General features: G+C 53.3%; 88 protein-coding genes, 1 tRNA gene and 1 pseudogene (2 of these 90 running past the window's edge). 37 read left to right on the forward strand and 53 right to left on the reverse strand.

Annotated elements, in window-relative coordinates:
• Positions 1–447 carry the beginning of a DUF1598 domain-containing protein gene (locus SH678x_RS16200; RefSeq protein ID WP_496919494.1) on the reverse strand. Its footprint begins 978 nt before the window's first position, so 447 of the gene's 1,425 nt are visible here — the first part of the coding sequence; the start codon lies at positions 445–447; its stop codon lies beyond the left edge, outside the window.
• Between the two features lie 489 nt (positions 448–936).
• Here SH678x_RS16200 and SH678x_RS16205 point away from each other — a divergent pair, with 489 nt between their 5' ends.
• Together SH678x_RS16205 and SH678x_RS16210 are read left to right on the forward strand one after the other, a co-directional pair.
• Positions 937–3,192 (forward strand): COG1361 family protein, encoded by a 2,256-nt coding sequence (locus tag SH678x_RS16205; RefSeq protein WP_496919495.1) that lies wholly within the window; start codon positions 937–939, stop codon positions 3,190–3,192.
• Between the two features lie 40 nt (positions 3,193–3,232).
• Positions 3,233–3,631: a DNA polymerase ligase N-terminal domain-containing protein gene (locus tag SH678x_RS16210; protein WP_496919496.1), complete on the forward strand. Its 399-nt coding sequence runs from the start codon at positions 3,233–3,235 to the stop codon at positions 3,629–3,631.
• On the opposite strand, the gene SH678x_RS16215 is transcribed toward SH678x_RS16210, so the two are convergent.
• The gene (locus SH678x_RS16215) at positions 3,628–4,683 is read right to left on the reverse strand and encodes a substrate-binding domain-containing protein (protein ID WP_496919497.1); all 1,056 of its coding nucleotides are present in this window, start codon (positions 4,681–4,683) and stop codon (positions 3,628–3,630) included. The genes SH678x_RS16210 and SH678x_RS16215 overlap by 4 nt on opposite strands.
• A 330-nt stretch (positions 4,684–5,013) precedes the next feature.
• Here SH678x_RS16215 and lysS point away from each other — a divergent pair, with 330 nt between their 5' ends.
• The 4 genes from lysS to ilvE all read left to right on the forward strand — a co-directional run bounded on the left by lysS (position 5,014) and on the right by ilvE (position 9,855).
• Positions 5,014–6,591 carry a lysine--tRNA ligase gene (gene lysS, locus SH678x_RS16220; RefSeq protein ID WP_496919498.1) on the forward strand — a complete coding sequence of 526 codons (1,578 nt, stop codon included), beginning with the start codon at positions 5,014–5,016 and terminating at the stop codon, positions 6,589–6,591.
• A 33-nt stretch (positions 6,592–6,624) separates the two neighbouring features.
• The gene (locus tag SH678x_RS16225; protein ID WP_496919499.1) at positions 6,625–8,142 is read left to right on the forward strand and encodes an ABC transporter permease; all 1,518 of its coding nucleotides are present in this window, start codon (positions 6,625–6,627) and stop codon (positions 8,140–8,142) included.
• On the forward strand, positions 8,135–8,905 hold the full coding sequence (locus SH678x_RS16230; protein WP_496919500.1) for an ABC transporter ATP-binding protein: 771 nt from the start codon (positions 8,135–8,137) through the stop codon (positions 8,903–8,905). The genes SH678x_RS16225 and SH678x_RS16230 overlap by 8 nt, the downstream gene beginning before the upstream one ends.
• A 92-nt stretch (positions 8,906–8,997) precedes the next feature.
• Entirely contained in the window at positions 8,998–9,855 is an 858-nt protein-coding gene (ilvE, locus tag SH678x_RS16235) for a branched-chain-amino-acid transaminase (protein WP_496919501.1), read from the forward strand.
• 37 nt (positions 9,856–9,892) lie between these two features.
• Here the strand turns inward: ilvE and recJ are convergent, their stop codons facing one another.
• Positions 9,893–11,632, reverse strand: a complete 1,740-nt coding sequence (recJ, locus tag SH678x_RS16240) for a single-stranded-DNA-specific exonuclease RecJ (RefSeq protein WP_496919502.1) — start codon at positions 11,630–11,632, stop codon at positions 9,893–9,895.
• A gap of 97 nt (positions 11,633–11,729) precedes the next feature.
• Positions 11,730–11,906: a 50S ribosomal protein L33 gene (gene rpmG, locus SH678x_RS16245; protein WP_496919503.1), complete on the reverse strand. Its 177-nt coding sequence runs from the start codon at positions 11,904–11,906 to the stop codon at positions 11,730–11,732.
• A 295-nt stretch (positions 11,907–12,201) separates the two neighbouring features.
• On the opposite strand from rpmG, the gene SH678x_RS16250 reads away from it, so the two are divergent.
• Positions 12,202–13,788 carry a prenyltransferase/squalene oxidase repeat-containing protein gene (locus tag SH678x_RS16250; protein WP_496919504.1) on the forward strand — a complete coding sequence of 529 codons (1,587 nt, stop codon included), beginning with the start codon at positions 12,202–12,204 and terminating at the stop codon, positions 13,786–13,788.
• A 64-nt stretch (positions 13,789–13,852) separates the two neighbouring features.
• On the opposite strand, the gene SH678x_RS16255 is transcribed toward SH678x_RS16250, so the two are convergent.
• Positions 13,853–15,010 (reverse strand): hypothetical protein, encoded by a 1,158-nt coding sequence (locus SH678x_RS16255; RefSeq protein ID WP_496919505.1) that lies wholly within the window; start codon positions 15,008–15,010, stop codon positions 13,853–13,855.
• 613 nt (positions 15,011–15,623) lie between these two features.
• On the opposite strand from SH678x_RS16255, the gene SH678x_RS16260 reads away from it, so the two are divergent.
• Positions 15,624–17,069, forward strand: coding sequence for a diguanylate cyclase domain-containing protein (locus tag SH678x_RS16260; protein WP_496919506.1), 1,446 nt, complete (start codon positions 15,624–15,626; stop codon positions 17,067–17,069).
• Positions 17,070–17,078: 9 nt separating this feature from the next.
• Here SH678x_RS16260 and SH678x_RS16265 read toward each other — a convergent pair whose 3' ends face one another.
• Complete coding sequence (locus tag SH678x_RS16265; protein ID WP_496919507.1) at positions 17,079–18,014, reverse strand: hypothetical protein; 936 nt, start codon at positions 18,012–18,014, stop codon at positions 17,079–17,081.
• A 198-nt stretch (positions 18,015–18,212) separates the two neighbouring features.
• On the opposite strand from SH678x_RS16265, the gene SH678x_RS16270 reads away from it, so the two are divergent.
• The gene (locus SH678x_RS16270; protein ID WP_496919508.1) at positions 18,213–19,661 is read left to right on the forward strand and encodes an ATPase, T2SS/T4P/T4SS family; all 1,449 of its coding nucleotides are present in this window, start codon (positions 18,213–18,215) and stop codon (positions 19,659–19,661) included.
• A 5-nt stretch (positions 19,662–19,666) separates the two neighbouring features.
• Here SH678x_RS16270 and SH678x_RS16275 read toward each other — a convergent pair whose 3' ends face one another.
• From SH678x_RS16275 to SH678x_RS16285, 3 genes are read right to left on the reverse strand one after another with little or no spacing between them, the layout of a single operon-like run.
• The gene (locus SH678x_RS16275) at positions 19,667–21,736 is read right to left on the reverse strand and encodes a helix-hairpin-helix domain-containing protein (RefSeq protein ID WP_496919509.1); all 2,070 of its coding nucleotides are present in this window, start codon (positions 21,734–21,736) and stop codon (positions 19,667–19,669) included.
• Positions 21,729–22,496 (reverse strand): PP2C family serine/threonine-protein phosphatase, encoded by a 768-nt coding sequence (locus tag SH678x_RS16280; protein WP_496919510.1) that lies wholly within the window; start codon positions 22,494–22,496, stop codon positions 21,729–21,731. Before SH678x_RS16280 ends, SH678x_RS16275 begins: the two co-directional genes overlap by 8 nt.
• A gap of 1 nt (position 22,497) precedes the next feature.
• Positions 22,498–23,181: a vWA domain-containing protein gene (locus tag SH678x_RS16285; RefSeq protein ID WP_496919511.1), complete on the reverse strand. Its 684-nt coding sequence runs from the start codon at positions 23,179–23,181 to the stop codon at positions 22,498–22,500.
• A gap of 277 nt (positions 23,182–23,458) precedes the next feature.
• Here SH678x_RS16285 and SH678x_RS16290 point away from each other — a divergent pair, with 277 nt between their 5' ends.
• Positions 23,459–24,271 carry a hypothetical protein gene (locus tag SH678x_RS16290; protein WP_496919512.1) on the forward strand — a complete coding sequence of 271 codons (813 nt, stop codon included), beginning with the start codon at positions 23,459–23,461 and terminating at the stop codon, positions 24,269–24,271.
• Between the two features lies 1 nt (position 24,272).
• On the opposite strand, the gene SH678x_RS16295 is transcribed toward SH678x_RS16290, so the two are convergent.
• From SH678x_RS16295 to SH678x_RS16320, 6 genes are all read right to left on the reverse strand, one after another.
• Complete coding sequence (locus tag SH678x_RS16295; RefSeq protein ID WP_496919513.1) at positions 24,273–25,190, reverse strand: transglutaminase family protein; 918 nt, start codon at positions 25,188–25,190, stop codon at positions 24,273–24,275.
• 3 nt (positions 25,191–25,193) lie between these two features.
• On the reverse strand, positions 25,194–27,707 hold the full coding sequence (locus SH678x_RS16300) for a circularly permuted type 2 ATP-grasp protein (RefSeq protein WP_496919514.1): 2,514 nt from the start codon (positions 27,705–27,707) through the stop codon (positions 25,194–25,196).
• 54 nt (positions 27,708–27,761) lie between these two features.
• The gene (locus tag SH678x_RS16305; protein WP_496919515.1) at positions 27,762–31,238 is read right to left on the reverse strand and encodes a transglutaminase family protein; all 3,477 of its coding nucleotides are present in this window, start codon (positions 31,236–31,238) and stop codon (positions 27,762–27,764) included.
• A 379-nt stretch (positions 31,239–31,617) separates the two neighbouring features.
• Positions 31,618–33,609, reverse strand: coding sequence for a SulP family inorganic anion transporter (locus SH678x_RS16310; protein WP_496919516.1), 1,992 nt, complete (start codon positions 33,607–33,609; stop codon positions 31,618–31,620).
• Between the two features lie 58 nt (positions 33,610–33,667).
• Positions 33,668–33,967 carry a hypothetical protein gene (locus tag SH678x_RS16315; protein ID WP_496919517.1) on the reverse strand — a complete coding sequence of 100 codons (300 nt, stop codon included), beginning with the start codon at positions 33,965–33,967 and terminating at the stop codon, positions 33,668–33,670.
• A gap of 52 nt (positions 33,968–34,019) precedes the next feature.
• On the reverse strand, positions 34,020–34,685 hold the full coding sequence (locus SH678x_RS16320) for a carbonic anhydrase (protein WP_496919518.1): 666 nt from the start codon (positions 34,683–34,685) through the stop codon (positions 34,020–34,022).
• An 802-nt stretch (positions 34,686–35,487) separates the two neighbouring features.
• On the opposite strand from SH678x_RS16320, the gene SH678x_RS16325 reads away from it, so the two are divergent.
• The 3 genes from SH678x_RS16325 (at position 35,488) to SH678x_RS16335 (ending at position 37,033) form a co-directional block, all read left to right on the forward strand.
• Complete coding sequence (locus SH678x_RS16325) at positions 35,488–35,664, forward strand: hypothetical protein (protein ID WP_496919519.1); 177 nt, start codon at positions 35,488–35,490, stop codon at positions 35,662–35,664.
• A gap of 25 nt (positions 35,665–35,689) precedes the next feature.
• Positions 35,690–35,893 (forward strand): DUF4159 domain-containing protein, encoded by a 204-nt coding sequence (locus tag SH678x_RS16330; protein ID WP_496919520.1) that lies wholly within the window; start codon positions 35,690–35,692, stop codon positions 35,891–35,893.
• A 114-nt stretch (positions 35,894–36,007) separates the two neighbouring features.
• Entirely contained in the window at positions 36,008–37,033 is a 1,026-nt protein-coding gene (locus tag SH678x_RS16335) for a vWA domain-containing protein (RefSeq protein ID WP_496919521.1), read from the forward strand.
• A gap of 69 nt (positions 37,034–37,102) precedes the next feature.
• Here the strand turns inward: SH678x_RS16335 and SH678x_RS16340 are convergent, their stop codons facing one another.
• Positions 37,103–37,714, reverse strand: coding sequence for an HdeD family acid-resistance protein (locus tag SH678x_RS16340; RefSeq protein WP_496919522.1), 612 nt, complete (start codon positions 37,712–37,714; stop codon positions 37,103–37,105).
• Positions 37,715–38,128: 414 nt separating this feature from the next.
• Here SH678x_RS16340 and SH678x_RS16345 point away from each other — a divergent pair, with 414 nt between their 5' ends.
• From SH678x_RS16345 to SH678x_RS16355, 3 genes are all read left to right on the forward strand, one after another.
• The gene (locus tag SH678x_RS16345) at positions 38,129–38,443 is read left to right on the forward strand and encodes a c-type cytochrome domain-containing protein (protein ID WP_496919523.1); all 315 of its coding nucleotides are present in this window, start codon (positions 38,129–38,131) and stop codon (positions 38,441–38,443) included.
• Positions 38,444–39,267: 824 nt separating this feature from the next.
• Positions 39,268–40,839, forward strand: coding sequence for an ATP-binding response regulator (locus SH678x_RS16350; protein WP_496919524.1), 1,572 nt, complete (start codon positions 39,268–39,270; stop codon positions 40,837–40,839).
• Positions 40,832–41,203 carry a response regulator gene (locus tag SH678x_RS16355; RefSeq protein ID WP_496919525.1) on the forward strand — a complete coding sequence of 124 codons (372 nt, stop codon included), beginning with the start codon at positions 40,832–40,834 and terminating at the stop codon, positions 41,201–41,203. The genes SH678x_RS16350 and SH678x_RS16355 overlap by 8 nt, the downstream gene beginning before the upstream one ends.
• Before the next feature lie 115 nt (positions 41,204–41,318).
• Here the strand turns inward: SH678x_RS16355 and SH678x_RS16360 are convergent, their stop codons facing one another.
• Positions 41,319–42,503 carry a hypothetical protein gene (locus SH678x_RS16360; protein WP_496919526.1) on the reverse strand — a complete coding sequence of 395 codons (1,185 nt, stop codon included), beginning with the start codon at positions 42,501–42,503 and terminating at the stop codon, positions 41,319–41,321.
• Between the two features lie 89 nt (positions 42,504–42,592).
• A complete protein-coding gene (locus tag SH678x_RS16365) occupies positions 42,593–44,110 on the reverse strand; it encodes an alpha-L-arabinofuranosidase family protein (protein WP_496919527.1) in 1,518 nt (505 codons plus the stop codon).
• Positions 44,111–44,683: 573 nt separating this feature from the next.
• Here SH678x_RS16365 and SH678x_RS16370 point away from each other — a divergent pair.
• From SH678x_RS16370 to SH678x_RS16385, 4 genes are read left to right on the forward strand one after another with little or no spacing between them, the layout of a single operon-like run.
• Positions 44,684–45,838: a XylR family transcriptional regulator gene (locus SH678x_RS16370; RefSeq protein WP_496919528.1), complete on the forward strand. Its 1,155-nt coding sequence runs from the start codon at positions 44,684–44,686 to the stop codon at positions 45,836–45,838.
• Positions 45,839–45,856: 18 nt separating this feature from the next.
• Positions 45,857–48,301 (forward strand): PSD1 and planctomycete cytochrome C domain-containing protein, encoded by a 2,445-nt coding sequence (locus SH678x_RS16375; RefSeq protein WP_496919529.1) that lies wholly within the window; start codon positions 45,857–45,859, stop codon positions 48,299–48,301.
• Between the two features lie 57 nt (positions 48,302–48,358).
• Complete coding sequence (locus SH678x_RS16380) at positions 48,359–49,837, forward strand: DUF1501 domain-containing protein (protein ID WP_496919530.1); 1,479 nt, start codon at positions 48,359–48,361, stop codon at positions 49,835–49,837.
• Between the two features lie 48 nt (positions 49,838–49,885).
• Positions 49,886–50,695 (forward strand): SDR family NAD(P)-dependent oxidoreductase, encoded by an 810-nt coding sequence (locus SH678x_RS16385; protein ID WP_496919531.1) that lies wholly within the window; start codon positions 49,886–49,888, stop codon positions 50,693–50,695.
• On the opposite strand, the gene SH678x_RS16390 is transcribed toward SH678x_RS16385, so the two are convergent.
• The 10 genes from SH678x_RS16390 to SH678x_RS16435 all read right to left on the reverse strand — a co-directional run bounded on the left by SH678x_RS16390 (position 50,692) and on the right by SH678x_RS16435 (position 67,381).
• Positions 50,692–52,992, reverse strand: a complete 2,301-nt coding sequence (locus SH678x_RS16390; RefSeq protein WP_496919532.1) for a GH92 family glycosyl hydrolase — start codon at positions 52,990–52,992, stop codon at positions 50,692–50,694. The two genes, SH678x_RS16385 and SH678x_RS16390, sit on opposite strands and share 4 nt — an antisense overlap.
• A gap of 701 nt (positions 52,993–53,693) precedes the next feature.
• Positions 53,694–56,060: a phosphotransferase gene (locus SH678x_RS16395; protein ID WP_496919533.1), complete on the reverse strand. Its 2,367-nt coding sequence runs from the start codon at positions 56,058–56,060 to the stop codon at positions 53,694–53,696.
• 63 nt (positions 56,061–56,123) lie between these two features.
• Positions 56,124–56,912 carry a hypothetical protein gene (locus tag SH678x_RS16400; protein ID WP_496919534.1) on the reverse strand — a complete coding sequence of 263 codons (789 nt, stop codon included), beginning with the start codon at positions 56,910–56,912 and terminating at the stop codon, positions 56,124–56,126.
• Positions 56,913–57,066: 154 nt separating this feature from the next.
• A complete protein-coding gene (locus SH678x_RS16405; protein WP_496919535.1) occupies positions 57,067–58,908 on the reverse strand; it encodes an ABC transporter ATP-binding protein in 1,842 nt (613 codons plus the stop codon).
• A 31-nt stretch (positions 58,909–58,939) separates the two neighbouring features.
• Positions 58,940–60,154 (reverse strand): glycosyltransferase family 4 protein, encoded by a 1,215-nt coding sequence (locus tag SH678x_RS16410; protein ID WP_496919536.1) that lies wholly within the window; start codon positions 60,152–60,154, stop codon positions 58,940–58,942.
• Positions 60,151–61,437, reverse strand: a complete 1,287-nt coding sequence (locus SH678x_RS16415; protein ID WP_496919537.1) for a glycosyltransferase family 4 protein — start codon at positions 61,435–61,437, stop codon at positions 60,151–60,153. Before SH678x_RS16415 ends, SH678x_RS16410 begins: the two co-directional genes overlap by 4 nt.
• Complete coding sequence (locus SH678x_RS16420) at positions 61,434–62,627, reverse strand: glycosyltransferase family protein (protein ID WP_496919538.1); 1,194 nt, start codon at positions 62,625–62,627, stop codon at positions 61,434–61,436. The genes SH678x_RS16415 and SH678x_RS16420 overlap by 4 nt, the downstream gene beginning before the upstream one ends.
• 248 nt (positions 62,628–62,875) lie before the next feature.
• On the reverse strand, positions 62,876–63,487 hold the full coding sequence (locus SH678x_RS16425) for a HEAT repeat domain-containing protein (protein ID WP_496919539.1): 612 nt from the start codon (positions 63,485–63,487) through the stop codon (positions 62,876–62,878).
• A complete protein-coding gene (locus tag SH678x_RS16430; RefSeq protein WP_496919540.1) occupies positions 63,432–66,014 on the reverse strand; it encodes a DUF1559 family PulG-like putative transporter in 2,583 nt (860 codons plus the stop codon). The genes SH678x_RS16425 and SH678x_RS16430 overlap by 56 nt, the downstream gene beginning before the upstream one ends.
• Before the next feature lie 206 nt (positions 66,015–66,220).
• Positions 66,221–67,381, reverse strand: coding sequence for a PEP-CTERM sorting domain-containing protein (locus SH678x_RS16435; RefSeq protein ID WP_496919541.1), 1,161 nt, complete (start codon positions 67,379–67,381; stop codon positions 66,221–66,223).
• Between the two features lie 802 nt (positions 67,382–68,183).
• Between SH678x_RS16435 and SH678x_RS16440 the strand changes: the two genes are divergently transcribed.
• The 4 genes from SH678x_RS16440 (at position 68,184) to SH678x_RS16455 (ending at position 76,604) form a co-directional block, all read left to right on the forward strand.
• On the forward strand, positions 68,184–68,813 hold the full coding sequence (locus tag SH678x_RS16440; RefSeq protein WP_496919542.1) for an RNA polymerase sigma factor: 630 nt from the start codon (positions 68,184–68,186) through the stop codon (positions 68,811–68,813).
• A 3-nt stretch (positions 68,814–68,816) separates the two neighbouring features.
• Positions 68,817–71,882, forward strand: a complete 3,066-nt coding sequence (locus tag SH678x_RS16445; RefSeq protein WP_496919543.1) for a serine/threonine-protein kinase — start codon at positions 68,817–68,819, stop codon at positions 71,880–71,882.
• A gap of 293 nt (positions 71,883–72,175) precedes the next feature.
• On the forward strand, positions 72,176–75,466 hold the full coding sequence (locus SH678x_RS16450) for a cadherin-like domain-containing protein (RefSeq protein WP_496919544.1): 3,291 nt from the start codon (positions 72,176–72,178) through the stop codon (positions 75,464–75,466).
• Positions 75,467–75,548: 82 nt separating this feature from the next.
• Positions 75,549–76,604 carry a DUF1559 domain-containing protein gene (locus tag SH678x_RS16455; protein WP_496919545.1) on the forward strand — a complete coding sequence of 352 codons (1,056 nt, stop codon included), beginning with the start codon at positions 75,549–75,551 and terminating at the stop codon, positions 76,602–76,604.
• A 478-nt stretch (positions 76,605–77,082) separates the two neighbouring features.
• Here the strand turns inward: SH678x_RS16455 and SH678x_RS16460 are convergent, their stop codons facing one another.
• From SH678x_RS16460 to SH678x_RS16515, 12 genes are all read right to left on the reverse strand, one after another.
• Positions 77,083–77,283 carry a hypothetical protein gene (locus SH678x_RS16460; RefSeq protein ID WP_496919546.1) on the reverse strand — a complete coding sequence of 67 codons (201 nt, stop codon included), beginning with the start codon at positions 77,281–77,283 and terminating at the stop codon, positions 77,083–77,085.
• Positions 77,267–77,488 carry a hypothetical protein gene (locus tag SH678x_RS16465; RefSeq protein WP_496919547.1) on the reverse strand — a complete coding sequence of 74 codons (222 nt, stop codon included), beginning with the start codon at positions 77,486–77,488 and terminating at the stop codon, positions 77,267–77,269. The genes SH678x_RS16460 and SH678x_RS16465 overlap by 17 nt, the downstream gene beginning before the upstream one ends.
• A gap of 97 nt (positions 77,489–77,585) precedes the next feature.
• The gene (locus tag SH678x_RS16470) at positions 77,586–78,899 is read right to left on the reverse strand and encodes a phage major capsid protein (RefSeq protein WP_496919548.1); all 1,314 of its coding nucleotides are present in this window, start codon (positions 78,897–78,899) and stop codon (positions 77,586–77,588) included.
• Positions 78,892–79,302: a hypothetical protein gene (locus tag SH678x_RS16475; protein ID WP_496918696.1), complete on the reverse strand. Its 411-nt coding sequence runs from the start codon at positions 79,300–79,302 to the stop codon at positions 78,892–78,894. Before SH678x_RS16475 ends, SH678x_RS16470 begins: the two co-directional genes overlap by 8 nt.
• Positions 79,303–79,519: 217 nt before the next feature.
• Positions 79,520–80,029, reverse strand: coding sequence for a hypothetical protein (locus SH678x_RS16480; protein WP_496919549.1), 510 nt, complete (start codon positions 80,027–80,029; stop codon positions 79,520–79,522).
• Positions 80,030–80,053: 24 nt separating this feature from the next.
• A complete protein-coding gene (locus SH678x_RS16485; protein ID WP_496919550.1) occupies positions 80,054–80,404 on the reverse strand; it encodes a hypothetical protein in 351 nt (116 codons plus the stop codon).
• A 187-nt stretch (positions 80,405–80,591) separates the two neighbouring features.
• On the reverse strand, positions 80,592–80,780 hold the full coding sequence (locus SH678x_RS16490; protein WP_496919551.1) for a hypothetical protein: 189 nt from the start codon (positions 80,778–80,780) through the stop codon (positions 80,592–80,594).
• Positions 80,780–82,282 carry a YfjI family protein gene (locus tag SH678x_RS16495; protein WP_496919552.1) on the reverse strand — a complete coding sequence of 501 codons (1,503 nt, stop codon included), beginning with the start codon at positions 82,280–82,282 and terminating at the stop codon, positions 80,780–80,782. Before SH678x_RS16495 ends, SH678x_RS16490 begins: the two co-directional genes overlap by 1 nt.
• A complete protein-coding gene (locus SH678x_RS16500; protein ID WP_496919553.1) occupies positions 82,275–82,610 on the reverse strand; it encodes a hypothetical protein in 336 nt (111 codons plus the stop codon). The genes SH678x_RS16495 and SH678x_RS16500 overlap by 8 nt, the downstream gene beginning before the upstream one ends.
• Before the next feature lie 79 nt (positions 82,611–82,689).
• A complete protein-coding gene (locus SH678x_RS16505; protein ID WP_496919554.1) occupies positions 82,690–82,953 on the reverse strand; it encodes a helix-turn-helix domain-containing protein in 264 nt (87 codons plus the stop codon).
• A gap of 83 nt (positions 82,954–83,036) precedes the next feature.
• Positions 83,037–83,750, reverse strand: a complete 714-nt coding sequence (locus SH678x_RS16510) for a hypothetical protein (RefSeq protein WP_496919555.1) — start codon at positions 83,748–83,750, stop codon at positions 83,037–83,039.
• Positions 83,747–84,943: a tyrosine-type recombinase/integrase gene (locus SH678x_RS16515; protein WP_496919556.1), complete on the reverse strand. Its 1,197-nt coding sequence runs from the start codon at positions 84,941–84,943 to the stop codon at positions 83,747–83,749. The genes SH678x_RS16510 and SH678x_RS16515 overlap by 4 nt, the downstream gene beginning before the upstream one ends.
• Positions 84,944–85,114: 171 nt before the next feature.
• On the opposite strand from SH678x_RS16515, the gene SH678x_RS16520 reads away from it, so the two are divergent.
• Both SH678x_RS16520 and SH678x_RS16525 read left to right on the forward strand, forming a co-directional pair.
• Positions 85,115–85,187, forward strand: a tRNA-Arg gene (locus SH678x_RS16520).
• Between the two features lie 120 nt (positions 85,188–85,307).
• The gene (locus SH678x_RS16525) at positions 85,308–86,564 is read left to right on the forward strand and encodes a tyrosine-type recombinase/integrase (RefSeq protein ID WP_496919557.1); all 1,257 of its coding nucleotides are present in this window, start codon (positions 85,308–85,310) and stop codon (positions 86,562–86,564) included.
• Between the two features lie 1,139 nt (positions 86,565–87,703).
• Here SH678x_RS16525 and SH678x_RS16530 read toward each other — a convergent pair.
• The 12 genes from SH678x_RS16530 to SH678x_RS16585 all read right to left on the reverse strand — a co-directional run bounded on the left by SH678x_RS16530 (position 87,704) and on the right by SH678x_RS16585 (position 101,914).
• Entirely contained in the window at positions 87,704–88,672 is a 969-nt protein-coding gene (locus SH678x_RS16530; protein WP_496919558.1) for an L-threonylcarbamoyladenylate synthase, read from the reverse strand.
• A gap of 884 nt (positions 88,673–89,556) precedes the next feature.
• A complete protein-coding gene (locus SH678x_RS16535; RefSeq protein WP_496919559.1) occupies positions 89,557–91,545 on the reverse strand; it encodes a monovalent cation:proton antiporter family protein in 1,989 nt (662 codons plus the stop codon).
• Positions 91,546–91,652: 107 nt separating this feature from the next.
• Entirely contained in the window at positions 91,653–92,114 is a 462-nt protein-coding gene (locus SH678x_RS16540; protein ID WP_496919560.1) for a universal stress protein, read from the reverse strand.
• A 16-nt stretch (positions 92,115–92,130) separates the two neighbouring features.
• Positions 92,131–93,147: a universal stress protein gene (locus SH678x_RS16545; RefSeq protein ID WP_496919561.1), complete on the reverse strand. Its 1,017-nt coding sequence runs from the start codon at positions 93,145–93,147 to the stop codon at positions 92,131–92,133.
• Between the two features lie 427 nt (positions 93,148–93,574).
• Complete coding sequence (locus SH678x_RS16550; protein ID WP_496919562.1) at positions 93,575–93,793, reverse strand: carbon storage regulator; 219 nt, start codon at positions 93,791–93,793, stop codon at positions 93,575–93,577.
• A gap of 57 nt (positions 93,794–93,850) precedes the next feature.
• Positions 93,851–94,993, reverse strand: a complete 1,143-nt coding sequence (locus tag SH678x_RS16555; protein ID WP_496919563.1) for a baeRF10 domain-containing protein — start codon at positions 94,991–94,993, stop codon at positions 93,851–93,853.
• A gap of 62 nt (positions 94,994–95,055) precedes the next feature.
• Positions 95,056–95,883: a universal stress protein gene (locus tag SH678x_RS16560; protein WP_496919564.1), complete on the reverse strand. Its 828-nt coding sequence runs from the start codon at positions 95,881–95,883 to the stop codon at positions 95,056–95,058.
• 184 nt (positions 95,884–96,067) lie between these two features.
• On the reverse strand, positions 96,068–97,066 hold the full coding sequence (locus SH678x_RS16565) for a 2-hydroxyacid dehydrogenase (protein WP_496919565.1): 999 nt from the start codon (positions 97,064–97,066) through the stop codon (positions 96,068–96,070).
• An 18-nt stretch (positions 97,067–97,084) separates the two neighbouring features.
• Positions 97,085–98,110, reverse strand: a complete 1,026-nt coding sequence (locus SH678x_RS16570; RefSeq protein WP_496919566.1) for a sodium:calcium antiporter — start codon at positions 98,108–98,110, stop codon at positions 97,085–97,087.
• Between the two features lie 194 nt (positions 98,111–98,304).
• The gene (locus SH678x_RS16575) at positions 98,305–101,106 is read right to left on the reverse strand and encodes a cation-transporting P-type ATPase (RefSeq protein WP_496919567.1); all 2,802 of its coding nucleotides are present in this window, start codon (positions 101,104–101,106) and stop codon (positions 98,305–98,307) included.
• Between the two features lie 61 nt (positions 101,107–101,167).
• Positions 101,168–101,509 (reverse strand): hypothetical protein, encoded by a 342-nt coding sequence (locus tag SH678x_RS16580; RefSeq protein WP_496919568.1) that lies wholly within the window; start codon positions 101,507–101,509, stop codon positions 101,168–101,170.
• Positions 101,510–101,533: 24 nt separating this feature from the next.
• The gene (locus SH678x_RS16585; protein ID WP_496919569.1) at positions 101,534–101,914 is read right to left on the reverse strand and encodes a response regulator; all 381 of its coding nucleotides are present in this window, start codon (positions 101,912–101,914) and stop codon (positions 101,534–101,536) included.
• A gap of 292 nt (positions 101,915–102,206) precedes the next feature.
• On the opposite strand from SH678x_RS16585, the gene SH678x_RS16590 reads away from it, so the two are divergent.
• The 8 genes and pseudogenes from SH678x_RS16590 (at position 102,207) to SH678x_RS16625 (ending at position 110,391) form a co-directional block, all read left to right on the forward strand.
• Positions 102,207–104,141: a sensor histidine kinase gene (locus tag SH678x_RS16590; RefSeq protein WP_496919570.1), complete on the forward strand. Its 1,935-nt coding sequence runs from the start codon at positions 102,207–102,209 to the stop codon at positions 104,139–104,141.
• Positions 104,142–104,154: 13 nt separating this feature from the next.
• On the forward strand, positions 104,155–104,793 hold the full coding sequence (locus SH678x_RS16595) for a response regulator (protein ID WP_496919571.1): 639 nt from the start codon (positions 104,155–104,157) through the stop codon (positions 104,791–104,793).
• 472 nt (positions 104,794–105,265) lie between these two features.
• A complete protein-coding gene (locus SH678x_RS16600; protein ID WP_496919572.1) occupies positions 105,266–107,182 on the forward strand; it encodes a DUF4914 family protein in 1,917 nt (638 codons plus the stop codon).
• Positions 107,172–107,402 carry an SOS response-associated peptidase family protein gene (locus tag SH678x_RS16605; protein ID WP_496919573.1) on the forward strand — a complete coding sequence of 77 codons (231 nt, stop codon included), beginning with the start codon at positions 107,172–107,174 and terminating at the stop codon, positions 107,400–107,402. Before SH678x_RS16600 ends, SH678x_RS16605 begins: the two co-directional genes overlap by 11 nt.
• A 303-nt stretch (positions 107,403–107,705) precedes the next feature.
• A pseudogene (locus SH678x_RS16610) lies at positions 107,706–107,975 on the forward strand (transposase); the annotation flags it as partial.
• A gap of 271 nt (positions 107,976–108,246) precedes the next feature.
• A complete protein-coding gene (locus SH678x_RS16615) occupies positions 108,247–109,110 on the forward strand; it encodes a PEP-CTERM sorting domain-containing protein (RefSeq protein ID WP_496919574.1) in 864 nt (287 codons plus the stop codon).
• 108 nt (positions 109,111–109,218) lie between these two features.
• A complete protein-coding gene (locus SH678x_RS16620; protein WP_496919575.1) occupies positions 109,219–109,887 on the forward strand; it encodes a PEP-CTERM sorting domain-containing protein in 669 nt (222 codons plus the stop codon).
• 231 nt (positions 109,888–110,118) lie between these two features.
• Positions 110,119–110,391 (forward strand): hypothetical protein, encoded by a 273-nt coding sequence (locus tag SH678x_RS16625; protein ID WP_496919576.1) that lies wholly within the window; start codon positions 110,119–110,121, stop codon positions 110,389–110,391.
• Between the two features lie 304 nt (positions 110,392–110,695).
• Here the strand turns inward: SH678x_RS16625 and nhaR are convergent, their stop codons facing one another.
• The gene (nhaR, locus tag SH678x_RS16630) at positions 110,696–111,595 is read right to left on the reverse strand and encodes a transcriptional activator NhaR (protein ID WP_496919577.1); all 900 of its coding nucleotides are present in this window, start codon (positions 111,593–111,595) and stop codon (positions 110,696–110,698) included.
• A 237-nt stretch (positions 111,596–111,832) separates the two neighbouring features.
• Here nhaR and SH678x_RS16635 point away from each other — a divergent pair, with 237 nt between their 5' ends.
• The 3 genes from SH678x_RS16635 to SH678x_RS16645 form a co-directional block, all read left to right on the forward strand.
• The gene (locus SH678x_RS16635; protein ID WP_496919578.1) at positions 111,833–112,231 is read left to right on the forward strand and encodes a tellurite resistance TerB family protein; all 399 of its coding nucleotides are present in this window, start codon (positions 111,833–111,835) and stop codon (positions 112,229–112,231) included.
• 94 nt (positions 112,232–112,325) lie between these two features.
• Complete coding sequence (locus SH678x_RS16640; RefSeq protein WP_496919579.1) at positions 112,326–112,613, forward strand: TFIIB-type zinc ribbon-containing protein; 288 nt, start codon at positions 112,326–112,328, stop codon at positions 112,611–112,613.
• Positions 112,614–112,672: 59 nt separating this feature from the next.
• On the forward strand, positions 112,673–115,343 hold the 5' portion of the coding sequence (locus SH678x_RS16645) for a cation-translocating P-type ATPase (protein WP_496919580.1). 176 nt of this gene lie beyond the right edge of the window; 2,671 of the gene's 2,847 nt are visible here — the first part of the coding sequence; the start codon lies at positions 112,673–112,675; the stop codon falls past the right edge of the window.

Below are 115,343 nucleotides of genomic sequence, written 5' to 3' on the forward strand. Positions count from 1 at the left end.
CCAACCTTCGGCCGGACCAGCAATAACGATGTCTTTGGTTTCAGGGTAGTAGAACGCGTACTTGATGCGCGTGAGGCCCGCGAGATGCTTCATCGCTTCGTCAGGTCCATGACCTTCGGCGATTGATTTTTCAATCAGCTTGGCCAGCCGCGTGAGCGAAACCTTTCGCAGAGGGCTAGGTTCGGCAATTTCGGCATCCAATGCTGCCAAAGCCTGGGCAGCACGCTCTCGAGCGAGTTCCCCCTGGGTATCGTTCTTAGTCAGACGGCGCAATACGCCGTCGGCATCCACGGCCACGCCTGCAGCGATGAGATCATCTTCGCCATCATCGCCGCCGCCATCATCTTGTGCATTCACGAGAGATAGGCTGAGAGTGTGGACGAAGCAAAACGCCAGCAACAAAGAGTAGAAGGAATTGAGTCGCAAGGAATTGATCAACGACCGCATAGTGACCTCAAACTGAACTGCCAAAGAGTCTGTTCCGACAAAGGACCGCACATTATGCCCAGTCGTCCTACCTGTGTAAAACAGGTAGATCAGGCAAATCGGGCCAACCTTCATGGTAATTCGGTTCTCACGGGGAAGCAAGGAAATGCGGTCATTCCAGCAGCTTTTGCCCACCAAACAGGCTTACCACCATTTCCACGCTATCTTCCGGTGAATTCGGCATATTTCACCATACCGGTGCGTCCCGTGGAACCGCCAAACTGGCCCTGCAATGTTGACTAAAGTCAACGGGGATGTTGCTTTCCGGCAACACGATTTCGCCCAGGCGTTAAGTTTTAACAGTGTGTCAATCTGCGCGCCGACCGGAACAATCTCGGCCGGTTCGCGGTGCGTAACAAACCTAACGGCCTTTGCATGTGCGGTCTGCCAACAAGACGCTCGACAATTCTCCTTGCGCTCGCTCTGTGCGCATTGGTGAGCGGTGGCTGCATGTCTTTGCCACGGATCGACCCTTCCGGGGAACGCTGTTTCGTCTGGCCAAACCGACAAGCGGCCAACCCGGTGCTGGCCTCGGGCAATCAAACGGTAGCTCCGGTCCTCACCGATCCTATATTCCCGCAGCCTGTGGTTCCAACTGCTGGAGCACCGGGTTCTCCCAGCGTCGCGGTTCCGGCTTCACCAGTCCCGCCCGAAACACTCACGATTACGCCCCAACGCGTACTCGCGCCGGTTGGGTCGGAAGTGATTTTGAAGTCCGGGATTTGCACGGATCAGAATTATTTGGTGACGTGCCAAAAAATCGAATGGCTATTGGCCCGCGAAAGCGCTGGAGAATTGGTTTCGCTAAGTGGACGAGGATTGTTCGCCACAGCGGTTCTGCCTTGGAACCAAGGCAAGAAAATCGATAATCAATACGGCATCAGCTACACGGCGAAACACGCGCACACGATTGATCGAGGCACGCCTGACAAGAGCGACGATGTAAAAATCGAACCGGGACATGCCTGGGCGAGTGTCACCTCGCCGGTTGAAGGCACGACCCATGTCACTGCCGTTGCTCCGATCGTAGAAGGCTGGCCACAACGGCGCGCGAACGCAGTGATTTATTGGGTCGACGTGCAGTGGGAATTTCCTCCCGCGGTGATTTCCAGCAGTTCCTCGCAAATCTTGAGTACCGTTGTGCGGCGGCAAAGCGATGGCACGCCACTCGCGGGTTGGATTGTGCGTTACGAGGTGTCGGACAATTCGGGGTCTCTAACCGGCGGAAGTTCAGGGCAAATTTTGGAGGTGGTGACCGGCACGGATGGCCGGGCGAGCGTCGACGTCATGCCCACGGGCGGCACGGGATCGATCACGCGGATTGGACTTCAATTGGTGCGCCCGGCGGAACTGCCCATTGGCGACATGCCACGGCTGATCGTGGCGAACAGTTCGACGACGATCAATTGGGACGGCGGAAACAGCTATCTGCCACCGGCCGATAATTTGGGGACGATCCCGACTTCGCCCATTCCCGGCAGCACACAAACACCGGCACCGATCACCCCGGCTCCGGTCACACCCGCCCCCACTCAGCCACAACCCAGCGGGCCGGCCCGACAAGGGCTAGATGTTGAAATCATCGGCAACGAGACGGGCCAAATCGGCGGCGAAGCCCGTTTTGAAGTGATTATTCGTAACACGGGAGACGCTCCCGCCACGGGGTTAACGATCACCGACCAGTTTGATGCAGGTTTCAAGCACCCCAGTGATAACCTGAGCACGCAGAAAATTGAAAAGGGCATATCGACGACCCTCGCACCCGGGCAATCCCACAAGGAGTTCATCACCTTCACAATCACCCGAGCCGGCAATCTCTGTCACGATCTGACGGTGCGCAGTGCAGAAGGTGCCGAGACTGCGAAGCGGGCGTGCATCAATGTTCCCCAGGCGGAACTTGGTAAGCAGGCCGGCATGGAAGTTCGCAAAGACGGGCCTCGGCAAAGCACCGTGGGCGAAACCACGCTGTTTACTTTGTCGGTCAAGAATACGGGTGAAGTCCCGCTCACGAACGTGGAAGTTTTGGATGAATACGATTCTGCTTTGTTGGCCAAACCACGCACACAAGGTTATGAAGTGATTCGCAATGCTGACAACCGATCGCGCTTCCTTTGGCGATTGCCCGTCCTGAATGTGGGCGAAACGAAGCGCATTGAAGTGGATTGCACTTGCCAGGCACCAAAGCAACGAGCGTGCAGCTTGGCTTCGGTTACAGCAGAAGGCGGACCTGGAGTGGGGGTCATTCCTAGCGCAGACGAACATTGCATCGAAATTTTGGAAAGCCGCGCACCGGGCGTGGGTGGGCCAACCGATGTTGTGCCCCCCGCCGGAGCGAATCCCACGGGACTGCGCCTTTCGATTTCGCCTTACAACAAGAAACCGATTGTCGGCAGTCGAGCGACTTACCAGTTCTTTCTTGAAAACGGGTCGGCAACGCCCGACGAGGAGATTCAGCTCCGCGTGATCTTCCCGCCGGAGCTTGTGCCTGACATGGCAACTCTGCAATCCACCGTGGCAGCACAACTCGTGGGGAATGAACTGCGGTTCAATCCTGTGGCGATGATTCGGTCCAACGAACGGCTCAGCTTTACGGTGACCACGTCGGTGCTGCGGGCGGGAATTGTCAACGTGGTAGCCGAAGCCGTAAGCAGCAAAAGCCCCCAAGGGGTTCAGAAAACTGAGCAAGTCGAAATTGTGGGGTTCTAACCGCTTGCGTCAGTTGGGCGAATCGCCTACGAACGAAGGCATGCCACGCTTTGTATTGCTCTATCACGAATGCCCGCCCGGTTACGAGAAACCAAGCCATTGGGATTTCATGCTTGAAGCTGGTGAAGTCCTGTGGACCTGGGAGCTGCGCGAACTTCCTACCGCGTGGAAAGCAATTTTGCCGCAAACTAAGAGTTCACCCAATACAATCGTTTCTGCCATGCGACTCGCCGATCATCGCTTAGCCTATCTCGATTACGAAGGCCCGCTCACCAATGACCGTGGAAACGTGTCACGCGAAATGAGTGGCGAGTATCAACTGCTCGAAAGCACGGCGCAACGCATCGTCGTGCGGCTGACAACAGAAAAGCTGCAAACGACGGTCGATTTGGCTGAAACGAGTCAAATGGGCCTTTGGCAGCTGACAATTCTGGGCTAACCTGCTTTGGCCTGCTTCTTGGACTCTTTGCGGTCTGCCCTGGCTTGGCGAGCTTCTAAACGCTTGCGGTAAGCAGCGAGATTTTCTTGCTTGATCGCTTCGACACCGCTGTAAACCGAGCCGCGACCGACGATCGGCATGCTCGTTTCTTCACCGCGGCACAAGTCGGCCAACATGCTGACCGCTTCAAACCCATAATTGTAGGGGTCTTGAGCTATCGTGGCGTAAATGTGGCCCTCTTCGATCCCCTGCAACGTTTCATCGACCGCGTCAAAAGTGACGAGCTTGATCTGATCGAGCTTTCCCATTTCGTTCAGCACTTTGAGCAGCACGGGCGCTTGATAAGCATTGAGCGCTAAGATGCAACCCAATTCGGGTTCTTGAGCAAGGATGTCACGAGTCACTTGGGCACACGTTTCGTCGTTACCATTATCTTCAAAGTATCCGACCACGACATAGCGGGGCGTCTTACTGCCCTGTTCGGTGTCTTTCGTGAGTTGCCCGATTCGTTCCGCAAAGCCGCCGCGGCGTTCGATCATGTTGGCTTTCGTGTTGTTGGCCATGATGACCGCAACTTTGCCCCCCTCGGGCAATGCCTCGCTCACGAGACGAGCACAGGACCTACCGGCCGAAAAGTTGCTGGTCCCCACGTGGTTATGCCGCTCCGACAGGGGGGCATCCGAATCGTAAGTGACGACCTTGAATTCTCGTGCGATGTCGTTGAGTTGATGCGTTTGCCGTTCGGGATCGAGCGGGCTCAAGGCAACGCCATCATATTTGTTGGGGTCGAGTTTGCGCAGCAACATCATCTGGGCGTCGAGATCTTCAGTCTTCGTGGGAATCTCGACCTTGAGATTGACGTTATGGGCCTCCGCGGCGGCCTTGGCACCGGCTATCGAAGCCTGCCAATAGGGGCTTTCGCCGCCGGAGATGAACAGGACTCGCGCTGGCGGATCAACAGGGTTCGCGCGAAACACGGTGGCGCGGTACGCAAGCGCCCCGACGATAGCAATGACACCCAATACCCACAGCTTGGTCGAATCACCAGACACGGCCCACCTCCGCCCAGAAAAGGCAGCTATCACGTGAAGTATTTGCTCCACCGGATGCCGCGATCAATCGAAAAGATCCAGAAAAGTGCTTGCCCTTCGCCTGTACCACTTCCTTATAGCGTGGCGAGATGACGTATGCAATTGGCGAGGATGCAGGTTGGTGAGATAGCAGAACTAAGGCTGAAATCAGGTAAAATAGAACCGCTATCAGTCTGAATGGGTCCTAACAAAGGGCTGGCGTTGACCAGCTTTTCCTATCCACTAGAATTTTACCTCTCTTAACGAATCCATGGATTTCCCTGCGCGCAGACCGATTTGATGACCGTATTGATGAACGAACCCGCCGAAGATCAACCCGCCTCACCCTCCACGCTCGAAGCCGTCCGCCGCGAGAAAATGGCCAAGCTTGTTGCGTTGGGGATCGATCCTTGGGGGGGCCGATTCGATGATCGTTTGCCGATTGGTGAGATTCGCTCGCAGGCGGGCACAATTAGATATGAACTCGAAGATGGCACGAGCCTGGCGCTCCCAGACTTCGATTCGGCCGGGCCCGACTTCAATTTCCGCCAATGGAAGGCGGACCAAGGCAAAGGGAAGATCGTAGGTCCGCGGCTGCGCGCGGCAGGACGAATTGTACTGCATCGCGACAAGGGGAAGCTGCACTTCATCGATATTCGCGACATGACCGGACAGTTGCAATTGATGGTCGGGCAGCAACAAGTGGGCGACGATTGGAAGATCGTCGAACTGCTGGACCTGGGCGACATCATTGGCGTTGATGGTGAGTTGGTTCGCTCGAACACGGGCGAGTTGTCGATTGCGGCGGAACGGGTTTACTTTCTTACTAAGAGCATCGAAACGCCCCCCGACAAGCATGGCGGACTCCAAGACGTTGAACTCCGCCAACGGCAGCGCTACTTGGACCTCACCTACACTGAAGGCGTGTTAGAGCGATTCCTCAATCGCACCAAGATTGTGCGTTCGATTCGTGAAACGCTCAATGGGCAAGGTTTTGTCGAAGTCGAAGGCCCGACGCTGCATTCCATCGCTGGCGGTGCCGCGGCACGGCCCTTTATGACGCATCACAATACACTTGATATCGATCTTACGTTGCGAATCGCGTTGGAATTGCATCTCAAGCGATTGATGGTCGGTGGCATCGAACGCGTGTATGAATTGGGCCGAGTGTATCGCAATGAAGGGATCAGCCCCAAGCACAATCCTGAATTCACGATGCTCGAAGTTTATCAAGCCTACGGCGACTACCGGGCAATGATGGATCTTACCGAGCAATGCATTTGCAATGCGATCAAGGCCACGGGGCAGCCCAACAAGCTGCAATGGGGTGAGCTGGAGATTGATTTTACGCCACCTTTCCAGCGCCGGACGTATGCCGAGTTGTTTGAAGAAGCAACCGGCATTAACGCTGCCGACGAACGGGCGATCGCGGCCTTGGCGAAGTCGCTGCATATCGAGACTGAAGGCCGGCACCCGGATGTGATTAAGAGCGACGTGTTCGAGGAAAAAGTCGAAGACGCGCTGATGGGCCCGATCTTTGTCATGGATTATCCGGCAAGCATTTGCCCGCTTACTAAGCGGAAGCGTGACAATCCAGCAATTGCTGAGCGTTTTGAGCTGTTTATCCACGGCATGGAAGTGGCGAATGCCTACACAGAGCTCAATGATCCGGATTTGCAGGAAGAATTATTCCGGACACAACTGGCAGGCATGAGCGAAGAAGATTCCATGGCCAAGATGGATACGGATTTTGTGCGGGCACTACGGCACGGGATGCCCCCCGCGGGCGGTCTGGGAATTGGAATAGATCGGTTGGTGATGTTGCTCACAAACACGCAAACGATCCGCGACGTGATTTTGTTCCCGCTGCTAAGACCGGAAGCTAAATAAGTTTTTTATCGTACTCTCGCCCAAGGATGGGTTATGTACAAACTACTGCTCTGCTGGCGTTATCTACGCACGCGTTACATTGCGCTCGTTTGCATTGTGAGCGTCATGCTCGGCGTCGCCACGATGATTGTGGTCAACAGCGTCATGGCGGGCTTCACTCACGAGATGCAAGCACGCATCAACGGCATGCTGGGTGATCTCATCTTTGAGAGCCATTCCATGGATGGCGTGGCCGACGCCGAAGCCCACATGCGCAAGATTCGCGAAGTGGCTGGTGACGATATCATCGGGATGTCGCCGACGGTTCATGTCCCCGCGCTGATGTATATTGATATCAATCAGCAGCTGCTGACACGGCAAATCACACTCGTTGGCATCGACGAGAAAACCTATTCTACTGTGAGTGCCTTCGGCCAGTATCTGCAGCACCCTGAGAACCGCGAGCATCTTGAATTTGCTTTACGGAACAACGGGTACGACGTCTACGACCACCAAGTTCCTGACCAGAGCGAGCAAAAACCGCGCGTGCAGATGGAGCAAGCCGGTTGGAACTACCGGCAGCAAAAAGCGATGCTCAAAAAGCAGCGCGAATTGGTTTCCACGAGCCCCACAACCGATCAATCTGCGAACCCCTTTGCACAACAAGATCCCAACGGTGAAGAACCACAGGGGCGTGATTTCGACATGGCCACGGAGCAACACGTGGGGGTTGTGCTGGGCATCGGCGTGTGCGGTTTCCGTGCCGCTGACGGGAGCGACCATTTTGTCGCGCTCCCCGGCGATGACGTGCGGGTGAGCTTCCCCAAAGCCTCACTTCCTCCTGAAGCCATCAGCGAGTTTTATACGATTGTCGACTTCTACGAGAGTAAGATGAGCGAATACGACGCGAGTTTCGTGTTCGTTCCTTTGCGAGAATTACAGAGAAGCCGGGGGATGATCGATCCCGAGACAGGCATCGGCAAATTCACCTCGATTCAGATTAAATTGCAGCCTGGGGCCAATGCCGAGGCGATTCGCGACAAATTGCGAAACGAATTTCCGGCGCAGTTGTATATGGTAAGCACCTGGCGGGATAAGCAAGGCCCCTTGTTGGCTGCGGTCAATATGGAAACGGCCGTGCTCAACGTTCTACTGTTCATGATCATTGCCGTCGCGGGGTTTGGCATACTCGCGATCTTTTACATGATCGTCGTCGAAAAAACCCGCGACATCGGCATCCTCAAATCACTCGGGGCCTCGGGCAGCGGTGTGATGGGAATTTTCCTCGGCTACGGACTGAGCCTGGGGATTGTCGGCTCGGGAGTGGGTATGATCCTGGGCCTGCTCTTTGTGGCCAATATCAACGAGATCGCCGACTTGTTAGGCCGTATTACAGGCCAACCTGTTTTCGATCCGTCGGTGTATTACTTTTACAAGATTCCTACGATTGTCGAGCCGTTCACCGTCATGTGGATCTGCTTGGGAGCAATCGCGATTGCCGTTTTGGCCAGTGTGCTTCCCGCGCGGCGTGCCGCCAACCTTCATCCGGTGAGGGCCTTGCGTTATGAGTAACATTCACAATCCCTTTGCCGGACCGCGCGTCGCAGGAAGTTCTGCGCTTGCCCTGCAGCCGGAGACATCCCCCGTGCAACTCGCTACGCGTGGATTGTTCAAGAGTTACCAAAAAGGCTCGTTTGGCATTCCCGTGCTCCAGGGAATCGATCTTTCGATTTATGAAGGAGAGTTCCTGGCGATAGTCGGTTCCAGTGGCTGCGGCAAAAGCACGCTGCTGCATTTGTTGGGAACGCTCGATAAACCCGATGCGGGCGAAGTTCATTTCGAAGGTCACCGGATCGATAATCTGCCGAGTGCCAGCCGCGATCTCCTTCGCAACAAGCACTTTGGCATGATCTTTCAGTTCTATCATTTGCTGCCCGAATTGACCGCACTGGAAAATGTTCTGGCATCAGCCCTGATTGCCGAGGGAGTGCTTGGCTATTGGGCGCGGCGTGGCTCGTATCGGCGACGTGCTGAAGAATTGTTGGAGAGGGTTGGTATCAGCGCCCGCGCCAAGCACAAGCCACGCGAACTCTCCGGCGGCGAGATGCAGCGTACGGCAATTGCCCGGGCCCTGCTTTCCCATCCCAAGGTGCTGCTGGCCGACGAACCGACGGGGAATTTGGACCGCTCGACGGGCGAGCAAATTATGGAGATTCTGCGTGAGTTGAACCAACGGGAGAAGCTCACTATAGTCATGGTGACGCACGATCCTTGGATCGCCGAGCAGGCCGATCGGATTGTGCGGCTCGTCGAGGGCCGAATCCAGCGGGCTTAGCGTGAACCTTAACCGACCGCTCACGGTCACTTTTTCACGCGATGGCCCTGCGTTCTCCGCGCCTCTGCGTGAACATTCAATAAAGAGAAATTATGTCGCGACAAATCTATATCAATGGCAAGTACTTTGCCTCGGAAGACGCCAAAATCAGTGTGTTCGACCATGGATTGCTCTATGGCGATGGTGTGTTTGAAGGTCTGCGGAGCTACAGCGGCAAGGTCTTTCATCTGGAGCAGCACGTGCGTAGGTTGTACGAATCGGCTCACGCGATTTGCCTCGAGATCCCCCTGTCGCAAACAGAGATGTGCGAAGCGATCAATGACACGGTCAAGAAAAACAATCTGACTGATTGCTACATCCGAGCGGTCGTAACTCGAGGGGCGGGAACGCTGGGACTCGACCCCAACCGTTGTAGTAACCCTCAAATCATTATCATCGCTGATGCGATCGCGCTATATCCGAAAGAGATGTACGAAAACGGTCTGGAGATTATCACGACCAGCACGATTCGCAATCATCCGGCAGCGCTCAGTCCACGGATCAAATCGCTCAACTATCTCAACAATATTCTCGCCAAACTTGAAGGGTTGAAGGCTGGCTGCGTGGAAGCTTTGATGCTCAACCATAAAGGCGAAGTCGCCGAATGCACGGGCGATAATATTTTCCTAGTCCGTGATGGTGTGATTTACACACCTCCGTATGATGCGGGCATCCTGGGGGGTATCACGCGCGAGGCGGTGATTGAGCTTGCTATCGCCGCGGGCATCGAAGTGAAAGAAATTGCACTTACCAAGCACGATGTTTACGTGGCCGATGAGTGTTTTCTCACGGGGACTGCCGCGGAAGTGATCCCGGTCGTGAAAGTGGATGATCGATCCATTGGTACTGGCAAGCCGGGACCCGTGACGCTCGATTTGAAAGAGCGATTTCATAAGTACGCGCGGTCGTGATTTGCCCGTGCCAGGATGACCCGGCTAAATGCGGGTGTTATTCCACGCGCCAGTCGGCCAAGTGAATTTCGACCGACGAGCGGCCGCGGAAATGATTAATCACGGGGCGAAACGCAATCGACATCGGCCCTTCCACGCGGGCGAGTTCTTCTTCCCAGTCGCCGCCACCAAAGGCCACGGCCCGCATTTTCACTCCGTACTGATCGAACATCATCGAGAGATGTTTGCCGGTGGAACCCATCCGCTTCAATCCGCCGGAAAGTCGTACGTCGCTGGCACAAAAGAGTGGCCGGGAATTGCCGTGACCAAAGGGAGCGAGATTCTCGATCTGTTCGACAATTTGCCGGGTGAGCATTTGCAGCGATGCCTCGGCGTCGACTTGCAATTCCACACAACGCTCAGCATTGCACAGCTTTTCGGTGGCGATGCGGCAAAACTCTTGGCGGAAAGCAGCCAGGTTTTGTGGCGTCACTCGGAGCCCAGCCGCCGCGGCATGGCCGCCATGGCTTTCTAGCAAGTGGCCGCATTCAGCCAGTGCTTCGTGCAGATTAAAGCCCGGAATGCTTCGAGCTGATCCCAGTCCAGGTTTAATTCCCAATGGATCGTTGGCAATCATCACCACCGGGCAATTGAACTTCTCCGCAAGGCGACCGGCTACGATGCCGATCACGCCCGGATGCCATTCGTGATCCGCGAGCACCAGCGCCGTGGCTTGCTCGGGATCGCCAAAATCGCGAGCTTGCTTCAAGGCGGAACGCGACATGGTGCGTTCCATCGATTGACGCTGCACGTTCATTTCTTCCATGTACTGGGCAATCGTATCGGCACGCTGCTGGTTTTCGGTGGTTAGCAATTCGATCGCCAATTCCGCCTGCCCCAAACGACCCGCCGCATTCAGTCGAGGTCCAATCGTATAACCCAAATCGTCGCATTCGAGCCGTTGTTTTTCGTCCAGCTTGGTGGAACGCATCAAAGCGGCGATGCCCACCGTCGGCTGCGATCTCAAACAGCCGAGACCGTAACGCACCAGGATACGATTCTCATCAACGAGCGGCACTACGTCGGCCACGGTGCCAATAGCCGCGAGTCCGACGGCTTGCAGCAAAAAATTCTTCAGTCGATCGGTGACCTTTTGGCCATTGCTGGCTTGTTGGCAAATGGCCCAAGCGACCTTGAACGCCACAGCCGCGCCACAAAGGCCCGCGAACGGATACGGATCGTGTGGCAAACCAGGATGCACAATTGCCGCCGCAGGAGGCAATTCCGCGGCGAGCTGATGATGGTCGGTAATTACAAGGGTCAGCCCCAAGTCACGAGCCCGCTTGGCCTCGGCCACGCTCGCCACCCCGCAATCCACGGTGATGACCAGCTTGGTACCTTGTGCGGCAATTTTCTCGATGGCCTCGGCGTTGAGACTGTAGCCTTCCTCGATCCGATGCGGAATGTAGAAATCGACCTCGGCGTGGAGTAGCTTCAAGCAGCGCAACAAAATGGCCGTAGCGGTCATACCGTCGGCATCATAATCGCCGTAGATCGTGATCCGCTGCTTGGCCTCGACAGCGGCGTAGATAATCTCAGCGGCGCGTGTGGCGCCAGGAAGTTCAGCCGGCTCGCGCAGTCCGTTAAGTTTGGGATCGACAAACTGTCGCGCGAGCTGGGGATCCGTAATGCCACGCGTGACCAGCAGCCTGGCAACCACATTGGGGATGCCCGCGGCGCGTTCCAACATCGCGACCTCGTGAGCATCATGAGTCGCTATGCGCCAGCGTTTGGGCATTCGTCCGTGAACCTGTAAGATGGAAATCTGTCGGTGATTATCGCTAAGTTAAGGCGGCTACGCAGGATGACAAGCCTTTAACTCTAACAGCCCGAGCCTATTTCTTCTTTTCGTTATGCACGGTATGCCGTCGCAGACGAGGCGAATACTTCTTCAGCTTCAACTTTTCGCCACCCAATTTGCGGCGGATCGTGTAGTTGTAATCGCCCGTTTCTTCGCAAACGAGGAAGACGGTTTCCACTTTTTTCTTGCGCTTGCCAGTTTTCTTAGCCATCTTAAATGCTCAATAATCGTTTCAGGATGCGACACCCGCTCCCCTAGGTCGAGGGCGTCAAGCCAATGCGAAACTTCAGATTGTAAGATTTTGGCGTGGATTTTTCCAGTGGTGAAATCCTTTGAGTTAACGGCGTAGACTTAAATTCTCGATGAAAGAGCTTATTAAGGAATACCGCCAAAATGGGCTGATTTTGGCCCTTTGGCCAACTGCTGATGGTCTCTATCCTTAAGGAACTGGAACAAAACGCGGTCTCAGCCGACCAACCTGTAACCAAGGCGTCGAGGCGTTCGTCATGAATCCTCCCTCCGCCCATGACACTTCAAACGCTAAAGCAGCGCCTCCGCAGCCTCAATCGCCAGCAGGCAACCAAACATCGCATGGGGCGTGGCCATGGCTTAAAAACTGGTTGCTAGACAGCGAGTCGTCGTCTTGGCTTGCTAGCGGATTAGCACACTTTTTGATCGTCCTCCTGCTGTCGTTCATAACAATCATTCAGCCCGGCGTGGGGCCCGACTGGAGTTTCGAGAGTTCTGTTGATCCTGCTGAAGTTGTCGACGATCTCGACGTGGAGTTAAGCACCGTCGACATCACCGGCGACGAACCAAGCGAAGCTCGTGATGCTCCTTCACCCATGGGGCTACCTGATCAGAGGCTGGGCAGTGATATGAGTGAAGTGGCGCCGCCCCTGCTCGCTCCGCATGCCACAGCGTCCGTAGACGATCTGGCAATGAATTATGAAGAGATTGGTTCACCCCTCGCGATGCCCGGTGGAGGGCTCGAAGGCCGCCGCTTGGAAAATCGTCAGGGGATGGCTTTGTCAGGAGGGGGCTCTGAGGCCAGCGAGAAAGCTGTGGAAGCGGGTCTTCGTTGGCTGGTCGATCATCAGCTCGAGAATGGGAGTTGGACATTTTTTTTAGATGCCAAGCATTGTCCTCAATGTGCCGACCAATGCCGTAATCCTGGGCTCATTGAATCGAATACGGCTTCTACAGGGCTCGGGTTGCTTTGCTTCTTGGGAGCAGGATATACCCATCATGAAGGACCTTATCAAGAAGTCGTTTCCAAGGCGATCTATTTTCTCATCAACCGCATGAAACTCACGGCTGATGGTGGGGATTTGCGTGATGTTTCGGTGGTTTCGAATCCGATCGACAATATTCTGCTCGTGCGCAAAAGCGGTGACATGTATTCCCATGCAATTGCATCGCTCGCTTTATGCGAAGCCTACGCGATGACGCTTGATGCACAACTCAAAGGGCCTGCTCAGGAAGCGGTCAACTTTATTGCCTACGCGCAGAATGAGGGTGGGGGTTGGCGTTACGAACCAAAGGAGCCCGGGGATCTTTCAGTAACGGGTTGGCAATTAATGGCACTAAAAAGCGGTGTGCTTGGCCGCTTGGAAGTCCCCCGTCATGTTTGGTATCGAGCGAGCGAATTCATTGACAGCGTTCAGGATGAAAAAGGTGCGACATATGGATATCAGGAACCTTCCAATCGTCGGCCTTCGATGACCGCCGTGGGTTTATACGGCCGCTTGATGATTGGCTGGCCACGCAGGCACCCACCGCTTCTCAAGGGAGCATTACTGCTAGCCTCGCAACACCCCCGCGATAGCAACATGTATTTCAATTACTACACAAGCCAAGTCCTGCATCATTTGGGGGGAAATGCTTGGAAAAAATGGAATCCACGAATGCGAAACTATCTCATCACAACCCAGGCGAAAGACGGCCACGAAACCGGCAGTTGGTATATTGATGAAGCTTGGAGCGATCGGGGTGGCAGGCTCTATACTACGACGTTGGCTATTCTGACGCTCGAAGTTTATTACCGCTATATGCCTATGTATCAAGCGGATTTCATCGACATGGCGCCGTAGCAAGAGAAAAAAGCCCCGAGAGCAATCCCTCGGGGCTTATGAAATCCTACCTGCGTAAATCGTTTCAGCTAAAGGCTTCAAAGCCAAAATCCAAAAGCAAACCCAGATCGTTGCCGCCCAGATCTTCGAAACCATCGGTGCCACGGCCACCACTTAGGATGGATAGTAGTGACACTTGGACGTCTAAAAGGGCCAGGGCATCGTTACCTGCACCCAATTCCACAGTCAGTAGATCAAAAGCCGAATCCACGATTTCCACGCGATCAGTACCACCGAAAGTGGCTACAATTCCGATGCTAGTATTCACCGTGGCAAGCAAGACAAAATCATCACCGTTGGCAGTAAGCACCGTGACGTTATCGGCGTCGACACCGAGAATATTGACAATGTTTGTACCTGCCGCCGCAACGCCCAGATTGCCGCCGATGACGGCACTTTCGACTTGGGTCGTGTTGCTGCCAGCACCAAGGCTCATGGTGACATTACCACCCACTTCGGCAACGAAGACCGCGCCGTAATCGTCACCACCCCCTAGCGACATTGTCACATCGCCGCCAATCACCATATCGACCACACCTGCGATATCAGCACCCGAGCCAGTGAGCACTGTCACATTGTCTGTCACGTAGGAACGATCTCCAGAAATAAACACGTTGCCATCATAATTCTGGAAGTCAATATTGCCATTGGTATCAACCAAGCTCAAGTCATCACCCACGCTGATGTCGGTCGTCCAGACGATTTCATCGCCCGATCCGCCATTGATTGTGAGATCACGGCCGATGTTGACAGGGCCAGAAATGGTTGTACCGAAATCGAAATCTTCGTTGATGCCGATATAGATTTGATCATTGCCCGCACCGGCGTTAATGATCAAATCCCGCGGCAGATTCAGATCGCGGGAATTATCGATTTGGGGAAAGCCATAGATGCGAGCGACGTCATCGCCCTCTCCCAAATTGATGATCACGTCGCGTGTTACGCCATTAACAAACAAGATTTGATTCGTATCGCCATTGATCGTATCCCCTAAAGGCCCACGATTAAGAATACGGTACTGCCCGCCACCGTCACCGGGTTCGAGAATAAAAGAGTTAGGGTTCGCGTCACCGGTGATCACAAGATCGCCATTCACGACCTCGACGGTCAAGTCCGCGGCGAGCGGGACTTTTTCTTCTAACGATTCAAAACTAAGACGCTTCTGCAGAGCATTACGAAACATTCTGTATTCCCCGGTTCGAGAAGATTGATCATTGCCCACAAGCAACGCTTGCCAACAGGTCGCTTCCATCAGATCGTGTCGCGGTGAGCTAGTCGGCCGCGAATTCAGTGCCGCTCATTGTATGGCGGTGGCGGACCAATCACAAAAGTAATTTCTCAAAATTCGTTTGTGGCAAATAACATCTTCATGATCAATTTGGAATCATCGCTCAGGTCTCGGTGATCATTACTTTTTACGCGTCTCGCAAGGTCTTGCTGTCGCATAGGGTTGACCATTGGTGCACCCGCTTTTTTGCCGTTACCAGCATCAAACTGCTCGTAGACAAGCCAGCCAGTGGGATTCTAACGGTTGTGCGAAATATGCCATTGAATTATGCCGAGCATTGCCTCACGCATTTACGCAATTTCATGCCTTGCTCGCGCATTTTCGCGATGTCTGGCAGTCAGGCGACCTAAATTTGAAACAGAGAATTCCTGCGCCCTGATGTGCCGCGTAAGGGGGCGTTTTCTTGCACACCTACTGTTGATTGCACCATTCGCGCCCCGCAGATTCCCCTTGCATGTTCTCATCGCTTCACATTAACGGCAGCTGCTCGTCCCAGAGAATGTCGTTCTTGGAAAACTTCCTAGTCCTTGCCGTGTTGTGCGTCACATTCTTTATGTGGTCGTACAAGATTGAGGACACGTTGCTACTGCACTTATTCTACGTGCCGGTGGTTCTCACGGGATTTTGCCTGGGCCGATACCGCGCGCGTCTGATGGCGCTGTTTTGTATTCTCTGCGCGACGATTATCTTCTTGCCAAAATTTGGTAATGAGGCGGTCGCCCAGATTCCGCTGCGAAATCTACTCGTTTTCATATTATGGTCCTCGACTTTGCTCCTGATCTCAATGATGGTGGGCCGGTTGAGTGACAATTGGCATGAAGCACTTGATACGCTCCGCCAGGCTCATAAGAAAGACGTACTTACCGATTCCCTTACTGGGATCGCCAATCGACGTGCTTACGAATTTGAGCTCACCCGGCGGATCTCCCAGTGGGAACGTGATGGAACGCCGTTGATTCTGATGCTCATCGATATCGATCACTTCAAAAAATTCAACGACCGCTACGGCCATCCTGCCGGCGACGCGGTGCTGCAAGGCGTTGCACAAACATTGCAAGTCATGGTTCGCAAAGCCGATCTTGTGGCCCGCTATGGGGGTGAAGAGTTCGCAATTATCCTGCCCGGCATCAGCTTTGAAGAAGCCAAAGACGTGGCCGAAAGAATCCGCCGACTGGTTGAAGAACAAAGATTTACTTACGAAAGCCTCACGCTACGTGTGACCGTGAGCATTGGTTTTGCCCAATTGCAGGTGGGTGAGGATGCCCTTTCCTTCACCAAGCGAACAGACGCCGCGCTCTATTCTTCCAAGGAAGCTGGCCGCAATAGCGTTCACTATCACGATGGCACGACGTGCCAGCATCATGGCATTGGCATCAAGACCGAATACGGCGATCTTGCCGCCGATCAAGGCACGGCAAGTTCCTCGGGTGACGAACGATTTGCCGACGAAACCACGGGCCTGCCAACTCAGCGTGTCCTTATCGAAGAACTGCGACGCCGCACGGCCGAGCGAAATCGCTATGGCGTGGATGTCGTGGTGGCCCTTGTGAAGGTGGATCAATATGCCGCCACGTCTGAGAATCAACTGCGGACTTTGAAAAGCCTGATGGCGACGGTCGCGCGGATGATTGGCTCGGAACTTCGCGAAACCGACTTGATTGTTCGTTACAGCGAAGACAGTTTTGGCATACTGATGCCCTCGACAACGATTCAAGGAGCTGCTTTTCCACTACGTCGCCTTTGTATGCGGGCGGCCAACTATCACGACATGCAATATCCTGGATTATCTTATGCTGTCAGCATTGGCGTCAGCGAAGTCGGTCGCAGCGAACATCCGGGAACGATTATTCACAACGTGGAAAACGCGCTGAATTCCGCCACGGCAGCTGGCGGCGGTTGCGTCGTGTTCCACGAACACGACTATTGTTCGATGCCGGGCTACAGCAATGCTTAGCTAATTCGTCTACGGCGACGGACGGTAACCCATGTGAAGAAGCTGCGTGCCGTCGTGCCGAGTGTTGTGGGTGAGCTCATCGCGATAGAATCGCGTCCCTATCCAATTTTGCATAGTATCGCGCAGAGGATTGACTTCGCGAATCGTCACAGGAACGCTTGCCTCGTAATTCCCCTGCCCTGGCACGCCCAGTCGCACATTTAGAATCGCACTCGGGCAGACTTCCCAATCAAAATCGGGGGACGGCCGATGGAATGGCAAAGAGAGTTGAGCAATTTGATCATAGAAATTCTTCTCGCCAACGCGCACCGACCAGCGTTGAAACTCATCAAAACTAATTCGCCCCGTGTGGAAATTGGTGCGTTGCACGATCAGGCGAGCATTAAGTGTGCCACGATACGGTGTGACGATTCCATTGGTATCAAAGGCGGCCAGTGACATGAGCAGACCATCCAGCTCAACCGTGCGGTCGAGGTTGGCAAGCCCCGCTTCGACTTGGATGGTGGCGATCTTGGGCTTGAGTGTGTAGTTAGTTTGTTGAGAAACCGTTTGAGTTTCGATCGGGACGGGTTCGTATTGCGTTAAAAAAGTTTGCGGGGCACTCGTCGCGTATCTGCCAAGATCACCTACGATATCAGCCACAGGAATCGCTTGCCCATTGAGCATTGCGCTGACGACGTCGGACCAACTGACGGCCGTTGTGAGAATGATATTGTCTTGCAACAAGCGGAGCCAAAGCGTTTCGCTGTTGCTCTGGCGGTCAACTTCACCAGACAGCACGCGGCCATCAGCCGTAGTTACTTGTAACGTCTCGCCTGCAAAAAGCGGCGAGGCGAGCAAAGCAACAAGCAAACAAACGATTTGGCGACTGCCGCGGGGAATAATGCCCATGAACTTGGCAAACACGAAGAGGAGAGGGAACGGACGAGGAGATCGTCTCTTCATTTTCCCGTGGCGGGCAGACGATTTCCATCAAAAAATGCTGCCAGAAAGCGGTTCGAGCTCGATGCGTCAGCACAATCGCTACAACTGAAACTGGTTAGAATCTGAAGTATTTAGTCCCCAGCACGACTGCTACCCGTCTGAAGCGTGTTGAAATACAATGCAATTCGTGATGAGTCGTGCTTTCTTCGGGCTATGCGTATGAACGACCAGTGGTACTTTGAAATCGGCGACGGCAACACCTACGGCCCCTACACCTTGGAAAAGTTGCAGAAGTGGGCGGCGGCGGGGAATCTCATGCCGACACACCGGGTCCGCAACGTGGATTCGCAGGAATGGGTGATTGCCGCCTATGTTCCGGGCCTGGAAGTCACGACAGTCATCCAAGAAACAGAGAAACCTGCCGAGGACAAGCCTACGAAAGGCAAGATCGGCAATCTTGTTCGCGGCTTACGTAAAAAGGATGATTCGGCCGTTGCTGGCGAGCCGCCTGATATCGTGGGGATGTGCGACGAGGTTCTTAAAGAAGCTTTCCAGCGAGGTGCCTCGGATATCCATATCGATCCAGAGAAAAGTATCACGCTCATTCAAATACGCGTCGATGGCGATTTGGAAACAATTCGTAAGCTGCCCAAGAATTTGCACAACGCGGTGGTGAGCCGGTACAAAGTCCTCTCGAATATGGACATCGCCGAGCGGCGGCTGCCGCAGGACGGCGCTTTCATCCATTATTTCGAAGAGGATAAGCGCAAGATCAGCATTCGCGCGGCTTGTCTCCCCACGACCCATGGCGAACGGATGACGCTGCGTCTGTTGGCGATGGAAACCGAGAATCTCACGCTCAACCGGTTGGGCATGTCGAAAAAAGCGTACGACACGTTCGTCAAATTCGCGGCGCAGAAGCAGGGGATGATTTTGATGACCGGCCCGACGGGGAGCGGTAAATCGACCACGCTTTACGCGGCCCTGCGACATCGACTCGCAAATTTCCCCGGACGCATCATTACTGTTGAAGACCCCGTGGAATTCGATATCGTGGGAGTCGCCCAATCGGAAGTCGACGACGCCGATAAGCTGCAATTCACTACCGTGCTGCGCAACATTTTGCGCAGCGATCCCGATGTGATCATGATCGGCGAAATTCGCGATTTTGAATCGGCGGACATCGCCCTCAAGGCCGCCCTCACGGGACATTTGGTCTTTAGTTCCTTACATACCAATTCCGCGGCCGGCGTCATCACCCGCCTGATCGATATGGGAGTGCAGCCCTTCCAGGTGGCGGCTACGCTGCGTCTTTCGGTTGCCCAGCGGCTTGTAAAGCGGCTTTGCTCACAATGCCGTAAACCACGCAACATCACGGCCGTGGAAGCGGCCAGCCTCGGAGTTCCCCATATTGAAGGGAGCATAATCTACGAACCGGGGAAATGCGAACTCTGCGGCGAACGCGGTTTTCGTGGCCGGGTGGGTATCTTCGAAATGCTCGCGATCGACGAAGAACTAACACGGCGCATTATCGAGAAATGCGACGAAGTTGAAGTGTCCGACTACATGCGAGAGAATAAGATTCCGCGGCTTAAAGATGATGCGGTCGATAAGCTACTTGCGGGGGCCACCAGCTTGGGCGAGATTCTCGAAGCCCTCAACTGGTAAGTACCCTACCCGAGAATCATCCACAAGACCCACGCTACGAGTGGAATCGTCAACGCCACGGTCGCGGTGATATAAGGATTTGTGTTCAAGCGGCGTTCCAACGGACGGCGGTTACTTTGGAACTCTTGTAATTGCCGAGCAATGTGTTTGCCGCGTTCGGCAAGTTCATTGTACTTCTTCAAATCGCGATTGGTTTCCGCAAGGCCCACTTCGGCCATCGCGTCGAGCTGCGTGGCCCCCATCAGAACCTTGCGAGCTTGAGAGATCTTGAATTTCCGAAGCGCACTTTCGCCCGCTTGCTTCGTGTCCTCAAACGACACACCATGCTCAGGCTTGAACTTGAAACCGCTGGCGACTTGTTCCCGCCAGGTCATCAAATCGAGCGTTAGTCCTGGACCGAGCATCGGGATTCCCATCAACTTGAGGTTGTCGACGTCGAGCGCCGATTCCACGCCGAATGATTGCAACATGGAAAGCATCGAGGAATTCAAACCGGGAATCTTCCGCATGTTGTCTTGCAGTAAATTGCTGGCGAGATAACGATTTAATTGCGAGCCGCGCTGCAAAACCAACACGTCCTGCAATTGGCCTTCCTCGGCTTGATAGTGCTCGTAGGCGTTTTTCAAATCCTCGACGGAATTATCAAACTGCTTCTTGCGTTGACGGTGTTTACCAAGCACGACTTGCGCCCCTTTGGCAAGTTGAGCTTGGATTTGCTGAAGTTGCGTGAGCAAGGTATCGCTTTCCTTGCGGCGTGCTCGTCCTGCTTTGCTGAAAATTAAATACCCACCTGCAGCCACCGTACCCACAGCTCCCAGTCCTAAGGCGATGGGCCACTTGATTCCTAAGAGGCAAACGCTCGCCGCGGCGATCATGGCCGTCGCAGCCACGTCGCTTGCCGAGGCCTTTGTTTTTTCCGTCGGCTTGGTGGGTTTGAGCACCTGCGGCATCGGCAGCTTGTTCGCGGGAATATCGACAAAGCCAGGAATCTGCAGCTTTTGAATCCGGCGATCGAGTTCCTCAAGTCGTCCCTTGGAAACGGTTGACGCCCCGCCATCGGCAACGAAAAAGACGGGGCCTCCTTCGTCTTCGATGCGGCACCATGGGCACTCGCGTAGCATGCTGTAATAGACGTGGGCCGGATCAAACGAACAAACACGCCGCTGCTTGATGAGGGCTTCGAGTTGTTCGACCCACATATGCGCAGTGGGTCGGCCTTCTTCACCATCACGACCGCGGAAGGCCCACTCGAACAGATCCGCCACGCTCGGCGGCAGATCGGTCAACAGCAGTGAAGCCGGTGGAGGAGAAACCAGAGTGTCCTTGGAATTCTTGGAAAACGCGAACCGCTTCTCGGCAATTGCTTTTTCGATGGTCAATTCGCCGGGTCCGTTGAAACGCCCGGCGAACGGATGCCGCCCCACGAACAGCAGGTGAAAGATCATAATCGCGAGTCCAAAGCGGTCGTGATCTTCGGTGCGGCGGACGTCGCGCAGTTTCAGCGATTGGAGTTCCGGCGGCGTGAAGTGCGGAGTGCCCACTGGACAGGGAAACACATGGCCATTGGCTTCGATTTGAAAGGAATCGCAATCGATAAATCGCACGCACATGTTTTGGTCGACCATCAAGTTGCCTTGATTGACGTCGCCGACGACAATGTTTGCCGCGTGCATGGATTCAAAGGCCGCAGCCACATTGCGTGCCGCCAGCACCATGTGATGCCAGCGAGCTTCCGGAAAATTACGACGGCGATTGGCCGTGCCGTACAGTTCGTGGAGCGTTTTGGACTTGCTCACGTTGGGCATGAGAATGCCCAAGGCATCGCGACTGCGGGGATCAAGCAACAACTCTCGAGGCCAGGCCGAGATGGCCTCGAGCGCCGAGGTACGCCGCGTGATCATCGCCTGCAGTTTTTCAAACGTCTCCGTCGGCAAAGGACGTTGATGATAGAGCTTGGCGACCAAACGGTCGTCCGTCTCGACGGCGTAAACGCTCCCCTCGCCCCCTTTGCCAATCGTCTCACCCAGGCGAACTTCTTCGCCGCGCGAGTCCACTAATTTGGGGGCACTAATCATTGGATCGCGAAGCCAGGATGAGGGTTTTGTCGTCGTCGGAACGGCGGCAGACAGATTCGGATTTTAGAAATTGCTCAAGATTTTCTCCCAAGCTTTGCCAATTCTCTAATGTTCCCAAGGCCTGAAATAATGGCTCAAAAAAGGGAGGATGAGGCGTTTGCGTGTCGAAACGCAAGGCAATCCGTTCGATGCCATCGGTGAACAGTGCAACTTCGGAGTACGTGTTTGGTGTTACGTAAAACTGCAACTTATCGCGGTATTCTTTGGACGTGATAAATGTCGTGGTGTTGGCATATTCGCCGGAATCTGGCCAGAACACGGCTCCGCACGAAACACCGCTCCTCAGGACGATGGCCCCATCGCCGATCTGAAAAAAACAGGAACCGGTCGGAGATAGAATGGCCGTACAAATCGTGGTGGCGAAATCGTTTGTGCGGGCATCGCGAGCCGAAGCTTCTTCTTCGATGCGACTGCGCGCCAAATCACACCAGGCAATCGCCTGCTGCGCATCAATCGCAGCAATGGAACCGCCCCCTTCCAGAAAGGCGTCGACGCTCTCGACCACGGCATTGCAGATCACGAGCGAACCTGTGCCGCTGTGTTTTGCGGAACCTGCACCGTCGGCCACGCAGGCCACGAGCGTGCCCGCGGCTTTGCCATCGAGTGTGCGTACCCGGCTGCTATCTTGGCACGGAGTACCATCCGCCAAGTGGGATTTGCCCTGGACGCTTCGTGAGATGGTGCGCCATGCGATTGCCATATTAGATCTGGGCCCACCCGCGCGGTCCGCTCGTTGGATCTTCCAACGGCACTTCTTCCCCCGGTGAGGAACGCGAAACCGCTTGCTGAGAGTTGGATAACCAACTGAATAGCTCGCGGAATTTCATGCCCTGCAACCACAATGGCTTGCGAACGCAAATCTCGTCGAGGACCGACATGTTGGCCCCTTCGACTCCGACCGCAAAGAAGCAGAACGATTTGGATTTTTCGCCGGCATGAACTCGTGACACGACCGGCTTCCAGTGATCGTTTGGTTCGCCGTCGGTGATTAGGAAAGCCCACGGTCGATAGTAGGCAATTCCGTTTTCACGATAGCAAGCCTTACGCTCTTCGATCATGTCGAGCGCGACGTTGATGGCTTCACCCATCGGAGTGCCGCCGATCACTTGCAGCTTCGGCGGATCGAATTCGAGGGCCGTCGTGAATTCGACCAATCGGGTGACCCGTCCGCCAAAGGTCACGATGGCAACTTCGACTCGCTTGGATGCTAGCGGGTCGGCCATCAACTCCTGGCGATATATTTCTAAGCCTTTATTGAGTTCCGTAATCCGTGGGCCGTGCATCGAAGTCGACGTGTCGACGATCAACACACAAGGAACCCGTGGCTCTGGGTTCTCAGCGAACTCAACTGAACTGAAGGCACTTTCAGCAGAAACTTGTTCCATGCTCGACTCTACCCCTGTCATGCGGACGGGCTCGCGGCCAGTGATTTCACGCTGGCATCGCCAAACTCCTTGATTTCAACTAGCACCCTAGTATGGCCCGAATGCCAGCATCGTTCAAGTATTTTCAGTACACCCCTCGGGCTAGTGAAAATCTGCGGGTTGAGCAATTTTTGCTAGCGATTTTGCGACAAAAACGCTGTTTACCTGACTCCGCATTCCTCCTATTCTTCGGACCCGTTTATTTCGTGGCCGTCGGAAGCATAGGAACCCTAGCATCATGCGAACATCTTATTCTCCTTTCGCCCCATTGCTGCTGATCTTGCTAAGCCCGTTTGCTGCCCCCGTCGGCACCGTTGCCTGCTACGCCGAAGAGCTTCGCATCGAGACCAAAGTTTTTGGCGGCGATGAAGAAGAGGAAAAGCCGCTGAGCCATACGGTCACGCTGTTCGACAAGAACACGGTTTACGACTTCGTGGAGAATCCCGAACAGATCGCTATTTTCCGCGCCCCCACTCCCGGCAACGGTGGACAGTTTATTCTGCTCGACGTCGGCAGTGCCCGACGTACTGAAGTTTCGACCGAACGTATTGCCGGACTGATGGATAAACTCTCAAGCTGGGCTGCCGATCAAAAAGACCCGCTGTTGAAATTTTCAGCGAATCCGAAATTCAAAGAATCTTTCGACCGCGATAGCGGCGTGCTGATGCTCACCAGCGACCTGTGGGAATACAACGTTGCCACGATTCCCGCGGACAGCGCCCCCCTGCTCTCTCGTTACCGCGAATTCACCGATTGGTACACGCGGCTCAATACGATGATGAACAGCACACCCCCTCCAGGGCCACGCTTGGAACTCAACAGCTCACTAGAAAAATACGGCGTGATGCCGGTGGAGATTCGTCGCACGCTCAAAGCAAATAAGTCCATGCTGCGGGCCACTCATTTGTTCTCGTGGCGACTGTCGCGCGAGGATCGGGCACGCCTGGATGAAGCACGCAAATATCTGGCGAGCTTTGAAAAGGTAGATAACGAAGCGTTCATCGCCGCGAAGTATGGCCGCGACGATGTTGTTCGTGGTCAGTCCGAGTAGTTCAACCCTGAGATTGCGACTGCGTCGGTCCTTTGGGGCGTTGTTCTTGCGGAGCGACGTCGACGCTCACCCCCATCGTGTGATCGCCGCCTCCGACAAATGTCCCTTGAATTGGGCAGATGTCGCTGTAGTCTCGGCCCCAGCCGATGCAAATATGCTCGTCGCTGGCGAACATGTCATTAGTGGGATCGATGTCGACCCAGCCCAACTTCTCACCGCAATAGACCGAAGCCCAGGCATGGGACGCATCGGCTCCCACGAGCCGTGGTTGGCCTGGGGGCGGTTCGGTGCAGATGTAGCCGCTCACATATCGGGCAGCGAGTCCCATCGAACGGACACAACCGACGGCCAAATGCGCAAAATCCTGGCACACGCCCCGGCGAATTTGTAAAAGTTCATCAAGTGGTGTGTTGACGGTCGTCGCCCGGGAATCGAATTTGAAATCCGTGTGAATTCGCGTCGTCAGATCGCGTAAGGCCCCGAGAATCGGGCGTTCCGCCGGGAAGCTCGACGCGGCGTAGCGAAACATGTCGGGGAACAAGCGAATCCGCGGCGAGGCAAACGTGAACTGCAAGATCTCCAGCGAATTGCGATCGTATTTGTCACGGCGCTGATGTGTAAGAGTTTCCCACGCTGGGGAGGGGAGCTTTTCATACTCAGGCGCTTCGTAGACTTCGACCTGACTTTCGGCCGTAACTTTGAGCCCCATCAACGCGCCGCGGACCGAAAAATAATCGGCCGCGTTCCCGAAATAATCATCCCGTCGAGCGAGCGTCGAAGGGGTCGGCTCGATCACCAAGCGATGCTGCCGGCAGGTCTGACGAGGCGTATTACGCGGAGCCAAGTGCACCATGTTGTGGCAATTGGGCACCGGTTCGGTGTAGGCATACCAAGTTGTGTGCTGAACAGTGTATTGCATGGCTTACGAGGGGCTGATTCTCGCCAGTTGAACGACGGGTCCCGAATGGAAAAAGTAGCGATGCGAAATCGCGTCGGAAAGCTTCGGCAACGTGTCTTCAATGTACTGGAGTAACGACTTGAGCGGCTTGGGATCGCCCGCATTATAGGCGGCGGCGATTTCCTGACTATTTGTCGTTTTCAGCAGTGTTGAAACCGAAGCCACCAAGGTTTGTTCTGGCCGCACATTAGGCCCGTGAATATCGCGGGGCAATTGATTCACGTGGTTAAAGCACTGAATGACTTGATACAGCACAGAGCGCGGGTTTGTGTCGTCGCACAACAGCAGGTCGAGCACAGGAGCAAGTTGCATCCGCGAGAAATAGCGGAACCGGTACGTCATCAGACCGTCACAAATTTCGAGCAACGATTCCAAGAGCGCGTGATCCGCGGAGCTCTTGGCATCGAGCACGCTGGAAAGCAGCGTCGCGGTTTGTAGGGCGTGTTCCAAGCGGCGGCCGAAATCCAAAAACCTCCAGGCATGCGTGCGGGTCATGCTGTCGGCGACATTACCACCCAAAGCCGCGAGCTGTACCAACAGTTCGTTGACTTTTTCCATCACGTCGAGCAATCCATCGCTTTTGGGAGAACTCCAAAAGTTGTCGTCCATCTGGCGGATGATCCGCCACGTGTCGAGCGACATCAAATCTCTCACGGAGGAAGCCAGCACCGTCATGCGACTGACGGTGGAGCGCAACGCGTTCACGTCGTCGTTATTGAACACGGCGGCAGGCAAGAGCCGTTCGATCGTGGGAAGCTGCTCGCGGATTTCTTCGACCACGACACCGGGCTCGATCATGCCCTGGCTGGCGAGCCCACGAATCAGAATGGGCAATTCGGGCACGCTTTCGGCGTCTTCTTCGCTCGACAATCGCGAAGCCACGGCCCGCACCCATTTGCCGAGCGATTCGGTGCGAGTTGAGAGCCGTCCCAACCAGAAAAAGTGTTCAGCCGCTCGGCTGGAAAGATCGACACCACCACGACGAATCTGAACCGGCTCGTCGGCGGTTTGCAGCAGTGTGACTTTTTCCACCGGCCCGTCGGCAAGCACCCAAGTGTCTTTGCTGCCTTCACCATCGAGCAACGACAATTCCAAAGGAGCCAGCGTGGCCGAGAGCCGCGTGAGACCGCCGGGCATGATCTCGTAAGAATCCTCATTGGCGACGGCAAAGGTGCGTAGTGCGACATACGCACGTTCGCTTGTCACTTCCGACCACACGGGGGCCGTCGAGCGGGTTACAACTTCTTGTGCGACAAAATTGCCAGGATCTTTTTCGATGAGCACCGAGATTTCACGCCGCGTGAGCTTGGCAAAACTTTGCGATTCACTCCTAGTGAAGCCCCGACGGCGATAGGCCGGCTTGATGACGAGTTTGTCGAGATTTGCGAGGACATGCTGCCGGCTTTTGTCTTCGCCACACCAGTAGGTAGCAATACCGGGCATCTTGAGGGGCTCGCCCAATAGGTGCTGACAAATTTGTGGGAAAAACGCCATGAAGATTGGCGATTCCACTAATCCGCTGCCTAGCTTATTGGCGAGAGCCACACCCCCGCTCCGCACGGCTTGTACCAATCCTGCCACGCCGCTCGGCGAGACGATTGAAAGCTCAAGCGGATCGCAATGCTCGCTGTTGGGTCGCCGCCACAAGACATCCACTCGCGTCAGCCCCGCGAGAGTTTTGAGAAATACTTGGTTGTCGCGGACGTCGAGATCGCCGGCTTCGGCGAGCGTGTATCCCAAATAGCGCGCGAGAAACGCATCTTCAAAATAGTTGGCGGTCCCCGCAGCGCGGCTCAACAACACCACGCGAGGTTCGTCGTCTTGCTGCGGTGCGAGGCTTTCCAAATGCCGCTGTACGGCTTTGAAATAGGGGGCGTGCCGTTCGATGCGGCAATGATGGATCACGTCGGGCATCATGCGCGACATGGCGATACGATTCTCGAGCGCGAAACCGGCACCCGAAGGGGCCTCGGTGCGATCCCCCATGACCCACCATTGGCCATCGGGCGAACGGGCCAAGTCCGCGGCGTAAAGATGCAGAATGCGGTCGGGTTGTTTCTCCGGCGAAGCGTATGGCAGAAGAAAGCCCGGATGTCGAAAAAGAACTTCGGGGGGCAAGATCCCTTCGCACAGTAACCGTTGCGGACCAAACAAATCGCGCAGCACCAAATCCAACACGTGAGCGCGTTGCTGTAAACCCTCGGCCATGGTGCGCCATTCGTCCGCGCCAATCGCAAGCGGGAAAGCGTCGAGCGCCCAAGGATGTTTGCGGGCGTGGGGATCAGTCGGATCGGGATAGGCAAGGCTATTTTGGCGTAATAGTCGCTGAGCTTGCAGCCAGCGGCGGCTGAATTCATCGCTTGATAAGTGCGCAGCCGCCTCGGCAAACCGCTGCCAATGGGGATGCATCTTCCCCGCAGCGGTGAAGACTTCATCGTACGACTGCGAATTGCACGTATAGTCGCCGAAGAGATTCACGTGTTGCTTTGCCGGCTCGAGAATGCTCACAACAGAACGAGCTTACCCTTTGCTTTACGCCAATAGTCCGTTTTGACGCCCACGCCGCAAATCGAGCGTCATGGGGTAGTCGGGATTCACTTCGTCACGCGGAATGGCAATTCTGCCACCGCGATGACCCATTGCCGAGAATCGAGCTCCGCGCCGACTCTCCGCTTCAAAAGCGTTAACGGGGAACGACGAGGGATTCAATCCCCCGGGATGTCCCACGTGGTAGGTGGCTCCACCGATCGAACGTTTCAGCCAAGTATCGACCACGTCGAACACCAACGGCGTATCAACGGGAATCGTTGGATGCAAACAACTCGGTGGTTGCCAAGCGCGATAACGCACGCCCGCCACATATTCTCCCTCTGTACCGGTCGGATGCAACGGCAGTTTCCGTCCGTTGCAGGTAATAATGTGTCTGGGATTGGTCATTCCCTTGACTTTAACTTGCATCCGCTCGACCGAGGAATCGACGTAACGTGCCGTTCCACCTCCGCCTGCCTCTTCACCCAAGACATACCAGGGCTCTACGGCCTTACGGAGCTCAACATGGATATTGGCTTGGGCAAACGTGCCAATCACCGGGTAACGGAACTCGAAGTGAGGTCCAAACCATTCAAAGTCGATGTTGTAGCCCGCACGCTCGATTTCTTCGATCACGTCGGCAAAATCGCATTGCGCAAAATGAGGCAATAAGAAGCGATCGTGCAATGAGGTATCCCAATCCACGAGCGGGATGCTGTAGGGCTCTTCCCAGAAGTGGGCGACCAAAGCCCGCAACAAAACTTGTTGCGCGAGGCTCATGCGAGCATGGGGAGGCATTTCAAAGCCGCGGAACTCGATGAGGCCTAAGCGACCCGTGCCCGAGTCGGGCGAATAGAGCTTATCAATACAAAATTCAGATCGATGCGTGTTGCCGGTCACGTCGACCAGCAAATTCCGGAAGACACGATCGACGATCCACGGGGCGACATTACTTTTGCCGGTGATTTGCTCAAAGGCGATTTGCAACTCATAGCGAGCATCACGGCGGCCTTCATCGACCCGCGGGGCTTGGCTCGTCGGACCAATGAACGATCCCGAAAACATATAGGAGAGCGAAGGATGGTTGTGCCAAAAGCCCACCAAGCTCTTCAATAAATCGGGACGACGCAAAAACGGACTGTCGTTGGGAGTCGGGCCGCCCAACACGACGTGGTTACCACCCCCCGTGCCGGTATGCGAGCCGTCCAGATCGAACTTTTCCGTGCCGAGTCGGCTGTTGCGGGCATCTTCATAGACGCCGCTCGTGATGTCGACGAGTTCCCGCCAATTGCTCGCTGGTTGCACGTTGACTTCAATGACCCCCGGATCGGGTGTCACTTTCAAATGCTGCAAACGGTGATCGTGGGGCGGTTCATAGCCTTCAATCGCGATGGGTAGTTGTAGCTCGGCCGCAGTGGCTTCAATTTTTGCGATGAGATCGAGGTAGTCGACCAAATGATCCATGGGGGGCATAAAGAGATGCAGCACACCGCCCCGTGGCTCGATGCAGAGAGCCGTGCGAACCACATTTGACGGATCGTTTTGACCCGTGGCGAAGTGCATCGGCACCCCGGTGGATGAGAAACCATTCTCGCCATGACCATGTCCAAAGCCATTTGTGGCTTCATGTTGGCCGCTCTGATGGGCGCCTTCTCCATGACCTGACCAGTCGCCACCACTCCAATCCCCACTGTATGTTCCCCCGCCGCCTCCGCCCGCATAAGCCAACTTCATCATGGCCGAGGTTGCGTGTTGGGGATCGCGCAAGCTGCGATATTGCGGCAATGGACCACGCGGCGCCAGCGGATCAGCCATAAAGCCAAACTTTTCAAACGCTGGTTGCTGGTACCACATCAATGAGACAATAGGCAGGCGATAGCCCATGGCCGAATCGCCGGGGATCAAAAACATTTCCTCGCTGCGAACGATCCATTTGCCGCTTTCCCAATACGGCTCCTGCGCCCACCAAACACGGCGGAGTGGCAACACGCAGCCCACGGGGGCAGTGATGCCTTGCTCAAACAAGCGTGCCATCCGAGCGCGTTCGATTTCATCTTCGAGCTTGGAATCGCGAATGTTGACGTTCACCGGCAAGCGCCGCTCTTTCCACGTGTAAAAGAGCGCGTCCTCGAAGCCATCGATCACATGCCCGGGATTCACGCTCAGCTTCTGCGCGAGCAACTGTCCGAAACGACGGGCATCGTCGACAGTGTGCGTTCCCGGCTTGATGGGGTCGGCGATGAGCGATTCGTCTTGCCAGACGGGTTCAAAATCTTTGCGCCAATAGCACTTCAACGACCAGCGGGGGAGCGGTTCGCCGGGATACCATTTTCCCTGACCAAAATGAATCAACGACCCACTGGAAAAACGATGCTTTAACCGCCACAGCAAATCACCGGCAAGACGGCGCTTGTTCTCGCCCATGGCGGCCGTTTTCCACTCTTCGCCTTCCATATCGTCGATGGAGACGAACGTCGGTTCGCCACCCATCGTGAGCCGTACGTCGCCCGCTTGGAGGTGCTCGTCGATTTGCTGGCCAAGAGCATTGATTTTGTCCCACTGCTCGTCGGAGTAGGGCTTTGTGACGCGCGGATCTTCGTGGACCCGTGTGAGGGTCATTTCGAACTTGAAGTCAAGCGGCGGTTCCGACGTAGTCCCCGTGATTGCCGCGGCAGAAATTGGCTCGGGCGTGCAGGCCAATGGGATATGACCTTCGCCCGTCAGCAACCCAGAAGTGGGATCGAGCCCCACCCAGCCAGCACCGGGCAGAAAGACTTCGGCCCAGGCGTGTAGATCCGTAAAATCTTCCGAAGCCCCCGACGGACCATCGAGCGATTTTTGGTCGGGTTTGAGCTGGATGAGATAGCCCGAAGTGAATCGCGCGGCGAGTCCCATGTGGCGTAGGATATTTACCAACAGCCACGACGTATCGCGGCAGGAACCGCTGCGTTTGGAAAGCGTTTCGTCACAGGACTGAACACCCGGCTCCAAGCGAATGAGGTAGCCAATGTGTTCGCTGAGTTTCTGGTTGACTTCGACCAAAAAATCAATGGTGCGGCGTTTACGACGATCCACCGTGCGGATGTACTCAGCCAACGGCGAGTTATCGAGCGCAGGCGATACATGCAAGAACGGCATCAAATCGTGCAGCAGCGTCGGATGATAAGTGAACGGAAATTCTTCCGCCGCTGGCTCGAGGAAAAAATCGAACGGGTTGATGACCGTCATTTCGGCGATCAGGTCAACTTCAAAGACGAGCTTCGTCGACCGCTTGGGAAACACAAAGCGGCCCACATAATTTCCATACGGATCTTGCTGCCAGTTCAGGTAGTGGTCAGCAGGCTCGACGCGGAGCGAATAGCTGTGAATCGGCGTGCGCGTGTGCGGGGCAGGTCGCAAGCGGACCAAATGAGGTCCGAATTCCGAGGGATCTTCGTACCGGTATTCGGTACGGTGGTGGAGCGCAACACGTATAGCCATGGCGGGACCCTAAGCAGGGCTAACAAAGGGCATTGTAAATAGGTGGGGTTCCGATTCGTCGCGCACCCGGTTCGTGGATCACAAGGGATCTGGATCCAGTCAACCCGCCTGGGGGGTTAGCGGCTCATCGATACCGGTTCTCTATCCTGCCTGGGAAAACTGACCGCGCCAATCAGATTCGCCCCTAGTATAACCAAAATCCGCCCAAGTCCAGCAGAATCTACTGCCAATAACGAGTATTTCTCGTGCGGAAAATAGACTTAAGTATTGTGGAAAACAAACACATACTGGCCCGACTAGGGCAAGCTTCGAGCTGGCTTGGCCTCGCGAAATATAGGGATTGCCTTGAGATTACGTCTTCGGGAGAGGGAGGACCATCTCACACCGAGCCGGTTTTGTTCATCACCGGTGAGTCGTTCATGATCATGCTTTCGTCGGAGATCGTGTCCGGCCTTACGCGGGCATGCAAGGAATCCCAATCGACTTCGAGCGTGCCGTCGGTGGATTCGTGCTGCTTGGCCCAATTCATGAGGAGCTCTAAACAGGCGTGATCGATGTAGTCGAGATGCTTGAAATCGACTCTCAAATCGGTGCCTTCTGGAATCTTCTCCAAGGCGGCGGCAAGTTTCGGAAGCCGTAAGAATGTTGCCGAACCGTAGAGCTTCAGCACGGCCACACCATGCTCTTGTTTGGGCATTTGCAACTTAATCTTCAGGTGCGTGAATGTGTACAGAAGCTTGAGCGCCGACAGACCGATACCCGTCAGGACGCCGGTGAGCAAATCGGTGAACACGATCATGGAAACGGTCACGGCGTAGATGCCCACTTCGCCCCACCCGAACTTGCGTAGTTCAACGAGCGCCTTGACGTTGACGAGTTTATAACCCGTATAAACCAGCATGGCGGCTAGGCTTGAGGTTGGAATCAGCCGCAGTAGAAAACTGAGAAAACAAACAAACACCAACAGCCACGCCCCGTGCATGATTGCCGAAAGTCGCGTTTGCCCCCCAGCCTGGATGTTGGCCGAGCTTCGCACGATCACACCCGTCATGGGGAGCGCCCCAAACAATCCGCAGGTGGCATTTCCCACGCCTTGCGCGAACAACTCGCGGTCATAAGCGGTGCGCTGGTCGGGCTTCATCTGATCTACGGCCGTGCAACACAACAAGGTTTCAGCACTGGCGACCGCCGCCAGCAGCAAAGCGGCTTTGAGCAACTCAACCCAAGGTGCATTGCTCATCAATTCCCAAGAAGGAAAGCGGATATCACTGGCGAGATTGTCGGGGACTTCGACATAAAACACCGGAACGATTAAAAACGTCGCCAGAAGTGTCGCGGCCACAACAGCCACAAGCGGCGCGGGTAACACTTTGAGCGTGGTCGGGGCGAACGCTTGCCAGAGCACAATGACAAGAATCGTGAAAATCCCCAGCAACGCCGCGGAGTTGTGATTCTTGAGATTCCCCAACAAGTTTTCCAGCGACAGCCTGAATTCCTGTTGCGCCTCGAGCGCCGTGGTGAGATTCTGGCCTTCCAGTGAAGAAATCGCATTGCGACCCTGTGTAAGGGCTTCTTGAGCGGCCGAAATAATTTCTTGGGCGCGGTCTGTTTCGGGGGCCTTCTGTTCGAACTCGATCAATTGTTGCTCGAGTTTTTCAAATTGATTGACCAGCCCCTTTTCTTGTGGAATCAGCGAATTGATATCGGCTGAAATGTCGGGAGACAATACCGTTGGCACTTCGCTGCCGTCATGCGGTAGGTGTTCAGCCAACTGTTCTTGAATGTTGACCTGCTGGCGATGCAACTCGCCGACGCTGCGCAGCATTTCGGTATGAACTTCCCGGACTTCGCGTGGCAAGGGATTGGGGAGTTCCGCGCTTTTCCAAATTGCCGCAGGGATCGTGGCCAGATTCTCTGCCCCGCTGCCGCTCGGTTTGTCGTCGATCATGACGTGGAATTGGCTGGCTAGAATCAAAAAGCCAATTCCCGCGAGCATGCCTTGAATCACGGCCGGCGACACGGCGCGAAACCATTGTCCCAACCGCATCACGCCGGCGAGCATCTGCATAACACCCGCTAGCAGCACAACGAGCCCCAGCATTTCCAGACCATGGTGCTGGATGATCTCGTAGACGATCACCGTGAGGCCCGCGGCAGGTCCGCTGACTTGCAAGGGGCAGCCCGCGATCGTGCCGACGAGTAATCCGCCAACGATCCCGGTAATTAAACCGGCGGCAACCGGTGCCCCCGACGCGATTGCGATCCCCATACACAAGGGAAGCGCGACGAGAAAGACGACGACCGAAGCGAGCAAATCGCTTTTGAACGTCGACCTCTTAAGACCAACTGAATTGGAGCTCATTGTGTTCATGACACAATATTCTAGCTTTTTTGCTGGCTGCCGCCTAAAGAAAGCGGCAAAATTCGCACTAAGCAGCGTCTTCGGCCAGGTCATTCTCCAAATAGGTTTCCTGCTGACCGCTGCGTGCCTGCTGGAGAGCATATTTGGGTTTGGACTTAAACAAGCTAATGATGCCTAGCATCAAGTAAAAAGCACTAATCACCAGGAAAGCACTCAGTGTGGTTTCCGAAGTGGTTAGGAAATTCACGGCATAGCCAACTAATCCCAAGACCAAACACCCCGCCGCGGCACCGAAACACATTTGCGATTCCGCGGAGAGGGCCGAAAGTCCTGCGATGCTGGACGCCTGATTCTTAATAGGTTTCATATTTTTATTGCCTCGTTTATTTAAATTGAATCAATAATCAAACCGTCCCGCCTCAGATTGCCGGCAAATGGACGTGCATGTCGCTCGTGTCGGTAAAGACCTCTTCAATCGTCAAGAATTGACCATGCTCAGGCTCATAGGCAAAGACTTGCCCCGATTCGAATTTGTAAACCCAACCATGAATCTTGAGATCGCCTCGCATCACGGCCGCGGCGACCGAAGGATGAGTGCGTAAGTTCTCAAGCTGCACGAGCACGTTTTCTTCCACCGCGGCGGTCAGCCTGGCTTGTTCGTTATTAATGTGGGAATAGTTTTCCTTGATAATCCGCGCAGTGGCTTCGGCGTGGCAAAGCCAATCTTTAACCGCAGGCAGGCCTTCGGTTGAACTGGGGTCCAAGATGGCCCCCATCGCTCCACACAAGGAGTGGCCGCAGATAATAATGTCCTTCACTTTGAGCACGCTCACGGCGTACTCGATCGTGGCGGCCTCTCCGCCGCGAACGGCGCCGTAGGGAGGCACGATGTTCCCAGCGTTCCGCATGATGAACAGCTCGCCGGGATCAGTTTGTGTGAGCAAATTTGGATTAATGCGCGAATCGCTGCAAGTAATGAACAGAGCAATCGGGTGTTGCCCTTTGCTCAAGCGTTCAAACAGCCGCTTTTGATCGGCGAACGCAATGTTTTGGAACTGATGAATTCCCTGAATCAACTTCTGCATCGTGAAAGCTCCGAAAGAAGCAAGGTCGATTGTGCGACCTGCCAACACTGGGGAGATGAAAAACCTTGGCGAATTGTTGCGCTACAACAAAAAATGGCCGACAGAAGAAACCGAGCCGCACACCGCGAATGTATGCCTCTCACCGAGGGACGCAAGCAGCGCGCAACCATCAGATACTTAACAGCGCAACGGGGCGAGAAGTTCATGAGACAGCCTATGCCCCGTGAGTGGAACAGCCTGCTGCCCGGGAAGAGCCGAATATAAGGCATCTATGGATAAAAGACTGGGAGAAGTCCACAGCAGGCGAATACGGACGAGCCGAGTTTCGAGGCAAACCATCGCTTCCGTGCATGATTCCTTGGACTCGACGGGAGTCGTGGGAGCTTCGGTACTCTCACTGCCCATCACGGGGCCAGACGCTAACAAAACTGCTAGCAAGCAGAGATTGCCAACGGCAATCCGCACGAATGCTAACAATCTTCGTATTGTCGAACTTCGACCCATCGAGTGCTATCTTCCCGCTATTATCAGAAAAGTCTGCCTAACAGTCCTAGTATCGGTCATTGACCCTTGGGCGTCCAGCGAGAAAGCGCGGTTCCCAGCTATTAAAGCATAGCTTTCGCAGCACCTTGCCGGACCCTAAATTCACTGCGTCCGAGCCTGTTCTGGAACAAATTTCGACTCATCTGTTACCGATCCGACAGACGTCCAGTCACAGCCGTCAAATAGAATTGTTGCCAGTCTAGTGGGCTGATATGAAATACCAATCCGCGTATTGGCGCAAAACTCCGAAAATTTGCCAATGTTGCCAACAAGACACTTCCTCCGCGGTTTCACGCTGTTCGCTACGACTCTGGTCTTGGGTTGGTTCGCTGCCAGTGCAAAAAGTGTGTTGTTTGCTCATACTTCCACAGACATCACGGCCGCCGAAGTCCATGACAAGATTCATCGGGCTGTTGAGTTTCTTAAGATCCACTAACCGAATCAGCCAGCAAAGTAGCACCGTGTCTGCCTCGGCGCAAATCTTTCGTACCCAGCCCGATATTGAAGGTCTGATGCTGGATGGCCGCTGGGCCGTGTTCTTCTCGCCGTACGATTTGAGCTGCGCGCTCGAAAGCCGCGATCCCGTGGAATGTGCCGGTTATACCCGCGAAGACGCAGCCCGGCTGGCCCTCAACATTCTCCTCTATTCCTTAGAACACGAATAATCTGTCGCACGATAGGCAGATTGGGGTTCTGGATTTCGGCTCGGAACCTCGAAACCGTGTTTTTTTCCACGGCACGGTTATAATGAAGGCCGGAACAATTCTTGAGAGGATGCCGTGCCCACGCTCAGCGCACCTATCAATTCGCAGCCTGTCGACGCTCGCTCGACCAAACGGTACGAGGCGCTCCCTCCTTGGCTATTGTCGACCGCCATTCACATGGTGCTGGTGATCATTCTGGGGATGATCCAGATCGGTATTACCCCCGGCAATAATCTTAATCTGCTATTCTCTCCCACCGAGAGTCTGAATGACGTCGAAGCGGATACCACGGGCTTGGCGGATTTGGATGTCAATCTCGAAGCAAATCCCGAGTCGTTCTCAACGGTCGACGATGTTGCCGCGCCCTTGGCTTCCGCAGAGTTACTCACGGACCTTGAGGGTGATTTTCAGAATCTCGTTTCCGCGGAAAGTGGGGCTCCCTCGCTCATCCCTGGGTTGGGTGAAGGCACGCTAGGTAAAGCCCCTGGTGGGACGGGCACCACAAGTTTGTTTGGTCTCGCCGGCGAGGGCGGCAAGTTTGTGTATGTCTTTGACCGCTCGGAAAGCATGAACTCGGTCTTCAGCTTGTACTCGGCACAACAGATACTCGCGACGATTACGCCGCTCAAGTCAGCAAAAATGGAGATGGCACGCAGCTTAAACGCGCTCTCGAAGGCCAATGAATTTCAGATCGTATTTTACAACGACTTGGTGGAAATCTTTGGCGAAAGCCATGATGAAAAGAAGCTCTATCGCGCCACGGCAGACAACAAGCAGCGCGCCAATGAGTACATCGAAAGCATACCCGGCGAGGGATTTACAAATCACTTTCTAGCGCTCGAAACGGCAATGACACTCGATCCCGACGTGATTTTCATGTTGACCGACGGAGAAGCCAAAGACGATTTGCATCCCAACATGGTGCGGAAGATTGTTAAGTTCTGCAAACGCCGCAACATCGTCATTAACATTGTTCACTTCTGTCAGGCGCCACGCGACAATTGCACGCTCGTGGGTCTGGCCGAAAAAACCGGCGGGCAGCATGTTTTCATCAGTCTCGAAAGCCTAGCCGAGGCGTTGATCAATCCGGTTGCGCTGTAGAAAAAAACGCGGCCAAGCGAGTTTTAACCGCTTGGCCGCGTATCATTTATCATTCCAAGCTAAGTAGCTCTAAGCTTGAGCAGGCGTTGGCTCGGGCAATTTCTCGGTCACTTGACGCAAACCAAGCGCCAAGGCAACCCAGGCCCAACCATTGAAGATCAGATCGATGCCGATGAACAAACCAATCACCCAGAGACCCGAGGCGGGCCACTGTTTGTAGATCAACAAGCCCAGGACGAATGTCACCACGCCGTTGAGCAGCACCCAGCCCGAACCGGCAAAACGCTCTGCCACGGCAAACACCACGCGGAAAATTCCGCTCACCATTAAGAAGATGGCGATCAACAAAGTCAATTCAATTGCAGCGTTAAGCGGCTGATCGATGATAATAAATCCTACCAGCACATAAAGCACGCCCACGAGCAAGTGCAACAACATACCGCTCCAACGACCAACCCAAAACGCATTGATAATTTCACCAATACCACCCGCCAACAAAAAGAAACCGAACAACCAAGTTGCGGTCACGGTTACCGTGGCAATACATGACCAACTGATGGCGATGGTGCCCAAGATGAGCATGGCGACGCCCAGGGCCATAAACCACTTCCAATACTTACGAAGCAAACCTTTTTCATGGGAGAGCAGGTCGACAATGGGCGAGGTGGTAAAACCGTTCATGGTAATGTTCAGCCTTGTACGAATGGAATTGAAGCTACGGCGGGAGTCTTCCCAGCACTTCCGCACGAGAAGCACTGGTCAAGTGTAGCTCAATTCTGTGGACGAATGACGAGGTTTGCTACCCATGGGGCTGTTTGTAACTTAATGGAGTATTGACATATGGCCACCAGTTGGCTCACGTAAAATCGTCATAAACGGGAAAATCAGAGTCATCCGACTGGTGTGATTTCATATCGAAGCGGCGGAGATATTAGTGCGATTTTTATACGCACGAAGAAAAGAATTCCTCGGCAGTGTCTCCAGCTGCAACTAAGCGAACAATTGCTGTATCAACACTAGCAATATGACTCTTCTTCCGAAACTTTCTCATCTCAGCGAAATTGCTGCTAGCCATCAGCACGCCTAGCTGGTTGGATGTGGGCCATTTGTCAGCACGCGCGACGGTGCTTTGCTTGCCATGCTCCCGAGACGGCAAAGGCGGGATTGCACCTCGAGACTTTTGAAGCTGCTCTCGCAGAATTAACTTCTGGATTGCATGCGATCGTGTCGGGCGATTCTGCGAACAGCGAACTGCTCGTAAGCGTTGCGGCAACAAGATGCACAGATTCCATGCCACCTGAAGGCAGATCGCCCACGCCTAAAGAAATTGACACATTAAAACAATGGATTCACCAGGGTGCTGAAGGGAAAAACCCAATGGCCGTTCGCCCGTCAATTATCAATCCGTAATGTCAGGGAACTCTTAGGTGTATCACTTCAGAGTTCTTGTTCAGAAAGGAATGCAACTATATCATTAGTCGCGGCATTATTGCCCAAGTAAGAGAAGCCACAACAAGGATGGTCACAAGCACCGTGACAGCAACCGGGTGGAACATGTGCAGACGAGAATCAAGAACCAAGACCAAAATTTGACCGCTGGAAAGACGTCCAGCCGCGTGACGAAAGCCATATTCCAGCGAGGCGGCACTTTGCGACCATGGAAGAAGGCTTCAACTCCATGCAAGGGGCGAATTTCAGCACGACCTTCGATTAAATTGTCTTTACTAGTCAAGTTTGTGGCCTTGCAAATATCAGTAGATGATACTTGGATTTTGTGGAAAACTTCACTGCTTATCTACAGTTTCTATGGATGACTGCGAATACAGTATTCGTGTCGCCTACTCGTCGCTAGCAAACTGTGAAGCTCCAGTGATTCTTCGGCGACAAGATGAGGAGAATTCCTCACACAGAGACATTATTGTTTGGTTCGGCCATGAATTGGCACATCAGCTTGCACCGCGGACATATCGGGTGTGAAAACTTCTGATAACGTCGATTGTGCAAACTAGGCTTCATGAGTGACTGCAACATGAGATAGTGTGTGGAAATTCATAATAGTCACGAACTCTGCAAATGACAGGTTAAAGGATCTCCGAGAAACACTGCGAAGCAAATCAAGTTTCATCATTCTCGGTGCTGTAACTGTCATGTGTCACTGCAATACAATTATCTACGAAACGTTACTTACGCTATTAAACACAACACGTAGTTAACAAGCGTGAAAGGGTCCTGCGATGAATTTTCTGGTCGTCGAAGCGAACCATCTCAATGCAAATTTAATTAAAAGCCTGCTTCACACACTTTTTGTTGACAGTCGAGTTGACTGTGGAAGCGATTTAGCAGGCATCTTTTCATACACGGATCCATGTGAATACGCTGCTGTGATTGCGGACCTGGCCCTAGATGACACGCAAGGCTTAGAAAGCATGAGAATTCTTCGTGAAAATTTTCCGGGGATTCCAATAATCGTTCTGACTACGCTTGAAGACGAAGAAATGGCGCTGGCCGCTTTAGAAATTGGCGCACAAGACTATCTGGTCAAGCACGAAATTCTCACCGCTGGTGCCTTGGGAGGCGACAAACTCTATCGCTCTATCCACTATTCAATCCAAAGACAAAAGTCGCAGCAGGAAGTTCAACTCCTGGTGGATGAAATAACCAAGAGTCAGCGCTTGCTGGAAATTAAGAACAATCGCCTCGAAGAGCTGTGCGATACTTCTCAAAATTTTGTTGACATTGTCTCACACGAGTTTCGTACTCCTTTGACGGTGATCAAAGAGTTCAGCGCATTAATTCGCGATGGGGCCGTGGGAAAAGTCAATGATGATCAGGTTTCTATGCTGAATGTAATCGACGATCGTACCGATGATCTGAATACGATGGTTGATGACTTACTAGATATTAGTCGCATGGAAGCAGGATTACTCGGCCTCTGCCGCCAGGAAAAAGATTTCAATGAAATTGTCGAGTATCTCATGCCTAGTTTACGTCGCAAGGCGCTCGTTAGAAATGTAAAGCTGGAGATCGAGATTCCCGATACCCTGCCCACAGTATGGTGTGATGGCGACAAAATTGGACGCGTAATTATTAATCTCGTAGTGAATGCCATCAAGTTCTGTGGTCAGCCCGGTACGGTTCGCTTATGGGCTATTCCCGATAATAAGCTGCGAGAAATCATCGTCGGCGTCAGCGACAATGGCGCAGGCATCCCAGAGAGCAAGATCTCGGAGATTTTTAATCGCTTTGAACAGCATGTCACCAACGTACGCCAAAGTACAAAAGGATTTGGACTTGGCCTAGGAATTGCCAAAGAACTGGTCGATTTGAACCTTGGTCGCATGGAAGTTGAAAGTCGAACTGGCAGTGGCAGCACGTTCACTTTCAGTATTCCTTACGCAGAGTACGACAAAGTTTTGCAACGGCAATTCAACCGTTTGCGAGCTGAACGTCCAGATTCGGCAGAGATCAGTCTTGTGTCGTTGACAGCTCATACTCGAGGCGATAATCGCGACCTTGGAGATCTGGGCCTACTCTTTCAACAAGACTTACGGAACAACGATCAATTGTTCCGTATTGCCGACGATCGCTGGCTGGCCGTATTGGCGATGTCGTCAGTGGAATTTCAGGCGTTCAAGAGTCGTCTTGAAAACGAACATCGTGAGATCTCTCGCAATCGACCAAAGGGTAGTCTTCCCGGCTTTTTTGCAGAGTACTGTGGTAGCTGGCTACTCACTCATCTTAATGAGGAGGAATTACTGTCAGAGGTGCGAATCCGATATGAGGAAAGAGAATTGACTCATGTCTGAAAAGCGTACGAAAGTCTTGGTTGTCGACGACGATGCTCATATCCTCATGGGGACAAAATTGCGTTTGGCTCATGCCGGTTACGAGATCTGCACTGCGACTGATGGTGACACAGGAGTTCAACTTGCACTCACAGAGCGGCCGGACATCGTTGTGATGGATGTAAGCATGCCTCGCATGAATGGATTAGAGGCCTTGGTCCGACTCCGTGCAGACAGACGTACCGAACTTATCCCTGTGGTGATGCTCTCGGCAAGTCTGCGTGATAAGCAGACAGCACTGGATGCCGGTGCGAGATTCTTTGTTGGTAAACCTTATAATAGCCTAGACTTGCTTTCCGCCGTACAAAAAGCTCTTTCCACTTAAATTCGATTTCTGCAACACTTATTACGCTCAGGCATCTCAGAAAGCGACTACCATGTATTTCACCAATTACCCCAATATCGTGCTTGCCGATGATGACAAGGATTTGATTCTTGCCTTAACAATTCGCTGCTTGGCGCATGTGATGTTGGCTATATTCGCCACTTGCATTAATGGCCACGGAAGTCACATCGTTGACAAAAGGCATGTCGTTATCCGTTTGGACAAGTCCTGTGAGCGGATCGACATACTGCAAACTAATGCCACCAAAGAGAAGCTCATGCATGTCGCCGGTGGCTTGCGAATACAATCCGAGTTTAGCCGAGTGATAGCCATTAAAGCCTTGCTTGAATGTTGAAAGATCACCAGGCGTAGCCATCGTTGGTACGCCGCTGGAATCAATTTCTACGGGAACAGACCACACACCAAACGAGGTCGTGAACACACCGGACAAGGCGACAAGTCCTTCTTCCGTCCCTCCAAAACCATCGGGCGAGAGCACGGGAATCACGTTCAAGTCACGACGGCGATAAGAATTGTTGATGGGAGTTGAAGTTGCATTCTCAATCGCCAAATTCACCCCATCATCAACAATATCAAAGCTGCGTAGCTGTCTGGTGTATGCACCTTCGCTGCGGGGGCTGTACGGACCTTCAAAATCTTGTCCGAAAACAAGGTGCATTCGGCCACCCATCTCATACATGGCCCCTCCTGTGACCGAGACAATCGGATGGTCGACCTGCCGAATCGAATCCACCGCTTGTCCAGTGCCATCAATCACCCAATCAACCAAACCAGGTAGGTCAATGGCCGTCAACGTGTTGAAAGTTGTAAAGTTGTTGGCAGGATTCAAGCCGTAACCACCCGTCATGTAGAGAGTGTTGCCAACTTGCTCGAACTGGTTGTTTGTTGGCGTCAATGACGCAATTTGATTCGGAGATAAGCCTGAAACCGGATCATTCCCTGGTATGGCTGGATTACCTAAAGAGCGGTGCCAAGACTGCTTGGTCAAGGGATCAATAACCCACACATCGCGATTCTGGCTTTCGGCGGGAAAACTACCTTCACCCGATGAATCAAGATTGTGAACACCGTTCGTACGGCCAGCGATCATCACGCACTTGCCGTCGAAAGTTCCAGCCGCGTAAGAATGAAGCCCAGGCAAGTCAGCCGTACCGAAATCGAGTTCTTGAATTTTGATCCGATAGGGAAGCGTTCCACTTTGATCAATTGGAGTGAACGTGCTTGTTTGGTGCTGCCCACTTACAGACAGTGGAAAACCAAGCACACAAGCGCAGTACATGAAAAACCCAGCTATTTGCTGAGTTCGTCGTGTATGTGTTATGTGGCTCGGATTCGAATGCATGGATGATGTATTCAATGTTTCAGTGCTTATGCCGTTAACTCGATTTCTACTGCTGACACGGAAGCCGCAGGAAATTTCCACCGACCGTTGATTTCCAAAGAATGCTCACGGATCTGCATTACCTCGGAGCTATTCAGCTCCGAAACTTCCACCATGGGATCATCCGAGATCTCAAAAGCTGTTGCTTTCGCAATCCCTCCCGCAGACAAGGTGAAATCCATCGCAATTTCTTGCGAACGGTTAGTATTTACCACGTGCAGGAACAACTTGTTATCCGAGCGACTGGCCACCACGTCTAAGTCGGATGGGGATGACGATACATCCACAGCATGCGTCCCGATGTGATGGCGATACAGTTTCATCACGCGCGCGACCGGCATCAGATAAGCCCGTCCATGGGGCACCGGAATCATCACTGCGTTGACTTGCCACCGTGTGCCACAAAAATCCGCGGCCGTGGCGATCTTCAACACGTCGCCGTGACGCTGATGGTTGTTCAGTATGCGGCCATAAGCTACGCCCGTGGCCCAAGTCGACAACACATCGCAACGGTCGCGGCCTGGAATGGCAAAGTGGCATTCGGTCATTGCCAACGGCATTTGATGTTCGCCCAAGCTTGCTCGAACTTCGCGGATCTTGGCATCGTTCATCTTCCAAGCCTGCATCAAACAATCCCACGTGGCAGCAGGATCGCGACGATATCGTTCATTGCTCAAGACTGGCTCGGGACGGTCCGGGTTGAACATGTGATGGAAGGCGAGCATGTCGAAATGCTCACCAGCCCGCTCACACATGTCCTTGGCCCAACCTGAATCTCCCCACGCGATGACTTTGATCGAAGGGTCAACTGCACGCAGCGCCCGAGAGAATTCGATCGTTTTCTCGATCGTGGTCGCCTGATCGAAACCTTGCGAATCGTAAGAGGTTTCATTCCCCAACTGCCAATAGGGAATGGTGAGCGGATCGTTGATACCATGACTGCGACGCTCGGCATTATCTGGATCGTTGCAGTAGGCCACCCAATCCGCAGCCTCTTGAGCATCTGCCGTGCGGATATTGTCTTCAATTTTTTTGTATTGCTGCCGGCCATCGGACTCAAAGTTGACACACATCAACGGCTCGGCTTGCACCTGCCGGCAGAAATCGACGAACTCACCCGTGCCAATCTGATTCGATTCCAACCCGCCCCACATCAGGTTCGCCATCGTGGGACGCTTTTCACGAGGACCAACTCCTTCGCGCCAGCGGTAAAAGTCGCAAAAGATGCCGCCCCAGCGGACCATCGTGGGTGCCAGCTCACGAGTTAAGTCGACCACGTCGCCACGCCAGCAATCATTACGGTGATCCCAAGCGGCCTCGACGGAACTGTCGGTGACTCCCAATGGTTCCATGAACTGCATATAAAGATGGGGCGAGAGTTCAAACCGTGGCGTAAGATCAACCCGTAACGCATCGGCCGTGGCGGGTGCATTCGCGCACGCTGATCCGGCCACCAGCCCAGCGGCACCGACCAGCACAGTTTTGACGGCATCACGACGATTCATTTGCATTGAGCAATGAATCGCTGCCTTGACGAAAAGGAGAAACAGACTTCCTGTACGGAAATACGCCAGGATGCCTGCGCCCTCCTCCCAGGGGCAACGAATCCAAAGCCTCACCCAAAATTCAATGACAATCAGGACAAGACAACGACAAGCGTGTCACGAAAAGTAGTTCGAACTAGAGATGTAGTGATAAGTGTGGATTTCTCTCCAGTCTTTTCTCATTGTGTTTGCATACGACAAGTTCAACAATGAGATTGATCGTCAATCTTATTGAGACATTTTACTCATACTTATTGAGTTTCTTTGTCCACGCGAAGGAAGCGGATTTTTACCCCCAAGGCCTTGGGGGTTTTGTCGTAATCATGCTATAATTTCAGCTGAATTAAATAACTGCTCCTCATCGTTCCCTAGCCCAAGCTTGGCTCCTGACCCTCCAAAGAGACACGAAACCGCCATCGCGATTGATATTTCTATCACTCACGATTGAGCTATTCAGCAGGTCTTGTGTGTTTTGTAGGACAATGGCTACCAGGCGTTTTTCTCGTCTAGAACCTCAATTACTGGAATCTTGTCGTGTCAAAAGCGCCTCGTGTAGCACTCGACGTTGAGACTTCGCTCGTCTACGGCCGAAGGATTTTGGAGGGAGTTTCGCGTTATCTGCGTGCCAATCGACCCTGGTCAATCTGCCTGGAGCAGCATGAACTAAGTGCCGATCCACTGGGTTTGTTAAAGCGTTGGAGCGGCGATGGGATCATTACCCGCAATGCCACTAAGGAATCGGTCAAACTGATGCGCCGTCGCCGGTTGGCCACAATTGATTTGGGCGATATCCATGCACATTTGGGAGTTTTGCGGATTCTGTCAGCCGACATGGTGATTGGTCGGATGGCGGCCGAGCACTTGCTCGAACGGGGTTTCGAGAACTTTGCCTGCTGTGGCTTTGCCGGCGAGTATTGGTCACAGCGTCGCCGTGACGGCTTCATTACGGAAATTGGGCACAAAGGCTTCACAGGAAGCGTCTACGAATCGCCCCGGAGCGGTCAGCAAGCTTGGAAACGCGATCAAATTCAACTCGTCGAGTGGATCGCCTCGCTGAAGAAGCCACTTGGCATCTTTGCCACCAACGATCTCCGCGGCCAACACGTGCTGGATGCTTGCGCGCAACTCGATCTGGCCGTCCCCGAGCATGTGGCCGTTATCGGCGTTGATAATGACGAGATTGTCTGTGGCTTTTGTCAGCCACAACTGACAAGTATCATCCCCAACCCGGAGCGTATCGGATACGAAGCGGCTGTCTGGCTCGATCGGTTGATGCAAGGGCAGAAACCGACCACACTAGAGATAGAGGTTCCCCCACAAGGAATCGCCGTGCGTCAGTCTTCGGATGTCTATGCCGTCTCGGATCCGACCGTGGCCTCGGCTTTGAGTTTTATTCGAGAACGGGCGTGTGAAGGCGTCACCGTGAACGACGTACTTGATTATGTGTCGGTTTCGCGAAGTTGGTTGGAGCGTAGTTTTCGCAAACTCGTGCGGCACTCCCCTCAGGCTGAAATTCGTGACGTGCAAATCAAGCGTTGCAAAGAACTTTTGCGGACAACGAACCTACCCTTGGATAAAATTGCTCAGTTGGCTGGATTTGAGCATCCTGAATATATGAGTGTCGTTTTCAAACGCACCACAAAGGAAACACCCGGCAATTACAGAAAGCGCAACGGCGAGCACAATTGATGTAGAATCACATACAGTATGACTCTTCTTCGTAAACTTCTCATCTCCGCGAATTTGCTTTTAGCCATCAGCATTCTTAGCTGGTTGGGCACGGGCGTTGTGCAAGCGCGCGAAACGGACAAGCACGTTGATTTCGCAACCCAGGTCAAGCCATTGCTGGCGAGACGCTGCTTTGCTTGCCACGGCCCCGAAACAGGTGAAGGGGGCTTGCATCTCGACAATCCTCAGACGGCGCTTGCGGAATTGGATTCTGGCTTGCATGCCATCGTGCCGGGGGATCCGGAAAGTAGTGAGTTGCTCACTCGTGTTTCTTCGACTGACGAGTTTATGCGGATGCCCCCCGAAGGAGAGCCGCTCAAGCTCGAAGAAATTGACACGCTCAAACTTTGGATCGAACAACGGGCCGAATGGAGAAAGCATTGGGCGTTCATTCCACCCAAGCCACAAACGCCTCCGCAGGTCAAACAAACCAAGTGGGTCAAGAATCCCATCGATGCCTTCATCTTGGCGGATTTGGAAGCGGCGGAGCTCTCCCCTGCCCCGGCTGCTGACAAACGAACGCTTGCCCGCCGTGCCTACTTTAATTTGATTGGCTTGCCACCCACCAATGAAGAGCTGGATGAATTTGTCGCTGATAATCGACCTGATGCTTGGCCGCGACTCATAGATCGGCTTTTAGATTCCGAACACTATGGCGAACAATGGGCTCGCCACTGGCTCGATGTGGTGCGCTATGCGGAGACAAACAGTTTCGAGCGCGATGGCCCTAAGCCCAATGCCTGGAAGTATCGCGACTACGTGATTCGGTCGTTCAATGAAGACAAACCTTACGATCAGTTTGTCAAAGAACAATTGGCCGGCGACGAGCTTGATGAAGTGACGCAAGATTCCGTAATCGCCACGGGATACTATCGCTTGGGCATTTGGGATGATGAGCCTGCCGATCCCATGCAAGCACTCGCCGACGAAAAAGACGATCTGGTTTCGACGACCGGCCAAGCATTTTTAGGTCTCACACTGGGTTGCGCCCGTTGTCACGATCATAAGATCGATCCGATTCCCCAACGCGATTACTTTGGCTTTGTCAGCTTCTTTGCCGACGTGACGTCCTACGGCACGCGCGGTGATGAAAACAGCAACAGCCAATGGACCATCGAGTCCGAAGAAACCCGCAAGCAGCGTCAGGAGTACAACGCGGAGATTGGCAAGATTGAACGTGAAAAGATCTCGATGGAAGAAGTGGGCATTAAACGCATGTCCGCCGTTGATCAGCGACGCAGCGAAACGCCCGAGCGTCAAGAATTACTGGATGACAAACTAGAGAAATTTCTTAATGACTCTGAGTGGAAACTCTTTCGAGATACGCTTGATCGCTTGAATGAAGTCCGCCGCAAACGCGATGAGCTTCCTGCGGCTGAGGCCGTCTTAGCCTTAGCCCGCTGCGAACCCCAACCCGAGCCGACGCGATTGGCGGTGCGAGGCAATCCTCATGTCCTCGATGAGGTCGTGGAACCACACTTCCCTCAATTGTTCAACATTCCTACGCCATCGATTCCCACCGCGAAAGAGGAGGCTCATTCGGCGGGGCGCCGGCGAATTCTAGCGGATTGGATTGCTTCACCAGACAACATGCTCACGGCCCGCGTGATCGTCAATCGTGTGTGGCAGCATCATTTTGGCCGTGGCATCGTGCGTTCATCCAATAATTTCGGCGAACTCGGCGATCCTCCGACCCATCCTGAGTTATTGGATTGGCTGGCGTTGTGGTTGATCGAACACGATTGGCATCTCAAACCGTTGCACCGTTTGATCATGACGTCCAACGCCTACCAAATGTCGAGCGCCGGCAATGACGAGGCCCTTGCGATTGATCCGATGAACGATTTGTTCTGGCGTTTTGACATGCGACGATTGAGCGCAGAGGAATTGCGTGACGCCACGCTTGTGACCACGGGAAAATTTAACCCACAAGCCTACGGCCCAAGTTTTTATCCGCAAATGTCGGCCGAGGTTTTGGCCACGCAGTCGCAACCCGGCCAAGGTTGGGGCGAATCTTCGTTGGAAGAGCAGTCGCGACGCAGCATCTACATTCACGTGAAGCGTTCGTTGATTCTGCCTCAACTCGCCGCGTTTGATTTCCCCGACGTCGATTCAACCTGCGAAGCACGGTTTGTCACCACACAACCACAGCAAGCGTTGACCATGCTCAACGGCAGTTTCTTCAACGAGCAAGCTCAATATTTTGCTGAAAGAGTGCGCGCCACGAGCAGCAAGAAGCCTCAAGATCAGGTCGCGACCGCCTTGAGACTCGCGCTTGGCCGTGAAGCCACGCAAGATGAAATACGATCCGGAGTCAATTTAATGAATCGGTTGCGGAAAAAGCATTCGCAGAAGCCAGATGAAGCTCTGCGGTATTGGTGTTTGACTGTGCTTAATCTCAATGAATATGTGTATCTCGATTAAAGATTGATAAATAAATCCATCCAATAGGCGAATGAGTCTTACACAAGGCCGTTTACTATGAACGATAAATCGAACTCTGCTGGGTCGTTTTGCCGACGGACGCGCCGTGAATTCCTGTGGGAAACGGGTTGCGGATTCGGTGGCACGGCTCTGGCTGCGCTTTTATCGGCCGATGGATTTTTTTCACGTCCGCAACAAGCTTTGGCGGCACCCAGTGCAGCCTACCACAATCCGTTAGCAGCGCGGGAAGGACATTTCGTGCCCAAGGCCAAGAGTGTCATCTTTCTGTTCATGTATGGCGGGCCGAGCCACATCGATACGTTCGATTACAAGCCGGGCATGATTGGTCAAGATGGTAAGACGATCACGGTGAAGACCCACGGGCGGGGTGGCCATAAGAATGAAGGCCGTATTGTTGAGCCGCGTTGGAAATTTCAACAGCATGGCGAATGTGGCAAATGGGTCAGCACGCTGTTTCCGCATTTGAGCGGCTGCGTCGATGACATCGCCTTTATGCATTCGATGACCGCCGAATCGCCAATTCATGGTTCCGCGATGTTGATGATGAATTCCGGCAAGCTGCAAAGCGGTAGTCCGGCGATGGGATCATGGCTTAATTACGGCTTGGGGAGTGTGAACGAAAATCTGCCGGGCTATGTGGTGATGCTCGATCCCACCGGTGGTCCGATCAGCGGTGCGAAGAACTGGGCCAGCGGGTACATGCCTGCCACTTATGCGGGGACCGTGATCCGTCCCGAAGGTTCGCCCATCAACGATTTATCACTCCCTGAGGAAACAACGCGGCCCATGCGGCGTGAAGTTCTCGATACCCTCGCCCATCTCAATCAACAACACCACGCCACTCGATCTGATCAAAGCGATCTCGCTTCGCGGATTGCAACTTACGAATTAGCGTTTCGCATGCAACAACATGCCCCCGAAGCTGTGGATCTCAACCAAGAAACACAATCGACACGCGACCTGTATGGCTTGGATGACGACAAAACTCGGAACTTTGGCACGCGTTGTTTGTTGGCGCGCCGTTTGGTCGAACGCGGCGTGAGATTTATTCAAGTCTATTCAGGTGGATCGCACAACGACAACAACTGGGATGCCCACGGCGACCTCGTGGCCAACCACGAAAAGCACGCGGGAGCGACGGATCGACCCATTGCGGCGCTGTTAAAAGATCTCAAGCAACGCGGATTATTGGATGAGACTTTAGTCATTTGGGGCGGTGAATTCGGCCGGCAACCCACGGCCGAGTATGACGTCGGCACGGGCCGGGATCACAACTCCTATGGCTTCACCATGTGGATGGCTGGCGGTGGTATCAAAGGGGGCATGAGCGTTGGCTCGACCGACGAGATTGGCTCAGCCGCAGTCGACGATCCGATGCACGTGAAGCGATTGCATGCCACGGTGCTCCAGCAAATGGGTCTTGATCCCAATCGGCTTTCGTACTTTTATCGGGGACTGGATCAAAAACTTGTTGGGGTCGAACACGTCGAAACCATTCATCAAATCATCGCTTAAACAAGATTAGCAACGAGCGCGAGCAGCAAAAGCAAAAGGGCAGATTGTATGTCAAACAATGGAAAACACTTTCGGCTCGACGGACACGTCGCCTTAGTGACGGGGAGCACCCGTGGGTTGGGTAAGGAAATGGCGCTCGCACTCGCGCAAGCCGGTGCGCGCACGGCGATGAACTATCACAACGACTACGAGAATGCCTTACGGTCGTTCGCCGATTTGCAACAAGTTTCTCGCGACTCGCACCTCGTGCAAGGGGACGTTACCGATGCCGACTCGATCGAGCGGATGTATCAAGACGTCTACGATACGCTTGGTCCCATTGATATCCTTGTGATCAACGCCACGTGCAGTCAGCCCGAACTTCCTTTCGAAGATTACGATTGGGAATTCTTTCAAACGATGCTCGATTTCTTTGTAAAAAGTCCTGTGCTGTTGATGAAGAAGTGTCTTCCGTATATGCGACAACAACAGTGGGGCCGCATTATTCATATAACGAGCGAAGTGCTGGCCCTGGCTTCCGCCCCCTTCAGTGCCTATGTGGCTGCTAAGGGAGGACAAACCGGCTTGGCGTTAAGCACGGCTCGCGAGTTAGCGTCGACGGGCATCACCGTGAACATGGTGGCCCCCGGCTGGATCCCTGTGGAACGCCATGCGAATTGCGAACCGGAAGTGCTCGACAAATATCGGTCGAATGTCCCCGCTGGCTGTATTGGCACGCCGCAGGACGTCGCCGCCGCGGTGATTTATCTCGCCAGCGAAGAGGCACGTTTTGTGACTGGCCAAACGGTTTCGGTGAACGGCGGCAATACCATCAAAAACGGTGTTCCACACATGGAACAATATGCTCGCACAGTCTAAAGTTCGGGTGTGCTGGCTACTGCTTTCGTCTTGGAAACAGAAAAGGGTCGATCTTCCAGACGAATACCGCGGGCGAAATTCGGCTTATCGCTCATCTCGAGCTCCAGCACACCACCGTTCGTGATCTCGCTGTGCCGCAAAAAATTTCGCTCAAGCGGCTGACCATTCAACTTCGCCGATTGAATGTAAACATTCTGTGACGAATTGTTATGCGCTTCGATAACAAATTTTTTGCCAGACTCTAACGCAATTGTCGCTTTTTTGAAGACAGGGCTGCCCAACACATATTCATCGGTTCCCGGGCAAACGCTATAGAGTCCCAAGGCGCTCAGCACGTACCACGATGAGGTCTGCCCTTGGTCTTCGTCGCCGGGATAGCCGTTCTCACTCGAATCGTATAGCCGTTGCATGATTGTGCGCGTCCACTGCTGCGACTTCCAAGGCTGGCCGGCGTAGTTGTACAGGTAGACCATGTGCTGCATCGGCTGATTGCCGTGGGCGTATTGGCCCATATTGGCAAGAACCATTTCGCGCATTTCGTGAATCGGCGCGCCGTAGGTCCCTACCCTATAGTCGTTCGGCGCGGTAAAAACCGCATCTAGCTTGGATACGAAGGCCTCGTCTCCTCCCATGAGTTCGATCAAACCGACCACGTCGTGAAACACGGCCCAGGTCCAATGCCAGGCACATCCCTCGGTGAATGGGCCGCCCCACTCCGCAGGATCGAAGTTGTCGTTCCAAGCCCCTTGGTCGTTCTTACCACGAACAAAACCAGTCGACGGATCGAAAACATGGCGATAATTGAACATCCGGCCGCCGAATTTCGATACTTGATCGTCGCGACCAATGTCTCGTGCAAGTTGCTGCCCACAGAAATCGTCGTAAGCATATTCAAGAGTTTTGGCCGTGGCCTCATGATGGTTGGGATAGGGCAAGTAACCCAATCGTTCTATATCTTCCCAGCCGCCGCGTCCGTTGGCAGGCCCCCATGGCCCCTTGCCACTTGACTCATGTTGATAGGCCGACAACGCCAGTTCCGGATCAAAGGTGCGAATCCCTTTCACCCACGCATCGGCCAAAAGTGAGATCGCGTGATTACCGATCATGCTGCCCGCCTCGCCAGGGAAAGACCACGAAGGCAGCCAGCCACATTGTTTGTACGCGGCCATAAGTGCCACCATGTAGCGGCCATGCATCGTGGGATGCAGCAACGTATTCAGCGGCATCTGCGAGCGAAATGTGTCCCATAAGCCGGTGTCGGTATACATATAACCGTGATGCACTCGTCCGTCATAGGGGCTGCGGTAAATTGGTTTTCCCGCCGCATCGATTTCGTAAAACTTTCGTGGAAAGAGACTCGCTCGAAAGAAGCATGAATAGAATGTGCGATTTTCCTCGTCCGTTCCGCCCTCGATACGAACCTTTCCTAAAAAATCGTTCCAAACCTCTTTTGCCGCCGTTCGCGCTGCTTCGATGCTGGTAAAGCCGCCCAACTCTTGGCTGAGATTCGCATGTGCTTGCTCTAAATCGATGTAGGACGAAGCAATCTTCAGATTAACAATCGTTCCCGGTGGAAACTCTAGATAGCCTCCCACGCGATACCCTTCAATCTGTGTCTCAGTGGCTCGAATATCCTCGCCACGGTGCTGCCAAGTTCCCCAAGACACGAATGGTTGGTCCGCTTGGATGACAAAATGATTACGAAAACCACGAGGCTGGTTTCTGCCATTGCGTACCGCTCCAGTTACGCGCTGCTCATTGGGAAGAATATCAAGGGAGCCTTTTTCCGTGTATCCATCAATCACTAAATAGGCACGACTCGCTGCTGGAAACCTAATTTGCATGAACACCCCACGTTCAGTCGGGGACATCGCCACAGACGCGTCATTGGCGAGCTTGACACGATAATCATACGGCTTTGCAGTTTCATCTTCGTGCCGAAATTTTGCGGCACGCTGCTCTTCGCTGACGACTAACTCTCCAACTACAGGCATCACAGAAAAGACGGCATAGTCATTCGACCATGAACTGCATTGATGGGCTTGTTGAAAACCGCGGATGGTCTCTTTCTCATATTGGTACTTCCACCCGTCGCCATTAGCCCCCGTTTGCGGCGTCCAGGTGTGCATACCAAACGGCAAGGCCGTGGTGGGATAAGTATTCCCGCGCGTGAGCTCGAAGCGAGAGTTCGTCCCTTGCAGTGTGTTGACGTAATCCGCCAAGTCTTCTGCTTGCAGAGCCGCAAGCAGCGATGAAAGCAAACAAAGCACACCAACAAAAGTGATTCGTAGCAGCATCAAATCGTTCCGGAAATAGAAGGCGAGAGCCGCAATAACGCGACAGCAAAGCAGATTTATTGAGGATGGTCAGGTATTGAATCGAACCCGGAATATTCGATCCAACTGTAGATTTACTTTACTGCCGTGGAACTATTTTGACAACGACAGACGATTTCCACGGAACCTGTGATTGATAAATCCTCGTTCTATTCAGTTTTATGGCACCTACAATTTTGATTGCCCATGCGGCATAATAAAATGATTGGCCCTAGTATCTCAGGGGCGAGTCCCAGCTGCGCTCGTTTTACACTCTTTACCCGATGTTCTCCGAGTAAAACTATTCGAAAAAAACTTTACTCGGGTGCCCAAATTTGACCCTAGATGACCAAGAATGGCAGAATTTGGGTGCCAAGTTTAGTGCCAGTCTCTCAGTGCGTGCCTCTCGAACGGCGTCGGCGCATTTCAATCTGACGCAGTGAAGAGTGTAAAGCTTGGTCGGGAATCTTGGTGGGCCCGAGGCTTCAAAGTGACTGTACTCGGAAACTCCGCAAGCGCTGGCGGTACCAAAACACCATTACGTTTTGTACGTGAAGGTAGGGCGACTTCTGCGGAATATTTTTCTATTCCCAAGCTAACAGCACTTGCCCTATCGCGTGCGATCAGTCGCCTTATCCTACATCGAGTAGAAATGAGCTAATTGGACAGCTTGTGATCATACTTTACGCCGAATTTGCTTGGCACGAATTGTCCCAATAGTTGCCAGCCAACTGTACATCCAGGCGACGCTCGCACGTATCAAGTATTAAAGGTGTGAAACGGCAGCGGTCGATGAAAAGCGTTGAAAGATAGACATGGCGAGCCAACGTCAGGGTCGTAAATGCTTCCACGGTCTTCCATTCTCTCTCACTGTAAGTTCTTATATAGTGAGCTGCGAATTGATTATGGCACTCGGATGCTATCGGAGTGAACGCGGGGTCGCGTAAACTTCGCTCAATCAAATGACCGTGGAAATTGCCAAGATCCAGACCGGGGTCGCTCAGGCAAAATAAATCAAAATCGATGAGACACAATCCTCGTGTTGTGAAGATAATTTGATCGGGATAGAAATCGCGGTGAGTAGGTACTAATACTGAATCCGGAATTGTAAGTCCCAGCAATTCGCAACGATCGACCAGCAATTTGATTCTGTGGCGGAGCTCCGGAAGCTTCAGAATAACTAGAGGAAGGCACCTCTGAATGTGTTCTATTTCATCAGCGACGGTGTGCTTGCGAACTGTTAGTATCTGCGATTCCTGCAGATTCTGAATAGCAGTGAGTATGTGATTTGCTGATACCACGGGATTACCCGAGATTGCGCTCCAACCGTCTTCACCACTGACATGTTCCTGAAAAAACATCTGCCATTGGTCGAGTACGCCAAGGGGCCTTGGTACAAAAACTCCAGACGGAGAGCGATCATTAAATCCAGCTCCCCTGAGTGCTTTCTGGATAATATGATTCTGAATGTGCTTTGGTTTAGAATACGCCTTGCCAAGAATGCTATAGACACAATTGCAAAGGTTACTTTCGCACATATATTCGATCAGACAACGTTTGCCCGGCTTGTGTCGCACGAGACGCAGAGACCTCAATTGCAAGGATTCGTCTTGAAGTTCTTTCTTGAGTAGTGGTAGAACGTATTTTCGTGCCTCGTGTAAATCTACGGCAGGGTGAGAGTTTGTGAGCGAACTGTCGCTGTGTAACGCTAAAATGTCGCCCGTTCGTGAGGCATGCTGAGAGTTAGCGCGCGTAATTTCGCGATGGATGTGGTGAGAGGCAAGACCTAAATGCTTTTGGGCTCGATTGAGGAGCATTTCCGAGCACGCTTGCCAATTTCGTTGGCGAACGCGAAATGGCTCCTGGACCAGTCTGAGAAGTGACATCGCAGCGTGCAGATGAATCGCGTTTTTGTCAACTTGCCCTCCATGCATCTCATATTCTTGCAATAACGTTTCGAATATCGCCTCCACAGCATCGACATCAAGGTAACAATTGAGTGATGACTTTTCTAAGTGGGCAAGCAAATTGCCTAGGTCTTGTTCTGCATGGCCGAGCACGGCATTGTCAAAGTCGATAAGTGACACACCGTCTCCAACCACAACTTGATCGCAACTTAAATCCCCATGGAGTGAAGTGATTGGCCGACTCAAATTCGCATACATTTGACAAGCGTGATTAACGGCGGATTGAGACTTGTCGGCGAGTTCGGGGCAAAGCGCCACCAACTCGTGAGGTAGGATGATGAGCGAACGTTGTTGCTTATTCACGTTGATAGTCGGTAGTTTGATACCTGAGTGGCTATGTAGTTCTTTGAGGAACCCACCCAAATCTTTCATTATTCCATAAAGACTGGCCGTACCGTTATTGATAAGCTCCGAAAGCGATGTACCAGCAACCCATTTCAACAATATCGCGCGATGCCGATCTGAGTGGCCGATTACTTTTGCGGCACTTATTCCAGAAATTGATTGGAGTGACTTGGCAGCTCGACGTGCCTGCTGATACTCAGTTAAACTGTGCAATTTGAGAATCGCCTGAGGAGCGTCGTTGACATCGATACGGCCGACATACCGTCGTTGCGGTTTATAACGAAGTGTAGTTATTGGAGCCGAGTGTAATTCTTCGTCGTGAGGAGCCAGCTTCCTGAGAAATATCTTTTGTTCTGCACTGCATCCCAGGAGGCCCAGTGATTGCAAATCGTCATCGAATGGAAACAGCGAAATAACCACCGCTTGTTCAATTAAGACGGCTCTAAGATCTGGGCAGCGTAAGACGGATTGCTTTGCCTTCACAATCTTATCAGTGGCATCAGCGCGATAGGCGATCGCGTGTGCCCAGATATCACCGATCTCTGTATTCAAAGTGAATGCGGCGATACAACTGGTACTAGGTTTGTAGCGAAGATATTTGCAAATGGCCGCACGAACGCCCAAACCCTGAAACGATGCTTGAAACATCTTGGTAGAGACATCGTTGTCGAGGAGTACCCGCATTCCTGGTATGGAGCGCTCTCGCTGGACAATCGGTTCGTCGTCAGGATGAAGCAAATCTTACTCCGTGGCAAATTCGTCGCACTCCCAATGAAAGGCAGTTACACAGTTCCCTGCGGTTTAATATCCCGTTGAATCCAAATTCACTCTCAAGCAGGGACGTCTGCACAGCACCATTTGCAAAGCTCCGATGGTCAATAAACATAATACTGCAGGTTCCGGCACGGCTATGCTTTCTACCCTCGGAAAATTGCCATAACCTGCTTGCCAACTACCAAGTGCACCAACACTCGCGTTGCGCTGCCACAACATAAAATCACGACCATCGACATCTGTATCTTCATCAAAGTCTCCTGCAGACTGATTGCTATTCTTCCAGAGCCAGATTCCGGTTTCGTTCAAGTATCCAGGCGATTGGCTGGCGCTAAAAGGATCGTTAACACCCAACGAAGCGTAGAAAGACACCGGCCCGCCTCCATCCGAAATCGTGCCGCGAAGCCCCAAACCATCGACAGTGCGAGTAGAAGTCCAGCCTCGTATCGCATTGAAAAATGAATATGGCGCACCATTCATAGCAAACGTCGTTGTATACCCGAATGGCGTCTGGACGTACGCTTCGAGACCTGGAATTTGTACGGAGAGTTGATGTGACGGCGGGAGGAACCGATTGAACAAGTCGATTGTTTGCTGCTGGGTAGCCCAAGTCCAACCTTGGAGCGATCCGCCACATCCCGTGGAACCATCTGTTGGGCACAAACTCGCAATATGGTTCCAAGTATAACCTAAAGTCTCAACAGGTTGCCGCCAAAGTTTTCCATGACCGTCGTCATAAGGTGCGGCTAGGGCTACGGAGGCTTCTGCGATCACAATCACGCATGTCATAAAGAGATTTCTTAATCGAATTGTCATGGTTTCAACCTCCAACTCATGTGATCGAAGAGCTTCAAAGCCCTCACTATACCTCGGTCAATGTAGAGTAGTCGCAAATCGAAGAGCGGTCCGCCAAGTCCGTACGCAAAAAAATATCATGTACTGAACCCTACTGGCCAAAGACCTGAAAAGTTCAGCTTACTGCCGCATGTATCTCAGCATGTGCGGTCACCACAAAGCCATGAACTTGCGAATTGTAGAGCAATGCGTATCGACCGTTCAGATCAAGCAAATCTTCATGAGTCCCAACTTCTTTGATCCGCCCTCTCTCAAAGTACATAATCAAGTCTGCGGTTTCTGCCTGTCGGAGATCATGCGTGACTAAGAACGTCGTACGGCCTTGAGCCAGGCGACGTATTGCTAGGCTGACCTCTCGTTCATTTTGCTCGTCAAGCGCTGAGGTAGGTTCGTCGAGCAAAAGTATCCTGGAATCTCTTACAGCAGCCCTTGCGATAGCAATTCGCTGTCTTTGACCTTGAGAAAGGTTGATACCTCGCTCCCCTAGCACCGTGTTGTATCCCTGCGGTAGATTGGTGATGAAATCATGAGCATTGGCTATTCTCGCCGCTTCTTCAATCTGTTGTTGCGTCACATTGGAAGCACCTAAAGCGATATTCTCCGAGACATCCCCGGCAAACAAGATGGTGTCCTGTAATACTACTCCAATTTGCCGACGTAACGATGCCACTTTCCACTGGCGAATATCGCAGTCATCAATCGTGATGACTCCACTCTCGGGATTATAAAATCGCAACAAAAGATGGAGTACTGTGGATTTTCCCGCTCCAGAGTCTCCCACAAGAGCGACGCGGTGCCCGGATGGAATAGAGAAATTGATGTCTCGAAATATCATTGCATCGGGAGAATATCCAAATGAAACATCAGTAAATCTTACGTCTCCACGAATTTTGGGAGCCTCCACAGCATCCATGGCATCTTGAATCTCTGATGTTTCATCCAACAGATCAACGATTCGCTCCCCCGCTGCGACCGCTTTGGCCAAGCGTCCTGTATACTTCGCAAAATCTTGAAATGGCTGGAAACCACGCTTAAGATACGTTAAAAAAACTACCAGGGATCCGGGACTTAGTTCGCTACGGAGAACAAGGCGACTGCCATACCACATCACGATTGCATAGGCACATGCAATCAACACGTCGGCAGTGCGCTCCAGGCGGGCTGCCAAACGCCTTGTCTTGACACCTTCCTTGACACTTCGCTTATTCTCCGAGCAAAAGTGATTCTCAAAATGGCTTTCTAGGGATAGTGCTTGAACAATCCTCACTGATGAAAGTGCCTCAGCGGCACTTGCGGCCATGTCACCTTCTCGCTCGCGTTGCTTACGTGCCGCGCTGTGAATTCTTCGACCGATACGTATTGAGGAGACGGCAAACAGTGGCATCACCAGTAATGCTAACAGCGTCAATTGCCAGTTGAGCCAAAACATCACGGCCACCATTCCGAACAGCACAAGGACACTTGCCATCAGAGGCAAGATGGCTGTAATCGCAACGTCGCGCATCAACTTGATATCGCCGGTGACACGAATTAAAAGATCGCCTGAACGGGCCTTGTCATGGAACGAGGGGGAAAGCGCCTGAATATGACGATAGAGATTGGTTCGCACTCGGCTCATGACGCGATTCCCAACCAAGGCAAAACCAACTGTTTTAAAGTAGTCACTCGTCGCTCGCAGGCCAACAATGGCGACCAGTCCGATGCAGGCCAATGTTAATACTGTGTTCGGAGTGAACTCGGCAAGCAAACCAGAGCTTTGGGCTAACTTAGCAGGAATTATCAAATCGAGGACAAACTTTAGGGGCCAAGGTTCAAGTAGTCCGAAGCCGACACTCATGATCATGGCAGTCACAGATCCTGCGATAAGCGACTTTTCCTGGCGAATCACTGGCATAAGGTGCTGCAACAATCGCCCAAAGCGACGGTAGGTATCACGTGTTGTCTTGGGGCGGGCCATTTGTCTCGCTCGGCATGAAGCTTAGGGGGTACTATTCTGAAAACTGAGTTGATCGTGAGCGAGTTTGCGACATTAACCCGGCTCTTAGCTCAGCGGCAATTCTTAGGATGCGTGTTACCACAGAGTTCCAGGTAAAGCGCTCATCGACAAATCTCTTTGCATGTTCTCCCAACCGCTGACAGAGGTCAGGTCTGTTTGCCAACTCGATTAGTGCTTCTGACAATTCGTCAGTATGACCTGGCGTGACAAGCATTCCCGATTTGCCGTGAACAATTAGCTCTGAAATCTGCCCTACATTGCTGGCAACAATCGGCAAACCAGCCGCCATGTACTCGAAGATCTTTAGAGGCGAGAAATAGAAGTTTTCCTGGTGGAGATAGGGAGCCACTGCGATGTCCATACTTCGCAAGAGATTGGGGATCGAGCTTGGTTCGACCGCTCCCAAGAATATAGCCCGATCTTGTGACGCACCAAGTAGTTCAGCCGCCTGCAATTTTAACCTTTCGAGCTCTGGCCCATCCCCGACAATGAGTAGCCTTGATCCTGGAACTTGATCCAGGAAGCGTGGAAACGCATTCAAGAGTTCAGTAACTCCATGCCATGGTTTCAAGGTTCCAACAAAGCCGACAGTAAATTCTCCGAATTGGAGACGAGTGCCATGTGAAGATTCATTATTAAATCTTGTTGAATCCACTCCATTGGGAACGACATGAATTCCTGTTGAATCCAATCGGTGAATTCTGACATGATCGCCAACGGCTTCCGAAACTGCGACGACAGCTCCTGCCGCAGTCATCGTCCGCCTTGCTGTCCGTTCCGCAAGTTCCTGGTGGATAAGAACACGGTGCATCAATTGTTCTTCGACAAGAGGTGAATTGACTTCAAGAATGCCGGGAATCGCATTAATGCGGGCGAACTCCATCGCAGCATAGGCAAAAAGTGAATACCTTTCGTAGATAAGCTGGTACGGACCATGCTGGCTTAGCAGGCGATGGACTGTTTCGTTTAAACCGAATAGGGCTTGCTCGCGATGACCGTGATCGTTGACCTTCGGAATCTCTAAGGGATGCACCTGAACTTGGGACAAATCAATGGGACAATTACCACCCAAACTGTCAGCGTAAAGGTCTATGCTATTCCCTTGGCGCAGAAGCTCTCGCAAGACTTCCTGTACATGAATTGAGCTTCCCTTACAACCAAAGACGGGAACTCCTGGATCGCAGCACACATATGCTATGTGCATCATCCCACCTCCGCCAGGATCGGCTGTGAAACGGATTTTTTAGAACGTTGGACACTGTGCGACGCGAAGACGTCTCTTAATCGACTCGTATTCTCAACAGCATCAAATTGTTCTTGTATCAACTGCCAAGCTGAATGGGCCAACTTCACACCGAGTTCAACATCTGACAGCAAGCCGCGGATCTCCTCAGCCAACTTTGCCGGCTGTCGTTCTGGAACAATCAAACCGGTCTCGTTGTGTCGAACGACTTCGGAGATTCCCGTGACATCTGTCGAAATACAAGGAGTTCCTAGGGCCATCGCTTCGAGAATCACTGTTGGTAAGCCATCTCGATCGCCGCTAGAGGCAGTAACACACGGGGCGACAAAGATTGAGGCCTCTTGGATGATGCGATGGACTTCACGCTGGGGAAGGGCGCCTAACAGACGCACAGAGTCCTCGAGTTCAAGCTGCTGAATTTGAGATCTTAGAGAGTCCTCAAATTCGCCTTCACCAATAATCTCGCATGGGATTGCCAGGCCAATTTGATGCAAAATCGCGCAAGCGCTAATAAGGTCCGAGAAGCCCTTCTTCTCCACCAAACGGCCAACGGCAACGATTTTCTTTTCCCGATCATCAGGAGCCCGATAATTGTATTGAGAGAGCGGTAATCCATTGTAGATTCGATGAATCTGTTGAGATTGTCGAGGGAAGCGACGCGTTAAATCTGCCGCGTTATAATTGCTGACCGTGACAACTGCCGAGGCATCGGCCAGTTTTCGTTCAAGTTGCTTTTCATCCACGTCTTCGTGAAAGATATCCTTTGCATGTGCCGTGAGACTGTAGGTCACACCGGTGAGCAGTGAAGCAATACGAGTCACGGCAGTTGCCGAAGTTGCAAAGTGAGCATGTAAGTGATCGATCCCTTTCGACTCAACCACGCGTGCAAGTTGTATCCCTTGATAAATTTCTAAGGCGTCGCAGTCGTCCACCTGCTGCAAAACCCTCCACAATCGTGGGTGCTGCTCTCCATACGCTCTAAATTCATCCCAGAGACTGGAACCACGAAGCGTGTTGGAATTGAGGTAGGTAACTGCAGCACGCACGTCGGCAACAGCGTGCTGAAAGTGCGTATCTACTGAAGGTCGTAACGCAAAGATTTCCAAATTTAGCCCAGCGGCCTCATGTGCCAAGATTTCGTTGACGACGAACGTCTCCGAGAAACGTGGGTAACGCTTGAGAACATATCCCACGCGTTGAGCGTTATTTGGGTGTGTCTTAAATGCTTCTAGAGTATTCGAACTCATGTCGTCTCCATGGAATAGACGGCTTGGGGTTGAATCGGACGGCTCACGAGACTCTGACAGTATTGCTCAACTCGCTCCAGGCCGCGCATGTCGATCATTTCCGAAGACTTCGGTGCTTGTACGACTTTTGCCTTGATCCAATCATTCATCGCCGTAGTGGTGAGCTGATCGGGATGAAGCAAGTCGATCAGCCCAAGCTGCGAGAGTCGCTCTGCTCTTACAAGTTGCTCCTTCCGAGGAACAACGCGTGGCACGACCAATGCGCGCTTGCCGAATGAAAGAACTGAGCAAACCGAGTTGTAACCTCCCATAGTCACAACGCTGTCGGCGCGATTGATTAGCGAATCTGCTTCGGAGTTAAACTCTTGCACGAGAAGATTTGGGTGATCGAGAGCGATCTGATTAATGTAGGCCGCTTCACTTTTAGGCATAAAAGGCCCTGTGAGCAGAATGCCAGTAACTCCTTCTCGCGGTAGAGCCTCGACAAAGGCTTTTGCAACAGCGAAACCGTCCTGGCCACCACCAAGTGTGCACACAATCAATCGTTGTGAAGAATCACAAAGCGCGGAGTGCGATTCTGCTCCCTCTTTTGTTCGCTCCTGAAGCCGTCGTGATTGATCGAGATAACCTGTAAACTTTACTTTTGCCCCGACGGATTGCGGCCACGAATATTCGCTTATGGGATCGTAAACCCGCTGGTCTCCATAGACCCAGATTTCGTCATAAAACTCATCGACTGCAGCGTGTATGGTGCGATTGTCTGTTTCAGAATGAACCACATTTGCGTCGTCAAGAATATCTCGAATACCCAACACGCATTTTACGCCGTCACGTTTGCGTAGAAATTCCAATGCTGGTAATAACTCGCCAAATGCTCCTAGCGGTACTTTGTCGACAACAAGAACATCTGGACGAAACGACGCGAGTGCTGAACAAATCGAGTCCGCTCTCAAGGAAATGAGGTCGTCAACAGAGATATCGAGCTTCCCTGCCGAGTAAGCGCCTACGGTACTCTTGTGCAGTCTCGGGAGAGTCAGAAAATCTGCTCGGGCAGGTAGCGAGAAAAAGTTTGCTTCGTGCGCGCCTGTGATGAGCAGACTAGTCGCGTTCAGTGAAGACTCAGCAAGCGCGGACGCAATGACCAGATTCCGGCGGAGGTGCCCGAGGCCCATTGTATCGTGCGAATACAAAGCAACTCGCAGATTGTCACGAGTGGTCACGGCGTCAACTCGATTCTGCAACTGCGAGGAATACATTCGAGTGTCGACGTGGTTAGCCTTGCTCCGATCGACTCGTTCGTCGCGCACTGATGAATTAGCTGGCAATTTGCGTATCTTGTCGCTGAATCCGCCAATGGCTGCCAACAGGTGAGGTAGTGGCATAGCAGCTGAACTAAGAACCGAGGCGTATGCGGGAATCCTACTTAGCATTTGATTACCTATGACTTCAATGAAACTTTGTTGAGGGATTCACTCGCTGCACGACGCACTTCTGGATCACCATCCTTGAGGGCAGCTTCCAACGACTTGGCAGCTGGTGCCGCCTCCTTGCCAATTTTTCCCAAAGACTTTGCCGCGTAATACCGGACGCGCGGATCTGTATCAGACTTAAGAATTTGTTCTATGTCCTTTAGAGCAATAACAGCCGCATCCTCAATGTTGGCGAGAATCTTAACCAGATAATATTTCGTTTCTGGCGGTGCGTCCTTCAATGCTGCCTGTGTCTCCTTCGCGGCCGAATTTGCGCCTATTCCTATAGCACTCAGTGCCTTTGCACATCGATACCGCACCTTTGGGTCAGGATCAGAAAGAGCTGCCGCGAGTTCGTCAACAGCTGTGAGGGCTTCAGGACCATAGGTTTCCAGTTCTTTAGCTGCTTCATATCGCACTTCGTGATCTGTATTCGAAAGTGAACCCGCTAGCTCCTCGACTGGTGTTTTGCTGCAACCGATTGTCAAAACACCGATTACTAGTAGGATCTGTGTTCTGTAGTGACTAAAGACTCGCATGATCAATTTGACCTCCGTCAGCAATATTTCCCAGATTTTCAAATACTTTCTCTTCCACTTCGTAGGTCAGTGCCCTGACTGAACCGTCCACAAATACGGCGTTGATTGACCCTGGGTGTGATGACCCAAAGAGTTTTTCACCGTCTCCGGTTGCGTAGTGGTCAGGCGCGGGCGGGCGATCCGTACGGCGAATCGTGTCTTCGTTCCAGCCGACTGAGTACCCCTCGTTATCATCATCCTGTGGTTCACCAAGTTGCGCTAGATTGATTCTCTTCTCTGCCAACAACATCGAATTGGTCGTACCATCGGTGATTTCCCGTATACCAAGGGGAGTCAATCTCCTGACAGCGCCGGTCATTTCGCGATTCGATGCCGCGTAGTCGCAGAGTCCATGTCGTAACAACCCTCCTGTCAGTTGCGGCTGAAACTTATCGACGAACTCGACAAACTGAGGCGCTCTTCGTGATGGGCAAAAGAAACCTTCCAGCGTGGCCCCCACGGCAGCCGCTGGGCCGGCTTGCCAGACCACTTGCTGCTCGATGTAAGGAAGTATCTGGAATCCCCAACCTGCCAGTTGCTTGGCTCCGGACACTGGTTGACCATTCCCATAGGTGGGCGGATCATTCCAGTTGCGGCCGCCACTTGGTAAGACGCTGTGAGAGCCGTCGTGATTTTGGAATGCCAGCCCAAATTGCTTGAGGTTGTTCTGGCAATGAGTACGGCGGGACGCTTCGCGGGCGGCTTGAACGGCGGGCAGCAAAAGCGAAATCAGCACACCAATGATCGAAATCACGACTAGCAATTCGACAAGCGTAAATCCATGCCTGCGCGTTTCGCAACCGATGCACAATGTTTCATTGGGTATTTGGTGTAGACTCAGGCAATGATTGACTCTTCGGTTTCTCCTCAAGATCGTCAAACTTCCAGCGACCATAAGAAAACAAGCGGCACTCGGTTCAGGAACTTGTACAGAAAGTGCCGTTAAAACACCTGCGCTATGTTGCCGTTGCCAAATCAAAAAATCTCGTCCGTCGCTATCGCTATCGCCATCGGCGTCGCCGACTGAGTTGTTTCCGTAGGCTCCTTGCCAGATCTGGAGGTCGAGTCCATTCACGCTTCCATCGTGGTTAAAGTCGGCACTCAGCCCCGAATTCACTGTTAGTGTCACGCCAGTTGGGCTGTAGAGTACGTCCCATATTCGACCAGCGGGAAGTAGCGGTAGAACTTCGCTGGAGAATGTGCCGACAGTTGGGCCTGAGATAATCGAAAATGAGTTACCTACCGATGGTACAAATCCGTCGAGCAATGTTACTTGCAACTGTCCAGCCAACAGGCTATTGTCCGAGTCAATTGCACTGTACTGCCCAGCTCCGCCTGTTCCATCTGCTCGGCTCAAACCCGAAAGTCCAAACTCCAACGTTGCCATGGGACCGAGTGTCATAGCTCCATCGACGCTTACTAAAGTGGAATCCAGGATAACTTTGCCTGAGACCGTTCCTTGGGTACCGGTGGTTATTCTGGCGACATCCAATTTGTTGAGCACAATTTCGCTTTCAATGAGATTGATTGTGCCCTGAGAGCTTGAGGCAGGATTAGTTCCTCCGCCAGAAAGATCTCCCACCACCACGCGGTTCGCCACTTCAAGTTGAACCCTCTCTAGCTTGACCACTCCGTCGCCATGAGCGATGTCACTGAGCGAGGCCGAAATTCCACCAATATTGATCGAGCCCGGTGCCAAAGGATCAGCGAATCCTACGAGCACATCAGAGTCAGTGATGTTGAGAATTCCTTGGCCTGAATTGCCAACGGCACTCGAACCCGATGTTCTCCCAACGTCAACATTTGAACCCACGTTCAACGTATTGGCGTTCAGAATATTGGCAGTGGCCGTACTTGTGGATGCCCCTGTGCCACCGACCTGACCTACATCGAAGTCGGCGACAATCTCAAAGCTGCCAACATTGTTCACCATGAGGTTGCCCTGGGCGTTAGACGTTGCAGCCCCCCCGGCCTTTGCCAATTCCAAATTGTTGGCGATTTGAATAGTCGCCACATTAGAAATGGAGACGTTGCCGACACCCTGCGCCTGTGCTCCAAGCTCTGCACTTGTTTGACCAATGTCTAAGTCACCAGTTCCCAAAGCTCCAATCGTCAGGCTTGCGACATTGGCTATCGTGGCAGTGCCGTTAGCGTTTACAACTATGGGGCCGGTGGCGAATGTGCTTCCAATCTCGCCTACATCGAAATCAGACGTTGTCGAAATCGCGATCCCTGCGGTCGTGCTTGTGAAGATCCCATTTCCTGTATTCTTACCTACTTCAATCCGAGCCACAGCTATGCTCGTGGAAACCTTGGCCTCTCCACCATTGCCGATCGAAACGGTTGAGCTAAGGCCCGGAACGACTGCTGGAGTCCAGTTTCCAGCATTCGACCAGTTTCCTGCGGCGGCACCTGTGTTCGTGTTGTTCCAAGTTGCAAGCTGGGAGAACAGTAATTGAGGGCTGCTTGCAGAGATGTAAGCTATCAGGACAAGTATCAAGTTAGACTTGGCCACTACGTGAGGGTTCATCTTAAGGCTTTCTAGAGATCAAAAACTCGAAGGGTACTACCGCCACAACAATCTCGGACACTATTAAGAGTCCATTAAGAAGGTCACATCCGCCAAAATAGAAGAACATTTTGGCGACAGGGATATCTTGCGCAATAAAAGAGCGACTACCATTTGAATTCAAATGGCAGTCGCTCTAGAAAAGCTCACTGCAAGCGTCACAAGTGCTAAGCAGGCCGTCGCCTGCGGAAACGCAGTGGAATCAGCACTGCTAATGCGGCCATCAACACAGTCGCAGGCTCGGGAACTGCGTTCAGTGCTGGGTTGTCGTCACCAAGATAAAGGTTTTGCCAGATGACGAGGTCTTCATGGTCAACTTCATCGTCCCAGTTTGCATCGCCATCCTCAAGACTATCGCCAGTGCCGAACCCTCTTTGCCAAGCCATGAAATCGCGACCGTCGACATCACCATCTTGGTCAAAGTCTCCTTCCTGTGGTGCGGCAAGATTGGCAGCAACCATATTGGCTGAGATAAACTGTCCTAGTTCATCTACAGGTGGTTCTGCCATGTCCTCTTCCAAGAACAATGAAATGGGCTCGTGTTCGTCATCATAGGCGCCCGTATACTCGAAAAACTCATACCTGCGAATGACCGCATACTTGCCTTCAGGCACATCATCTTCTTGCTCGATCTCCTTTCCAATACCACCTTCCAAGAGTTCCCATTCTGATTCGATTTCCCCCGCATTATCTGGAATAATTGGGTTGTCCGACATCAATTCTGCAAGATCGACCGGGCGATCTAGTTCGATCTTCCAGACTTTCATCCAAATTGAATCGGGATTTTGCGGGTGAAATTCTGCTGGCTCAGGGGCTTCGACGACGGCCCCAAGTCGAGGCGCACCCCCGCCGTTCGCGGGAACGTAGTTCCAAGTTGGATTGGCGATGGATTCGGGCATAACTCCAATTCTGTTGCCTGTTTGATCTAACCAATAGAACCTGGCAGCGGTCGGTTGATTTCCGACGGAAAAGCCAAAGTGTTCGCAGCCGGCCGTTCCCACACAGGCATGTCCATTCGTCGACTGGCCAATCGTATTAGCAGATAAATAGCCACTTGGCGAAAAATTGTAGCCTGTATACTTGATCCGTACTCCGAAGTTCACACCATCTTGGTAGAAATCTCTGGACTCGCTGTCGTAGTGCGAAGGATAGGTGCCATAAATGTCCTCTGGATGAATACCCTCTAGCTCAATTTCGGCCCCGTATGAGTCTTCTGGGGTCTCGTTGTAGGTGTCGAAGTTCGACATTGTCCCATAGATCGACGCCTGAGCTGACACCGATGTGAGTGCCACCAAAACTGTGGCAAGGCATAGATTTCTTGTAGCCATGAAATGCTCCTAGTCCGATTTAATGTGATTCCACAAAGAGTGGCAACGATTGCGTGGAACGCAGTGTCCCATGGAAATGACCACCAGAGTCCTATCTGCGTGCATCTGGTGACAAGGCTTGCAGACTCAGATTTGCCAGGTACAAAGAAGCGCGCAACCTGCCCTCGATTGGGAAGCCGCGCTGGATTGGCAATATCCATACCGCCTCAGAACTTGCTCACAACCCGTTATCATATGACCATCAGATCTCAGCACCGCGTGCTGCCCTAAACTATTGACGCGGTTAAGAAGATCAATCTTCAGTGATACCTCACATTCAGCCGGATTAATAAACGCAAACTCAGCTAGCTCATTTTGTTCATCGCTTCTATCAGGCAATGAATGTTTGGGATCGAAGAAATGGAAATGCCAAGTCGTCGATACAAATGCCTCGCAGCAAGAGTGGAAACCTTGACGGTGCGCAACTGATTCAGAATGCTCTAAATCGCAATGTCGGTGTGCCCACGGGAAAGGCGCACCTGATTGCAGCATGATCAGCAATCCGAGCACGAGTTTCTGCGGGCGGAAGAGGAGCATTACTGGAACCCGGTAATCCTGTTAGCTAATATGGAGTTATTGTGAAACATGGCCTGATGTAGGGAATAGTCGCAGACTGAGGAGCCAACCGCCAAAAAATCCTGAAACTTGGCAATCCCTGAGGAGAAAGACCAAAAAGGCTCGTTAGCACCCCCGCTCGCATATACTTCCCGAAATCTTTGGCGGTTAAGATGATGAGAAGCGACTTAACTATTCACCGGGATAAATGATGGCCGGTTTAGATCCCACAAAAGACATAACTAATCGCGCGGAACCAGTGATCCTTGCGACTGATCACACCCTGCTACGCCGATTTCAAGCGGGACAACAAGATGCTGCTACGGCCTTGTATGTCCGATACGCAAAACGCCTGCAGGCCTTAGCCAGGAAACAGACATCTCAGAGTCTGTCGCCTCGTTTTGACCCTGAAGATGTCGTTCAATCGGTTTTTCGTACATTTTTTCGTAGAGCTTCGGAAGGATGCTATGAAGTACCTGTGGGAGAGGAATTATGGCAACTGTTTCTAGTCCTAGCTTTGAACAAGATCAGGAAACTGGCAAGTTATCACCGGGCGGATAAGCGTGATGCGGGAAGGACGGTCGCCTCAGAAAACAACAGTGAACTGCCTACAGGAATTTCAGGCGAGGACGCAATCGCATACGACACCATGAAAATGGTTGTGGAAGAACTCGTGAGCAAACTGCCACCCACGCAAGATAAAATAATTCAATTGAGGATTGAAGGTTACGAAGTCAACGAGATAGCACAACTGACACAAAGGTCTAAGCGCACCGTGGAAAGAATTCTCCAGCAATTTCGCCAACAACTCGCCAGCCTTATTAACGAGGACGTTTGAGTCGTGGTCCCCAGCACTCCGATCGAGATTGATGAACTGGAGTCAAAAGTCGAAGCTTTTGAAAGCTTACGATTGAGCCAAGGGCACGCCAACATTATCGACTACTTGCCCGCCTCGAATCACGCTCGATACTTCGAGATTGCTGCCGAGTTGGTACGCGTTGACATGGAACTTTCTTGGAACGACGGCTTACGCAACAACTTGGACTATTATTGCCAACTGATACCTGGCTTATCGAAAGATCAAATTGCCTTAGAAAAAGTTGCGTACGAAGAGTATCGACTGAGAATTATAAATGGCGAGACCGTCACGCCCGAAGAGTATCAAAGCAGATTTGGCTTTTCGACCACAGCTTGGAAAAGGCATCATCTGGATAGTGGCAAGAGTAGTGAAATTGAATCGAGTTCTCTTAGTAAGACTCTCACCTCGGCATGGTCGAATGCGCTTCAGCTAGCCGATGACTTTGCAGAGTTTCCAGAAAGTAATTCAAACTTTTTGGGTTTTCAGCTCGACTCAGAAATCGGACGCGGAGCCTTCGCCAAAGTTTATCTTGCCAGACAAGGCGAACTTGCAGACCGTTACGTTGTTCTTAAAGTTGCCAGGGGTCGGTCTCTTGAGCCCCAACATCTTGCTCGCTTGCAGCATACGAACATTGTCCCTATTTATTCCGTGCATCAAGTAAACCGATTAACAGCGGTTTGCATGCCTTACCTTGGTCGGCGAACGCTGGGCGACTTCGTGAAGAGTCTCAGCCCAACAGAAGGTTTACCCACATCCGGACAAGTTTTTGCAAGCACCTTGAATGCTCGGGACGACAATACCCTAATTTCTCAAGTACCAGTTCCTAGGAGTCCTGGAGCGCCTTCCACTGAAGCCGGACACCCTGGCTGTCTCGCCCAGACTGATCTTGTCTCGAAGATGAGTTATGTAGAAGCAGCAACTCGCATTGTTGTTCAGATTGCGGAAGGCCTGCAACATGCCCATCAGCGTGGAATTGTTCATCGCGACCTGAAACTAGCAAACATACTGCTTACAGACGATGGTAACGCTCTGATTCTTGACTTCAATCTTTCAGAGGAACTGGTAGTCAACGGTCCTACGGCCATGGCGGTGGGTGGCACGTTACCGTACATGGCTCCTGAACACCTGTCAGCTCTCATTCAGGGCGGCTCAGTCGACGCACGGAGCGACATTTACTCACTCGGAGTTATTTTCTACGAACTTCTCACAGGAAAGCAGCCATTCCCAATCCATCGCGGAGGGTTGGAATCAGTCGTGAATCAGATGGTGAAGGACCGGCAAAGTCCGCCTTCAAATGCAAGCGGCAATAGTCTCAGCCCTGACCATGTATCGATTCTATCCCGGTGCTTGGCGCCACACATCGACCAGCGCTATCAGAGCGTTGCCGAGCTTCTCGAGGATTTAAGGCGCCACCTCACCGATTTGCCGCTACGCTATGCCTCAAATAGCTCCTTATTCGAACGCGCTAAGAAATGGACTCGTCGGCACCCGCGTCTTTCCTCGGCAGCGAGTGTCGCAACATTCGCTGCGATACTCCTGGTCACTTTGGGTTGGGTTAGCTTGAGACTTTGGGCAAACAATGCTTTTCAACAGTTTGCGGCCGAACTGCCAACCGCTCGTGCCGCATTGAGTATTCCGGAGAATGATATCGCGTTGATTCAAGACGGCATGATCACTACGAGTGCTGCTCTACACTCGTATGGCGTTACTGAAGACGTCCAGTGGAATAGGCCTTTGAAACTTGCGTTTCTTGATCCTGCAGAACGGTCGAGCCTGCAAAACGCGCTTGGCGAATTGGCATACAACATGGCTGCCGCAGAACTTAGACTCGCGAAACTTACTGGCAATGAGCAATCAACAAATGAAGCTCTAAAGTGGAATAAATTGGCATCAGCGTTTCTATACGGCATGTCAATACCACAAGCACTTGCTGGGCAACGAGATGAAATTTCGAAGATGCTTGGCAAAGAGATTGATTTGCTGGAGATCCCCGGCAGTGCCGACAAGCTAAAAGCCGTTGACCCCCTCAACGATTTCTTGGTTGCTCAACAGCTGGTGTTCGATGGACAATTTGCAACCGCATTGCCGCTTATTTCCACGCTTCGGGATCAGAAGCCCCATGATGCCGTGGTGTGGCTCTTGCTAGGCGACACTTACGCGGGCCTGCGAAAACTGGACCGAGCCGAGGAATGTTTTTCTACTGCAAATGCACTGCTTCCAGTGTCTCATCTGCCTTTGCACCATCGTGGCCGATGCCGAATGGATTTGGGGCAATTCCAGCTCGCAGTAGAAGACTTTGATGCTGTATTGCAAATGCGAGCTAACTTTCCACCGTGCCTATTGAATCGAGCGTTAGCTCAGGCCGCTCTGGGCAATCACGCCGCGGCGGTACTTGATTACACAACAGCCCTCGATCACGGAGCGCCCTATACACGTATATATTTTTTGAGAGCCCGTTCTCACGAGAGCCTTGGCAACCTCGAAGCTGCGAGCAAAGACCGTGCAAAGGGCTTGAGCCTCGTGCCCACTGACGAAGAAAGTTGGATAGCGCGCGGGATGGCTCGACTCTCGAAAGATCCTAGAGGAGCACTGGCCGACTTCCGTGAAGCTTTGAAAATGAATCCGACAAGTCTTTCTGCTCTGCAGAACATTGTTTATGTCACTGCAGACGTTTTGGAACAATATCCTGATTCTCTAGACAGCTTGAATCGGATTCTTGCGATTGATTCTCGAAATGCTGACGCCCTAGCGGGAAGGGCCGTGCTGTTTGCCCGACAGGGCGACAGGGCGCGGGCGCTTGCCGATGTTCAAAAACTTTTGCGAGTTTCTAAACAGCCGATCCATCTGTTCCAAGCAGCGTGCTCTATGGCGCTAACTTCGAGCGTCGATCCTGCGGATCTACAGAAAGCCCTGACTCTCTTGAGCAACGCCGTCCTTCTCGATCCCAGGCTAATGGCCCGGTCCAAAACAGACAAAGACTTGGAAATACTTCGTAAGCACCCGGGCTTTGAGAATCTTCTCAAGGTAATGGCCACAGCCCCCAAATAGTAGGGGGCGCCTCTTGAAAGCCTGTTTTTCGCAGCTTCCGCTACATTAAGCAGATTGCTTGAGGCTTCATGCAGCTTGCATTAAAATAGAACCGGGGCCAACGGAACAATTGCTCATAATTTCTTCGTGAGCCGTGGCGGACGCGTGCTGTCAATACGACTACTCATATTGAATGATCGGCACAACACTTATTGAGTCACAATGGGACTTGGGGCTTTAATAGTGCAGTCTCCGTCCAGAACCACGCAACATTGCTGCAACGATCGCTGGTAGTACTGAGTTGAAAAAATTGCATGCGCAAGCCAACTAATTCTGCAACTTTGAAAGACAGACTTCGTAGAGCATTTTCTTTCGAGCAGCTCGAACCTCGACTGGCTCTTGACGCGGAAGGTTCAATATTAGGAACCGATGTTCATCTCACGCTGAGTTTTGCAGCGGACGGTACCTCAATTGCCGGACAAGCGAATGGGCTTGCGAGCCTTTTTGATGCCATCGCACCGAGAGAAGTGTGGCAGGACAAGATATTAACCGCCTTTCAAACGTGGACAGTTAACACAAATGCCGATATCGGTGTGGTTGACGACGGGGGGCAAGCTTTTGGTACTGGAGGGGCAAGCCAAGGGGATAATCGCTTTGGCGATATCCGCATCGGAGCAATCGCGATGGCTCCCAACGTAGCTGCTGTCTCAGTCCCCATAGACGGCCTCGTCTCGGGAACTTGGTTTGCCGATGTATTGTTCAATACAGCTTATAACTATCAGACGATAGACGATATTCTGGCAATCGCTCTTCACGAAGCAGGAAACGTATTCGGCCTAGAAGATAACGACGATCCGAATTCTCCATTGCATTCTGGTAATCCACCAGTTGTGAGACAACCGACTGCAAACGATATCGCTTTGTTGCAGGAATTGCATGGTGCACGCGCACCCGATTTAAACGAAGTTTCCCAAGAGAACGGGAATACAACAACTAACAACGATACGATTGCCAGCGCCAGTGAGTTACTGACAGGCGAAATAAATGAGTCTGGTCATGGAAGTGCGCCAACAATTGTCTACGGAGATATCGGTGCGGCCGCAGACCTTGACTACTTTTATATTGATCCGCCAAGCAACTACGACGGTTCATTAACAATTGAAGTCAGGACGATCGGAATTAGTTTACTAGAGCCTCGGTTGAGAATCTTCGATCACAATCACCACCTCATCGCTGAAGACGTGGCCACAGAATTTGGTGGCGATCGGTTGATCGTTAATTTGCCGACTATTAATGAAGATCAGCGATATTATTTTCAGGTGAGCAGCTCGGATAGCAATGCGCTGAATGTGGGCGGCTATTCACTAATAACGATTTTCGACGACGAAAACTTGGCCACACCCGCGCAGATCGATGAAGTTGCGGGGGGTATCTACCGGAATCTACCTGCCGACGAGCTGGCAAAGTTTTTTGACTCCGAGGAAGATTTCTTCAACGATGATGATCATAGCGATGATGAGATAGCAGGTGCCGTTGAATTGGATACGGCTTTGGGGTTCCTTGAAGATACTCGATTCGAGGTCATCGGCAGCATTAAGGATTCGAACGATGTGGACGTTTACGAAGTTTCGGCTCCCGCACTTGAAGTGTCTGCATTGGATGTCATGACGGTTGTAGTGCGCTCGCTGGACAACGGTGGCTTGATTCCGCGAGTTACCGTATTGGATGAAAACGCTAACGTTATTCTATCTTCGATTATCGCCAATGGCGCAGGTGACTACATTGTTCAAGTCGATGAAATCATTCCCGAAAACAATTACCTTATCAAAGTCGATGCAGCCAATCCCGGGCAACTGTTCGATACCGGCAACTATAGCCTGGTTGTAACATTTGCGACCGACGTGGTACCCTTCGAGTCGCTGGGTTTGAATCCACTGCCGTCTCTCGGTAGCGGAACGATACAGAACACACACACGCTTTATATCGCGAAACCCCAGCTATTCCATTTTGTGATGGAAGCGGAAGATGTCGCGGTATCCATTCCTACCGCGTTAGTGGCCACAATCTTTGACGATCAAGGCAATGCCGTCTATCAACTTAGCACGCGTCCAGGTGAGATCCGCTCTCGTGAAGCGGTTCTTTTGTCATCGGGTACCTATAGCATGAGAGTCGTCATGCTCACGCTCGACGGAAGTGTACCTCCCGAGATTCACTACAATATCCGTTGGACAGCAATCTCCGATCCCTTCGTCGGAGACCCGAACGATCCAACCGCAAACCCTTTTGCTTGCGATGAACCGGGAATGGAAGGTTTCTTTTGCTATCCAGGCGAGATCATATCTACTGATCCGACCCTCTGGGATTCATTTGTGGAGTCTAGTAGTGCCCCTCCCACCGGTTTTGACACAAATGATACTATGTCGTCATTATTTGGTGATTGGTGGTCCTGGGTTTGGAACGAGTTTGGCGCCAACGGGCCCGTTTTTGCCAACAACGATCACTATCACACAAAAAGCGGTGCGCCCCTTCAAGTCGTCGGCACGTTACACTCGAGTTTTCTCAGCGCTTTGAGTGTGGGGCAAGTCGAGGGACTTCTGTCCAATGATATCGATCCTGAAGGTCAAGAGTTTTTAGCAGTGCTTGACACAAGTGTCACTTATGGCACGTTGATACTTCGACCAGACGGCGGCTTTGTCTATACTCCTAATCCTGGATTCCAGGGTATGGACCAATTCACTTACACTGCCTATGACTTTGTGAATCAGTCGAACACGGGTACCGTCAGAATCATTGTCGGTGATTCTGGGGACTTTAATCTTGACGGTGTAATTAGTGGCCGTGACTTTCTTGTCTGGCAACGAGGCTTTGGAATTTCGACTGGCGGAACATTAACAGATGGTGATGGCAATCTTGATGGAACTGTGGATAACTTGGATTTAGCAATTTGGCAGGATCAATATACAAACGCTGCTTTGGCACCAACCAGCAATGGCGATTCCAATGGAGATGGTGACGTTGATGGTCGAGACTTTCTCGCTTGGCAACGAGGATTTGGCATATCATCAGGAGCCCTCGCATCTGATGGTGATGCTAATGGAGACCATGCGGTTGATGCGTTGGATTTAGAGATTTGGCAGGCCAATTATGGATCAAACTCCGCGTTGGCTGCGCCGATAGTCAGTGCGTTAGACTCTGCAGAGGCGCCCGTTAGCGAACTGTCGGCAGGTGAAATTGGGAGTGCCGCATACCAACCTGCTGCAGATGAGATATTCGCCGTAACTTCCTTTGCGAGGCTTGAATTTTTGCCAACGATTAATCAACAAACGATGTCCCCTGTGAGTCCCACAGATGACGATACAGTGGCAGTTCTGTCGGAAACCATTCGTTTGAACGCGGCACCAATTCAGATTTCAGGAACAACTTCCAATAGTCAATCTGAAAACTTTATTGCGACGATGCGGGTTCTTGAGAGTAACGTCGGTGGTGATACAAGTCACTTGGCCCTTGCATGGGATCAGATTTCCGATGAAATATCACAGGCAGTATCTAATACGCTGCATTGGAAACTTCCCGTCCGCTCAACTCGCCGTGGTCTTAGCAACTAAGTCAGCTATGGCGCCACATAATAGATCTCGCCGAATCCACGGCACACATTGTCCTAAGTCTTGCGCTTTCACTCTCATTGAGTTGTTAGTTGTCATCGCAATTATCGCTATTCTGGTAGGGCTTTTATTGCCGGCTGTGCAGTCAGCTCGTGAATCAGCTCGACGCGTTCAATGTGTTAACAATCTCAAACAGTTGAGCCTGGCTCTACTTAATTACGAGCAGGTTCATGGCGCGCTGCCACCGTGCGGGATAGTCAATCCGAAATTTGATCCCAAGTATCAGGTAGATATTTTTAATCCTTTTTCTGGTAAACAAATAAGCTGGATTGTGCTTTTACTGCCCTTTATCGAACAAGCGGCTCTTTATGAAGAATTCGATCTATCCCGCGTAGTTTCCAATCAGCCTCAAGACCCACAGTCGAAGTTCCTTGCTTCTCTGATTTGTCCAAGCGATCAAGCCTACGGCCGAAAGTTCAATCTCTTGAAGACGGGAGTGGGACTGAACTATGCAGAGCTAGCAAAGGGAAACTATGCTGCTTATGTCAGCCCATTTCATGTCGATCTGACTTACCTTTATCCTGGCGCGCTGTCAGCCAGACCAACACCGTTTGCCACGATCGAGGATGGCAGCAGCGTTACGCTTGTTTTGAGCGAAGTACGAACTTTGGACAACGAAAAAGACGAACGAGGTGCCTGGTCATTGCCGTGGAATGGAGCAACTCTATTGGCGTTCGATATGCATCCCGAAGACTGGTGGAACGAACACGATGGCATCGGTGTTGGGGATCCATACATCATTGAGAATCGTGGGCCTTATGTGGCTAACCCAGATAGCCGTGACGAGGCACAATTGCCTAACAATCAAGGCATCAACTTTGATACTACTAAACAGTGTGACGAGCAATTGGCCACCCTCTCTGCTGAAGCTCAAATGCCCTGCTCTCTGCATATCAGTGCTCAGGACAAGAACGGAATCGGTGTGGGAGGCTATATGTCAGCCGCTCCCCGAAGCCTACATCCGGGAGGCGTTAACGCCTCCTTTCTTGACGGCCATGTAAGATTTCTGGTCAACGAGATTGATGAAGTATCTATGGCGTATATGATCAGTATCAATGACGGGCTTGTTCCAGGCGAATAGTAGTGCGTATCATGATGATATTCAAACAAATTTAGCGCCCTCGTAGCTCAGGGGATAGAGCGACGGTTTCCTAAACGGAAATAATGCTTTTCTATCATACCCTAAAATCGCCGAATATATCTTGTTTTCTAGTCTCAAACCCACCTTTCGGCGTTTCTTAAAATAGGTGTACAAGAGTTTAGAAAAGCGCCTTATCGGGTGTCACTGACACCTGCTCTTTGAGATCAACGAATATGGCCACGGCCATGATCCCGAGGCCTGATCCACAAAAATCAAAGTATCAATCTGATACTTTGAAGTTGCGTACTGGTCTCATCCCGTGGTCTCACCCACAACCACGCCGAACCCATCGCACCAGATAGCCCAGGAATCACTCAAACGCTCCCGGGCGACTGTTCACCCGTCCAGGGATTGAAACGCCTCAGAACGCGCATTTCGGGCTTTGGTGCGGAATGGCAAGAAACGCCGAGAATAGCACCTACGCTTGCGGGTCGACTTCAATCATCCCGTCGACCAACTCGCCAAGCTCCCCACAATCCGCCACGACCGGGATCCGCACGACTTGTTCAGCCGCATACCACCCCAGGCGACTGCGTTTCGTTTCAGCACTCCACGTTTGCTGAATCACTTCGCAGGTCGCGGCAATCTGTTGGGGAGTCGGGTCAGGCGTTGACGGCATGGGAGAATTCTCCACGCTGGATTAAGGCAGGCATTTCATCGAGCGAACGACGGCAACCGACAATCTTTCGACCACCAGCGGACAGCAGAAGTTCGAGCATGAACCACGGTTCAGCCGTGCCATCCATTTTGGTCGTGAATGGAGTCACTTGGCATGGATAGCCGTATCGCTGTTTGGCGAGATGTTCGATTTCAGCTTTGGTCATGTGACACCTAGAAAGTAAAACACCCAACCGGCGGGCAACCGGCTGGGTGTCGGCTGTTTCGCACGCGCCGTTTCTACGCATGCTCACTTCAAAATCATTAAGCCGCCGTCTTGAGACCGACAACACCACCAGCGGCAGAGCCATCGCCCAGGTCGTAGCAGTTGATGTCGTAGCGACTGATTCCACGGATGCCGGTGCAATCTTCATCGAAGAAACGATCCTGCGACGTTTGCACTTGCACCATTTGCCGGTCACCGATTGCCGTGGCTTCACCGAACGAACCGAACAAAGCCGCAACCGTCGAAGCCGCCGAGGATGTCGGCATTTTGCTACTAAAGTAAACCGGCGAACCAAGGAACGACGGCACAGTTGCGCCGCTTTCCAATACCATGATGTTATTGCCGCCAGCCGCCGCCAACAGTCGCAACATCGTGCTGTAATAAAACTCGCGACTGCACAACCACGATAGCGGCCCCGTGAACTTCGACGGCAGTTTCGCCATCGTCGCGGTGAAGTCACTCATCGCAATTTCAGCCCACGTATCAACACCCGTTCCGCAGGTGAAAATGCCAGCCGCGCCGAGAGCCGACAGCAGACCAGTTTCGCCGCCATAGGTGGAAGTGGAATCGCCCAAGATGAACTCGCCGTCCTCAGTCGATGCCTGATCCTTGCCGATTGTGTCGGCAACAAAGTCAGCCATCATCACGACGTTATCGTTCATCAGTTCGTTGGAGACCTTGACCAGATTAGCGCGTTTCTTGGCGGAGAACGACACTTGCCCCCAGGTCGGGTCACTGGCTGTGATCGCCGCAGCTTCGCCGGGGTAGGTGGTGGTCGTGCCGGTCAAGAGCCGTGGCACGTTCAGCGCGTCACTGGTCATCGGGTAGACCTTCGCCAACTTGCGACTAACGCCGTGGTTTTCACGCACGTTGATAATCGCCCGTGCCAGTTCGGTCGGAACCGCATAGCCGCCAGCAGAGGGACTGCCTTCGGTTTGTGCGGCATTGATGCCGCCTGTGATAAAGTTGCGGAGCCACAAGCCGCTTTCGTAGGCGTTCTTTTGGGCTTCCGGTCCCGTGAATGCGCTCAATTTGGGCGCGATAACATTGACTTCCATTTTCTTTCGTCCGTAAATATCTTCGATGGATGCACCACCGAATGGGCTGTGATTGTAAACACCCGCACGCATGGCAGCTTGTGCCGCTTGCTCCCCACGGGCTTGAGTTTCTGCATAGTGTGCCGCTTGCGTGCCGCAGTCGTCGGCTTCCGCAAGTAGTTGGTCGAATCGTGCCTGCTCGGCTGGGGTCATCTCTCGATTCTGGCTTGCCACCAAATCGTTGAGACTTTCAGCTTCCGCAAGCACTGCCTTAGCTTTTCCCCGCAAGGCTTGGGGGCTTATTGCTTCAATCATTATTTTTATCCATTGCGTTTCTTAGCCGGTCGGATGCCAACACGGATATCGTGATGGTCAGTTCACGGAAGAAATCATCTAGGTCACGTAGTCGGTTTGCACGCATCATCGCATAGCTCGCAATCAGCGCATCCGCTAATTGGTCATTGTTCCAGTCCACTGGAATGCGCGGAGTCTTCGCCTCAATAGGCGATGATTCGCTGCGTCGGTAAATTTCCTCGACGGCGACGTGGTGCAACCACTCCGATAGCGCCTGTGCCGAGTCGTTAGATTTTTCGGCCCATCGACCGAGTTTCCAAATTCCATCATCCGACACGTTTGGCAAATACACTTCCAAGCCGATACCCCGAGGGGTTGCGGCAAGGCTTTCCAGTTCGTCGATGAGGGATTGTTTTGTTTGCATGGGTCAATTCTACCTTGTGTGCAAGTGTTCACCTAACGGCTGTTGTTCTGACCAGAACAACTCACAAAAATAATTTCTTGTTTGATAACGACCGTATCCCGCTGTCCGCACGCCTTACACTCCCGATAGACTTCGCGCCGCGTGCCATCGGCTAGCAAATCTCGACTTGTGCGGGTGCCTAGCTTGCCGCCGCACTTGCTGCATTGTTTGAATCTGTTCACTTTTCCGCCTCCAGTAGCTCGCGTTCGTGATCGGTCAACAAATTGAGCCGGACGAGGTAGTCGCGTTGGCTTTCGTAGATCGCGTCGAAATCATCACGAATAATGAGCTGGCCGGGCAAACCAAAGTACAAGCTACAAGCATCCCGCATGGAACCAGGATGTTCTTGATCGAACTTAAGGCAGTGGGCTTGCCGCTCGGGATTATCAAACGGATGCACTCCATTTTTTCGCTGCCGTCGTTCCGGCGCGTCGAATTTCCACCACGCCCACGGTCTAGTGAATGGGCCACCATGCCCACCGGGTCGTGGTTCCTTGCGTATCCAATCGAGTAGAATTTGCTCCCTGAATATCTCCCACGCTTCACGAACTTCCGGCGCGTCCTGCCGTGTTCCCGAACGATCGCGCCCGGCTTCAGGGCTGAAACCTTGCCCCCATCCAAAGTCAAAACCCATCTCCAAGAATTTCAGGTGATGGACGGTGTATCCACTTTGCTTTCGACGTTTCACAAGTAGGTTTTTTCTTGGCATGTCTCAGGCCCCTTTTCTGTTTGCATTTCCGATAATTTTGGGTGGTCGCACTTGATTGTTCGCTGGCTCGGCAACATCAAGGCTCAACTCACGAACCAGTCGAGCGAACGCAATCCGCGAATCTCGTTCGATGGCGATTTCCGGTCTGGCGTGCGGAGCGCCGAAGCGGTCATCGAACGTCAGTCCCTTTTCTTGGATTGCTTGCCGCGCTTGTTGGCCACGGTCCCACGCCTCGCCAGCAAGCGTCAGCAATCGCAGGTGGTGATCTTCCAATCCGTCGAACTCATCGACGACGGATTGCCACCACGCTTTTGTTGCCGGTTCTAAGTGATCTGGGGGTGTTTTTTCGGTCATAGTCAAAATTCCTTTTCAACGGGGAACACGTAGGAATGTGCACGGCTAACCAATCGGTCTAGGGTGTTCGCTCTATTGCAACTTACATACCCCCCCATAGGGGGTGCCTTTACTCCACGCCTTCGACGCCCATAGCCGCCACTCTCGTCCGCGCGTGTTTCTGGCGAAATAAAACTTTTGTGCGTTCTCATCGCTGCCCCTTCGCAATCGCTGTTGCTGCTTCGAAGTCGAACGCCTGAGCCGTGCTGATCGTCGTGGCTGGCTGGCCCAACGAGCCAAGCAAACGCATCACCTTGTCACGACGACGTTGTTCTTTCGCATCCTGATAAAGCTCATCGAACGGAAGCGGACGTTGGCGATCTTGCTTGTGATCCATCACGCCACCTCACTGTTTTCAGAATGTGGAACCAGTGGAGCCGGAACCATAACTGCATGGTTCCCGGCGAATTCAGGGGTTTCGGTTCCGGCTCCAGGTGGTCCAACTTTGGAAATCAATCGAAACACCCGTGTTGGCCTGCCACCTTGGACGCCGGGTCTGAGGAAGTGCCAGTCGCCAAGCCCCTCATCGCGGAGATCGTTCAAGGCGAGCTCAGCGTCGACGATCTTGCCTCGATAACCCCTTGGGCCTGAATGTGAGAGATCGCGGATACTGACTTCACCGCCACGGCCCTCAATCCAGCGGACGAGCTTTTCCTGATCGGTAAGGCCAGCATCACCGGAACCTAGTTCGCACAGCACGTATTGAGCGTGTGGGATGCAATAGCGGGCAATCTCGATAGCAGAAATGAGTGTTGGAGCGTCGATCTCACCAAAGGCCCCCTTCTGGCAGGCATGAAGCACAGCAGCTATTCGGAGTGTTGCCCCGGCCAACTTGGCGCCCCAATCCCTGACGGCTTCCATCGCGCCACCATCGGCCAGTTTCCATTCAATTTCAGATTCCCAGCCGAACAGCACCGCCGATGCCAACTCATCAAGTGTTAGTACCTGATCGCCGCTAAACTCGCCAATCTCTTGTACCACTTCGTGATAACCGTCGATGGCTTGCTGGCTGACAGCCTCAGCACCGATCTCACGTTTGCCGATGTGGCTATCAGGAGCGGCATATAAGAATCGAGCCCAGAGCCCACGGCCACGCATGGCACTATTCCCGGCCAGCCCGCGAATCACTTCCGGCTGGACTGAATAGAAACATGTGAGTGCTGGCCGCTCGATACGGAGCGTTTCCCGGCTGATACGATCTTGGGCAACGTCATCACCTGCGTGCGATTTCAGATAAATGTCGAAATCGTTGGAACCATTTTTTGAGTATCGGCCAGACATGATATCGAACGGGGAACCCTCAGGCGCCGCACTCATCAGGCGGCCATTTTGTTCTGCGAGAAGCACGGCCAATTTCTCAGGCGTGCAATCGTCGATAATGACTCGCGGTAAGAACGCTTCCGGCTCGCGTGCTAGATATTCGGCTAACTCATCGGCTTGTTGGCGAACATCAACGTCATCAGACTCGGCGAGTTGTTTTTCTAACTTGGCCAGCCGTGTCTCTGCTTGTCGTCGACGGCTCTTGAGCTTGGCAACTTCCGGCTTAGCCTCAGAGATCAATAGTTTTTCAATCTCACGGAGAGGACGGATAGCATCGGCAAAGACAGCACTCTTTCTATTGCCCGGCCCCAGTAACGTCGTGGCGAAAATGTTTGTGGGCTCATCCCAACCAGCACGAGGCCGAACTATCACCCGTCGTGCCAATCGACTTGAACAAACCGTGATTGCTCCCCATGCGGCGAGATCAGCGGGTGTCTGAGTCGCACGGGCTTCTTCTTCCACCCATCGACGCAACACTGGCGGGAGTGCACCCACGGGGAATTCAGGTAGCTTAGACATGGGCCACCTCTCTTTCGTCGACCAGCAAGGCGTTCAATCGTCGAATGCTTTCATGGACGCCGAGTGCTTGCTGCAACGTCGACGGCTTTAATGGTCTGGTGGTTCCATTGGCCCTCATCTTGCTGGGCCAGTAAATGTCACGCCAGAACGGGGGAAGCAGCATGTCGACGACTTCACTCGCCTGAATCTCTGCTTCTCGCCTTGATGCCACGGGGACGCGGACGATCTTCACTTCGATGTTATCGCCGAATACTTCCAAGTAGTGATCGCCGTGGCTGACGATCAAAACTTTTTGCCTAGAGAGGCGTGATCTGTTATCCTTGACCATAGTAAGACTCCATTTTGTGACCCCCCGTTGCTGCGGTGTGGGTCACTTTTTTTGTGCCCACTGGGATCGGGTGAATGTGTTAGCCGGGGATATGTGAGAAATAGTCTTTGCCGCCCTTGGGTGTGGCCCTACGCTTCCGCACGGGGGCGACCTTGGGAACGACAAGCCGAGAGGCAATGAACCGATCTAGCGCGTCGGGTGCGATGTGGTATCGCGGGCGAGTACAGCCACGCCGGGCGAGATTGACGGCCTCAAGTTCAGCCGCCTCGATAAAATCAATCACCTTGCCGGTGGTGATGCCCAGCTTTCGAGCGATTGCTGGCGGAGTCAGATACTTGTTCATAAAAAAACCCTCCAAACAGTTGGTTGAACTGCTTAAAGGGTATTAACCACTTGGCACTGAATTGGCACTGAAACGGGACTGACTCAGTCCCCTGTTAATTTCTCCAAAATAACCTTGTCGGCTTTGAGTTTTACTTCCAGCGGAATTCCATTGTCTACGAAATACTTATTGGCCTTCGTTTGATGCCCTTTGGCCTTTGGCGGGTCGAGAAAATAATTCTCATCATCACCAACAATTGGCGCCAATTCTGAATATGTCGCCGTGTTATCCTTTGCATGAAACAAATAATTGACCAACCGCCACGGCATGGGCGGGAGATTATTTTCCAGAATTGCGCCATTATGCCGCCAACGGAAGCCGTCGACGGGACCGTCGCCGTCATCTCCGGCTATTAGTTCGGCAATCTGACCACAAGCAAAGGAGTAGTTTTCGGCCCTGATTCGCCAATCTTGTTTCTTCGTGCTGCCAACTCGCACTTTCTCCGGACCGGTCGGCTCTCGATTCTCCCAACGGATGGCAGACGGGTTCCCAGGAAAGTATTCTTCCAACCTATGGCTGAACACCATGACAGCCACTTCAAACCGACTTGCCCACTCAGTCGCGTTATCATGCGAAAGCATTTCACTTGCAGCAACACTCGGCAGGTCAAATCCAAGTAGGTTCGCTTTGCTAGCGCGAACAAGCAGCTTGCCGCCAATCTCACAAGCTAAGGTTACTTGCTGATCGTTCTCGGCCCGAAGAAAACGCTGCTGTAATTCCAGCAACAACTTTGCCAAAATCTCAGGGGTATCATTCACTTCGCACCCCCTTCCAGCCCACGCCAGAGATCGGCACCCTCACGACGGAATAACCAGCGGCGAACGTGATCTGTGACGGCCCGCAATCTTTCGTCGCTAATCTTCTCCCGATAGCGTTCGGCCATCGACGAATCAAAATGGCCCATAATGTGATCGACGGCCACCTGATCGTGCGATTCGCCGCCGATGGTCTCAAAACCATGTCGTAGAGCGTAAAACCCACGGCCATGTCTTTGGAGATCAAGCTTCTTAACCAGCTTTGCGAATTCCTTGGAAATCGGATTGTCTGCAGTTTCTTTGGCCCACGAATCACCAGTGCGGGTCACAAATACTAACTTGGAGATCGTCGAATTCTTTGCCTTGGGCTTTTCACAGATGACACTCTTAAGGGCCTGAATTGTTTCTGGCCACAAGTGGCACCGTCGCAGTATCGCCGTCTTGGGACGTGCAAAATTGTGCCAACCGGCCTTGAGATCAACGGCGGACAACGGAAGCCGTCCACAATCTGTATTCCCGAAGCCGCAATTCGCGCCCAGGAGAATCATGGCCCGTAGTTGTGGAGAGGCCGACTTGAGTAAACACCTGATCTCGCGGGCCTCGAACATCATCGGACCCTTAGCCTGTCGTGCTGCACGAATATCCTTAGGCTTGGGCTTGCTAAAATTTCCAAACCTAGCGGGCTTTTCAAGCAGCTCCATCGTGCTGCCCCACTTAAAAACACCCCTGATCCAAACGATTCTATTAGCTAACGCCGCCTTCGATCGAAACCGCTTGGCAAGCACTGATCTCAGCTTACAAAAATCCATCGGCCCAAGATCATCAGCCAGGCGGGTCTTGCCGAATACCTTTAGGACGATCTCGCAGCAATTCTCGTAATCCTTGAACATCCGAAGCGTGAGTTCGCCGGATTCAACTCGACTTTCCTTATCGGCTAGAAAAGCGTTGCACAAACCGTGCAAGGTCAACCCACCTTTGGCGGTCCGTGGAATACGACCGGCCAGGAGATCGTCCTTTTGTTCCAACCAGAGATCAAGCGCGGCCACGCCCTTGGGATCGTCGACAACTTTACCGAAGTAGCAAAACTTGCCGCGAACTTTCTTAGCCCAGCGGCCACTCGCATGTGGGAAAAGCGGAAAATCAGGCCGAGGCTTCTTAGGTTTCTTTGCCGGTGTACGGCTGGTAGAATGGGCCATGATGGCACTACCTCCAGGTGATAGCGGTAAGGTGGTGTCAGACACCCGGCGGTTACCGCCGCCCGGGTGTCATCTTGACGCTCGATAGCTTACCAAGTGTCAAAACGGGTGTCAAACGACGAAAGTCAGCATCGCAGAAAGCGTAGAAAATGGCTTGTTTTTAAGCCTTAAGCCCTCGTAGCTCAGGGGATAGAGCGACGGTTTCCTAAACCGCAGGTCGCAGGTTCGAATCCTGCCTGGGGCACTGTACTTAACCTCTGCCGAAATAAGAGTTTCTGTTACCTGTCGACGTTCGACAGCGCGGCGTTTCCCAAGCTTCAAAAACGGTACCTACCGTTTTTGGATTTTCGAGGAGAACCGCATCATGCCTTGGTCGAACAATCATCTGCCCAAGTATCGCAAGCACCGCGCGAGCGGGCAGGCCGTCGTCACGCTGAACGGTCGGGATATCTATCTGGGGCCACACAACACGAAGACGAGCAAGATCGCTTACGATCGTCTGGTCGGAGAGTGGCTGCAGAACAGCCGCAATCCGCTGGTGGCAGCAAGTGACGGCATCACCGTCGTGGAGATCTGTGCCCGTTACTACAAGTTCGCCAAAGACTACTACCAGCGCAATGGAAATTGCACGCGAGAAGCCCCAAACATCCGTTTGGCCCTCCGTTTTCAGCGCGAGTGGTACGGCAAAACCCCGGCAGCTGAGTTTGGTCCCTTGGCTCTCAAGACTCTCCGGCAGCGGATGATCGACGCGAATCATTCGCGCAGCTATGTGAACGCTCAAACCAGCCGCATCAAGCGGATGTTCAAATGGGCCGTGGCTGAGGAACTGTTGCCAGCTGCGGTCTCACAAGCCCTATTCTCTGTGGCCGGCCTCAGAGTGGGTCGCTCTGGAGCCCGGGAAACAGACCCCATCTTGCCGGTTGATGATCAGATCGTTGATTTGACGTTGCCTTACTTGGGCCCTATTGTGGCCGATATGTTCCGCTTGCAGCGGCTCACCGGGATGCGTCCTGCCGAGGTCTGTTTGCTGCGACCGTGTGACGTTGACCGCAGCGGAGACATCTGGCTTTATCAGCCCTCGACTCATAAGACGGAGCATCATGGCCGACCACGGAGAGTGTTGCTCGGGCCACAAGCTCAAGGGATTCTCTGGCGGTATTTGGCTCGCGGTGAGGAGGAATACTGCTTTAGACCCTGCGACAGTGTCGCCAAAAAGCGTGCTATCGATTCTGCCAAGCGGGTGACACCCTTAAGCTGCGGAAACCGTCCCGGCACAAACCGCAAGCGCAGACCTCAACGATCCCCGGGCAATCGTTACGCGACCGATAGTTATCGTAGAGCCATCCATTACGCCTGCGACAAAGCCTTTCCGCACCCCGAGCTGGGATCGATTCTACGAGATTCGCTGAGCCCAGCCGAGGTCGCCACACTCAAGCAGTGGCAATCCGACCATCGCTGGTCTCCTAACCAGCTGCGTCACGCCGCGGCGACCGAGGTCCGCAAGCAGTTTGGACTAGAAGCCGCGCAGATCATCTTAGGTCACAGTGCAGCCGACGTAACGCAAGTCTATGCGGAACGTGATCTGGCTAAGGGGATCGAAGTGGCACGGCGAATTGGCTGAGAAAAGACAGGTAACCGATCAGCGAGGATACTGTCGCTGATCGGTTACGTTTTGAGATGCGATACTCGCTATGAAATGCAAGAGTTTGCGTCTGATTGCAAGAGACCACGGTCGATATTCGCTTGAGGGAGTTCTTCACCACGTGAAGAATGGTCCCTGGAACGCATGAGAACGCTTAGGTAGGACGTCGTGTGTCAGACTCTGGTTTCCATTCCGACTAACCTTAGACGCGCGAGAATGGGTTTCTGAAGCCCAGCGGCGGGGTCGTCATGCTGGACTGCCCCCAATGATCTCCAATCGGAGTCTGGGGGGCCCCATCGCCACAAGATATTTACCCACCGCTGGCCCGAGATCGTGCTCAGGGATGTTAGATACCCTGACTCAGACTGAGAGTGTGTAGTTGCATGTCAAAATAGTCAATCTGCGATATCAGTTTGGACTATCTTATCCATCCTAGAAGCCTGACCTTATGTGGCTATTCAAAGAGCTACAAATTTTGCTGGGTACCTCTCAATACAATTCTGGCGGCTTGTTATTTAGATTCTCCACAGAAGGTCCAAGCATGTGGCTAAGCAAAACATGCACATTTCAAGTATGACCCGCCCGCCTGAAGCACGAGTGTGCGTCCAGCACAGAGTGCGGTGGAAGTCGCAATAGTTAGGTCGCTGTCCACGATCGATCAATCCCCCACAAAGGCCGGAAGGCTGCTCAAGCAAATTACCGGCTTCTTTCTCATAGGCATGGAGTCCTGTACAACGAAAAAGTTCTAATGATGAATGCCTGAAAACGGCAGCGACACGCACGCCACATCCAACTCACTCAATCGTGACGTTAGCACTATAATGATTGCCGTCAAATTCAACGGCGGACTTTGCCGGCAACTCTACGTCTCTATGCCTGGCAAGCCGAAAAAAGTTAGCCGCCCTGGTACCCACACCACATTTCTGATAGTGAGTAAGGGGGCATTGGCCACCTCCAGTTGAACTGCTCGCTTACCTACCGTAGTAGTCCCGCTGAAGTCATATCGCAACTGTGAGGCAGACTGGGTACCAAGCTGAAATTTTTTGTCGCAAGAAGTGAGTAACTGTCGGCCGTCTATTACGCCTTGCTCGCTGAATCGACGTCCAATACCGCCAGACTTACCATTCACCGGCGGCTCGCCTCTGCCGATCTCGGAGTGCGTGGCCAATTCCATGATCGGGCGCTAGCTGCACGTAAATTGTCTTCACCTTATGGCGGTCAGCCTCACGGAGGAACTCGTAGAATGCGGCAGCGTAGTCGCCAAGCGTGTCGTAAACGGCGCTAATCGTTAGCGTGTCTGGATCCTCGATAGGCAGCAGCCCACAGTATGCGACGCTATCTCCTCTCCCGAAGTTTACCGACTCGGGCGCAATCACCAATCGAACTTCGGCGCGTGGCTGGTAATGCGGGTGCATCGTGCCGGGAGAACGGACTTCTGCATCATTGCCGACTGGCGACTCTTGGGTCAATTCACGGATGTCAGGGAGGATGCGCCGGATCTGATCCGTAGTGACCGCACCGGGGCGGAGCACCGTTGCGACCGAATTGGTGCAGTCAACCACCGTCGACTCCACTCCGATGGAAGGTCCGTCTTGCCTATAGATGGCATCGATCCGCCCATCGAGATCTTCGAGCACAGACCGCCACCGCGTGCCGCTTGGTCGACCCGAGCGATTTGCAGAGGGGGCTGCGATCGGAATGCCTGCGAGTCTGAGAATCTCGCTGGCGACAGGGTGGTCGGGAACGCGTACACCTACAGTATCAAGCCCAGCCGTCACCAGCGATGACACTTCTGAACGCTTTGGCAGCACGACTGTGATCGGTCCTGGGGCAAAAGCTAAAAGGAGTTTTTCCGCACTTGGCGTCAGGATGGCTGCTGCGTCGGACCATCGGGCGGCGTCTGCGATGTGGACGATCAAGGGGTTGCCGCTCGGTCGGCCCTTAGCGGCAAACAACTTGCTCACTGCTGCGTCGTTGGTAGCATCGACCCCCAGGCCGAATACGGTCTCTGTTGGGAATGCAACGATCGCGCCCGCGCGGATCAGATCGGCTGCTTCACTAGGTGTGTGAATTAAGGTGGTGATCACTGTGAAATCTCAATACATCAGGGTTCAAGAATTCGCGCATATCATGACAGAGTCCGTCCTTATGTGGAGGATCAAATTACTACCTACAACTTCTATTGCGCAACTACCGCAAATGAACTGAGTGCAGGAAAAGAAACATTTCTTCGCATTCCGCCACCCTTGCACCGTTTGCGGTGCCTGCTTCCTGCAAAAGCGAAACCACCGCCTATAGCTCACGGCCGCTTATACCAAGCATGGCTACATCGGCCGCGGCAGATTCCAGGAACCGATAAGTTGCACCAGTCTTGGCGACCTCTTTAGATAACTATACTTCAATCAGGCGTACGGAGCGACGGTCTGAGATGCCGCCAACTCGACGCGGTGTAGCTCACCTCACTCAGCACGTGGGCAGCCCCACTGCCCTCGGTTGCATCGTTCCCTATTAGAAGGGTATGTCCTTCGTGCCAGTGGTCGTTTCCACCGTCTGCATGCAAGGGTGGCAAATGCGCAGTCGATATGTTGGGGCATGACTGCCTGCGATGGGTTGCGTTCGTGACCAAAGTCGAACTCACCGTGAGGACCCTTAGTTTACGGACCAAGGCTAGGCCCTCATGGGATACGAAGGGGCCAGTAAGGACACTGCTTGGATGGCCAGAATCCTCGTGTATCTATGTCAATGCCCAGAATCAGTGGTTCACGTAATGTCCGTAGTTCTATATCGGGAGTCCTGGGCTGTAATAGTTGTGACTTGCCGGCTGTTGATCGTCCCACACGATTTAACGGTATCATGAGCGCCCGTGTACTTTCCGGTGTGACTGAGGCACGGCCAAGAACTCCAGGTACAGCGATTAGCTGATTCGGTAAGGGCGCGTCGCCTGGCGAAATCTGGTACCTCCTCGGAAAAGTTAAATCGATGCATTAATGTCCCCGCCCATCACATGGACCGCATCTGCAATCTGGTGCCTGCTTCCGCCTAAGACCAGAAAGTCGTCCTTCTGAAATTGAAAATTGGGCGCAGCAACAGTAATAAATGTCGCATCTCGTCGAACGGCCAGAACTGTCGCTCCAGTTTTCGCTCTGACGTCAAGTTCGCGCAGTGTTCTGCCGATGGCTGGCGCGCCCTCGGCAAGTCGACATTCCTCGAACTCAAATTCGGGCACCAACTCGCTGAGGAGTCGTTGCCGCTCCGTGGACGGCAACTCGGCTCGAAGTGCGTGATAGGCGTTGGCCCGAAAACTGTCGACGATTCGGCTAATCGAGGCGCTGGGTGTTTCAAACAGTCGTAGTGTTAGTGCCAGTACTTCCAGCGAAGTCTCGAATTCTTCCGCGATGACCTCATTCGCTCCGAGTTCTCGGAGAGCATCGATTTCCGTCATGTACCTGGTCCGGACGATTATCTGCAGCTTAGGATTCTCGTGCCGGGCAATTTGGACCGCCTGCCGTGTGGCCTGCGCATCGGAAATGGCCAGCACCATCCCGCAGGCGGTATCGATATGCAACTTTCGCAGCACCTCAACGCAAGAGCAATCTCCAAAAAAAACGGGCTCGCCGCGCCGTCGCGCGGCCTGCACGGTGTCCGGATTCATTTCAAGAACAACGAACTGAAAGTCGAATGTCTGCAGAGCGCTTGCCAGATTACGTCCATTGAGACCATATCCGGCAATGATCAAATGATTTTCCAGTGGTGGCTGTTCCGACGATTCCGGGATATGCCGTATATGATCGAACCGTCGCAACGCTGGGACTTTGGCCAGTCCGGCCGAAATTCTCGTGCTGTGGTAGACAAGGAATGGGCTGGCAATCATTGAACCCACTGAGACGAGCAGAAACAGCGAATAGTGGTCGTCGCTGATCAAACCGGCCTGAAGCCCCGTGTATCCCAACACAAATGAAAACTCACCGATTTGAGCGATTCCGGTTCCAACAATGGTTGCAATACGCAACGGGTAGCCCCAAATCAAAACAGGAGCAAACCCGCTTATGAACTTGATGGCCAGGACTGCGAGCAACATCAGTACGGCCAACCAAGCGTTATCCATAAGGCCGCCGACTTCGAGTAGCATTCCGGTCGAAATGAAGAAAATGCTGATAAGAAGGTCACGAAATGGGGCTACTTCCGAGAGGGTATGATGGCTGTAACCGGATTCCGCAATGCCCAGACCCGCAAGAAATGCTCCCAGGCCGATCGACAAGCCGGCCACCAATGTCGTCCAGGCGGTGCCAAGGCAGACAACGATCAGGAAAATCAAAAACAATTCGCGGCTGCGGCTACGAATCACGTGCTCCATCCAAATCGGGATAATCCATCGAGAAAGAGCAACGGCAACGGTTAGCACGAATGCGGCGCGGAGCAGCATCCATCTAAAATCAGCGACCTCGAAATTGTCACCCGCCATGAGGGGCACTGCCAACAACATTAGCACCACCGTTAGGTCTTGGGTGATACTGATTCCCAGTCCGAGTCGTACGGGAGGCGTGCTCAATTCTCCCCTTTCGAGAAACAACTTGAGCATTAGCGTGGAACTGGTATGCGATAGCAGGAAGCCAAAAAACCAGGCCTCAACCCACCGATCGACGAACATGATCGCTCCTGCTGTGCCCACCACGATGCAGATCAGCATTTGCGCGACACCGATTCCGGCCGAATACAGCAGCTCTTGCAGTCGCTCGCGCGTGAAGTCGAGTCCGATCGAAAACATTAATAGCACAACGCCGAGCTCGGCAATGTGCTCGATCTGCGAACGGTCGCGAAGAACGCCCAAACCGTGCGGACCGATCAACACCCCAGCCAACAATAATCCCACGATGGACGGCAGCCGAAGCCGATGGAACAGATGCAAAAAGGCTCCTGCAATGAGGAATACAAGCACCAAGCTTCGGACTAAAGGTTCCATTGGTGCTCCACCTCGACTATGCTGGGTTCTTTTCACGCGGCAGATAAGTTCGCGTCCGACACGCCGCCTTTGTTGGTGGCGCTCCTGTGTGGTTCTCAATATCGTATTCAGCCCTCACAGTGTGACGCCGGAGTTGAACGCCGGACGATTTCAACTGAGCAGGAAGCGTTGATCGCTACAGCGAGCGAGACTGAACCCAGAAACAGACGGCGGATTGAGCCGTAACCATGTGAACCAACGACAACGAGGTCCGCTCCCCAGTGTTCCGCTTCATCCAGGATTGCCTCCTTCGGCCAACCTTCCCGCATTAAATACGTGACCTTCAGTTCTGGCGACGCCTGATTCAAAACTTGCACAGCAGCATGGAGTCGCCGATGTGCGTCGGTACGCTGCCGCTGAACAAGCTCGTCGAACACTGTCGGTGATCCGCCTCCTAGCAAATTGGAGTCCACCTTTGGTTCGACGGTTATGACACGGACTTCGCTTCCCGATGGCCAAGGCCGCCTGCCAACTTCCGCAACAGCGGCATCGCTATACGGCGAACCATCGATTGCCAGTAGAATCCTCATGATCATCGTTTCGCCATTAGTTTTCGGGGCGATGTTCAGCAGCCGATCTTTCGTCCGGACCAGGTCGTAATGGCGACCACTCAGGTGTGATCGGAGACACAAAACCATCGGGCTTGACGGTCAGGATGCTGCAATCGCAGGTGCTAAGCATCTTTTCCGCCGTATTGCCGAGCAATAACCCCTTGATGCCGCTCCGACCGACTGTTCCCAAAGCAATGAGGTCGGCGTGCAGTTCCCGAGCAATTCGGCGAATGTCCTTCCAGGGAGTGCCCCAAGCCAAGTGCAGGTGAATCTTACTACGATTGGATGCGAGCGACTGGACGAACGACTCAAGTCGATCTTGAGCCTCCGCATTAATGTCATTTCTTAGCGAGTCGCCCTCAGGAAACTTCGAGATGACCTCCTCGGGAACATCCATCGAATCGACGACGTGCACTAGGTGAAACTCGGCATCCGCCAACTCTGCGATCCACAGCGCCTGCTTCGCAGCCTTAAAGCTTACGTCGGAGAAGTCGATGGCCGCCAATACAACTTTCGGTGGTCCTACATGCTCTTCCTTCGCAATCCACACACTCGCTGGGCACTTCCGAATGAGACGCCTGGAAGTGCTACCGACAACGAACTGCTCCCATGAGGCCAAGCCTCGAGTGCCGGCAAGGACAAGATCGTAGCCTTCCTGCTGCACGGCGTGTGTGATTTCGACAAAAGGCTCGCCTAAAAGTGTTTCAAACTTGATATTCAAGTCCATTGCCTTTAGATTCACAATCGAACGACGCATCTTCGTTTCGGACTCCTGGCAAATTTCCCGCTGGAAAAGATCGTCTTCGCCATATAGCAAGGCCAAGCGTGCCTTAAATGACGCCGAATGCACTGCGCGCCGCAAGTCTGGTACTGTGTGAGCCAATACTAGGCTAGCACCGGTCTGTCTCGTGAGCCACACAGCTTGCTTTAGCGCCGCTTCTGCATGCGTTGAGAAATCCGTTGCGACAAGAATACGGTGGTAGCCTACTGCTTCACTGCGCTGTTGCGTCATAATAGTGTCCCTTAATCTGCTGGCATTCTTCAATGCCTAGGCGCTTTTCCCGCGAACTCGTCACTACCCATTGTTGATGTGTTGTAAAGGCCTCATTCAATCCCTCGCAGATGGCATTGCTAAGTAGATGCCGCCGTGAGAATGTGTGCTGAAACTCGATCCCAGACTGATCTTGTTAATCAGGCGACGAAGAGCACCAAGTTGTATTGCGAGTTTCCAATCGTCCAAACTAATTATGGCATGCAACTCACTCGTCGATAATCGAAGCCAAAACCATTTCACCGTGGTGGATTCCTCTAGCAAACTCTTGACTTTCGATCCATATGGTGAGGCGCTGTTTTTAATAATTTTAGTTTGAGCAACCGCATACGGAGTGAACGACCAGATGAAACCTCGGCTTCGATATCTTGTAGATGTGTCCAGCGGCCTAGCCAGTGGACACGGATTCTGACTCGGTCCCGGAAGCAAAGGCACGAGCACTTTGTTGTGGCGAACGGTCGAGCAACTCTTTCCTGACAACGGAAATTTTCTCTGGGGCAGCGATCCCCAGACGGACCGTCCGTCCATTGACTGCTAAAACCGTAACGACAATGTCAAACTGCGGCACGCAGATCTGTTCGCCGACTTTGCGGCTGAGCACCAACATGATCATTCTCCTTTGTAGGAAACATAGAAAAGGGCACTGCACGGGCTTGGGAGTTGGCTACAAGTATTCGTCGGGCAACCGGTAGCTCACCAGGCAACCAACGCCTCCCAGGTGAATTAACTCGTCGCTCTGGCCTACGATCTCGATCGTGCAGTGCAATTCCTCTGCTTTTTGTAGCATCCGCTCCTTTGTATTGAATCGACGGAGTTCCCCTGACGCGCACTCAGGACACGCCTCCGGCGCTTCAGCCTCAATGCCGATGTGTCCGCATTTATCGCACGACCACCCTCGGCCGGGATCGTATTCTTTAGACATTACGAGCACATCCACGCGGCCGCGGTGTAGTGCGCAGAGACACGGAGCCGTTCCTGCGACCGCTAGGCCGCCAGTGCGCAGTTGCTGCACAAGATTAGCCACCATTGTGCGCGACTCCCGTTCCTCTGCTTCAACAAACGAACTCAGGGTGGCCTCGACCACGTCGGACAGGCGCGTTCCCCCGGATGCCGTGACGGTACCAATTAAATGGTTCTGCAAGTGCTTGGGTAGATGCTTTTGTATGTTCGAAGTCATGGCAGGCTGGCCAGCGAGAATTAAGTGCGTATAGCCGCCGGCGGACATGAGCTGATTCACGATCTCGATCGCGTCCTTGAGGAACTTGCGAGTCCGTTGCTCGCGATGGCGTTGGAAATAGGCCTTCGACCATTCGCTCCCCACTCGATCCCGTAACTCCGGCCGCTGCTCCCACATTTTCGCGGTGACCGCTCCCAAATTGACTTGCAGTATTCGTAAGCTCTCTTTTGTCACAAGCATGACAACGTACCGGTGGTAAGTATCCTTCAATTCGACTAAGTGATAGATGTTGGGCGTATTGTCGACGGAAATCCAATTTGGGAGTGGAACCTGAAACTGTAGCGGCAGAAAGAACGGCTGCTCACCTCTGCGCGAAAAGGCGGCGAGTCCCTTCGCATTGGACAGAATGTCTGTTGCCAACATTTGCTCGATACGAGCCAGAGCGGCATCGAAGTCGTGTTGTTCCTGTAAATTCAAGCTCTTTCGAAGAACCTGCACTCGCTCGTCGAACGCGCTTCGATCCGCGAGCCTGCCAGCAGCCAAGGACTGGTAGCAACTAATGACTGGGGCATCTATGACGGGTAAGGTGATTAATGTACGGATGTGTTTCTGAAGGTTTTGACGTTCCATATCAATGGACTTCCCTTATTCGTCTAGGTTGAATTTATGGCGTCATGCACTTCACATACGGGTTATTGCGCCAGAAACAACGGACGGTCCGCGTTCTGGATCACATGGAGCGCCGTCTCACCGAAAAGGCGTCGCAACAGTAGGTTCTTCGCGCTGTTGCCCATAACAATGAGGTCCGCGCCCCACTCTTCCGCATACGGAAGCAAATGGTATTTCGGCGGTTCAGGATCGAACGCTTCCTCCGGCTCGAATCCATGTGCTCGACAGTAATCGGCCGCGTCGCTCACGAGTTGTTCTGCTTTGTCGCCTTGGTGCTCGAAGGTCACGATCCGCAACTTTGCATCAGGCCACAGCCGCATCTGCACGAACCGTTTCATGGCTTTGGCCGACTCCATCGAGCCACTGTAGGCAATCAGCACCTTTTTCACGGGATAGAAGCCTTTGGAGACGGCAAGCAGGGGGCGGACCCCCGCTTGCACCAGCCGCACCATGACGTTCTGCGGATCGGGCACGAGATCGAAATCGAACAGGCTCCGCAGGCCGAAAATCATCAGGTCGTGATAGCGAGCTTGGTCAATCATCAGCATGAACGGTTCGCCGACTTCCCGTAGCACTTGATGCCGCACGCCGGCCGCTCGGCACGCTTTGGTAAACTCCTGCACGGCCCACTCGCTACGCTCCTTCGCCTTTTCCATGCGGTCGTTGGCGAGTTCGTGAGCGTAGTGCCCACCACCGATCGGGACGGGACCAGAATAGGTCAGGCGCGCCTCGTCGATTATGCTGACGCCGGTCACTTCGGCATCGTGCGACATCGCCAAAGCGACTGCCTGATTGATTGCGGACACGGTATACTCCGTACCGCTAAGGCCCACGAGGAGGCGTTTGAGCATGATAGGAACTCCTTTCGGGAAGGGGAGGTCATAAAGTACTACGAGTTAATAGGAAATATCCTGTTTCAATTAGACTAACGACTTTGCAGACTCAGATTAGTCGCTTTTTGGCCTCAGCATTTGCACGTGTCCGGCATTGCCATCGTCACGCAGAAAATCACTCGATTTACATGTGTGTTCTGATTCATAAGGTTGTTCCCTTCAAGAATGGTTCGCGGGTTTCAAGTTTGAGGATATTCGCAGTCGTCACACGAGCAATTTCGCTGAGCGCCTCTTGCGTCAGGAATGCTTGGTGAGCTGTGATGAGGACATTGGGAAAAACGAGCAGGTGCGATAGCTCGTCGTCGAGCAAAACCTGACCGGAGAGATCTTGGAAGAAGATGCCTTCTTCTTCCTCATAAACATCCAACGCCACGCCGCCAATGTGGCCCGATTTCAGCGCCGCGATCAGCGCGGTGGTGTCGATCAGTTTGCCGCGGCTGGTATTGACGATGAAGACACCGGGCTTCATCCGGGCGATCGTCTGTGCATTCAGGAGATGGAGCGTGTCCTGCAGAAGCGGCAGATGCAACGAGAGAATGTCGCTTCTCGACAGCAGGGTTTCGAAGTCGGTGTAGATGATGTCGTGTTCCTTGGCCCAGTCAGCCTCGGGAAACGGATCATGGGCCATGATTTTAGCTTCGAAGCCGCGGAAAATCTGCGCGGCGACTCGGCCAATCTTGCCTGTGCCGACAATGCCGATGGTCTTGCCGTGGATGTCGAAACCCACCAGTCCGCCAAGTGAGAAATTCAGCTCGCGGACACGGTTGTAAGCTCGATGAATCTTTCGATTAAGCGCGAGCAACAATCCGACGGTGTGCTCGGCAACCGCATGAGGTGAGTAGGCCGGCACACGCACGACGGCCAGGCCAAGCGTGCGAGCTGCATCCAGATCAACATTGTTGTGGCCGGCACAGCGCAGGGCGATCAGCTTCACGTCGAGTGCCGCCAGTATCTCCAGGCAGGCTCGGTCCGCGCGATCATTGACGAAGATGCACACAGCCTGCACGCCTTTTGCCGAAGAAGCCGTCTCAGCACTGAGTCTGAAGTCGTGGAATCGCCACGCAATGCGTTCTGCGTTGGCCGCACGCGCAATGTAATCGCAGTCGTAGGGTTTCGCATCATAAACAGCAGCTTCTAACATAAACACTTACTCATAAAGTCATACTGAAAGCAGATAAACAAGAAAAATGGCGCCACCCAGGATCAACAACATCAGCAAAGCATCGGGGTCGACCATGCGCCGTCGATTTTCTACATGATAAAGCTGACCCAATATGGCAATCGTGGTCGCGATGATCACGGCAAAAGACGTTACTGCATGCGACGGTGATATGTCCGCAAAGAGCGAACCAGGGTGAACCGCATCCAGGGGCAAAAACAGAATCATGTTGAACGCGTTGCTACCAAACACGTTGCCGATAACAAGGTCAAACGACTTCATTCTTAGCGCGGTGATTGATGCTACCAGCTCAGGCAGAGAAGTGCTGAGCGCAACGAGTGTCGTACCGACAAAAGTCTTGCCCAACCCAGAGAGATCAGCCAATTGTCCTGCTGCGTGAGCTAGGCGTGGCCCGGCGAGAACGAGCACGAGGGTCGCCGCTGAAAAGCTGGCAGCTGGTTTCCACAGCGAAGGTTGGAAAGAATTGATGCCACCTTGGTCAGAATTTCCTGCTTCGAATGGGTCGGCCGCAGCGCGAGCAGAAATACGTTGGTCGAGGAAGATCATTCGAACGCCAAGCAAATAGGCCACGAGTATCCCCCAGGACCAGATCCCGATATCAAGAAAGGAGAATCCTGGCAGGCGAGGTGTCGTTAGAATTGCCATCCCGGCGAGAGCCGTGAGGGCGATACTTAGTGCGCCCGATAAGGCATTCGCGGCGGCTTCACGGGAGAGCATCCTTCCGCCAGAACGATGACCCAAGTCTAAGACTGCCAGAATCAACAGATTCATTAAACTGCTGCCAAACAGATCGCCAGCCGCGAGATCGGGCATCTCCTGTCGCACCGCCGATAAATCTACGGACAATTCGGGCAGTGAAGTCGCTGCCGCGAGTAATACACTGCCGACCAATAGACGGCCAAGCCGCGTGATTTCTGCAATCTGGTCGGCGGACCACGCCAAGCATGTTCCGGCTAGCGCGACTACAGCTGCCAGCACTAAAAACTCAAAGGAAATCACTAACATAGTTCATCCCTCTGCAGACGACGTGATGGCACGTTCGATGGCGACAGATCTGTAGGTAGCTTTAAACCCGACCAGATGGGCTTGAACATCTCGATTCTTCCTTGCATCTTTTTTGCCTACACGTCGAGACAATTGCCACAGCGGCCAGCAACGCATCTGACAGGGCGCGAACAGTCGGATATGGCTTCGAGAAATCACCGTTTTGGCTCTCCAGTATCTAATTCGGAATCGGCAACTGTAATGACGCTGACAGACGTTCGACCTGTCCATTTCCTCCGAATCCACTTCTCTAGCCCCACGATTGCATAGGCCCCAATAGCTGTCAGCAGGATTCGCCACCAAGCGTCCCATCCAATCGGTGCGCTATGGAACACCTGGTTCATGAATGGCGCGTAGGTGAACAGTAACTGCAACGCCACCATGCTTCCCACGCCGACCCAAATCCAGAGATTCGAGAACACACCTAGTTGAAACATCGATTTCGTCAGCGAGCGACAATTAAACAGATAAAACAATTCCACCATCACAAATACGTTGACCGCCACAGTTCGGGCGTGCGCGTCGCTGGCCGCCTTGTCCAGTCCCAACTCGGCTCCCTTGTTGAGCGCCCACTCAAACGATCCAAACGCGCCAATAAGCAATACAGCCGATACGATCAGGATGCGGCCGATCAGCTCGCCGGTGAGGATCGGCGTCTTAGGATCGCGAGGCGGCCGCTGCATGATGTCGAGCTCTTTCGGTTCGAAGGCCAACATCAAGCCCAGCAGCACTGCCGTGGTCATATTGATCCACAGAATCTGCACCGGCAGGATCGGCAGGGTCGTGCCGGCGAAGATCGCGGCCAGGATGACCAAGCCTTCGCCCATGTTTGTGGGCAGCGTCCAAACAATGAACTTGGTCAGGTTGTCGAATACACCCCGTCCTTCCTCGACCGCCGCCTCGATGGTCGCAAAGTTATCGTCGGTTAGGACCATGTCGGCAGCTTCCCTGGCGACTTCGGTGCCACTGACCCCCATGGCGACGCCGATGTCGGCCTGTTTGAGCGCCGGGGCATCGTTCACCCCGTCCCCGGTCATCGCCACGATGTGGCCACCCGCCTGGAGGGCGCGAACAAGTCGCAGTTTTTGTTCGGGAGTCACGCGCGCGAACACGGCCACTTGGTCCGCAGTGTCAATAAGCCGGGCATCGGATCGATCCGCCAATTCGCGGCCGGTTAGTACCAGCGGACTTTCGGGCCTAGCCATTCCCCGCCCGCTCAGTCCGATCTGTCGGGCAATGGCTTGGGCGGTCAGCGCATGGTCGCCTGTGATCATCTTGACGTGAATTCCAGCTAACTGGCACGCCATCACAGCGCTGATCGCTTCCGGCCGCGGCGGATCGATCATTCCTTGCAACCCCAAAAATGTCAGTTCGTTCACGTCGGCATGGGTAATCGACTTAGTGTCGCCGGGTAGATCGGCGGAGGCAAATACCAGCACCCGCAGCCCTTTCTCGGCTAGCCTCTCAAGCTGCCGTTGCACCGCGACCGCGTCGAGGGGAATCTTATTACCACTCGCGTCGAGCATCGCTATGGACTTCGACAGCACCACCTCCGCCGCGCCCTTGACATACAGTTTTCTCTGAGCGGCATCCCCGCTCTCGTGGAGCGTCGCCATGTACTGATGCTGGCTCTCGAACGGGACGACATCGATCCGCCGTAGACGCGTGGTCCAGTCCTTGTGGTCCAAGCCTCCCTTGGCCGCCGACGTAAGCAACGCGCCCTCCGTAGGATCGCCCTGAACCTCCCACCGTCCCGACTTCTCGGCCAGCGCGGAATCGTTGCACAGAAGTCCCGCCTGCAAACATTCCCGTGCAGCAACGTTTTCAGCTAGGACGGGGCCTTGCTCGCTTACAGTCTTAATTTCTCCTAATGGTTCGTAGCCGCTCCCTGAAACCTCGTAAACAGTGTCTCCCGCCAGGATTTCGCTCACGGTCATTTGGTTGACCGTGAGCGTGCCGGTCTTATCCGAACAGACAATCGTGGTGCTTCCCAAAGTTTCGACGGCGGGCAACTTGCGGATAATGGCTCGCCTGCGTGCCATCCGCGCGACGCCAATCGACAACGTGATCGTGACCGCCGCCGGCAGCCCTTCTGGGATCGCTCCCACCGCGAGAGCCACTGCCGCCATGAGCATCTCGACCGCCGGTTGACCGCGGAGCCAACCCACGAGAAATGTGATACCTGCCAGTCCCAAAATTACTACTAATAGCAGGCGGCTGAACGTTGCAATCTTGCGTGTCAGCGGTGTCTCCAGCATGTCGGCAGTGGAAATCAGCTTCGAGATGTGTCCCACCTCCGTACTTGAACCAGTCGCGAAGACCACTCCCCGTGCCTGCCCGTATGTCACAAGGGTCGATGTATAGGTCAGATTGCGGCGGTCAGCGAGCGAACCATCATCAGCCATGACGTCCACTTGCTTGTTCACAGGGACGGATTCCCCGGTCAGGGCCGATTCATCAACTTGAAGGTCGCGACAGTGAAATAGCCGTAGGTCCGCAGGCACCTTGTCGCCGGACTGCAGGAATACGATATCGCCGGGCACTAACTCGGTGGAGGAGATTCGCCGCATCTGCCCAGCTCGCAAGACGCTGGCTTCTGTCAACGTCGTCTGGGCGAGCGCCGCCAGTGCTTTCGCGGCACTGGACTCCTGTAGGAATCCAATGACCGCGTTCACGATGACGACGCCAAAGATCACGCCCGAATCGACCCACTCATGCAATAGTGCCGTGATCGCCGCCGCCGTGAGCAGGATGTACACCAACGGTGTGTGAAATTGCAGCAAGAACCGCATCCAGGGTCCGTGTCCTCTCGCGGCGAGAATAATGTTGGGTCCGAAACGCGCCTGACGCGCCTGAAGCTCCAGTATGTCGAGCCCTTTTTCGGCGTCCGTTCCCAATAATTGCAGGACTTCGTCCGAGGGAAGCTGATGTAAATTCTTTCCGACAAGTACGTCCACGGCGTAGCCTTTCCGTGATTTGCTGTATTTAGTCGTCTACGCCTGATGGTGCAGCGAAGGCTTAATCGCAGTGACCTAGACTTGCGTGTTCAGCATCCTTTCCGAGCGTCCCCATCCCACGGTTGCGGCAACATCGCTGCGCGAGGTATGCCAGCCGCTTGAGCACATTGTGGTCGTAGAACGGCAGGTGCTCGTCTAGATTGCGGCAGAGCAGATCTGGCAGATTTGCAGCGCGGATCGTTCGCACCAGTTCGTCGCAGGTCATACCGTTGATTGCGGAGGTGCTCAGCGCGGCGATATCCGACTTGTCCAGTGCCTCGAAACGAGCACACCGCCTGGACCTCCACGGGAAGTCTGTGCGAACACTCCGGAGTTCGTCGCGTACCAGTAATTTCACAGTCATGACTTTCTCCTTCCGGACAACGACCTACAACGGACTTTGTGTGCCGTTCAGACAGCACCCGTGTAGGTGGACTAGTAAGTCTTCAAGCTGGAACGGCTTTTGAAGGTGCCCTGCTAAAGGGGGGCATGCGGTGTTGCCGAATTCCTCCGGCACCACGTCGTCCGAAGTTAGAACCACTGGAATGTCTGACCACCTGGGAACCTGCAGCATGCAAGCCCGAACACCATCGCTACCGCCCCAGAGCAACTCTCGATCGAGCACGACGACGTCGGGGGAACACCGACGCAACATAGCGACACTCTCTAGTCCATTAGTGGCGATGTTCACTTCATGCCCGTGATCCGACAGGTATTGCTGGGCGACCCCCAAAAACCTCTGATCTCCGTTAGCTATTAACACTCGCATACCGCGCTCCTGATTCGTAAACGGCGTCGTGGCCGCGTCCTGTATGACCGTTGGGCCTTATCCGCGGCAAAAACTCCTCCTATCCCATGCTTGCATCTAACTCGATCAATCCAGCGAGAGATATTATGAGGCACAGGCTGACCGTCAAAAAATCGAAGCATTAGCCATTTGCGAATAGCGGATTCCGCCATGCCCCGTGGGCTGGAGAATCGCTAAAATCTCGAATTGTGAGATTTTAACCGCCATCAAGCATTCTGCCGCAATCGCTGCCAGTTCGGATATCAATGTGACGATGGAAGAACAACTACCAACGCAAGAACTTACAGAAGCGGAGTGTCGCTACCGTTGCCTACGTGCTGCGGTCGCCAATTACCACTACCGAGTCCGGATCGAAGATGGTCGGATCGTTGAGAAGATCCACGACGCGAACTGCGAGGTCATAACCGGATACAGGCCGGAAGAGTATGTCGCGAATCCGTCGTTGTGGTTTGAAATCGTTGCGGAGGAGGACCGCCCCGACGTCGTGCGGCAAACGGCTGCGGTACTTGCTGATCAGCAAGCGCCGGTCATCCAATACCGCATCCGGCACAAGGACAACCGCATCCGTTGGATTCAAAAGACAGTCGTTCCTTACCACGATGCTCAAGGTCGCCTGATCGCTTACGACAGTCTTCTTAGTGATATCACGGAACGCAAAGAAACTGCGGATTCACTTCGCGAAAGTGAAGAACGCTTTCGGCTACTGTTTGAGGACGACCTCACGGGAGACTATCTCGCTGCGCCAGATGGGACGATTTTGCTTTGCAACAAAGCCTTCGTGAAGATTTTCGGCTTCCACAGTCGCGAGGAAGCTATTGGCAGCAATATTGCGAATCTCTATATAGCACCGTTGTCTTGGCCGCGATTCATCTATCTCCTCTCGCAAAATAAGACCTTAGAGCGCTACGAACGTATAGGACTGTACAGCGATGGGACGCCGCGACATGTTATTGAAACCGTGCTGGGAACATTCGACGCTCAGGGTCAACTCTTGCGCATCAAGGGTTATGTGTTTGACGACACGCACTCCAAACTTGCTGCGAAACGACTGAACCGACGCAATGCAGAGCTTGAAGAAGTCGTCTCGCAGCGCACTCGAGAGTTGCGTGAGAATCACGACCATCTTGAAGCCATCTGGAACTCTGCGTTTGACGCTATCATTACGATTGACAGCCGCGGCCGGATCCAGAACACCAATCGGGCTGCCGAGAAGATGTTCGGCTACTCCTATGCCGAGATGATTGGCCAGAATGTTAAGATGCTAATGCCATCCCCGTTCCGCGAGGAGCACGATGGCTATCTCCAACACTACATGGAAACAGACCAGGCGAGAATTCTCAATGTTCCTCGCGAATTGGTTGCCTGCCGAAACGATGGCTCGACATTCCCCATCGACCTGTCCGTAACTCAAGTCGATCACTCTGAATATTTTACCGGAATAATCCGCGACATCTCCGAACGCAAGAAACTGCAGACACACGTTCTGGAAAGTGCCGCAGAGGAGCAGCGCCGCATCGGTCAAGAACTACACGACGGTACTGGACAGGAATTGACCGCTCTCTCGTTGGTCGCTGGGACGCTGCTGAAACTCTTGACAGACGTGCCGGCGAAGGAATTTGAGGGCCAACTCGTGCGGCAGCTCGATGAAGCCAGCTTTACCCGGATTTGCAACATCGCAGACAAACTCAATCGAAAACTCTCCAAGGCACATCGAGACATTCATCAGCTCTCTCACGGCATCATGCCAGTGCAGATCGACGCTGAGGCGTTGCGGTCGGCACTCGATGAGCTTGCCGCCTCGATTCACGCCCCGCCAAAGCTGAGTTGCCGTTTCGATTGTCCCCTGCCGGTTATGGCCGTCAACAACACCACGGCGACGCACCTATACCGAATCGCTCAGGAAGCGGTGAACAACGCACTTCGGCACAGCCACGCAGAAGAAATATGCATTTCACTACGGCAGAATGAAAGCAAGCTTATCTTGGAAGTGCGTGACAATGGTGTCGGCATCGACGCGCTCGACGGCAGAGTCATTCCCACTGGCAAAGACCGAGGCATGGGGTTGCGGACGATGCAATATCGCGCCGGGATGATTGGTGGAACGTTACATGTCGAACGCCGCGAGGCGGGTGGAACATGTGTGAGATGTGTGTTGCTTTACCCTCGGGTGGAGATTTCTAGTGAATAAACCCCGTTCACCCATGAAAATCCTGATTGTAGATGACCATCCCTCGGTTCGCGAAGGGCTGGCGTTACGTATTTCTCTCCATTTAGACCTAGAAGTGTGCGGCGAGGCGGACTCCGAAGACCAAGCATTCGCACTTGTGAAGCAAACAGACCCCGATTTAGTGCTTGTGGATATCTCGCTTAAGAGCGGCCATGGGATCGAGCTAATCAAACGCATTAGGGCGTTTGATTCTGCGGTCAAAATGCTAGTCATCTCCGGCTTTGAGGAGTCTCTTTATGCAGAGCGTGCTTTCCGGGCCGGAGCACTTGGATATCTCAATAAACAAGAATCTAACGAGAAGATGATCGCAGCTATTCGTACCGTGCTTGCCGGTGAACGCTTCCTAAGTCCGGAGATCAGTCGACGGCTCATCAACCAAGCCCTAGGCGCTTCCGACAATACTAAATCCCCATTTGAATGTCTTACTGACCGTGAACTCGAGATTTTTCGCATGATTGGAGAAGGCTTAAAGACCAGTGCTATTGCGGAACGGCTTTTCCTCAGCACACACACCATCGACACCCATCGCGAAAACATTAAGCGGAAACTCGCCGTCAGCAACGCCGCCGAACTCTCGCGTACCGCGGTTCAGTGGCTGCTGGAGAACGGCTGAGAAAGCAGGTATAAACCGATGTTGGCCGTTCACATCTGCTCGACCGTGACATCACGTCCTAGCGTTTGCCCCTGGCTCCAAGGCATGCGAGATCGTACTTCGTGCTATCAACCATCATCGCCGCCTAAGGCGTCCGGCGATAGACGTGAAAAACTCCGACGCACTTTGTGAGTTTAAATTCTTGGGGCAAATTTGCTCGCTATGCTCACCAAAATAACTAACCTACACATTGCGCCATTTGCTCAACGCGGACGGGCCGTGAACAGCTACGATTTTGCCAATCATTTAAAGGTAGAATCATTGCGCGCCCTGGTGTCGTCATTCCTTGTCAGCGGCGTTCAAGGACATATAGAATGCGTCGGCCTGTTGGGTTTTTCTGCCGAGCAAATACTGGCGAGTCGCGGTCAGCTCGGTACCACGGGATTCTTAACTTGTGTACTTTTGCAAACGAAATTTTAAGGATTGCGTCCCAATGCGTGAGTCAAATACGTCGGAATTCAACTTCTTCGCTCTGCCCTCGGAATTACACGAGATCTTAGCTGCCTGTCCGGGGTACATCGTTGGCAGGAATGTAGAGCAACTAGTTTCTTTGGCGGTCCGTGACGCGGGGCCGGATGGCTGGCACGAGGTAGCGTACGAAGTGCCGGGTCGCGGTCGAGTTGTCGAAGCCCAGGCCTGTGAAGTGACGAACGGAGTGGCCGCCAATTACGTCGAGCCGTACATGCGCCGCCGTGATCCCGATTGCATGGTCATTGGCGACACACAGGCCACGAACAAGCCCACCTATCACGCCCGGTTTGGCGCTGAATTCGAGCCGATCCGGGAAGCGACCTTCGAATGGCTCAAAACGCAAAAACTTGCGCTCTTTCCGTTTGTAGCAGGGATGTTCGAAGAAGGTGTCGACGCCGTTGTCGTCGCCCCAGAGAACGCAGGCTTTTTCGCGCTCGGACTCGCGTTGCTTCAGGGAATTCGGGACTACGAAACGCTTCCAAAGACCTTCAACCCCAAGGCGGTGATTTACGTTGCCCCGCCCTTTCGGCATACGCACTTTGGTGGCCAGCAAATTGTGGTGCACAATCGCTTGCCGGACATGCATGAACTGTTTAGTTACAACCTTTACCCGGGGCCCAGCGCGAAGAAAGGAATCTACGGCGTGCTGCTCACCCGCGGCGAAAAAGAAAAGTGGGTCACTGCCCACTGCAGCACAGCCCGTGTGATTACTCCCTACGGAAATCGCCTGACGATCATGCACGAAGGTGCCAGCGGCGGCGGCAAGAGCGAAATGCTAGAACAAGCTCATCGCGAACGTGACGGGCGGCTTCTGCTCGCGCAGCATGTGAACGTTCCCGAGGAACGGCGCCATCTCATCTTGCCTCGGACCTGCGATGTTCACCCAGTGACCGACGACATGGCGCTCTGCCACCCGCGGTTCCAACGCGTGGATGGTCGCTTAGGCGTCGCCGACGCCGAAGATGCTTGGTTCGTTCGGGTCAACCATATCCACCGCTACGGAACTGATCCTCACTTAGAGGAATCGACGATTCACGCTAATGAGCCACTGTTGTTTCTCAACATTAAAGCGGCCCCCGGTTCAACGGCGCTGATTTGGGAGCATATCGAAGACGAGCCCGGGATTCCGTGCCCGAATCCGCGCGTGATCTTGCCGCGCCGCAATGTGCCCAACGTGGTGACCGGAGGGGTAGCGGTCGACATTCGCAGCTTTGGAGTCCGAACGCCGCCTTGCACCAAAGAACGACCCACCTTTGGGATTGTAGGTTTATTCCATGTCTTGCCGCCGGCCCTGGCATGGTTGTGGCGACTGGTAGCACCGCGTGGCCACGCCAATCCCAGCGTCGTCGAATCGGAAGGCATGGGCAGCGAAGGCGTGGGCAGTTATTGGCCGTTTGCAACGGGCCGCCGGGTCGATCAAGCCAATTTGATTCTCGAACAAATCATCAATACCCCGCGGGTGCGTTACGTGCTGATCCCTAATCAACATATAGGGGCCTGGAAGGTTGGCTTTATGCCGCAGTGGATCGCCCGGGAGTACCTAGCCCGCCGGGGTGGCGCCAAGTTCGGCCCCAGCGAACTGACTCCCGCGAGGTCGAGTCTGTTGGGCTACGCGCTCCAGCAACTGATTGTCGAGGGGCAGCGAATTCCCTTCTCCATGCTACAAGTCGATCGCTCGATGCACGTGGGTCCAGAGGCGTACGACGCCGGCGCCAAGGTGCTGGAGAACTTCTTCTTCAAGCATCTGGCTGAGTTTGATGTTGAGGATCTTCACCCGTTGGGCAAAGAGATCATTCGCTGCTGCTTCGATGGCGGCAAAATGTCGGACTATGAACGTCTGATCGCTGGGGAACCTGTTGTCGGCTTAGATGACGACTGAGGCCAACGAACTTGTCGGCGAAATCCACGACCGGATGCCAGTGATCTTGTACGACCACGATTACGATCTGTGGCTCGATCCCGAGATGCAAGACCCCACAAAACTGAAACGGCTCTACAAGCCCTTCCCGGCTGCGGAGATGGAGAGCTATCTCGTGGACCCCAAAGTCAATAATGCTCGGAATGAGGGGCCAGAACTAATCGAGCGATTTAAGGGGTGACTGGCACGGTGTAATTTGAAGTTCCCATGACACATGGACTTCTCACCATTCCTTACAAAGCTCTTCCACCCCCACACCGGCCTCTGCTTGCTGCAGGGCAAACGCTATCTGCTGATCTGTTAAATGACTCTTCTTCATGGCCTAAGTCTCCTAAAATTCTATGGCCAGTCTTCCCCTCCAGATTCTCATAACCCATGGAGCAGTTCTTGAGAATCCGGCCAAGTGCCAATGACATCGCTACACCGGTCACGCCCTCATGTGCAGGTTGGCGGGCCATATGGCGAGCAGGAAGGAACCGCCTACAACCAAACATGGTTGCGGTTATTCGCCTTGGCTTACAACCTCGGCAACTCCCTGGGGCGGTTGGCACTGCCCAGTGATCTGAGTCACTGGTCGCTGATTACGCTCCGTGAAAAGCTGGTGAAGATCGGAGCCAAGGTGACAAGGCACTTCAAGTACGTCACTTTCCAACTCGCCGAGGTGGCCGTGCCACGGCGGTTGTTCGCGGCGATCCTCGACCGGATCGCACGGCTGGCGATGTCGCCGCCGGGAGTCGCCACGCCGCGTGCCTAACCCAGCAAGCACGGTGCAAGTCACGATTTCAGGAGAAGTTGCGCGCTGAAGGGCGGATTCGAAGTCCAAACGCGGTCTTTGGAGCTCTTCTTGCCTGCCAGTGCAGGGAAAAATCGGAAAAAACGCCACTCGCTACACACGAGGGGGCGCAGCGTTCACGATGAGAGCTAATTGTGTCGGAAGCGGTTCTCGACTGTTCTATCCGGGATATCCCGGGTATGATACGACCCTGAGCAACAACGACTATTGCCAAAAAACCGAGGTTTGCCTAATGACAATGCATCAATTTTTTCTTTCCGCGATTCTTACTGGCGCGGTTCTTATTGGGCAATTCAGTTCCACGATTCATGCGTCGGTAATTCTTTCTAATGCCACCACGCAGGTAACTGTCTATGGCGGCGAATTTAATAATGGCCTTGTTCCACTTGGTGGTTTCCACGATTACATCGATCTGACAAGCGGCATTGGCACGGCTTGGTCCATTGATCCCGTGTTGATTGTCGACGGAATACCCTCTGTACTGAGCAACGGCGGATCTGGTGGTTTTGGTTCACCCGTAGACTTAGGTGGCGGACTTGTCGAAAACACGGCTTCCATTGCTAACATCTCTGTACGAGCGGTGACGGAGCTCATTGGTTCCGCTGCCAGAACCACATTCACTTTTGAGAAGATCGATCTCAATGGTTCCGATCTGGATGGCAGCACGTTTGTGTTTTATGCAGAGAACGATATTGTAAGTGCCAATGACGATACGGCATTGTTCACCGGTTCGATCGCGACTGACGACTTAGCGCTTTTTCAGTTCGATAGCGTGGCTGGAGGTCTCACGGTGAAGCTGACTGCCAAAAACCTGGGAGGTGCACCCATTTCTTTGTTTGGCGCCGGTCTATGGACGGGATTCGGCGCGGCAATTGAGTCGGCAGATCTTTCCGTGCTTTCTACTGATGGTTCGAATTTTGCTTCTGCGGGTGACCTTGGACTGGCACTGGCTTTTTCGCTCAGTGGTTCGTCGGCCGTTGTGCAAGTGGATTATGACACGCAGCCCGAAACGCCAATTGTGCCTGAACCGGCTTCGTTGAGTTTGTTCGCGATGGGACTTTGTGCGTTGGCAGCAAGACGCGGACTCGGGAGATAGCGCACGGCATCGGAACGATGCCGGCTTGTTCGGCGCACCCATCAAAGTGACTGCCGTCGGGTTGCATATTAAAACCTGTCTCTTTGAATCCCCCAGCTGGAGAGAGTAATGACGAGATTTGCGATCGCCGCGGCGATGATGCTGGCCCTGCTCGCGGGGCCAGCCCAAGCCGCCTCCATTCTGCTGACGTTTGACGATGTGGCCTGCAGCAGCTCTTCCTCGGGCGGTCCCGCGGACGTGGGTTGTACGGCGAGCGGTCAACCGGTCGGGACGGACTACGGCTCCACGACGGATCTCACGGTCTTCTTTAAGCCGGCCGACCGTCCCGGCATCACGCCAGACCAGAACCATGTAGCGACCAACTTCGCGTCGCCGGGAGACTTCAGCGTTGGCCAGCCGGGGAACATCCCGCCCGCGCCGCTTGCTGAGATCATCTTCACCCCGGCCCCTGGCTACGAAGTGTCGCTGGTGAGCTTCGCGCGGCGACGCGGGACCAGCACCAACAACAACGCCAACTTTAGCTTGCGCGATCCCAACGGACTGCCGGTCTACATGCTGAACGTGCCCAGCAATCCTCTTGAGAAAGTGACCGAGGCCGTCAACAGCGCGTTCTACGCCGGCCCGATCACGTTCGGCTATAACTCGACTCAGGGCTTCACCCGTGTCGACGACATCCTCCTGGAGTTGAGGGCGGTGCCGGTTCCCGAGCCGTCGTCGTGCGTAATGCTGCTCGGCCTCGCCTCGCTCGGCTTCGGTCGGACTCGGAAGTACTGTTAGGTCGAGCGCGGAGTGCGATCAGCGATCGATGTTCATAGCAACGCATTCATCACTTCACACTCCTAACTCCCTGTTTCTCACCTCCCTGTGAACATGGGATGGGGCGGAAGTGACGCTGCTTGGTGATTCACCCCCCACCATTTAGCGCTAAGAAACAGGCCTTCTGGATTACTATTCCCCTCAAGCGGAGCGTCCGTGACTCAGGACACTCGGCATGCGAATTAGAAGTATGTGACGGTGCATCTGGCCGGGGTGATTGAAGGGATACCTGGCGACTTCGACGAGGACGGTGACGTCGATGGCCGCGACTTTTTGATTTGGCAACGAGGCGGTTCACCAAAAGCTCTGAGCGCGAGTGATCTTGCCGATTGGCAAGCGAATTATGGGGTGAGCAGACTGATCGCTTCGAGTACCGGCGTCCCGGAGCCAAACAGCGGATGGCTCGCCCTGGCGGCAATCTCGTGGGCTTGGGCCGCACGACCAAGTTCACGCGATGGCATCTAAGCAGCACGGAGATTGTGCGAAATGCGCGGTCCAAGTAGATGCCTAGAGGTCTTCCGGCATCACACGGTGCGATTCCATGCTAAGGCGATGCAAGTCTCCCAAGGTTGCCGCGTAGAGCTGTGTCAAAAACTACGTTTGATGGGACTTTGAATTCCGACATGAAATTTGACACACCGTTGCTCGAAGTGCGGTCGGCAAAATGACTTGCGGCGAACAGTGCCAGCAAACCAAAGTTCTTCTATCCGCGCGGTTACCGGAGAATTCGCTCGGACTAGGTGTAGCATCCGGCTGCACGCCGAATAATCTAACTGTTATTCAACGTAGATTGCGCTTGCTTTGAGATTGCCAGCACCGCCGGGTGCTTGATGCGACGCTCTACGGAAATCGCATAAAAGCGTTCGCGAACTTCTTCAATGCGACCGACTAAGCGGACGTGGAACTGTTGGCAGACATCTGCCTCCACGGCTGTCGCGATGGGGAACAAAGCGGTTCCATCGCGTCCAAAGCACTTGAGCAATGCGCTATCTTCAAACTCAGTCTTGACGTTAGGCCGAATCGATTCAGCATCGAACCATTGATCAAGGGATCTGCGCAATGTCGTGTTCTCCGTCGGCAGCAAGAAGGGTGCGCGATCGAGTGAGCGCGGGAAGTCACGCCGGTACTTCTTCGCGAGAGGCTCCGAGGCGACGATGGACACTCCGCTTTCACCCAGCAGATGGCTGAACGCCTTGACCTTCACAGCCGGATTAAGCGGCGTGTCGGCCAGGACCACGTCTAGACGCTGAAGCGCAAGTTCCGCGATGAGATGATCGGTCTTGCCCTCTCGACAAAGCATACGCAAATCCGTAATCGCTAGGGCTGGCCGGAGTAGGTTATAGGCCACAGCCTTCGGTAACGCGTCCGCGACGCCGACAAAAAGACGTAAGGGCCGCGCAGTTGGCAGTCCCGCCACGTCATCCATGAGTTCGCGTCCTAGGGCGAAAATCTCCTCGGCGTAGCGCACGACGTGATGTCCAGCCTCGGTCAACGCCACTCCACGACCGACGCGATCGAATAGCTTTTGCCCTAATGTTTTTTCAAGTTCCCTAATTTGGCCGCTGATCGTCGGCTGCGCTAGCAGCAACTTCTCGGCGGCCGCGACGAGGCTCCCCTCTTTGGCGACGGTCCAAAACGTATGCAGATAGTAATAGTTAAGCTGATCCATATCCGCATTATATCGGAAACACCGATAGGTCAACTCCTCACTTCCGATGAAACCATGAGCAGTCGCTACCGTATCATCTAGTAATCCAAGTGGCGAACCCATTGATATCAATCTGGAGGCAGTTAAAGGCAATTAAGTATACACGTGTTCATGCGGACATTCAGATGCAAGTTCTCAGAAGAGATCAGGCATTAATAGCCAACTAAAGTTCTGTTCACCATTGAAAGGCATAAACGAATGAGGAATGAATTTCGCACACTCGGCAAGAGGATCTTGACCAACGGCAAGATCGAGGGGCACGAAGTCGAATCCCTACGCGAATTGCTTTCCGCAGATGGAAAGATCGATCGAGAAGAGGCTGAGTTCTTACTTAATCTATACCGCCGTACTGATCAGATAGCACCAACTTTTGAGAAATTCTTCTACAAGGTGATCAAACAGCACCTGCTTGATGGTGGAACACTCAATGATGAGCGCGCAGAGTGGTTACGTAGGATCATCTTGATTGACGGTAAGGTGAGTGAGCGGGAAAAAAAGCTGCTCCGTGAGATAAGGGGCGAGGCTAAGGAGATCTCCTTCGCAGGCGAAGCATTGATAGAGGAGTGCCTGGCTTGGTCGGCAAATGCGAGAGATTAATAGTCGGAACACGTCGGTCGCCTGCGGATTGCCGAAAGCCCAATTTCTCGACCGTTGACCGTTCGTTTCAAACCCCTGGATTAAGGATCGACTTATGAAATGCCCAACCTGTGAATGCGAGCTTCGGATGAGCGAACGAAAAGGAGTGGAGATCGATTATTGCCCAACTTGCCGCGGCGTATGGCTTGACCGCGGCGAGTTGGACAAGCTTTTGAAGCACGCAAGTCATGAACAAAGTTACCGCGAGCGTCATGAAGACCACGACGCGCACCAGCTGCGGGAACATTCTCCAACGCCGCCGCAAGGCTCACCACAGAAATACACGGAAAACTATCCGAAAAAACGTGAGTCCTTTTGGAGCGAATTGTTCGACTTCGGATAGTCGCCATCTGCACACGACCTGGGACGTCAATCGAAATCTGGCTTGAGATAAGCTCACTAATGTCAACATCGCCTATCACGCCTGCCACCTCTTACGCGACCTGGCACAGTCGCTCAGCTGCGGAAGTTTTAGCCATTCTGGGTAGCGATCCTCAGTTGGGTCTTTCCGGAAGTGAGGTGCAACAGCGGCAAACTAAGTATGGAGCGAATGCGCTAAAGGAAACGCCGCCGGTTCCTCTCTGGAGGCAGTTCTTGGCACAACTCCAACAGATCGTGGTGGGTCTGCTGTTGGCGGCTGCTATCATCGCTGGGATGCTTGGCGAATGGATCGATACCGGAGCGATCCTTGCGATTGTGGTGCTTAACGCGACACTTGGCGTCTTTCAACAACGTAAGGCAGAGCGTGCTCTGAGCGCCCTACAAAAGCATTCCGCGCCAACTGCGAAAGTGCTTCGCGATGGTCAGCTTAGTAGTGTGGCCGCCCGCGAGCTTGTCCCCGGCGATCGCATTGAAGTGGACGCGGGCGATCATGTTCCGGCAGATGCTCGCCTGGTCGAAGGGTTCAGTTTGCAGTCCTTAGAAGCCACATTGACTGGCGAGTCGACGCCAATCGCCAAAGATCCTGATGCCGTCCTGACCCCTGACACGCCACTCGGTGACCGTAGCAATATGCTTTTTCAAGGCTCTGTGATCTCCGCAGGGAAGGCTGGAGCGGTGGTGGTAGCGACCGGAATGGATACGGAACTTGGTCGCATCGCGGAGCTGCTTGCTCAACAGAACTCAGAACCTACTCCGCTGCAACGGCGACTGGCAGCACTCGGTCGTGGGCTGGTACTGCTTTGTGTGGCGTTGGTCGGCATTATCTTTGCCCTGCAACTATCACGAGGTGGCCAGTTTTTGGAGACGCTTCATTTGGCCGTCAGCCTCGCGGTGGCCGCCATTCCAGAAGGACTTCCGGCGGCAGTGACCATCACGCTGGCGGTGGGTTTAGAACGCCTAGTGCGTCGTAATGCGATCATCCGCAAGCTGGCGAGCGTGGAGACGCTGGGGTCCGTAAATGTCATCTGTTCGGACAAGACGGGAACACTCACCCGTAATGAAATGACCGTCCGAGAGGTTCATACATCGGCTGCCGGTTACGCTGTTTCGGGTTCCGGGTATGTTCCTCACGGAGAGTTTAGCTGCTTAAAAACTGCGCAGCCTATCATTCCTGTGAATCAAGTAGATTTGTTACGAATCTTGGAACTTACGGCCTGGTGCAATCACGCTCGCGTTGTATCGGATTCCGAGGCTAGGCATCGCTGGCAAGTGATAGGTGACCCGACCGAGGCAGCCCTCGTTGTCTTGGCTCGCAAAGTGGGGCTAGAGTCATCTAGTCGGGGAGAACTACTATATGAAATCCCATTCGATTCCGACCGCAAGGCAATGTCAGTAGTTGTTGCTCCGCCCGGTCGCCCTCGGCTGATCTGTCTCAAGGGCGCTCCAGAAGTCGTTCTTGAAAAATGCATCGGCGTGCAGCAGGATGGAAGATCAGTGCCGTTAATGGCCGCTGATCGCAAGCGATTGCTGGCGCTTACCGATGGAATGGCAGCCCGCGCACTACGCGTATTGGCGTTTGCTTTTCGCGAAGATGTGGAACTAGCTGAAGAACTGGACTTAGAACGCGACTTGGTCTTTGCCGGCTTCGTCGGGATGATTGACCCGCCTCGAGATGAGGTCCGCGTCGCAGTTGCTCATTGTCGCTCCGCCGGCATTCGTCCGATCATGATCACAGGCGACCATCCGGCCACTGCGTTGGCCATTGCGCAAGAGCTTGGCATCGCGCGCGGAGATCAAGAGGCGATAAGCGGGCGTGAGTTGGATCAATTGTCGGATGACCAACTGCTAACACAGCTTGCGAACGTGGCGGTGTTTGCGCGCGTGACTGCGGAACACAAACTGCGGCTAATCCAGTTACTCAGATCACAAGGAAATGTCGTGGCCATGACTGGCGACGGCGTCAACGACGCGCCTGCGGTGAAAGCCGCCGATATCGGGATTGCGATGGGTATAACCGGGACTGACGTGACTAAAGAAGCCTCAACGATGGTCTTGGCGGACGACAATTTCGCCACCATTGTCAATGCAGTTGAAGAAGGTCGCGGCATTTTTGACAATATTCAGAAGTTCATTCACTACCTCTTGGCTGGGAATATCGGCAAAATCATCTTCATGTTTGTCGCAGCCGTGTTGGGCTGGCCCAACCCGCTATTGGCCGTGCAATTACTTTGGTTGAATCTTGTCACCGATGGGTTGCCTGCGCTGGGGCTCGGAGTGGAACCGCCAGAACGCGGCGTTATGGAACGTCAACCTCGCGCCGCGTCCGCTGCACTCATCGGTTGGCGGCAAGGCCTACTGCTCCTAGCGCATGGCGGGCTCTCCGCCTTGTGCGCTTTGGCGGGTTTTTGGATTGTCTACCAGGGAGACGTCGCCAAACTAGCGGAGTCGCGAGTGGTTGCCTTCTGCATCCTAGCCTTCGCCCAACTAGGCTACTCGCTGTCGTGCCGCAGTTGGCGGGTATCTTTGCCGCAGTTAGGTCTCGCATCAAACCCGACGCTGCTGGCGGCGATTGGCGTCTCTTTCATGCTACAAATCGGCATCGTGCTCATTCCCTTTCTACATCCGGTATTTGGCATCGAGGCCTATCCGACCGGTAGGGAGTGGCTTGTAATCGTCGGCCTGTCGTGCGTGC

It is taken from the genome of Bythopirellula superficialaquae (assembly GCF_059632245.1).

Excerpts from the sequence above, each read along its gene's own strand:
- SH678x_RS16365 (WP_496919527.1), bottom strand. The coding sequence starts at position 44,110 with ATGAATCGTCGTGATGCCGTCAAAACTGTGCTGGTCGGTGCCGCTGGG.
- SH678x_RS16385 (WP_496919531.1), top strand. The coding sequence starts at position 49,886 with ATGTCAAACAATGGAAAACACTTTCGGCTCGACGGACACGTCGCCTTA.
- SH678x_RS16620 (WP_496919575.1), top strand. The coding sequence starts at position 109,219 with ATGACGAGATTTGCGATCGCCGCGGCGATGATGCTGGCCCTGCTCGCG.
- SH678x_RS16570 (WP_496919566.1), bottom strand. The coding sequence starts at position 98,110 with ATGTTAGTGATTTCCTTTGAGTTTTTAGTGCTGGCAGCTGTAGTCGCG.
- SH678x_RS16635 (WP_496919578.1), top strand. The coding sequence starts at position 111,833 with ATGAGGAATGAATTTCGCACACTCGGCAAGAGGATCTTGACCAACGGC.
- SH678x_RS16430 (WP_496919540.1), bottom strand. The coding sequence starts at position 66,014 with ATGAACCCTCACGTAGTGGCCAAGTCTAACTTGATACTTGTCCTGATA.
- SH678x_RS16555 (WP_496919563.1), bottom strand. The coding sequence starts at position 94,993 with ATGGAACGTCAAAACCTTCAGAAACACATCCGTACATTAATCACCTTA.
- SH678x_RS16440 (WP_496919542.1), top strand. The coding sequence starts at position 68,184 with ATGATGGCCGGTTTAGATCCCACAAAAGACATAACTAATCGCGCGGAA.
- SH678x_RS16265 (WP_496919507.1), bottom strand. The coding sequence starts at position 18,014 with ATGAAGAGACGATCTCCTCGTCCGTTCCCTCTCCTCTTCGTGTTTGCC.
- SH678x_RS16600 (WP_496919572.1), top strand. The coding sequence starts at position 105,266 with ATGCGTGAGTCAAATACGTCGGAATTCAACTTCTTCGCTCTGCCCTCG.
- SH678x_RS16475 (WP_496918696.1), bottom strand. The coding sequence starts at position 79,302 with ATGCAAACAAAACAATCCCTCATCGACGAACTGGAAAGCCTTGCCGCA.
- SH678x_RS16465 (WP_496919547.1), bottom strand. The coding sequence starts at position 77,488 with ATGACCAAAGCTGAAATCGAACATCTCGCCAAACAGCGATACGGCTAT.
- SH678x_RS16460 (WP_496919546.1), bottom strand. The coding sequence starts at position 77,283 with ATGCCGTCAACGCCTGACCCGACTCCCCAACAGATTGCCGCGACCTGC.
- SH678x_RS16345 (WP_496919523.1), top strand. The coding sequence starts at position 38,129 with ATGTGGGCCATTTGTCAGCACGCGCGACGGTGCTTTGCTTGCCATGCT.
- SH678x_RS16340 (WP_496919522.1), bottom strand. The coding sequence starts at position 37,714 with ATGAACGGTTTTACCACCTCGCCCATTGTCGACCTGCTCTCCCATGAA.
- SH678x_RS16535 (WP_496919559.1), bottom strand. The coding sequence starts at position 91,545 with ATGGAACCTTTAGTCCGAAGCTTGGTGCTTGTATTCCTCATTGCAGGA.
- SH678x_RS16435 (WP_496919541.1), bottom strand. The coding sequence starts at position 67,381 with ATGGCTACAAGAAATCTATGCCTTGCCACAGTTTTGGTGGCACTCACA.
- SH678x_RS16415 (WP_496919537.1), bottom strand. The coding sequence starts at position 61,437 with ATGAGTTCGAATACTCTAGAAGCATTTAAGACACACCCAAATAACGCT.
- SH678x_RS16225 (WP_496919499.1), top strand. The coding sequence starts at position 6,625 with ATGTACAAACTACTGCTCTGCTGGCGTTATCTACGCACGCGTTACATT.
- SH678x_RS16605 (WP_496919573.1), top strand. The coding sequence starts at position 107,172 with ATGACGACTGAGGCCAACGAACTTGTCGGCGAAATCCACGACCGGATG.
- SH678x_RS16400 (WP_496919534.1), bottom strand. The coding sequence starts at position 56,912 with ATGACAATTCGATTAAGAAATCTCTTTATGACATGCGTGATTGTGATC.
- SH678x_RS16540 (WP_496919560.1), bottom strand. The coding sequence starts at position 92,114 with ATGAGGATTCTACTGGCAATCGATGGTTCGCCGTATAGCGATGCCGCT.
- SH678x_RS16545 (WP_496919561.1), bottom strand. The coding sequence starts at position 93,147 with ATGACGCAACAGCGCAGTGAAGCAGTAGGCTACCACCGTATTCTTGTC.
- nhaR (WP_496919577.1), bottom strand. The coding sequence starts at position 111,595 with ATGGATCAGCTTAACTATTACTATCTGCATACGTTTTGGACCGTCGCC.
- SH678x_RS16405 (WP_496919535.1), bottom strand. The coding sequence starts at position 58,908 with ATGGCCCGCCCCAAGACAACACGTGATACCTACCGTCGCTTTGGGCGA.
- SH678x_RS16270 (WP_496919508.1), top strand. The coding sequence starts at position 18,213 with ATGAACGACCAGTGGTACTTTGAAATCGGCGACGGCAACACCTACGGC.
- lysS (WP_496919498.1), top strand. The coding sequence starts at position 5,014 with ATGAACGAACCCGCCGAAGATCAACCCGCCTCACCCTCCACGCTCGAA.
- recJ (WP_496919502.1), bottom strand. The coding sequence starts at position 11,632 with ATGCCCAAACGCTGGCGCATAGCGACTCATGATGCTCACGAGGTCGCG.
- SH678x_RS16205 (WP_496919495.1), top strand. The coding sequence starts at position 937 with ATGTCTTTGCCACGGATCGACCCTTCCGGGGAACGCTGTTTCGTCTGG.
- SH678x_RS16250 (WP_496919504.1), top strand. The coding sequence starts at position 12,202 with ATGAATCCTCCCTCCGCCCATGACACTTCAAACGCTAAAGCAGCGCCT.
- SH678x_RS16285 (WP_496919511.1), bottom strand. The coding sequence starts at position 23,181 with ATGGAACAAGTTTCTGCTGAAAGTGCCTTCAGTTCAGTTGAGTTCGCT.
- ilvE (WP_496919501.1), top strand. The coding sequence starts at position 8,998 with ATGTCGCGACAAATCTATATCAATGGCAAGTACTTTGCCTCGGAAGAC.
- SH678x_RS16390 (WP_496919532.1), bottom strand. The coding sequence starts at position 52,992 with ATGCTGCTACGAATCACTTTTGTTGGTGTGCTTTGTTTGCTTTCATCG.
- SH678x_RS16320 (WP_496919518.1), bottom strand. The coding sequence starts at position 34,685 with ATGCAGAAGTTGATTCAGGGAATTCATCAGTTCCAAAACATTGCGTTC.
- SH678x_RS16325 (WP_496919519.1), top strand. The coding sequence starts at position 35,488 with ATGTTGCCAACAAGACACTTCCTCCGCGGTTTCACGCTGTTCGCTACG.
- SH678x_RS16640 (WP_496919579.1), top strand. The coding sequence starts at position 112,326 with ATGAAATGCCCAACCTGTGAATGCGAGCTTCGGATGAGCGAACGAAAA.
- SH678x_RS16515 (WP_496919556.1), bottom strand. The coding sequence starts at position 84,943 with ATGGCCCATTCTACCAGCCGTACACCGGCAAAGAAACCTAAGAAGCCT.
- SH678x_RS16305 (WP_496919515.1), bottom strand. The coding sequence starts at position 31,238 with ATGGCTATACGTGTTGCGCTCCACCACCGTACCGAATACCGGTACGAA.
- SH678x_RS16500 (WP_496919553.1), bottom strand. The coding sequence starts at position 82,610 with ATGGTCAAGGATAACAGATCACGCCTCTCTAGGCAAAAAGTTTTGATC.
- SH678x_RS16560 (WP_496919564.1), bottom strand. The coding sequence starts at position 95,883 with ATGCTCAAACGCCTCCTCGTGGGCCTTAGCGGTACGGAGTATACCGTG.
- SH678x_RS16615 (WP_496919574.1), top strand. The coding sequence starts at position 108,247 with ATGACAATGCATCAATTTTTTCTTTCCGCGATTCTTACTGGCGCGGTT.
- SH678x_RS16450 (WP_496919544.1), top strand. The coding sequence starts at position 72,176 with ATGCGCAAGCCAACTAATTCTGCAACTTTGAAAGACAGACTTCGTAGA.
- SH678x_RS16310 (WP_496919516.1), bottom strand. The coding sequence starts at position 33,609 with ATGAACACAATGAGCTCCAATTCAGTTGGTCTTAAGAGGTCGACGTTC.
- SH678x_RS16410 (WP_496919536.1), bottom strand. The coding sequence starts at position 60,154 with ATGATGCACATAGCATATGTGTGCTGCGATCCAGGAGTTCCCGTCTTT.
- SH678x_RS16485 (WP_496919550.1), bottom strand. The coding sequence starts at position 80,404 with ATGACCGAAAAAACACCCCCAGATCACTTAGAACCGGCAACAAAAGCG.
- SH678x_RS16505 (WP_496919554.1), bottom strand. The coding sequence starts at position 82,953 with ATGAACAAGTATCTGACTCCGCCAGCAATCGCTCGAAAGCTGGGCATC.
- rpmG (WP_496919503.1), bottom strand. The coding sequence starts at position 11,906 with ATGGCTAAGAAAACTGGCAAGCGCAAGAAAAAAGTGGAAACCGTCTTC.
- SH678x_RS16355 (WP_496919525.1), top strand. The coding sequence starts at position 40,832 with ATGTCTGAAAAGCGTACGAAAGTCTTGGTTGTCGACGACGATGCTCAT.
- SH678x_RS16380 (WP_496919530.1), top strand. The coding sequence starts at position 48,359 with ATGAACGATAAATCGAACTCTGCTGGGTCGTTTTGCCGACGGACGCGC.
- SH678x_RS16585 (WP_496919569.1), bottom strand. The coding sequence starts at position 101,914 with ATGCGAGTGTTAATAGCTAACGGAGATCAGAGGTTTTTGGGGGTCGCC.
- SH678x_RS16495 (WP_496919552.1), bottom strand. The coding sequence starts at position 82,282 with ATGTCTAAGCTACCTGAATTCCCCGTGGGTGCACTCCCGCCAGTGTTG.
- SH678x_RS16550 (WP_496919562.1), bottom strand. The coding sequence starts at position 93,793 with ATGTTGGTGCTCAGCCGCAAAGTCGGCGAACAGATCTGCGTGCCGCAG.
- SH678x_RS16280 (WP_496919510.1), bottom strand. The coding sequence starts at position 22,496 with ATGGCAATCGCATGGCGCACCATCTCACGAAGCGTCCAGGGCAAATCC.
- SH678x_RS16490 (WP_496919551.1), bottom strand. The coding sequence starts at position 80,780 with ATGGATCACAAGCAAGATCGCCAACGTCCGCTTCCGTTCGATGAGCTT.
- SH678x_RS16525 (WP_496919557.1), top strand. The coding sequence starts at position 85,308 with ATGCCTTGGTCGAACAATCATCTGCCCAAGTATCGCAAGCACCGCGCG.
- SH678x_RS16595 (WP_496919571.1), top strand. The coding sequence starts at position 104,155 with ATGAAAATCCTGATTGTAGATGACCATCCCTCGGTTCGCGAAGGGCTG.
- SH678x_RS16315 (WP_496919517.1), bottom strand. The coding sequence starts at position 33,967 with ATGAAACCTATTAAGAATCAGGCGTCCAGCATCGCAGGACTTTCGGCC.
- SH678x_RS16290 (WP_496919512.1), top strand. The coding sequence starts at position 23,459 with ATGCGAACATCTTATTCTCCTTTCGCCCCATTGCTGCTGATCTTGCTA.
- SH678x_RS16590 (WP_496919570.1), top strand. The coding sequence starts at position 102,207 with ATGGAAGAACAACTACCAACGCAAGAACTTACAGAAGCGGAGTGTCGC.
- SH678x_RS16295 (WP_496919513.1), bottom strand. The coding sequence starts at position 25,190 with ATGCAATACACTGTTCAGCACACAACTTGGTATGCCTACACCGAACCG.
- SH678x_RS16275 (WP_496919509.1), bottom strand. The coding sequence starts at position 21,736 with ATGATTAGTGCCCCCAAATTAGTGGACTCGCGCGGCGAAGAAGTTCGC.
- SH678x_RS16565 (WP_496919565.1), bottom strand. The coding sequence starts at position 97,066 with ATGTTAGAAGCTGCTGTTTATGATGCGAAACCCTACGACTGCGATTAC.
- SH678x_RS16470 (WP_496919548.1), bottom strand. The coding sequence starts at position 78,899 with ATGATTGAAGCAATAAGCCCCCAAGCCTTGCGGGGAAAAGCTAAGGCA.
- SH678x_RS16360 (WP_496919526.1), bottom strand. The coding sequence starts at position 42,503 with ATGTACTGCGCTTGTGTGCTTGGTTTTCCACTGTCTGTAAGTGGGCAG.
- SH678x_RS16350 (WP_496919524.1), top strand. The coding sequence starts at position 39,268 with ATGAATTTTCTGGTCGTCGAAGCGAACCATCTCAATGCAAATTTAATT.
- SH678x_RS16375 (WP_496919529.1), top strand. The coding sequence starts at position 45,857 with ATGACTCTTCTTCGTAAACTTCTCATCTCCGCGAATTTGCTTTTAGCC.
- SH678x_RS16230 (WP_496919500.1), top strand. The coding sequence starts at position 8,135 with ATGAGTAACATTCACAATCCCTTTGCCGGACCGCGCGTCGCAGGAAGT.
- SH678x_RS16255 (WP_496919505.1), bottom strand. The coding sequence starts at position 15,010 with ATGTTTCGTAATGCTCTGCAGAAGCGTCTTAGTTTTGAATCGTTAGAA.
- SH678x_RS16210 (WP_496919496.1), top strand. The coding sequence starts at position 3,233 with ATGCCACGCTTTGTATTGCTCTATCACGAATGCCCGCCCGGTTACGAG.
- SH678x_RS16580 (WP_496919568.1), bottom strand. The coding sequence starts at position 101,509 with ATGACTGTGAAATTACTGGTACGCGACGAACTCCGGAGTGTTCGCACA.